Origin of the sequence: Enterobacter cloacae complex sp. IR5428, from assembly GCF_049238585.1 — a bacterium.
GTDB lineage: Bacteria > Pseudomonadota > Gammaproteobacteria > Enterobacterales > Enterobacteriaceae > Enterobacter > Enterobacter intestinihominis.
Map to the genome: position 1 here is coordinate 17130 of NZ_JBMKHV010000014.1, position 90097 is coordinate 107226.

A 90097-nucleotide genomic window follows, 5' to 3' on the forward strand; every position below is an offset into this window, starting at 1 on the left:
AAACGGTGTCCGCCTGCCGGTACTGCAAAATGCCTCATTAGAGGTCAGCAACAGCGAATGCGTGGTGCTGCATGGCCATTCCGGCAGCGGAAAATCCACCCTGCTGCGCTCCCTGTATGCCAACTACCTGCCGGACGAAGGCCATATTCATATCCGCCATAACAATGAATGGGTCGATCTGGTCCAGGCTCCCGCGCGCAAGGTGCTGGAAGTACGCCGCTCGACGATCGGCTGGGTCAGCCAGTTCCTGCGGGTGATCCCGCGGATCTCTGCCCTGGACGTGGTCATGCAGCCCCTGCTGGATCTCGGCGTGCCGCGCGAAACCTGCGCCGCTAAAGCCGCCAGCCTGCTGACGCGTCTCAACGTACCGGAGCGTCTGTGGCACCTCGCCCCGTCGACCTTTTCCGGCGGCGAACAGCAGCGCGTGAACATCGCCCGCGGCTTTATCGTCGATTACCCGATTTTACTTCTGGATGAACCCACCGCCTCGCTCGACAGTAAAAACAGCGCAGCGGTGATGGAACTGATCGAACAGGCCAAAGCGCGCGGCGCGGCGATCGTCGGGATCTTCCACGACGACGCCGTACGCCATCGCGTGGCGGACAGACTGCACCCGATGGGGACAAACGTATGATTATCAATAACGTCAGGCTGGTACTGGAAAATGAAGTCGTGAACGGCTCGGTTGAGGTCCGGGACGGTGTCATCCGCGCCTTTGCTGAAACCCAGAGCCGCTCACCGGACGCGATGGATGGCGAAGGCGGTTGGCTGCTGCCGGGGCTGATTGAGCTGCATACCGATAATCTTGATAAATTTTTCACGCCCCGCCCGAAGGTCGACTGGCCCGCGCATTCAGCGATGAGCAGCCACGACGCGCTGATGGTCGCCAGCGGCATCACCACGGTGCTGGACGCGGTGGCGATCGGCGACGTGCGCGACGGCGGCGATCGGCTGGAGAACCTGGAGAAGATGATCAACGCCGTGGAGGAGACGCAAAAGCGCGGCCTCAACCGCGCCGAGCACCGCCTGCACCTGCGCTGCGAGCTGCCGCACCACACCACCCTGCCGCTGTTTGAAAAGCTGGTGGGCCGCGAGCCGGTCTCGCTGGTTTCCCTGATGGATCACTCGCCGGGGCAGCGCCAGTTCGCCAACATTGAAAAGTATCGCGAATACTATCAGGGCAAATACGCGCTCAATGATGCCGAGATGGCGCGCTATGAAGAAGAGCAGCTCCAGCTTGCAGCGCGGTGGTCGCAGCCGAATCGCCTCTCCATTGCCGCGATGTGCCGTGACCGTAATATTGCCCTGGCCAGCCATGATGATGCCACGCACGACCATGTTCGCGAATCCCACCAGCTTGGGAGCGTAATCGCCGAATTTCCCACCACGTTCGAGGCGGCAGAGGCATCGCGTAAGCATGGCATGAACGTGCTAATGGGTGCGCCGAACATCGTGCGCGGCGGGTCACACTCCGGCAACGTGGCGGCAAGCAAGCTCGCCTCCCTTGGCCTGCTGGATATCCTCTCATCTGACTATTACCCCGCCAGCCTGCTGGACGCGGCCTTCCGCGTCGCGGACGACGAAGGCAATAGCTTCACGCTGCCGCAGGCGATTCGTCTGGTGACGAAAAACCCGGCCTCGGCGCTTAATCTTCACGATCGCGGGGAAATTGCCGAGGGGAAACGGGCCGATCTGGTGCTGGCGCACCGTAAGGGCGAGCACATTCATATCGACCACGTCTGGCGTCAGGGAAAAAGGGTGTTCTGATGGGAAGACTCATCTGGTTAATGGGCCCGTCCGGCTCCGGGAAGGACAGCCTGCTGTCGGCGTTACGGCAGCGGGAACACTCACAGCTGTTGGTGGCGCACCGCTATATCACGCGCGATGCCAACGCCGGAAGCGAGAACCATATCGCCCTGAGTGAGCAGGAGTTTTTTACTCGCGCCGGACAAAACCTGCTGGCGCTAAGCTGGCATGCCAACGGTTACTACTATGGCGTCGGCATTGAGATTGACCTCTGGCTGCACGCGGGGTTCGACGTGCTGGTTAACGGCTCACGGGCGCATCTCCCGCAGGCTCGCGCCCGGTACGAAGCGGCGCTGCTCCCGGTCTGTTTGCAGGTTTCCCCGGAGGTTCTGCGTAGCCGGCTGCAAAAGCGGGGGCGCGAAAACGCACGCGAGATCGACCAGCGGCTGGAACGGGCGGCGCGCTACACCCCGTCGGGTTGCCATCTCCTCAATAACGACGGAAGTTTGCTACAGTCAGTCGAGACCTTTCTATCGCTTATTCGCCAGAAGGAGAAACAGCATGCCTGACTGCCAGCTTCGCCCCGCCACCGCCGACGATGCGCCGATCGTTTACGCTCTGATCTGCGAACTTAAGCAGGCCGAGTTCGATCATCAGGCGTTTCACGCCGGGTATCTGGCCAACTTGCAGGATCACAATATGCGCTACCAGCTGGCCGAGCTGGACGGGAAGATCATCGGGATGATCGGCCTGCACATGCAGTTTCACCTGCACCACGCCCGCTGGATCGGCGAGATCCAGGAGCTGGTGGTGATGCCGCAGGCGCGCGGATTAAAAGTGGGCAGCCAGCTGCTGGCCTGGGCAGAGGAGATCGCACGCCAGGCAGGCGCCGAGCTGACCGAGCTTTCCACCAGCGTGAAGCGCGTGGATGCGCACCGTTTTTATGTACGTGAAGGGTATACGCAAAGCCATTTCCGCTTCACCAAACCGCTGTAGAGGTGCGTTATGAGTCTGACGATCACGCTGACAGGAACCGGAGGGGCGCAGCTGGTGCCGGTGTTTGGCTGCGACTGCGCGGCGTGCCGACGGGCGCGTTTGCAGGAAAACCATCGCCGTCGCCCCTGTAGCGCGGCGGTGAAATTCAACGATGCGGTCACCTTGCTGGACGCGGGTATTCCACACCTGATGGACGACTGGCCCGCAGGGAGTTTCAGGCAGTTTTTGCTTACCCACTATCATATGGATCACGTTCAGGGGCTGTTTCCTCTGCGCTGGGGCGTGGGGGCGACCATTCCGGTTTACGGTCCGCCGGACGACGCAGGCTGTGACGACCTGTTCAAACATCCGGGCCTTCTCGATTTCAGCCACACGGTGGAGCCGTTTGTGACGTTTGAACTTCAGGGCTTGCGGGTCACGCCGCTGCCGCTCAACCATTCAAAACTCACATTTGGCTATCTGCTCGAGTCCGCCCACAGCCGCGTGGCGTGGCTTTCTGATACCGCCGGGCTACCGGATAAAACGGTGACGTTTCTGCTAAATAATCAGCCGCAGGCGATGATTATTGACTGTAGCCATGAACCGCGCCAGGAGACGCCGCGCAACCACTGTGATTTGAATACGGTGATTGCGCTGAACGAGGTGATTGGCTGTCCGCAGGTGATCCTGACGCATATCAGTCATCAGTTTGACGTCTGGATGATGGATAACCCGCTGCCGGACGGCATTGAAGCGGGGTATGACGGGATGGTACTGGTGCTGGATTAGGTTTTGCCGGGTGGCGGCTGCGCCTTACCCGGCCTACGCGTTGCGATACCGGGGTTTACCACCGATCGTAATCATCCTCTAACCGGCGCTCATCCTCCTCTAACCGACGCCGGTCGTCATCCAGCTGCCGCTGACGCTCGTCTAAGCGCTGGCGTCGGTCTTCTAACTGCCGGCGACGATCGTCGTACTGGCGGCTGTCGGTTTGACGGCTGCGATCGTAACGATCGTCGTCATCGTCATTACGGCTGCTGCCGGGGTTATAGGCGTCGTTGATCGCCTGCTGAATATTGCCAATAGCATCATCAATCACATCGGCATGCGCCAGTTGGCTGGTTAAAGTCAGCAGACCAAATAACAGGACGGTAGAGTAACGTTTCATAAGGCCAGACTCGCAGGTGAACTGGCCTTAAGGTAATGACTGGCTACTGGCCGGTGTAGCGGAGGAATCTCAAATTCTGTTGTTAACAGTACTTATCAGGCCTCAGGCATCTCCATTGAGCGGATCACAAAAAAGTCCTGCGAAATACCTGCGCCTTTGTCTACCGTTTGCAGGTCGTGTACAAACCATGCGTACATTTCTGACGGTGCCGTATCTATGGGAAACGGCTGGGGTTTACCGAGGTTCGCCGCATGGAAATAGTCCAGAAATCGCTTCGCACGCCACAGCGCGGGTCCATACACGTTCGGAACGATATCCCGGCGTCTGTCCATAGGGTTCTGTTCCATACTGTTTCGCATTCTTATAGCCGCATTCTTTACGTAATCAAGCCATCCCCAGTTTTGCTGTAGTACAGCAAGTTCATTCGCGTACTGCCCGGCGGTCTCCTTCGCTTCCTGCGTAATGCCTGCAAACCCTGCCGATGCGCCAGCTGAGGCCAGCGTATCACCGCGCTGCTTTTCGTATTTCAGGCATTCCGTGCGGTACTGATAGTACTGACGACCCAGCCAGTCGATATAGCTGTCCAGATGCCGGTTCTGGCAAGCGGTATTTAATGAGGTAAAGGGCAGCGCGCTCTGGTACGCCTTCGCCCATTGCAGGACGGACTGGTTTTTAACGTTGTCCTGGACGATGAAATAGCTGGCTACGGTTTCGGAGTAAGATTTCAAACTTTGAAAATCAGGGAAAGGCACACCCGCCATGGTCGCCTCGCGGTACATCCTGTGCAGCGCCACGCGGCAGAGTTCCGCACTGGGTTTCTGTTCGTCCGGTTTCAGACCTCCGCCAACATCCTCCGCGCAGCCGGGACTGAGCTCTTCCTTGTGCGCCGGGTTATTGCCGGTACGGTACAGGCAGCGCCAGACGCGGGTTTCATGGGCGGCAACGAGATGCAGGCTTTTCTTTACCGCCTTAGACAGTGGGGTGTCCTGGTCGATGGACTTATCCCCCAGCAATACGCTGATGCCTTTTATCGGCCCGCCAAACGCAGAGATAAAGTAATCCACACCGTTGTTGTTGCTGGCCGATGTGCGTCGCGAGCAGTCAAACAGGCCTGTGAAGACGATATCAACGGGTATGCCCTGATAGATGTATTTATCCCCCTCTTTCTTACAGATGTCTTTTAGCAGACTGTCGAGAAATTTACGTGCCAGGGTAGCACCGAGATCGAAGCCGAACAGTGAAACAGAGATAAGCTTGATGGGAACCGGGCTTTTTTTAACGGCTTCTTTGTATCCTTCTTCAAACGATATTTTTGTCGATGCAATACGGGTATCAGCACCCGTTACCAGCATATCGGCTATCACAGGGTTATCACGGAGCCAGGAAGTTGCTTCGATGACACTTTTTTTGGCAGCCTTTTTTGCCGTATCGGAGGCCAGTTTTTTCCATTCCGTAGGGTTAAGAAGTTTCTTTCCCTGGTTTTTTAAAACCTCGTACCAGTTGTTGCCCTTTATGGAATCCATGCCCGCGTCTTTGGCCATTTCACCGGGCTGTCCTTTTAACTCATCCTTTATGCTGCCCAGGCCACTGTCCATGATGGTGTGAAGCTTTTCAACGACAGTTTCATTAAAAGGAGTGCCCAGTCCTGAAATGTAGAATTTAGAGTAGTACTCTTTATTTGATTTTTGTGCATCATCTGGAAATGCTCGAAACAAACGAGCAATGTTGCTGAGACGATGCTCCGGCGCATCCTGTTCGATATTTCGATGAATTCCATCAAAAAAGAACCCCACATGCCATACCCGTGAACAGTTCCCTAAACCAGCATCTTCCGCCTGCTGAGCCCGGTTTGCTGCCGCAATAAGGCTTTCAATATCCATATCTTATTTTCCTTTTTTTAATTCTGCGGTTTGGTCTTTGATATCGTGAGAATCAGGATGATTAAATCCGGTACTCCACCATAACCGGACATTATCTTCAGGCAGAAAATAGACATGAAGATAGTTTTCACCCCACTGGCGACCAGGCATAGGCATTACCGTGCGGCGTGTTTCTAATCTCATACCTTTAAGGTATTGCTCGTGAGTTATATCTAGTGTCCAGATCACCTCGGCCTTATCCCCGCTGATGCTGCCGCAGCAGGTGGCACCGCCCCCGCCATGAGCAAATGCATTCGAACCTGCCACCCCGTTTACGCTAAACCCCAGAACAGGTCTGTCGAGCTCACTGTGAATAATCAGCGTAACCGGCCCCGATGGAGGTCCCCAGACAGCCGCCCACACCGACCAGCCAAGATATATCACCACCGGCAGTAACAGTGCACCCCAGAGCCATTTTCCCCAGCGGGCATAACCCCGGGTAACTGCACTGTCTATTTTGTCGAACGCGTTAAAAAATCCCATTTTAGTCCCTTAAAATCAGTGGATATTCTGGCGCTGTTTTTTCGCCACCTGTGCGGCAATATCATCGGCTGAAGGGCTGTTGAAACCTGTGCTCCACCATAAATAGACTTTGTCATCAGGCAGGAAATAGGTATGAAGATAATTCTCACCCCACTGGCGCTGCGGCATGGGTAATATTTTTTTGTGGACTTCTGTTCTCATCCCCGCTTTGTATTGCGCAAGTGTGTAATCGACAGTCCAGATAATTTCTGCTGTATCCCCGTGGATGCTTCCGCAGCAGGTGGCTGCGCCAGGACCAGTCCCGTAAGGGTTTGTTTTATCACGCGCGAATGCGTTCCCCCCCGCCATACCATTTACGCTAAAACCTCTTACAGGCCTGTCTATTTCACTGTGAATAATCAGCGTTACCGGCCCCGATGGTGGTCGCCAGACCGCAGCCCACACCGACCAGCCAAGATATATCACCACCGGCAGTAACAGTGCACCCCAGAGCCATTTTCCCCAGCGGGCATAACCCCGGGTAACTGCACTGTCTATTTTGTCGAACGCGTTAAAAAATCCCATTTTAATCCTTTAAAATCAGTGCATATTCTGGCGCTGTTTTTTCGCGACCTGTGCGGCAATATCATCGGCTGAAGGGCTGTTAAAACCCGTGCTCCACCATAAATAGACTTTGTCATCAGGCAGGAAATAGGTATGGAGATAATTTTCACCCCACTCACGTTTTGGCAAAGGAATTGTTAACTTACGGGTTTCTTTACGTAGCCCTGCATCGTATTGCGCTCTTGTGGTACTGAGCGTCCAGATCACTTCAGCCTTATCCCCGCTGACACTACCGCAGCAGGTGGCTGCGCCAGGACCAGTCCCGTAAGGATTTGTTTTATCACGCGCGAACGCATTCCCTCCCGCCATACCATTCACGCTAAACCCTAAAACAGGCCTGTCGAGTTCACTGTGAATAATCAGCGTTACCGGCCCCGATGGTGGTCCCCAGACCGCAGCCCACACCGACCAGCCAAGATAAATCATCACCGGCAGTAACAGTGCACCCCAGATCCATTTTCCCCAGCGGGCATAACCCCGGTTAACCGCACCGTCTATTCTTTTATACGCACTGAAAAATCCCATGGTTTATTTTCATCCCTGATGTTGAATGTTATTTTTTAAGACTTGCTCCAGCGAGACTTTTCCCTGAGCCACATCTTCTAATGCAGATTGTATAACTCCAGACTCCACGAGCTTTTTACCACCAGTAAGATAAAAAAGGGCATACAGTTTTTGTTCTGTGCCCGCTTTCATTTTCGCTTCGCAGGCTTTGCTCAGTGCTTTTTTGACCATATCGCGTTGTGCGCAAGGAGAAAAATGCTTGCTGGAGGGCAACTTTTGCCATGCGGTTAACACACTAGTCACAACCGGTTCATCCGCGATATATAGCCATTCTTCTTTATTCAGTCGTATGGTGCTGTCTCTCGCATTTATTACCCGTGAAGGGGGAATATCTACTGGATGCAATCCATTTTCTCCAGATGTCCACCAATGTGAAACCCCTCTGAATAACATACTGTGCCATTCCCGATCGTTACAGCTCGTCAGCAGATTCATGGCATCACGGGTATAAAAACGCACTAAAGCCGCTGATCCATCAGGCGAAATAATTGTGCATGCCGCGGAAAGCTGAACGGCTAAAGCGCATCCTGAACGTGAAGAGGCGATAACAGCCACTAAACCTGGCATAGAATAAATATAACGCTGTAGCGCCTCCTTATTTTCTAAAGCAAATAACCAGGGGCCATAGTTTCTGAATTCTGCAAGTTGCGGATGGAGATAAAGTGAATACAGAGAGGACGCATGTTCGTTATAAAAAGCCTGAAAAGCGTCCGATGTTTGCGCACCGCCTTCCAGCAACAGAAAGAGATGGGTGTGAGTTGATTCAGGTAGCATATGCATCATTTTTGTGACATCCATTGACTACGCTCCCTGCACGATAGTGTCGTTGGCTTTAATGGCATTGAGGAGACACTCAATACATATCTTGCCATTAAGTGGTGGATACTGACCCGGGAGAAGCGGTATGGATAGCGGCATTGTGGCTGGGGTTGCCGCCATTGTCCGTTTAACCTTCCGTATATACATCGCCGTCGTGCCATACTCCACCTTCCCGGCCTCCAGCCGCAGGTAGCTCCCGCCCCCGATGAGCGTGATGCGCTTCTTGCCCGCAAACGTGATGTCACTCGCAGACGACAGGGTGAGCTTTTTCTCCGCGAACAGCTGCATTTTCCCGTTCTGCGCCTGCATCTCCACCGGGCCTTCACTGGCTTTCAGGCTCAGCTGGCCCGTTCTGGCAAACAGTCCCAGCTTTTCCCCAGCCAGCGCCGTCATGTTGCCCATGACACCGGTACTGATATCCCCTCCGGCGTTAACAGCGACGTTTTTTGTGGCCGCCATCTGCATGTGCTCCCCGCTGGTCACGGCAACGCCTTCCGGGGCAGAGAACAGCAGGGTTTCGTTAAGGGGCTTCAGGCGCTGCTCAAACATCTGTATCTGGCTGTCGATATCCGCCTTCAGCGCCTGCGCCTGCTCTGCCGCCACCTCCAGCTGCTGAAGCTGTTTCAGGCAGACATCGATTTCTCTCAGCGCCGTGCTCATGTCCAGCACCCCGCCTGCGGCCTTCTGCTGCCCGTCCGCAGTGACAAACAGTCCCTTTGCCACGCGAATGACGCCGTGCTCATTGGTCCGGAGTTCAAAGCCTTTGCCCCGGGGCTGCTCCTGCGCGTCCACCAGATGCCCGCTGTTCAGCTGCGTTTTGCCGTATTCCGTGGCGAGCTTGACATGCTCCTCCCCGCGCTTATCCTCCATCCGCAGCTTGTTATTGGCGGGCGTGCGCAGCACGTTGCGGGTATGGTTGTCCCTGTTCACGGTGTCAGGATGTTCCGAGTCGTGCAGCGCATACGCGATGTACGGCAGGTCAATATCACCGTTGCTGTACGCAACCGCCACTTCGGTCCCGTCGGTCAGTGGCGTATGCCAGCCATACGTCTCGCCGGCATACGGTTTCGCCATCCGCAGCCACAGGTATGCGAATCCCTGTTCAGCATCGTCCCGGTCAAAGTCCAGCCTGACGCGGTAGCGGCCCTGGTCGTCCAGGTGGGCGTAGATATCGTTCTTTTCCCGGCTCTCAATCCGCGCCGGAAGCGTGCCGTGAATTTCCGGGCGCGAAACTTCCGTCGGGCGGAAACAGTAATGCTCGGTGTAGGGCATGCCCCATACCGACACGTGCAGGCGGGAATCCCGCGCTCCCCGGAAGGTCACAAGCGTGAGGACAACACCCTCTTTCAGGGCCGTAATGACATCGCCCTGCGGCTCCAGCACCTGCCCGGGCGTGAGGTGGGCAGCATTGCTGAACAGGTGGATGCGGGCTGATTTGTTCAGCTCCCGCTCGTGGTAGATGCGGGCATAAAAAGCGCCGGATTCGGTTTCCGGCTCAGGGCTGGTGTCGTCACCTGTGTCACGGTAAGGCGCTGCGTAGCGGTAATTTTCCCCGGTGGTGACCGCATCGTTACGCACACTGACCGTCGCATCCATCGGCGTGGTGGCTGTCCGGTAGTTGTAATCCCGCGTGGCGACGGTGCCGGTGACTACTCTGTGCCAGGTCCGCACATCCCAGACCGATTCTGCCGCGCCGTCAAACAGACCCGATGGCTCACGGTACGGCAGGCGCACGTCAAACCGGTAGTTAAGCTGGCTGTCGGCAAAAATGTACGTATCCAGACCGCGCACATCATCCATCTCCGTACGCCAGTAAATCCCCACCTCTGACAGAATGCGCTGGATAAACTGTAAATCCGTCTCCCGCCACTGGGTGATAAGTTCCCGCGCCGGATAGCTGCGCTCCAGACGAAACTCAAAGTCCGGCCCTTCCAGCCCGTGCTGACGCAGCACCTGCTCCACCACCTCCGGCAGGGACTGGTTCTGGAAAATGCGGCACTGGCGGGTGCGGCTGAGCAGCGCCAGACGGGAGCTCAGCTCCACCCGGTAATGCGACTGGTCGGCGGTGGTGGAAAGCCACTCCAGACGGGTGATGATGCCGTGCACTGCCTTCCCGCTGTGCATGCGCAGGGTGGCGTACTTCATCAGTACCTCTTCGGGGGCGAGATTATTCTGCGGGGTGGTGAAGTCGATGGTCCAGCGGAAGGGCTCGCTGAGGGCCTCGCGGCCCTTAAAACGCAGCACGTCGGGCGTGACGCGGGAGTCCGTAATGTCCAGGGTGTAACGGGTCTGTCCGTCGAAGAGCGCCAGCCAGTTATCCATAACAAAGACCTTGTTTAAAATGAGGTTAAGCGAGGATGGTTACATGGCGAAACAGCACTGTAAATAGCTGAAACAGGTGTTAAATTCTGAAAAGAATGGGCAATCTCAAATTACCATCACCTTGCGCAGCGCCTGCGCCAGCTGTGCGCGGGTGAACGGTTTTCGCAGTAACGGAACGTCCGGCAGCTGCGGGTTATGCGCCGGGCGCAAATCCTGCCCGCTGATCAGCAGAACCGGCAACTGCGGATAGTGGCTGCGTACATGGCCGATCACCTCCGCACCGCTCAGGCCGCCCGGCAACATCAGGTCGCTGATAAACATACCGATATCCGGCGACGCGTCCAGCATGTTCAGCGCCTGCTCGCCGTTTTCGGCTTCAAGTGTCAGGTAGCCAAGCTGGTGCAGTTGCTCGCACAGGGTCTGACGCACGCCCGCCTCATCTTCCAGGACCAGCACAAGCAGCTCACTTTCTGCCGGGGCCGTGGTCGCCAGCACGACATCATCGGAGAACGCGGGCAGCGTCGAGCGCGGCAGCTGGAGCCGCACGGTGGTTCCCTGCCCCGGCGCGCTTTCGATCTCAACGCGACCACCCGACTGGCGCACAAAGCCGTACACCATCGACAGCCCTAGCCCGCTGCCGCTGCCGGTCTGTTTGGTGGTGAAGAACGGTTCAAAGACCTGCGATTTCACCTCCTGCGACATCCCGCAGCCGTGGTCAATCACCTCCAGCGCGACCATATCCTGCCTGCGCCCGTCGCTGCGGGTCACACGCTGGTTCCAGGTGCGGATTTTGATCACACCGTATTGCCCCTCCATTGCGTCACGGGCGTTCATTACCAGGTTGATAATGGCGTTTTCCAGCTGGCTGACGTCAATCCATGCGGGCCACGCCGGGGTTTGCGCTTCAATATCCAGCGTCAGCGTGGCGGGAAGCGAGTGCCGCATCAGCTCGCTCAGGTTCTCCAGCAGCGGCTTCATCTCTACCGCATGGGGTTGCAGGGATTGCTTGCGCGAGAAGGCCAGCAGACGCTGGGTGAGCATGGCTCCGCGTTCCGCGGCTTTAAGCGCACGGGTGATGCGCGGCGCGTCCGGTGATGCCGAATCGGTCAGCTCCAGACTGCCGATAATCACCGCCAGCAGGTTATTAAAATCATGCGCCAGGCCACCCGTCAGTTGCCCGACCGCCTTCATTTTCTGGCTGTGCAGCAGCGCCTCCTCCAGCCCCTGACGTTCGATGCGGTCAACCTCCATCTGTGAGGTCTTCTCCTTCAGCAGCCGCGTGGTGTGCTCCAGCGAAGCGGTATTGCGGGCGAAAACGTTAAACGCGCGCGCCAGTTCCCCCAGCTCATCACGCCGCTGTAGCGCGGGCACCGACACATCCTGCTCCCCGTGAGCGAGACGCGACATCGCCCTTGAGATAGCCGTCAGGTTGGAGCCCAGATTGCGGTAAATATACCAGCAGGCACAGCCGGTGATGATCAGCGCCAGCACCGCGAAGATGCTGATAAACACGCTGATGGATTGCAGCTCGTGATGGCTCTGGGCCGTGCGAAGCCGGGAAGCCTGCGCCACCTGTTCAACGTACTGATTAATGTCGCTGTTTAATATCGCCACCAGCGCCTTGATGTGGAACATGTACCAGCTGATGGACAGATCGCTCTCCTCCAGCTGCGTCGACAGTGGTGCGAGCTTGCGCAGCTCATCATTAAAATCCGGGAGCACCAGGTTGGCCACCGGTTGCAGGGCGCTCGCGGATAACCCCGCGGTTACTGCATCCAGCTGCTGCACCGTGGCGCGCGGTGAAGGGGTATCAATGGCGGCAACGATCAGCCTGTCCATCTCTGCAAGCTGTCGGGCGTCTGGCACATTGCTCGCGTAACGGCGGTTGATATCCTGCAAATGACGCAGGTAGCTTTGGCTTTGATAGAGCGAGCTGAGCAGCGCGTTACGCTCCAGATGCCGCTTTTGCCCGCGCTCCAGCATTCCCGTCACGCTCTGCTGTAATTCATTACTCCTGCGAATAATTCGCGCCACCAGCGCCGGCTCCTGCTGCGCCAGCGGCGCATCGGCAAGTTGATCCAGCGAGTGGCGCAGCGCCATCTGCGTCTGTTTCAGCCGCTCGGCTTCGCCTTTGTACTCCAGCGCACCGACCACCTGCGACAGCCGCACCGCCGCCGTTGCCACATTTGCGGTATCACGGGCGAGGTTCATGCTGCCGGTCATGTCATCCAGCGTTTGCTGTTGGACCTGCTCCTGGATCTGGCTGGCGTGACGAAAGCCGAGCACCGCCACACCGCTGACCATCAGCGTGACGGCGACCACCAGCAGATTAAAAATCAGCAGGCGTCCGCGGGCGCTGGTGAAGAACGGGGGGCGTGAAGACATGGGTTTGGGCTCCTCTGCGGATTGGTGCCTTCACCCTGGCCCTCTCCCACAGGGAGAGGGAAAAGGAAAATGTGATGGCGATTAGCTATTCATAACTATGACAAATATGAACAGCTTCTGACATTTTGCATTTACGCGCCTGTGATGAAGTGCAGATATCGACATTCACAGGAGATCCGCCATGAGCAGAACCCCGGTTTTAGAGATGCGCCACATTGCCAAAACCTTTGGCAATTTCCACGCGCTCAAGGGCGTGGATTTGACGGTTTTCCCCGGTGAGATCCACGCGCTGATGGGGGAAAACGGCGCCGGAAAAAGCACGCTGATGAAGATCCTCGCAGGTGCCTATACCGCCAGCAGCGGCGACATCCTCATCGACGGTAAGCCGTTTCATATCAAAGGGCCGAAGGATGCGCTGGCCGCAGGCATTACCCTGATTTATCAGGAGATGCAGCTTGCTCCTAACCTGACCGTGGCGGAAAACATTTTTCTCGGCAGCGAGCTGTCGCGCGGCGGGCTGGTCCAGCGCAAAGAGATGGCTGCCCAGGCGCAGGCGGTCATTGACCGCCTCGGTGCGCAGTTCAGCGCCACCGACCTGGTCATGAAACTGACCATCGCCGAGCAGCAGCAGGTGGAGATCGCCCGCGCCCTGCACCGCAACAGCCGCATTCTGGTGATGGACGAACCTACCGCCGCCCTCTCCTCACGCGAAACCCACCGTCTGTTCGAACTGATTTTGCGCCTGCGCGATGAAGGCATGGCGATTATTTACATCAGCCACCGGATGGCGGAAGTGTATGAACTCTCTGACCGCGTCAGCGTGCTACGCGACGGGCAATACGTCGGCAGCCTGACGCGCGACAAGCTCAACGCCTCCGAGCTGGTGCGCATGATGGTGGGCCGTCCGCTCAGCGATCTGTTTAACAAAGAGCGCGATATTCCCCTCGGCAGCCCGCGTCTTAACGTCCACCACCTCACCGACGGCAAAAAAGTACAGCCGTGCAGTTTGCAGGTGCGCTCCGGTGAAATCGTCGGGCTGGCGGGGCTGGTCGGGGCCGGGCGTTCCGAGCTGGCGCAGCTGATCTTCGGCGTGCGCAAAGCCACCGGCGGCATGATTGAGGTGGACGGCGAACCGGTGGTGATCCACTCCCCGCGCGCGGCCATTGAGAACGGCATCGGTTTTCTTACCGAGAACCGCAAGGAGCAAGGTCTGTTTCTGGAGCTGGCGGCGCAGGAGAACATCACCATGGCGACGCTGGAGCGCGACGCCACCTTCGGCTGGCTGAACCGCAAAAAAGCGCAGTCTATTTCCGACGACGCCATCGCCCTGCTCAATATCCGCGTGCCCCATTCACAGGTGCGCGCGGGCGGGCTCTCCGGCGGCAACCAGCAAAAACTGCTGATCTCCCGCTGGGTGGCGATAGGCCCGCGCATTCTGATTCTGGACGAGCCCACGCGCGGCGTAGACGTCGGCGCAAAAAGCGAGATCTACCGCATCATGAACCAGATGGCGCGCAAAGGCGTTGCGATACTGATGATCTCCAGCGAGCTGCCGGAAGTAGTAGGGATGAGCGACCGGGTGTACGTGATGCGGGAAGGCAGCATTGCGGGTGAACTGCACGGGCGCGACATCTCTCAGGAAAACATCATGACGCTGGCAACCGGCGTAAACGACACACATCATCAGGCGGTGTAATTATGACAACTCCAACCCATCCGCAGCAGGTGGCGAAATCCGCCTCCGCCAAAAAAATGCTGATGAGCGATCTGATGCAAACGATCGGCATTTTGCCGATTTTAATCCTGATTGTGGCGGTATTTGGCTTTATCGCCCCGAACTTTTTCACCGAGAGTAATCTGCTCAACATTACCCGGCAGGCGTCGATCAACATTGTGCTGGCGGCCGGGATGACCTTCATCATCCTGACCGGCGGGATTGACCTCTCCGTGGGCTCGATTCTGGGCACCACGGCAGTGGCGGCGATGGTGGTCTCGCTTATCCCTGAATTTGCGATGCTCTCCATTCCGGCGGCGCTGATGCTCGGTATGGTGCTGGGGCTGTTCAACGGTGCGCTGGTGGCCTTCGCCGGACTTCCGCCGTTTATCGTTACGCTCGGCACCTATACGGCGCTGCGCGGCGCGGCCTATCTGCTGGCGGACGGCACGACGGTTATTAACTCCAACATTAACTTCGAGTGGATCGGCAATAACTACCTCGGCCCGATTCCGTGGCTGGTGGTGATCGCCCTGGCGGTGATTGTGGTGTGCTGGTTCATCCTGCGCCGCACCACCCTCGGCGTTCACATCTATGCGGTTGGTGGCAACATGCAGGCGGCACGCTTAACCGGCATTAAGGTCTGGCTGGTGCTGCTGTTTGTCTACGGCATGAGTGGCCTGCTCTCGGGCTTAGGCGGCGTGATGAGCGCTTCACGTCTCTACAGCGCCAACGGCAACCTCGGCACGGGGTACGAGCTGGATGCGATTGCGGCGGTGATCCTCGGCGGCACCAGCTTCGTCGGCGGGATCGGCACGATCACCGGCACCCTGGTGGGCGCGCTGATCATCGCCACCCTCAACAACGGCATGACGCTGATGGGCGTCTCCTATTTCTGGCAGCTGGTGATCAAAGGGGCGGTGATCATCATAGCGGTGCTGATCGACAAATACCGTACCCGACACCATCAAAGTGCATAACAACAATACCCTACGTGAGGAATACAGCATGAGATTGAAGCCCTTAGTGACCGCGCTCTGTGCTGGCGCGCTGCTGGCCGCAACCCCGTTTGCGCAGGCAAAAGATCTGAAATCCATCGGCGTGACGGTGGGTGACCTGGCTAACCCGTTCTTCGTGCAGATCACCAAAGGTGCCGAGCTGGAAGCGCGCAAGCTGGCGGGAGATAACGTCAAGGTGACGCTGGTCTCCAGCGGGTACGATCTGGGCCAGCAGGTGTCGCAGATCGATAACTTCATTGCGGCGAAAGTAGACATGATCATCCTCAATGCCGCGGATTCCAAAGGGATCGGCCCCGCGGTAAAACGCGCTAAAGAGGCGGGGATCGTGGTCGTGGCGGTGGACGTGGCGGCGGAAGGGGCCGATGCGACCATCACCTCCGATAACACTCAGGCGGGGGAAATGGCCTGTAAGTACATTACCGACCGCCTGAAAGGTAAAGGCAACGTGGTGATCATCAACGGACCGCCGGTTTCTGCGGTACAAAACCGCGTGGAGGGCTGCCAGACCGAGTTCAGGCGCCACCCGGATATCAAAGTGCTCTCGGATAATCAGAACGCCAAAGGCAGCCGCGAAGGCGGCCTGGAGGTCATGACCTCCCTGCTGGCGGCCAATCCGAAGATCGACGGCGTATTCGCGATTAACGATCCGACCGCGATCGGCGCCGATCTGGCGGCTAAACAGGCGCAACGCAATGAATTCTTTATCGTTGGCGTGGATGGCAGCCCGGATGGTGAAGAAGCCCTGAAGCGCGAAAACTCGCTGTTTGTTGCTACCCCGGCGCAGGATCCGCAGGTGATGGCGGCGAAGGCGGTGGAGATCGGCTATGACATTCTTCAGGGCAAACCTGCGCCGAAAGAGCCCGTGCTGATCCCGGTGACGATGATCGATAAAAAGAACGTCGGCACGTATAAGGGGTGGACGGTTAAGTAAGCCCCTCACCCCGACCCTCTCCCCAAAGGAGAGAGGGTGTTCAAGTTCCCTCTCCCCTTTGGGGTGAGGGGGCGGCAAAAAAAGTAAGGAGTCCCCATGAAACGCTCCGACATCAATGAAATCCTCGGCCACACACGGCAGTTCTTCTCCATGCACGACGTGCATCTCCCCCCTTTTGCCAGCTTTCCGCCGACAAAATGGCAGCAGCTTGACCAGGCCGCCTGGCAGGAGGTGTTTGACCTCAGGCTCGGCTGGGACGTGACGGCATTTGGTGGCAACAACTTCGCTGCACAGGGGTTAACGCTGTTCACCCTGCGCAACGGCTCCCCCAACGGCGTGCCCTATGAAAAGTGCTATGCCGAAAAAATCATGCACGTCCGCGACGGCCAGGTGACGCCGATGCATTTTCACTGGCGCAAGCGGGAGGACATTATTAACCGCGGCGGCGGGAATCTGATTATTGAGTTATGGAATGCGGGCGCGCATGAAGAGACCGAAAACACCGACGTGACCGTCACGATAGACGGCTGTCGGCAGACGCACGCGCCCGGCAGCCAGCTGCGCCTCACGCCTGGGGAGAGCATCTGCCTGACGCCCGGCCTGTACCACAGTTTCTGGGGTGAACGCGGCTTTGGTGACGTGCTGGTGGGCGAAGTGTCGTCGGTCAATGACGATGAACACGACAACCACTTTTTACAGCCCATTGACCGCTACAACACCATTGAAGAAGACGAACCGGCGGTGCTGGTGCTGTGCAACGAGTACACCCTCTTTCGGATATAAGGAGTGAATGATGCCATTGATTTCTCTTGCCGACGGTCTGGCCCACGCCAGGGAACACCGCTACGCCCTGGGCGCGTTCAACGTGCTCGACTCCCATTTTCTGCGCGCGCTGTTTGCCGCCGCGAAGCAGGAACGCTCGCCGTTTATCATCAACATCGCCGAAGTGCATTTTAAGTACGTGTCTCTGGAGTCGCTGGTGGAAGCGGTGAAATTCGAAGCTGCCCGCCACGATATTCCCGTGGTGCTGAACCTCGACCACGGCCTGCATTTTGAGGCGGTGGTGCGCGCCCTGCGTTTAGGGTTCAGCTCGGTGATGTTCGACGGCTCCACGCTGAGCTATGAGGAAAATATCCGCCAGACCCGGGAAGTGGTGAAGATGTGCCACGCGGTGGGCGTCTCGGTAGAGGCGGAGCTGGGCGCGGTAGGCGGGGATGAAGGTGGCGCGCTGTACGGTCATGCGGATGAAGCCTTCTTTACCGACCCGCAACTGGCGCGCGAATTTGTTGATTCAACCGGCATCGATGCGCTGGCGGTTGCCATTGGCAACGCGCACGGCAAATACAAGGGCGAGCCGAAGCTTGATTTTCCGCGTCTGGACGCCATTCGCCAGCAGACGGGCCTGCCGCTGGTTTTACACGGTGGCTCTGGCATAAGCGACACTGATTTCCGCCGCGCCATTGAACTCGGTATTCATAAAATCAATTTCTATACCGGCATGTCGCAGGCCGCACTTGCCGCCGTTGAGCAACGCATGGCGAACCGCCAATCGCTTTACGATGAGTTTGCCGAGCTGCTGCTGGGCATTGAAGAGGCCATTACCGATACGGTTGCGGAACAGATGCGCATCTTCGGCAGTGCGGGGCAGGCCTAATGGAACGCAAAGGGATCGTCGCCGCAGGCAATATGCTGGTGGATCACGTCCACCAGATCGTACAGTGGCCGGAGCGCGGCTGGCTGGCAGAAATCACCCACAGCGAACGCTCAACCGGCGGTGCGCCACTCAACGTTCTGCTGACGCTGGCGAAAATGCACGTCGGCCTGCCGTTACAGGCGGTGGGGCTGATTGGGGAAGACAGCGACGGAGACTATATTCTGGCGATGCTCGACCAGTATCACGTCAATCGCCAGCGCGTGCAGCGCACGACGTTCTCCCCAACGTCGATGTCGCAGGTGATGACCGACCCCAGCGGACAGCGCACCTTTTTCCACTCGCCGGGCGCCAACCGCCTGCTGGATCTTCCCGCCTTCGATCGTTTAGACGGATCGCTGAAGATCTTCCATCTCGGCTATCTGCTGCTGCTCGACAGCCTGGATATGCCGGACGAGGAATTTGGCACCCGCAGCGCGCGGTTACTGGCACAGATGCACGATCAGGGGTATGAAACCTCGCTCGATCTGGTGTCCCGCAAGGGCGACCCGCGCTATCAGCCGCTGGTGCTCCCTGCCCTGCGCCATCTTGATTATCTGGTGATTAACGAGCTGGAAGCCGGTGAGTTTAGCGGGCTTGAGATCCGCGACGGCCATGATGCGCTGAACATGGCCCATATCGCCGACGCTGCCGCACAGCTGCTGGCGGCAGGCGTGCGACAGCGGGTGGTGATCCACTGTCCGGAAGGGGCATGGGGTGAAGCGCCGGGTGAAAAAGGGCAATGGGTTCCGTCGTGGAAGCTGACGCAGGACGAGATTATCGGCAGCGTCGGCGCGGGCGACGCGTTTTGCGCGGGCTTTTTATACGGCTGCCATGAATCCCTGCCGCTGACGGAGAGTATTTATCTGGCGCACGCCTGCGCGCGGGCCAGCCTGCTGGCGGCTAATGCAATTGACGGCGCGAAAACGCTGGCCGAGCTTCAGACGTTTATTCAGGAGAACGGTCAGGCGGCTTTCTCATGATGGGAAACGTCCGTGGCAAAAACATAGCCCAGACCGCGAATGGTTTTGATCAGCAGAGGCTGGTGCGGATTAACCTCAATTTTTCGCCGCAACCGCATGATCAACACGTCGATAGTGCGGTCAAAGACCTCGGCGCTTTCGCTGTGGGTCAGTTCAAGCAGTTGTTCACGGCTCAGTACCCGGCGGGCGTTTTGCGTTAATGCCAGCAGCAGGCCATATTCGCCCTGGGTTAACGGCACGGTATTACGCTGCGGATCGCTCAGCTCGCAGCGGGTGGTGTCCAGCGTCCAGCCGTTAAAGGCAATACCTTCAACGCGCGGCGCGGCAGGCTCCGCGGCCAGCGCACCGGTACGACGCAGCACCGCCTTAACGCGGGCGACCACCACGCGCGGATTGAACGGTTTTCCGATGTAATCATCAGCGCCCATTTCCAGCCCGACGACCACATCTGATTCACTTCCCAGCCCCGTCAGCATCACCACCGGTAGCGACGGTCGCCGCTTTTGCATCTGCAGCAAAACCTGTAATCCGTTGATATCCGGCAGCATCATGTCCAGCAGAACCAGCGCAATGCCGGAGTCCTGCTGGACACGGTTCACCGCTTCCTGACCGGTGTGACACGTCAGCACGGTAAAGACGTGCTCGCTGAGCACATCCTGTAGCAGTTCGCAGACTGCGACATCATCATCAACCACCAGAATCGCCGGTTTCATCGCATGCTTCCGTCAGGGAATTATGTTAAGTCTGAACCATTCTGCCGCCGGCTCCAGCCGAATTGTTTTTTACGTGACGGAAATTCAATCCATGTCACATCCCCTGCCCTTTCGACACGTCAATTTTGACGATTGGCTGTTTTTCGTCAGGGTTTTGCCCCGCAAAGGGTCGTAAAGTCAGGAAATACCCATAGTAAAAACATGGCATAGAAGCTGCATATTGGGCAGGTAAGAACTGTTTAACTGGAGCAAAGTGATGAAAAAAGTCGTCACGGTTTGCCCTTATTGTGCCTCAGGTTGCAAGATCCACCTGGTGGTCGATAACGGCAAAATCGTCCGGGCGGAAGCGGCGCAGGGTAAAACCAATCAGGGCACGCTGTGCCTGAAAGGGTACTACGGCTGGGATTTTATTAACGATACCCAAATCCTCACCCCGCGCCTGAAAACCCCTATGATCCGCCGCGAGCGCGGCGGCAAGCTGGAAGCCGTCTCCTGGAATGAAGCGCTGGATTATGTTGCCACGCGCCTTAGCGCCATCAAGGCCAAGTATGGCCCGGATGCGATTCAGACCACCGGCTCCTCACGCGGAACCGGGAATGAAACCAACTATGTGATGCAAAAATTCGCGCGCGCCGTTATTGGTACCAATAACGTCGACTGCTGCGCTCGCGTCTGACACGGCCCATCGGTTGCAGGTCTGCACCAGTCGGTCGGTAACGGCGCAATGAGTAATGCCATCAACGAGATAGATAACACCGATCTGGTGTTCATCTTCGGCTATAACCCGGCGGATTCTCACCCTATCGTCGCGAATCACGTGATTCGCGCCAAACAGAACGGGGCGAAAATCATCGTCTGCGATCCGCGCAAAATTGAAACCGCGCGCATTGCCGATATGCACATCGCACTGAAAAACGGCTCAAACATCGCGCTGTTGAATGCGATGGGGCACGTCATTATTGAGGAGAACCTCTACGACCAGGCGTTTGTCGCGAGCCGTACGGAAGGGTTTGAAGAGTATCGCAAGATTGTCGAAGGCTATACGCCGGAGTCCGTAGAGGCGATAACCGGCGTCAGTGCACAGGAGATCCGCCAGGCGGCGCGGATGTACGCCGGAGCGAAAACCGCCGCCATTCTGTGGGGTATGGGCGTGACCCAGTTCTACCAGGGCGTGGAAACCGTGCGCTCGCTCACCAGCCTCGCCATGTTGACCGGCAATCTGGGTAAAGCGCATGTGGGCGTGAACCCGGTACGTGGTCAGAATAACGTGCAGGGCGCGTGCGACATGGGCGCGCTGCCGGACACCTATCCGGGCTACCAGTACGTCAAATTCCCGGAAAATCGCGAGAAATTCGCGAAGGCCTGGGGCGTGGAGAGCCTGCCTGAGCACACGGGGTATCGCATCAGCGAGCTGCCGCACCGCGCGGCGCACGGTGAAGTGCGTGCGGCCTACATCATGGGTGAAGATCCGCTCCAGACCGACGCCGAGTTGTCTGCGGTGCGTAAAGGGTTTGAGGATCTGGAGCTGGTGATTGTTCAGGATATCTTTATGACCAAAACCGCGGCGGCGGCGGATGTGATTTTACCGTCGACCTCCTGGGGAGAGCATGAAGGTGTCTATACGGCGGCAGACCGCGGCTTCCAGCGCTTCTTCAAGGCTGTCGAGCCGAAGTGGGATCTGAAAACGGACTGGCAGATCATCAGCGAAATCGCCACCCGCATGGGCTACCCGATGCACTACAACAACACCCAGGAGATCTGGGACGAGTTGCGGCATCTGTGCCCGGACTTTTATGGGGCAACCTATGAAAAAATGGGTGAGCTAGGCTACATCCAGTGGCCATGCCGGGATGAGTCAGAGGCGGATCAGGGAACGTCGTACCTCTTTAAAGAAAAATTCGACACCCCGAACGGGCTGGCGCAATTCTTCACCTGCGACTGGGTCGCGCCGATCGATAAACTCACCGACGAGTATCCGATGGTGCTCTCCACCGTGCGTGAAGTGGGCCATTACTCCTGCCGTTCCATGACCGGCAACTGCGCCGCGCTGGCGGCGCTGGCGGATGAACCGGGCTACGCGCAGATCAACACCGCCGATGCCGAACGGCTCGGTATTGAAGATGAAGCGCTGGTGTGGGTGAACTCGCGTAAAGGCCGCATCATTACCCGCGCGCAGGTCAGCGACCGTCCGAACAAAGGCGCGGTCTATATGACCTACCAGTGGTGGATTGGCGCCTGTAACGAGCTGGTGACGGAGAACTTAAGCCCGATAACCAAAACGCCGGAGTATAAATACTGCGCCGTAAACGTGGAGCCCATAGCGGATCAGCGCGCAGCGGAACAGTACGTGATCGACGAATATAACAAGCTGAAAACCCGCCTGCGTGAAAGCGCAATGGGATGAAGCTGTTAATTAATCGCTGACTAAATGGGGTGAGATATTCACCCCATTATTATTTCTGGCATCGCTATTAATAATATCAATATATTTCTCTGAAGACGTCTCGCAGAAAAATGTAATTTGCGCGAAAATTAATTACATCTTTGCATTTTAATTCAGAGGGATAAGATATGCGGCGGGTGCTTAAGACTTTCTGTCTTGAGCATTGTTGAGGGACAGAAAGTGGAAAGCCCCGGGAAATTTGCATTTACCCGAGGCTACCCCTCAACCCCAACAAGTTGAGAGTAGCCTCTTATTCTTTTTTTCACAAGGAGTAAAAGGCATGACGCCATTAAAAACTGCGTTAGGCATCGTCTTTATTATTTGCCTGACGATAGTGATCTTTACCTTTATTACTCGCGGTAAGTTATGTGAGTTTTCAATAAAGAGTGAACATCAGGAGGTGGCGGCGAAATTAGCCTGTAACGCAGGCTAACCTCTTCGGGTGGAACGCGTGTTCCGCCCGGCTTGTGGGATGCTGAGGTCTTAACGCACCCGTTTTTTTCTTCTGTCACCGCGATTATACTGCGCGGCATGTACCCCGATGATAAGAATCCATGAAAGCCATTTTTCTGTTGTTGTTATTTTTAACCGCCTTTGCCCGTGCCGATGAGATAGGCAGCCAGTATCGAAAACAGGCGGAAGCCGGTGATGCGCGCGCCCAGTATTATCTTGCCGATACGTACTTCAGCTCCGGCGACAGCAAGCAGGCCGCGCTGTGGGCCGAGAAAGCGGCGAAAGGCGGCAATGTCGACGCCATGGCGCTGCTGTCGCAAATCCTCTTTACGCAGGGCGACTACGCACAGGCCAAAGCTCTGGCCCAACAGGCAAACATTGCGGGCAGCAAACGCGGCGCGATCATGCTGGCGCGGGTGCTGGTGAACACGCAAGCAGGCAAGAGCGACTACCCGCAGGCCATTAAACTGCTGCAAACGGCGACCGAAGACATCGATAGCGACTCGGCGGTAGACGCGCAACAGCTGCTGGGGCTGATCTATGCCAACGGCGTTGAAGTCCCTCAGGATGACGTGCAGGCTGCGGCGTGGTTCAAGCGGAGTTCGGCTCTGTCCCGGACGGGCTATGCGGAGTACTGGGCAGGCATGCTGTTCAGGCAGGGTGAGAAAGGCTTTATCACACCGAATAAACAGAAAGCGCTTTACTGGTTAAACCTGAGCTGTACGGAAGGGTTTGATACCGGGTGTGAAGAGTTTGATGCGTTGAGCGGAGAGTAAATTATTGCCCGGTGGCGCTGCGCTTACCGGGCCTACGGTTATGTAGGCCGGGTAAGGCGAAGCCGCCACCCGGCATTTTTACATCATTGGTCAGCCGTTTTATCAAAACGACCCAGCACCTCGCGTTCATACGCCAGCGCTTTTTTACGGTCGAACTTGTGTTCCCACTTGGAGATTACCAGCACCGCCAGCGCATTACCCACCACGTTCAGCGCGGTACGCGCCATGTCGAGGATACGGTCCACACCGGCGATAAACGCCAGGCCTTCCAGCGGAATACCGACGCTGCCCAGCGTCGCCAGCAGCACCACGAAGGAGACGCCCGGCACGCCTGCGATACCCTTTGAGGTCACCATCAGGGTCAACACCAGCACGATTTCCTGCCACAGCGACAGGTCAATGCCGTACAGCTGAGCGATAAAGATTGCCGCAATACTCTGATACAGCGTTGAACCATCCAGGTTGAAGGAGTAACCGGTCGGTACAACGAAGCTGGTAATGGACGCCGGTGCACCGTAGGCCTCCATCTTCTCAATGATACGCGGCAGCACGCTCTCAGAACTTGCCGTGGAGTACGCCAGAATCAGCTCATCTTTCAGAATGCGGATCAGGATCCAGATGCTCAGCCCGCACAGGCGCGCCACAATCCCCAGCACCACCAGCGCGAAGAACAGGATCGCGAAGTGCACCAGAATCACCAGCTTCGCCAACGGCCACAGGGAAGCAAAGCCGAAGTTCGCCACGGTTACGGCGATCAGCGCAAAAACACCCACCGGCGCATAGCGCATCACCATGTGGGTGACTTTGAACATGGTTTCAGAGATAGAGCGGAACACCGTTACCAGCGGTTCACGGTGCGTCGCGGGCAGGGAAGAAAGCCCCAGACCAAAGAGCACCGAGAAGAAGATGATCGGCAGCATCTCGCCCTTCGCCATTGACGCGATAATGTTGGTCGGCACCAGCGAGAGGATAGTCCCCATCAGCCCATGCGAATGGCTCTGCACGTCGGCGGTGGTGCTTTGGTATTTCGAAATATCCACCGTCGCCAGCTGCGACATATCAATCCCGGAACCTGGCTGGAACACGTTCGCCAGGGTGATACCAAGAATGATGGCAACCGTGGTGATCACTTCGAAATAGAGAATGGTTTTAACGCCGATGCGGCCTAACTGTTTCGCATCACCTACCCCGGCAATACCGACCACCAGCGTCGAGATCACAATCGGCACAACAATCATCTTGATCAGATGAATAAAGATATCGCCCGCTGGCGAGAGAAGGTTCGCAATCAGCCACTCGCGGCTGTCGCTATGGTAATGGAGGTAACTGCCCAGCAAGATGCCCAGCACAAGGGCCAGCAGGATCTGCCAGGCCAGGCTGACTTTCAAATTTTTCATAGAAACTGACTTCCTCAATGAAATCTCCGCACCAGCAAAACTGCATGAATATGGAGACATACTGAAAGGGTATGAATTGTGTTGCGTTGGTTTATGGGATTTTTTAACGCGCCGTATGAGTATCATTTGCACGGCATGCTGCGCAAGCCTTAAAGAACAAGGCATTTCACTGCAAAAAGCGTCATTGACGGTAATTAATAGCAATCCACATCAATAACCGATTGTTATGAAAAAACTTTTACAAACAAAAAAGTGAATAATTCTTCAGATGAATTATTTCCCTTCAAAGTTTCATTCGCTCAATTTTCATACTCTTCAGACATTGCGTGATCTGTCGCCCAAATACTAAACAAAGCTTGTAAAGCCCCTACTATTAACGTTTTTGCGACATATTATTAACATCTTACAAGGAGAAAAAAAGCCATGAGCCAAATACACAAACACGACATTCCCGCAAACATTGCGGACCGTTGCCTGATAAGCCCGGAGCAGTACCAGGAGAAATACCAGCAGTCCATTTCCAGCCCTGACGCATTCTGGGGTGAACAGGGCCACATCCTCGACTGGATCAAACCTTATCAGAAGGTAAAGAACACCTCTTTCGCGCCGGGCAACGTCTCCATTAAATGGTATGAAGACGGCACGCTGAACCTGGCGGCGAACTGCCTGGACCGCCATCTTGCCGAACGCGGCAACGAAACGGCCATTATCTGGGAAGGCGACGATGCCTCTCAGAGCAAACACATCTCATATAAAGAGCTTCATCGCGACGTCTGCCGCTTCGCCAACGTGCTGCTGGCCCAGGGCATTAAAAAAGGCGATGTGGTGGCGATCTATATGCCGATGGTGCCGGAAGCCGCGGTGGCTATGCTGGCCTGCGCGCGCATCGGCGCGATCCACTCCGTTATTTTTGGTGGCTTCTCGCCGGAGGCGGTTGCCGGACGTATCGTCGACTCGAACTCAAAGCTGGTGATCACCGCTGACGAGGGCGTGCGTGCCGGGCGCGGCATTCCGCTGAAGAAAAACGTCGATGAAGCGCTGAAAAACCCGAACGTGAAATCCATCCATAACGTCATTGTCTTCAAACGCACGGGCGGCAACATTGACTGGCACGAGAGCCGAGACCTGTGGTGGAGCGATCTGATTGAAAACGCAAGCGACCAGCATCAGCCGGAAGAGATGAACGCGGAAGATCCGCTGTTTATCCTTTATACCTCCGGATCCACCGGTAAGCCGAAAGGCGTGCTGCATACCACCGGCGGCTATCTGGTTTACGCGGCCACCACCTTTAAATACGTTTTCGACTACCATCCGGGCGACATCTACTGGTGTACCGCCGACGTGGGCTGGGTCACCGGTCACAGCTACCTGCTGTACGGCCCGCTGGCCTGCGGCGCAACGACGCTGATGTTTGAAGGCGTACCTAACTGGCCATCGCCGGCGCGTATGTGTCAGGTGGTTGATAAGCATCAGGTCAACATTCTCTACACCGCGCCAACGGCGATCCGTGCGCTGATGGCGGAAGGCGATAAAGCCATCGAAGGGACCGACCGCTCTTCCCTGCGCATCCTCGGTTCCGTGGGCGAGCCGATCAACCCGGAAGCCTGGGAGTGGTACTGGAAGAAGATCGGCAACGAGAAGTGCCCGGTGATGGACACCTGGTGGCAGACCGAAACCGGCGGCTTCATGATCACCCCGATGCCGGGCGCCACGCAGTTGAAAGCCGGTTCGGCCACCCGTCCGTTCTTCGGCGTGCAGCCCGCGCTGGTGGACAACGAAGGCAATCCGCAGGAAGGGGCCACCGAAGGCAACCTGGTAATCGTCGATTCCTGGCCTGGCCAGGCGCGTACCCTGTTCGGCGACCATGAGCGCTTCGAGCAGACCTACTTCTCGACCTTTAAAAACATGTACTTCAGCGGCGACGGCGCGCGCCGGGACGAAGACGGTTATTACTGGATCACCGGACGCGTGGACGACGTGCTGAATGTTTCCGGCCACCGTCTGGGCACGGCGGAGATTGAGTCTGCGCTGGTGTCGCATCCGAAGATTGCCGAAGCGGCAGTTGTCGGCATTCCTCACAACATCAAAGGCCAGGCGATCTACGCCTACGTCACCCTGAACCACGGCGAGGAGCCGTCGCCAGAGCTGTATACCGAGGTGCGTAACTGGGTGCGTAAAGAGATCGGCCCGCTGGCCACGCCGGACGTGCTGCACTGGACCGACTCACTGCCGAAAACCCGTTCCGGCAAGATTATGCGCCGTATTCTGCGCAAAATCGCAGCGGGCGACACCAGCAACCTCGGTGATACCTCAACGCTTGCCGATCCTGGCGTGGTGGACAAACTGCTCGAAGAGAAGCAGGCCATCGCAATGCCTTCCTAGTGTTTTCTCCCTCTCCCCGTGGGAGAGGGCCGGGGTGAGGGCATCAGACCGCACCTTCCTTCCATCACCCTAACCCTCTCCCCATAGGGGAGAGGGGATAAAAACAAACCAACCTTACCTTTGGAGACTCTGTGATGAATAACGATATTTGTCAGCAGATAGAGAATAGTGCGCACTACAGGGAGCTCGTCGAAAAACGGCAACGGTTTGCCTTTATCCTTTCCATCATCATGCTGGTTATTTACGTCGGCTTTATTCTGCTGATCGCCTTTGCACCGCAGTGGCTCGGTACGCCGCTGCACGCCGGAACCAGCGTTACGCGCGGCATCCCAATTGGCATTGGCGTTATCGTTATTTCGTTTGTGCTGACAGGTGTGTATGTCTGGCGTGCGAACGGTGAATTCGATCGTCTTAACAGAGAAGTTCTGCGCGAGGTAAAAGCATCATGAAGCGAGTCCTGACGGCGCTTGCCGCCACACTTCCCTTTGCTGCCCATGCGGCAGATGCCCTTACCGGCGAGGTCCAGCGCCAGCCAACCAACTGGCAGGCGATTATCATGTTCCTGATTTTCGTGGTGCTAACGCTTTACATCACCTACTGGGCGTCGAAACGCGTGCGCTCCCGTAACGATTACTACACCGCGGGCGGCAACATTACCGGCTTCCAGAACGGGCTGGCGATTGCGGGAGACTTTATGTCTGCCGCCTCGTTCCTCGGGATCTCCGCGCTGGTTTATACCTCGGGGTATGACGGCCTGATCTACTCCCTCGGCTTCCTCGTCGGCTGGCCGATCATTCTGTTCCTGATTGCCGAGCGCCTGCGTAACCTTGGCCGCTACACCTTTGCAGACGTAGCTTCATACCGCCTCAAACAAGGCCCCATCCGCATGCTCTCCGCCTGCGGTTCGCTGGTGGTGGTGGCGCTGTACCTGATTGCCCAGATGGTCGGCGCGGGTAAATTGATCGAGCTGCTGTTCGGTCTGAACTACCACGTCGCGGTGGTGCTGGTAGGCGTGCTGATGGTGATGTACGTCCTGTTCGGCGGCATGCTGGCCACCACCTGGGTACAGATCATCAAAGCGGTACTGCTGCTGTTCGGCGCCAGCTTTATGGCCTTTATGGTAATGAAGCACGTCGGGTTCAGCTTCAATAATCTGTTTACCGAAGCCATGTCAGTGCACCCGAAAGGGGAAGCGATCATGAGCCCGGGCGGGCTGGTGAAAGATCCGATATCCGCGCTCTCGCTCGGTCTCGGCCTGATGTTCGGTACCGCTGGCCTGCCGCATATCCTGATGCGTTTCTTCACGGTGTCTGATGCACGTGAAGCGCGTAAAAGCGTGTTCTACGCCACCGGGTTTATGGGCTACTTCTACATACTGACCTTTATCATCGGCTTTGGCGCGATCATGCTGGTGGGGGCAAACCCGGCGTTTAAAGACGCGGCGGGCGCGCTTATCGGCGGTAACAACATGGCGGCGGTGCATCTGGCCGACGCGGTAGGCGGTAACCTGTTCCTCGGCTTTATCTCTGCCGTGGCCTTCGCCACCATCCTCGCGGTGGTTGCCGGGCTGACGTTGGCTGGTGCGTCTGCGGTATCGCACGATCTCTACGCCAACGTTTTCCGCAAAGGCGCAAGCGAGCGCGATGAGCTGAAAGTCTCCAAAATCACCGTACTGGTGCTGGGCGTCGTCGCCATCCTGCTGGGGATTTTGTTCGAGAAGCAGAACATCGCCTTTATGGTGGGGCTGGCCTTCTCGATTGCGGCAAGCTGTAACTTCCCGATCATTCTGCTCTCCATGTACTGGTCAAAACTGACCACCCGTGGGGCGATGATTGGCGGCTGGCTGGGGCTGCTGACGGCGGTGATTCTGATGATCCTCGGCCCGACCATCTGGGTGCAGATCCTCGGTCACGAAAGCGCTATCTTCCCGTATGAATACCCGGCGCTGTTCTCCATTGCCGTGGCGTTTATCGGGATCTGGTTCTTCTCAGCGACCGACAACTCGCCGGAGGGTAACCTGGAGCGTGAGAAATTCCGCGCCCAGTTTATCCGCTCGCAAACCGGCCTGGGTGTTGAGCAGGGCCGCGCGCACTAAACCTTTTCTCCCCGGTCGCTCTGGCCGGGGAACTTAAAACATCACCCACGCCACCAGCGGCGCGATTAATACCATTGTCACGCCCGAGAGCATCATCACCAGGCTTGCAACAACGCCTTCCTGCTGTCCCAGCTCATACGAACGTGCCGTCCCCGCCCCGTGCGACGCCGCGCCAAACCCCGCCCCTTTCGCCATCCCTTCGCGAATGGAAAGGCGCAGAAACAGCACATCCCCCACTGCCATGCCGAACACGCCGGTCACCACCACAAACAGCGCCACCAGATCCGGCTGTCCGCCGAGCGGTTTAGCCGCCGCCAGCGCGAACGGTGTGGTCACCGAGCGTACCGCCAGGCTGCGCTGGATTTCATCAGACAGGGTAAACAGCCGCGCCAGCCAGACCGAGCTGCACACCGCCACTACCGTCGCGGTGACGACTCCCGCGCTGAGCGACATCCAGTGGCGTTTAATAATTGCCAGGTTGTCATACACCGGCACCGCAAAGGCGATAGTCGCCGGGCCGAGCAGCCACAGCAGCCAGTGGGATTCACCAATGTAGTTCTGCCAGGAGATATGGCCGAAGACCAGCATCAGCACCAGCAGGATCGGCGTAAAGACCAGCGGCATCAGCGGCAGCGTGCGAAAGCGGCGATACAGGCGCTTGTTGGCAAAGTAAATGACGACTGTCGCAATCAGGCATAGCACGCTTATCTGAAAGTTAGTCATGCTTCTGCCTGCTGATTTCAAAGCGATACACTTTATCCACCACCCAGGCGGTGGCGCCCAGCACCATCAGCGTGCTCAGGGCGATAACCGCAAAGATGCGCCAGCCGTCGACCATCAGCAGTTGCGCATAATTCACCACCGCCACCACGGCCGGAACGAAGAACAGCAGCATCTCCGCCAGCAGCCAGCGCGCATCGGCCCGCACCCAGCTAAGGGGTAACGCGCGACAGAGGATCAACGTCAGCATCAGCACCATTCCCACCAGGTTGGCGGGTAAAGGCAGGTTCAGCCAGTCGACAAGATATTCAGCAAAAACAAACAGTCCCGCGTAGAGCAGTACCTGAACCGGTACCTGGAGTCGTTGAACAACGGCAGGCGTAACACGGCTTAACGCCACGGCCATGGGGGTTTTCCTCAGAAATGAGACGAGGCGCCAGTATAGTGAGCGTACGGTATCGACTGAAATGAATTAAAATCATCGAAGGTATAGTTTCGAGGAATAATCATGGACATAAGAACGCTGCGCTATTTTGTCGAGGTGGTTCGCCAGCAAAGTTTTACCCGCGCAGCGGAGAAGTTATTCGTAACCCAGCCTACCATCAGTAAGATGCTGAAAAACCTCGAAGATGAGCTGAACTGTACCCTGCTGATCCGCGACGGGCGCAAGCTGCTGCTGACCGATACCGGTCGCGTGGTGTTCGAGCGCGGGCTGGCAATTCTGGCGGAGTTCCGCCAGCTGGAGGCCGAGCTTGGGGACATCAACCACCTGACAAAAGGGCTGCTGCGGCTCGGCATTCCGCCGATGGTCGGCATGATGATGGCCGGGCCGATTAGCCTGTTTCGCCAGCGCTATCCCGGCGTTGAGCTAAAAATTTCTGAATTTGGCGGCCTGACCGTGCAGCAGGCGGTGATGAACGGTGAACTGGACGTGGCCATGACGGCCCTTCCCGTAGAGGAGGAAAGCGGCCTGGCGACGCTGCCGCTGTTCAGCCACCCGCTGTGCGTGCTGGTGCCGCGCTCCGGCGACTGGCTGAAGATTGAATCAGTAAAACCCGAGCTGCTCGGCGAACACCCGCTGCTGATTTACAACGAAGATTTCGCCTTAAGCCGCCAGCTGATGGCGCTGTTTAACCAGCACAACGTAAAGCCGCGCATTGCGGTGCGCAGCGGCCAGTGGGATTTTCTGGCGGCGATGGTACAGGCGGGCGTGGGGATAGCCATTCTGCCGCAGCCGATCTGCGAGCGGCTGGATAAAAACACGCTGCGCTGGATCCCGCTGGAGAGCGATCTGCACTGGCAGTTAGGGATGATCTGGCGTGAAGGGGTGTATCTGTCGCACAGCGCACAGGCGTGGTTGCAATGCTGTGAGGGGTTTTGGGTACCCTCACCCTAACCCTCTCCCATAGGGCTGAGGGTTCCCCACAAATTAATGCGAGCACTGAGCAATCCCCTCGCCCCTCCGGGGAGAGGGTTAGGGTGAGGGGAACATACGGCGGTGGTGGTCATTCCGTTCACTTTATGTTCCTTGCTACTCTGTAACGACATGACCGGTGAACGTGCCAGGGTGGCTCAGTCGCCACCACCCTGGCGACCCGGGCTCCCGGCGGTAAATCGCCGCTTCGCGGTGCCCTCGGCTTATTCCTTCCGGCTTATCGGGTACGGGCGGAGGCAACGTCCCTGTAAAGCCGCCCTCTCGGCGCATCCCTGCGCCTCGCCCCGGCCTGCAGGAAACGCCTCAGCGATTTACAGCCGGACCAGGGCATCGCTGACAGCCCTCAGTCATTTAGAAAGCAACTTTATTGCTTCTGCATAAAAAAATTACTGGGGAACCCTCAGCCCATAGGGAGAGGGAACCGATCGAGCACGTAGGCCCGGTAAGCGCAGCGCCACCGGGCAATTACAGCGCTACTGATTCTCTATCAACAACGCTTCCAGCAGATCCAGATCGTGCAGCAGCTTTTGCAGCGTCTCGTTGCTGATCTGCCGCGTCGCGCGCAGGTGATACAGCTCGGCACGCTCGGAGCGCAGCGCCGCCAGGCGGAAACGGCGCTCGAGGTTCTCTTCCTGCAACGAACTTTCCACGTCGTTACGTCCGTCAGCACGGCGACGCAAATTACCGATCACGCGTGAACTGACTTCCTTCAGCAGCTGGTTATCAATGTTCTCTTCGGCATCGGCGGCCAGACGCTCCTCCATCTTCTCGATGGCGACAATCGCTACTTCCGCCGTCGCCGCACGGGCAATCCGCTCTTCCTTATGCTGCTGCGAGGTGTCACCCGCATCAATATGCTGCAGCAGAATCGGCAGCATAATTACGCCGACAAACAGGGAGAAGAGGATCACGCCCGCCGCCAGGAACACCAGCTCGTAGCGCGCCGGGAAGACGTCGCCCGTCGGCAGAAGCAGAGGAATGGAGAGCACACCAGCAAGGGTGATCGCCCCGCGAACGCCCGCGAAAGAGGCAATCAGCAGCTCGCGCGTGGTCCAGGAGCCGAACTCCATCGGCTTTTTGGTCAGGAAGCGAACGCTGAACTTCTTCATCGTCCACAGCCAGCCGAAACGCACCAGCATCAGCGAAAGGTAGATGAGTACGATATCGGTAAACAGCATCCAGACTTCAACGTTTGGATCCGCTTCGGCCGCGATCAGCGAAGATTCCATAATGCCCGGCAGTTGCAGGCCCAACAGCAGGAACACCATGCCGTTAAAGACAAACTCGAGCATCGCCCAGGTACTGTTCGCGCGCAGACGCATCGCCAGCGGCGCCCGGCGCATCACGCCGGAACGGGTGATGGTCATCCCCGCGGCTACCGCCGCCAGAATGCCCGACACGCCGATATGTTCGGCAATCAGGTAAGAGGCGAACGGCAGCAGGAACAGCAGGACGATCTGCGTCGCCGGTTCATCGCCGCCCCAGCGGCTGAGGAAGCGCAGCGAACGACCGTACAGCCAGCTTACAACAAAGCCTGCGAGGATACCGCCAATCGCCACCTTGAAGAATTCGAGGGTTGCACCGCCGACGGTAAAGACCATGGTGCCCATGGCTACCGCCACGGCAAACTTCAGGGCGACCAGGCCGGAAGCGTCGTTCATCAGCGCCTCGCCCTGCAAAATGCCCATGATTTTCTTAGGAATGCGCCCTTCGCCCACAATGCCGGACAGCGCCACGGCGTCGGTCGGCGACAGCACGGCAGCCAGCGCAAAGGCGGGTATAAGCGGGATCCCCGGTACGGCCCAGTAGATCAGGAAACCAATCCCGACCACGGTAACGACCACCAGCGCCAGCGCCAGACCGAAGATCTCTCGCCCGTGCTCAAGAAATTCGCGCGTCGGCGTTTTCCAGCCATCGGCAAACAGCAGCGGCGGGATAAACAGCACGAGGAACAGTTCCGGATCGAACTCCACGTGCAGACCGAACGTCGGCCACGCCAGCAGCGCACCGATAGCTATTTGCATTAAAGGCAGGGGGACCTGGAAGGGCAGTACGCGTGTAACCACCCCGGATAATGAGACCACAAGGGTCATGATGAGTATTGTGAAGAAAATTTCCATGCGTTCCCTGTTTGCTGTGTTTCTTTTTAAGCCAAACCTGAGGCGTCGTGCCTCTTATTCTATCCTCTCCAGAGTAACGTAAAAGACAACGGGATGAGTCCTGAAAATAAAAACGGGCGGCCTGAGCCACCCGTTTTCGCATCAATGGATAACTTAAATTGCCCAGCCGCCCGCGTAGAACGCCACCAGCGCAACGGCGATGACAACGGTACCGATGTTCAGCTTGCGCCACTCACCGGAGACCAGACGCCCAATCACCAGCGAGGCGAAACCGATCATAATGCCGGTCACGATGTTACAGGTCAGCACGATAAAGACCGCGGTGATCAGGCCGGACATGGCATCAACAAAGTCAGCAAAGTCGATTTTCGCCACGTTGCTCAGCATCAGCAGGCCGACGTACATCAGCGCAGGTGCGGTCGCGTAAGCTGGCACCAGATAAGAGAGCGGAGAGAGGAACAGGATCAGCAGGAACAGTACGCCAACGGTAATAGCCGTCAGGCCGGTTTTGCCGCCTGCCGCCGTACCCGCTGCGGACTCAATGTACACTGCCGCTGGCGCTGCACCCACCAGACCAGAGAAAACGCTGCTCAGGGAGTCGGTGGTCAGCGCTTTGCCGCCGTCAATGATCTGGCCGTCTTTGTCCAGCAGGTTAGCCTGCCCCGCCACCGCGCGGATGGTCCCGGTGGCGTCAAACACCGCGGTCATTACCAGCGCCAGCACGCTTGGCAGGATCACCGGGTTCAGCGCGCCCACAATATCCAGGCTGCCAATCAGGGAGTTACCGTTGTCATCGCTCAGCGACGGCATGGCGAAAATCCCGGAGAAATGAACGGACGGGTCGAAGATCAGACCGACGATGGACACGCCGATAATGGTCAGCAGAATGCCGCCCGGCACTTTCAGTTTTTCCAGGCCAATGATCACCGCCAGACCCACCAGCGACATAATTACCGGGAAGCTCGCGAAGTTACCCAGCGCAACCGGCAGGCCGTCCAGCGGGTTCTTGATGACCAGACCCACGCCGTTGGCGGCAATCAGCAGCAGGAACAGGCCGATGCCGATACCGGTGCCGTGCGCCACGCCCTGCGGCAGGTTGCGCAAAATCCAGCTACGGATGCCGGTAGCAGAGATCACGGTGAACAGAACACCCATCAGGAACACCGCGCCGAGCGCTACGGGGACGCTGATATGCTGGCCCAGCACCAGGCTGAAGGCGGTAAACGCGGTCAGGGAGATGGCGCACCCGATCGCCAGCGGCAGGTTCGCCCACAGGCCCATCACAATCGAACCCACACCCGCAACCAGGCAGGTGGCAACAAAGACCGCCGCTGGCGGGAAGCCCGCTTTGCCGAGCATGCCCGGCACCACGATGACGGAGTACACCATCGCCAGAAACGTCGTCAGACCGGCAACAACTTCCTGGCGCACGGTGCTGCCGCGAGCAGAAATTTTAAACATGGCGTCAAGTGAACCGCCGGTACGCGCAGATGGCGTAGACATAGAAAACATCCCCTGAAAATTTTTATTGAAAGTCCGTAAGCGTGGTGGAGACTCCACTGCCAGCGAAACGTCAAATCCTTGTGCTGCGTTTGCGACGAAAGGGGCGTCACAAAAAAAGCAAACGTTTAGCTCCGCGCTTACAAAACGGGTGGTCAAATGTAGGCAAACGATTATCTAGCCTAATACCCGCCCTTTTCAACTGAACTTTCTCGTTTTTCGCTAAAATTGCCTCATGACGATGAAGAATTAAGCAGAGGATGCGCAAACGTTATCGTCCATGCGCAATTTCGTTACATTTCATCCCCCGCCGGGTATCGTCAGCGGGCCGCCTTTCGCAAGCGTTGTCTGCCAGCCCGGACGTGCCTCCACTCTCTGTTTCCACGCCGCTATGTGGTCGAGATTGTCGATGCCGCCTCTCGCCAGCAGGGCGAAGAGGGGAAAACTCATCTGGATGTCCGCCATGGTCAGCGTGTCGCCGGCAAACCAGCTGTTTTCGGCAAGATGATCGTTAATAAAGCGCGCATGCGTTTCCAGCTGGCGGTTGAGATACGCTTTTTGCACCCCCTGCCCCAGCGCCTTACCCAGCGTGCGCAGGCCAAACGGGACGGGGGGGTTGCCGAGGCTGTTAAATACCAGCTTCATTAACAGCAGCGGCATCAAGGACCCTTCGGCGTAATGCAGCCAGAAGCGATACTGCACTTTATGGGCGGGATCTAACGGTTTGAATCGTGACGCCGAATCGTACGTTTCCTGAAGATATTCCAGAATCGCGCCTGATTCAGCCAGAACCAGTCCGTTATCTTCCAGTACCGGGGATTTTCCCAGCGGATGCACTTTTTTGAGCGCGTCTGGTGCGAGCATGGTTTTTTCGCGCTGGTAGCGCACAATCTCATATGTCAGACCCAGTTCTTCCAGCGCCCAGAGGACGCGATGGGAACGAGACTGGTTAAGGTGGTGGACCGTTAGCATGATGTTCTCCGGTGATTCATACTTTTTAACTATAGAAAACTGAACAACTTCACGAAAAAAATTCGGCTAAAATCTCATCATCTCCGGTGGCAAAAACGGCGGCCGGGCATAGAATTAAAGTGTCAGTACAAACCGGAACCTCCTCCACAAGCTCGACACGAGGAGTACTGATGTCGGGGGAAACCCTCCCGTGAGCCAGCGGGATAGAGAGAAAGACAAAGACCGGAAAAAACTAAAGCGCCCTTAGTGGCGCTTTAGTTCTTTATGCTTGTTGCCGGATGGCGGCTGCGCCTTACCCGGCACACACCTCTCAATCCTCCTCCAGCAACCGCGCCCCTGTTCCCTGCTCGCCCAGCCTGTCACCCGGGTTACGCAGCGGACAATCGCTACGTGATAAACACCCGCAACCAATGCAGCCATCCAGTTCATCGCGCAGGGCCACCAGCGTGTGAATACGACGATCCAGTTCTTCTCGCCACTGGGACGACAGCTGCTTCCACTCTTTCGCGCTCAGCGAGTGCCCTTCCGGCAATACGCCGAACGCGTCGCCGATGGTAGCCAGGGGGATGCCGATACGTTGCGCAATTTTGATAATCGCCACGTAGCGGAGCACATCGCGGGTATAGCGCCGCTGGTTTCCGGCGTTACGGATACTTTTTATTAACCCTTTGCTTTCATAGAAGTGGAGCGCCGACACCGCCACGCCGCTTCGTTTCGCCACTTCACCGGGGGTTAACAGCGCTTTGATGCGCGGTAATCTCTTTTCCATAAAACCTCTTTACCTCAAGTTAACTTGAGGAATTATACTCCCCCGCAGAGAAAACGACGAATCAACCAGGACAGATGTCTCCACAGAGGGGTAACCTTATGTCGCATCAGCAAATTATTCAGACGCTTATTGAATGGATTGATGAACATATCGACCAGCCGTTGAACATTGATGTGGTCGCTAAGAAGTCGGGCTATTCGAAATGGTATTTACAGAGAATGTTCCGCACCGTAATGCATCAAACGCTGGGTGACTACATTCGCCAGCGCAGGCTCCTGCTGGCGGCGCAGGCGTTACGCTCAACGCAGCGGCCCATTTTTGATATCGCAATGGATCTGGGCTATGTGTCGCAGCAGACCTTTTCCCGCGTCTTCCGCCGCGAGTTTGACCGTACGCCGAGCGACTACCGCCATCAGCTCAATTAATGCGTGTTAACGCAAGGGTTGCTGCTGCCAGGCCATAAATGCCTGGGGCGGCATCGCTTTCGCGAAGTGCCATCCCTGACAATACTGCACGCCACGCTTCAGCAGCCAGCTCACCTGCTCCCCCGTCTCGACCCCTTCCGCAATGGTTTTCAGCCGCAGGCTTTGCGCCATCTCAATGATGTGCTCGGCAATCAGGTGGCTGGTGCTGTTGGTGGTTAAGGTATCGATAAAAGATTTGTCGATTTTCAGGATATCGACGTTTAGCGAATAGAGGTTATGCAGGTTAGAGTAGCCGGTTCCGAAATCATCAATCGCCACTTCATACCCCGCCTGGCGAAACGCCTGAATGACCGGCGTGGTTTTCGGCACGTCAATAAACCCCCGCTCCGTCACCTCAATTTTTATTTGCTGCGCGCGAACCGAGTAAAAGCGGGCTTTGTCGGAGATCAGGGCAATAAGACGCGAAGAGTGAAAATCCGACGCCGACAGGTTAATCGAGACATACAGATCGGGGTGAGCGGCAAGAAAATGGCCCAGATCGGTGAACACCTCCTCCACGACGTAATCCGTAATGCGCTCAATCATCCCCTCTTTTTCGGCCAGGGGAATAAATTCCGCCGGGCTCATAACCTGACCGTTGAATCCTGGCCAGCGCAACAACGCCTCTGCTCCCACGCACTGGTTATTTTTTATATCAATAATGGGCTGATAATGGACGCACAGCTGGCGTTTATTCAACGCCCGGTGCAGAAGTCGGCCAGGCGAATTGAATTCACGGTGTGTTCGCGACCACACCAGCAAAATAATAATGCTGCAAATCATCCCCAGCGGTAGCGTCAGAGTAGCCTGATGATAAAGCGTTTTATAAAAACGGGCATTGGAGGTTGAAACGATGGCCGCAATGGGCCTCTGCTCTGATTTTACAATCGTATAAAAACGGTCATCTTTCTGAAAAGTCGTTTCCTGATGTCGGAGCATCGAATGCAATAAAGAAATATTGGCTTTCTGACTCACAGAAAAGAATGCATTGCTGACGGTGTCATACACTCCCCACGACAGGGAACGATCGTCTGACATCACCTCACTGTACGAAAGCGGGTTGACCACTGCGACATAATTTCCGCGCTGCATATATATCATTTTATAACCATTAAAAAATGGCGTATCGCGAAAATAATAGATAGCAACGTCGGGTTTACGTGTGTAATTGGCAGCGGGGATGATGTAAGGATGAGCCGGCGTAAAAAGGGTCGAGCAGAGAAAGTCCTGGCCTTCAGCATAAATTAAATCGGCAACAAAAAGGCGACCGCGGGAAACGTTCAACATATATTGACGATGCTCCGGCGTACACACTTTACCCTGATATTTTTCCGCGTCTTCCCGGGCCATATCAACCTGTTGAATAACCCGTTCAGTTTTGTTTAAAGCAAGTTCAGCAAACGTGCGCAGCTGAGCGCTGATTTCCGACACGGCTCTAAGCTGGGCAAACCATAGCGCAAGCATCACCGGCAGCATAACTACCATGATAATCCCGACCGCTTTGAGCATTTTGCGCCGCGCGCTACGATTCATTTCCCGCTCTGTATCCCTGCATGTTGTACGCCTGTAGCAATGAAGACCGGCTGCTTTGATAAACAGGTGATTACGTTGCATGAATCATGGAAAGTTAGCAACTGACTTTTGGTATTAAAAATCCTAAAATTCGTGATGCCGATAATATTTTCCCGTAAGCCAAACTAAAAGTATTCATTTCGTTTCTGATAAGGATAATAATTACCCGCGACATGTGTGGAAAATTTGTTGGCTGAAATAGCCTGCTCTTTGTTCTTATGCTGATTTATAAATAATCAGACGCCAGAACCGTTTTTCCTCTTCCCGTACGCTTGGCGTCATATAATGCCTGATCGGCACGCATCAGTATGGCAGAAGTATCCCGTTGCCCGTGACAGACTTCAACCACCCCGGCGCTGAAAGAGAGTACCAGCGTTTTATCGCCCACACGCAGCGGTTTTGAGATCAGCGCGGCACGCAGCCGGGAAGAGAGCAACGTAGCGGCCATACCATCCGTACGCGCCAGCAGAAGAACAAACTCTTCGCCTCCTACCCGTCCCAGTGCCGACCCGGCCGGGCTCACTTCGCGAATACGGTCGCAAAAGTGAATCAATGCCGCATCGCCAACCTGATGTCCCCACCGATCGTTGATCTGCTTGAAATAATCGAGATCGAACATCAGGAGACAGAAATGGCTACTGACATCCTGCGGCGAACTGGCTGCCAGCGCCATTTTGAGCCGCTGTAAAATTGTCGAGCGATTCAGACAGCCCGTCAGATCGTCCGTGGTGGCTTTGACGGTCAGCTGCTGTTCTGCTTTTTTACGTTCGGTGATATCGAGGCCAATATTGAGAATGGAGTTATCCGGTAAAAGGATGTTTGACCAGAGGATGGTTAACGGCGTCCCGTCTTTACGCACCGGGTGCCATTCGTACATATCCTTAAGTGGTGCGAAACGAACCGACTCCTGCACGCGCTGTCGCTCCTCGGGATCCGGGTAAAACAGGGCCAGCGGATCGGGGTGCTCGCCGATTTCAGTCATACTCCAGCCAAAGACTTTTTCGCATTCGGCGTTCCACAATACACACCGGTTATGCCTGTCAAAGGCGTTCATCAATACCGGAGCACGTTCAAATAAAGTTTTATATTGCGTGACGACGCGCTGCATCTCTTGCGCTGTTTTTTCCCGCACGATGATGTCATCAAAATAATCTTTTAGCTTCTCGACCAATACCACCACGATATTTTTCAATATCGGCAACGAGGTCAGTTTTTCATTAAAAGCCAAAAAGAAATAACCACTGCACTGTCTGCCATGCGCTGAGAGTTTACACAGCACGCCGCTTTGCAGCCGCGCATAGCCCGGGTGCTGAGGGGAAAATACCGCCCGGCCAATATGCTCTTTCCAGTAGATAACGCGCCAGGCGCGGTGATGCCGCTGCAACAGGGTGCTGGCAAGAAAATCCGCCACGTTGAAGGCGTGACACGTCACGTCGCCGGCACAAACCACGCGCGGCCCGTCTGCTGATTCGACACTGACCCACGAGAGATTTGCCCCCAGTGCGCTGTTGATGATTTCCAGCATTTCAACCGGCGAACACTGCGCGTTGAGTTGTGGCATCAGCTTCGCCAGGGCGTGCAGAGCCTGCATGCTGTCGTTAATAATCTCGCGTCTTTTTTCTTTCATTATCTTTTCGCAGGTCATTAATCGAGAGAGCAACCGCAATAACTCATATCTGAATAAAAGAATAAGACCACGAAATCAAAGAGTATGCTGAGTGTTAAAAAAGAATAAAAATCCAAAAAAACCAAATAATTCAATGTGATGAATTATTTTTGCGGGTACATTTATTGTTCCACACAAGCATAATCCATAGACATACTGCTGTAAACGCTATACAGCCGAGGGTGTTTTGCAAAGGTTTTGCTATCTGAATGAATTAAAAATAAAAATTCCGGCTTAGCGCCGATCTGAACGAGGACGATATATTTTACCCGGTTATAAACCCACTTTTACCTCATACGATACTGGCGAATAAAACAGCAAATGTGATATAGTTCACACATCTTATGTAACGAGAAACATTGTTTCATTCCAGTTCGTCTGTTTTGTCGAGGATGGGTTTTATGGCAACCATTACCACCAGCATGGTGCTCCTGCGCTGGCCGTTGTTGAGCGCGGTTTTGATGTTCCTGGCCAGCACATTAAACATTCAGTTCCGAAAGTCCGACTACGCAGGTCTTGCTGTGATTAGCACCCTGTTAGGGTTGGGTGCCGCATGCTGGTTCGCGACAGGTTTGCTCGGCATTACGCTGGTGGATATGGCCGCCGTCTGGGAAAACATTAAAGTGGTGATGGTTGAAGCCATGAGCCACACTCCGCCAGACTGGCCGATGGTGATTACCTGATAGCCTGTTATAAAAAAACCCAGACATTGTCTGGGTTTTTTGTGTTTCACGCGTCTGGATATCAGAACGGGATATCGTCGTCGAAGTCCATTGGCGGTTCGTTAGACGGTGCCGGAGCAGACTGCTGCTGCGGACGAGACTGCGCGCCGCCGCTAAACTGATTGCCGCCCTGAGGCTGTTGAGGCTGACCCCAACCGCCCTGCTGCTGGCCGCCACCTGCCGGTACGCCACCGCCCTGACGACCACCCAGCATCTGCATGGTGCCGCCTACGTTGACCACCACTTCCGTGGTGTATTTTTCCTGACCGGATTGATCGGTCCATTTGCGGGTACGCAGCTGGCCTTCGATATAGACCTGAGAACCCTTACGCAGATACTCACCGGCCACTTCAGCCAGTTTGCCAAACAGCACAACGCGGTGCCATTCGGTCTGCTCTTTCATTTCACCGGTCGCTTTATCACGCCAGGATTCGGAAGTAGCCAGCGTAATGTTGGCAACTGCGCCACCACTCGGCATGTAGCGTACTTCCGGGTCCTGGCCCAGATTACCGACGAGAATCACCTTGTTTACGCCTCTGCTGGCCATGTTCGTGTCTCCTGAATACGTTTCTTAATAGTGTAAACGCGCGAGTGTACCATTTCCATGCGACACTTTGATAGTTGCGTAGCATGTTCCAGAGTTCTCTCGCGGACTCGACATTGTTACACAGTGAATCAGAAAATGCATTCCAATACTGTATATTCAAACAGGTCATTTTGTGTCATAATTAGCCGTTTCTGACAGCCGTTTGTCCTTCAAACAAATCAGGCAATCCGTGTTCCAACCGGGAAAGGTGAATGGATAAGATCGAAGTTCGGGGCGCCCGCACCCACAATCTCAAGAATATCAACCTCATAATCCCTCGCGACAAACTCATCGTCGTGACCGGGCTTTCGGGGTCTGGCAAATCCTCACTGGCTTTCGACACTTTGTATGCCGAAGGACAGCGTCGTTACGTTGAATCGCTCTCGGCGTACGCGCGTCAGTTCCTGTCGCTGATGGAAAAACCGGATGTCGACCACATTGAAGGGTTGTCTCCTGCTATCTCCATTGAGCAGAAATCCACATCGCATAACCCGCGTTCTACGGTCGGTACCATTACCGAAATCCATGACTACCTGCGTCTACTGTATGCGCGCGTGGGCGAGCCGCGTTGTCCGGATCATGACGTTCCGCTGGCGGCCCAGACCGTCAGCCAGATGGTGGATAACGTGCTGTCTCAGCCGGAAGGCAAACGCCTGATGCTGCTGGCGCCAATCATTAAAGAGCGTAAAGGTGAACACACCAAAACCCTGGAAAACCTGGCAAGCCAGGGCTATATCCGCGCCCGTATCGACGGCGAAGTGTGTGACTTGTCAGATCCACCAAAGCTGGAGCTGCAGAAGAAGCACACCATTGAGGTGGTGATTGACCGCTTTAAGGTGCGTGAAGATCTCGCCACACGTCTCGCGGAATCGTTCGAAACGGCGCTGGAACTCTCTGGCGGTACGGCGGTGGTCTCCGACATGGACGACCCGAAAGCGGAAGAATTGCTCTTCTCCGCCAACTTCGCCTGCCCGATTTGCGGCTACAGCATGCGCGAGCTGGAACCGCGCCTGTTCTCGTTCAACAACCCAGCGGGCGCGTGCCCGACCTGTGACGGCCTCGGCGTTCAGCAATATTTCGACCCGGACCGCGTGATCCAGAACCCGGAGCTGTCGCTGGCGGGTGGCGCCATTCGCGGCTGGGATAAGCGTAATTTTTACTACTTCCAGATGCTGAAATCGCTGGCAGAGCACTATAAGTTCGACGTTGAAGCCCCGTGGGCCAGCCTGAGCGCGAACGTACATAAAGTGATCCTGTTCGGTTCCGGCAAAGAGAACATCGAGTTCAAGTACATGAACGATCGCGGTGACACTTCCGTGCGTCGCCACCCGTTCGAAGGGGTGCTGCACAACATGGAGCGCCGCTACAAAGAGACCGAATCCAGCGCGGTGCGCGAGGAGCTGGCGAAGTTCATCAGCAACCGCTCCTGCGCCACCTGCGAGGGTACACGTCTGCGTCGCGAAGCGCGTCACGTGTTTGTCGAAAACACGGCGCTGCCGACCATCTCAGACATGAGCATCGGCCACGCGATGGACTTCTTCAACAACCTGAAGCTCTCCGGCCAGCGCGCGAAAATCGCTGAAAAAGTGCTGAAAGAGATCGGCGATCGCCTCAAGTTCCTCGTGAACGTCGGCCTGAACTACCTGACGCTTTCCCGATCGGCTGAAACGCTCTCCGGCGGTGAAGCCCAGCGTATCCGCCTGGCGAGCCAGATTGGCGCGGGCTTAGTCGGCGTGATGTACGTGCTGGATGAGCCGTCTATCGGCCTGCACCAGCGCGACAACGAACGCCTGCTCGGCACGCTGGTTCACCTGCGTAACCTTGGCAACACGGTGATTGTGGTTGAGCACGACGAAGACGCCATTCGCGCCGCAGACCACGTGATCGACATCGGCCCGGGCGCTGGCGTGCACGGCGGACAGGTGGTGGCAGAAGGGACGCTGAAAGACATTATGGCGGTGCCCGAGTCGCTGACCGGCCAGTACATGAGCGGCAAGCGCAAAATTGAAGTGCCAAAACAGCGCGTGGCGGCGAACCCGGAAAAAGTGCTGAAGCTAACCGGGGCGCGCGGCAACAACCTGAAAGACGTGACCCTGACGCTGCCTGTCGGGCTGTTTACCTGCATCACCGGCGTGTCCGGTTCCGGTAAATCGACGCTGATCAACGATACGCTGTTCCCGATTGCGCAGACGGCGCTGAACGGCGCGACGCTGGCCGAGCCTGCACCGTACCGCGACATTCAGGGGCTGGAGCATTTCGACAAGGTTATCGATATCGATCAGAGCCCGATTGGCCGCACCCCACGTTCCAACCCGGCGACCTATACTGGCGTCTTTACGCCCGTCCGTGAACTCTTCGCGGGTGTACCGGAAGCGCGTTCGCGCGGCTACACGCCAGGACGTTTCAGCTTTAACGTGCGCGGCGGCCGCTGTGAAGCGTGCCAGGGCGACGGCGTAATCAAGGTTGAGATGCACTTCCTGCCGGATATCTACGTGCCGTGCGACCAGTGTAAAGGCAAGCGCTATAACCGCGAAACGCTGGAGATTAAGTACAAAGGCAAGACCATCCACGAAGTGCTGGATATGACTATCGAAGAGGCGCGCGAGTTCTTTGACGCCGTCCCTGCGCTGGCGCGTAAGCTGCAAACCCTGATGGATGTTGGTCTGACCTATATCCGTCTGGGGCAGTCAGCGACAACGCTGTCCGGTGGTGAAGCGCAGCGCGTGAAGCTGGCGCGTGAGCTGTCCAAACGCGGAACCGGTCAGACGCTGTATATTCTGGACGAGCCGACCACCGGCCTGCATTTTGCGGATATCCAGCAGCTGCTGGACGTGCTGCACCAGCTGCGCGATCAGGGCAACACCATCGTGGTGATTGAGCACAACCTGGACGTGATTAAAACCGCGGACTGGATTGTCGATCTCGGCCCGGAAGGCGGCAGCGGCGGCGGTGAAATCCTCGTCTCCGGTACGCCAGAGACCGTTGCAGAGTGCGAAGCCTCGCACACCGCGCGCTTCCTTAAACCGTTGCTGTAATCGTTACACGGAGAGCTGCTGTCGGATCGTTTCCGGCAGCAGTTCTACCGCCTGTTGATACGACGCATCTACCAGGTAGTAAATTTGCGAATCTGGCAGCGAGCCGTCGAGAAACACCGTACTCCAGTGTGCTTTATTCAGATGCTTGCTTGGCCTGACATCATCGTGCTGCTGGCGCAGTAAGTCGGCCAGTTCAGGACTGGTTTTCAGCGATGCCGCAGGACGTCCCTCCACCTCTTTTACCATCGCGAACAACACATCACCCACTTTGATCTGCGTGGCTTTCCAGTCGCTGTGAACGCTCTGTTCTGCGCCCGGCTTGCTCATGCAGTACTGAAGTATCTCCGAAATTGTCATCTTTATTCCCCTTGTAGCGTTGCGATAATTTTACGCGAACCACCGTGAATGCGATGTTCTCCCAGCCAGATCCCCTGCCACGTTCCCAGCAGCAGCCGTCCGTTGTGGACCGGCAGCATCAACGAGACGCCCAGCAAAGAGGATTTGATGTGCGAAGGCATATCATCCGCCCCCTCGTAATCATGGTCATACGGGGCGTTATCCGGGACGGTTTTCAGAAAATGCCGCTCCATGTCAGACCGGACGGTGGGATCGCAATTTTCATTGAGCGTGAGAGAAGCAGACGTGTGCTGAAGCAGCAGATGCAGCAAACCCGTTTTGACGCGCGACAGGTCGCGGATTTGCCCGATGACTTCGTCCGTCACCAGGTGAAATCCGCGTGGTTTTGCGCTTAAGATCAGGGTCTGTTGATACCACATGTGCTGCTCCGTGTTGAAAGATGAATCTTTCTAAGTGTGCAGCAAGAAAGCGAAAGGTAAAACCCGCGCGGCGAGATTTGCTTAAAAAAGCATTCACCCCGCCGTTAATGCATCAGTATTCGGAGTTAACGATCACCTCTTCACCAAATTTTCCGGCCATTGGCAGCGGCCGGTAGGTGGAGTTCGAGGCGCGTAACACCCGGATGCCTCTGGCTCCCACATCGTGCGCCGCGGTGATGTCGTTATCTGAATCACCGTAGAACACCTTGATATTTTTCTTTTCCAGCCACTGGGTTTTGGTGTTTTGCCCTTCCTGGTCCCCGGCAAAAATGACCGGATTCATGCTGGCCGCCGGGATCAGAAAATCATCCTGTAGCGTTTTCGAGACGGTTTCGGTTTTGGTCTGGCTACGTCCTGTCACGAAGTAAATGCTGTCGCCGCGCTTTACGTGCATGGCGATCAGCGCGCGGGCAACCTCTTTCGGGATACTGAACTCATCCCAGCCGTTATTCATCTTTTCCCAGAATTCCGGGTTTTTCAGATAGGCTTCGCTGTCCGGGGAGTACGTTTTTTTGCCGCGCCAGAAACCGGGGCTGGAGAAGAGAACGGTATCGTCAATATCGAAGCCCACGGCCATCGGCGGGCGACCCGTCAGGCTGTTTTCGATTTGTGCCACTGAAACCCAGTGAATGGGGGCCTGTTCGGCAAGAATGGCGGCGGTGGTGCCGGTGTAAAGCGGCGTGGGTGCAGAAGCCCGCGCAACAACGGTACTATTAAGCGAGAACAATAAGCAGGCGGCGCTGAGCGCCAGTGTGATCTTGCGCATGTTTTCCCCTGAATATTCAGTTTGTTATCTTTTTATTTTGAGCGAATGGTCAAAAACTATCCGACCATAACCCCAGCGGGAGGGGAAGAAAAGGAGTTTTTGCTTATGAAGCTGAATAAAAAGAAGACGATCACAAAGTGTGGATGAGTGATGTAGGCCCGGTAAGGCGCAGCCGCCACCGGGCAAGATTTTCTGCGGCCTGATGCCCTCACCCCAGCCCTCTCCCACAGGGAGAGGGAGATAATAAGTAGTGAGTACTTACATCACAGCTGCAAACGCCTGCGCCACGCGCTGGACGTTGCCAGCATTCAGCCCCGCCACGCACATACGGCCGCTGGCGATCAGGTAGACACCGAACTCTTCGCGCAGGCGATCGACCTGCGCTGCGCTCAGTCCGGTATAGCTGAACATCCCGCGCTGCTTGAGAAGATAATCAAAGTTATGTCCAGGCACGGCCTCTTTCAGGACGTTAACCAGCTCCTGACGCATCGACAGGATGCGCTTACGCATGCCTTCCACTTCCGCAAGCCAGGTGGCTTTCAGCTGATCATCGCCCAGTACGGTCGCGACCACCTGCGCACCAAAATTCGGCGGGCTGGAGTAAATACGGCGGACCGTCGCTTTCAGCTGACCGAGTACGCGTCCCGCGGCTTCGGCGTCTTCACACACCACGGACAGACCGCCGACGCGCTCGCCGTAGAGGGAGAAGATTTTTGAGAAAGAGTTGCTGACCAGCGCAGGCAGACCCGCGCTGGCAATCGCACGAATGGCGTAGGCGTCCTCCTCCATGCCCGCCCCAAAGCCCTGATAGGCGATGTCGAGGAACGGGATCAGGTTACGCGCCTTCAGTACCTCGATCACCGCATCCCACTGGGCATTGGTGAGGTCCGCACCGGTCGGGTTATGGCAGCACGGATGCAGCAATACGATACTGCGCTCCGGCAGGGTGTTCAGTTTTTCCAGCAGCGCATCAACGCGTACGCCGTTGGTTTCGCTGTCGAACCATGGATAGGTCGCAACCTTAAAGCCCGCGCCTTCAAAGATGGCCACGTGGTTTTCCCACGTCGGGTCGCTGACCCACACGCCGGAATCCGGGAAGTACTTTTTCAGGAAATCTGCGCCTACCTTCAGCGCACCCGAGCCACCCAGCGTCTGGATAGTCGCCACGCGCTTTTGCGCGAGCACCGCGTGATCCGCACCAAACAGCAGCGGCGCAATGGTATTACGGTAGGTATTTAACCCTTCCATCGGCAGATAAAGCGAAGCCCCGTGCGGGGTTGCGTTAAGACGCGCTTCGGCTTCGGCAACGGCTTTCAGTTGAGGAATGATGCCGTCCTCGTTGTAATAAAGACCGATGCTGAGGTTCACTTTGTCGCTGCGAGGATCTTCTTTGAAACGCTCCATCAAGGAGAGGATAGGGTCGCCGGCGTAGGCGTCTACTTTCTGAAACACGCGATGTTCTCCGGATTGTTATGAGGCAGGATTTTCAACAATAAACCGGAAGCAGGAGAAGGTCGAGAAGGTTATGAAAACCGTTCCTGGATATGCCCACGAATTTGTTCGATACGCTCAGACGTCGACCCTGTGACGCGTAAATACGGGATGTTTCGGCGCGCCAGTTCAGCGATATACCACGACTGCTGCCTGCGGCGAAACGCCGCGCCTTGCCTGGTACCGTCCTGTACAAAGGGAAATTCATCGCCGCACAGTACAACCAGCGAGTAGTCCCGCCCGGCTAAGTCGTGCAGCGCCTGAGGCGCCGAGCCATACTGGTCGAGGGTATAAAACAGCGTGGTTAAGGGCGACGTATCACAAATCAGATAAGGCGCCGTGCTGGCTGCGTCCTCACGCCGCACCTGCTCGCGCGCAATATGCAGGAGATCGTCGCATTCCAGTACTCCGTTCTTTTCTTCCCAGTATTCGCGCCCGAACTCAGCGACATAGGGCGCGTTAAGCGCTGCTGCCAACGCCCGGGAAAGCGTGCTTTTGCCCGTCGACTCGCCGCCCAATAAGCAAATTCGAAAGACAAAACTCCGGTAAACCTCCGCCGAGAGCATCTCGCGGTAGCGATGAACATCAGAGCGAATAAGCGTGCCTGAGGGCGCATCAGGGCCCTCCGGGCGCTGAAGCCGCACGTGCGTGACCGGTTTGCCAAAACGCTGGCTTAATACGCGGGCAAAGCCATCGCCGTAATCCTCCGCAGTGAATACGGCGTCCGGTCGGCAGTGAAAGAAGCGTTCGCATAGGGTAGCCACGTAGTGTCGGTGGCGATCGGCATCTGCGTCGTTGGGCGGCGGCGGTTCAATATCATGGCCCGCCGCGATCTCTGGCGAAAACACCAGGTGACGACACCGCGGGAAACGCGTCTGTAACCACTGAAGGCGCTTTTCGGGTTCGCACCCCGGCATTTCCGGTAGCGAATAGCTGATGATAAATACCGTCTCGCACCGGGCAAGCGCAGCGTTGATAAGCAATTCATGTCCTGCGTGTAAGGGCGCGAACTTGCCGACAATCAGACCCTCTGCGTAAGGTTTCATCGCGCGCGGATCTCCTTACGCCATTGATATAAACCGTGCCAGGCGTTAAACCAGAACACCAGATACAGAACCGCGGTCAAATGCAGGCCCCTCATCGCATACAGCGGCACGGCAAGGGTATTGACGGCAAGCCAGACGTACCAGTTCTCCAGGCGTCGGCCCATTAGCATGAACTGCGCCAGGATGCTGAAGGTTAAAATAATGGAGTCCAGCCAGGGCGCCCAGGCGTTGGTATACCGATGCAATAAAAGCCCGTACAGCGCCGCTACTGCCACGGCACAGGCCAGCAGAAGGAGAAAATGTCTGGGGTGGGTTCGCCGCACCGGCAATACCTCTCCGCGGTTTCCTTTCAGCCAGTGCACCCAACCCGTTATGCTCGTGATAATGAAAAAGAGCTGTAGGGTAACATCAGCATAGAGCTGCACTGAATAGAAGACCCAGGCGTATAGCCCGCTGCCGAGAATACCGATCCACCACGTGTTGATATTGTTTCTGGCCGCCAGCCAGACAGAGAGCGCATAGGCCAGACAAGCAGCCATTTCAGATGGTGACATATCCCTTCCCGGATACTGTGATTAGTCGACGTATTTCATCGCTACCCTTGAGGTAAGGCGCGTGATAAGTTCGTAAGCACTCACTTTTGTTATTTCAGCAATACGCTCTACCGGCAGGCCTTCGCCCCACATCACCGCATCGTCCCCCGCTTTATCCTGCGCGTCGGGTCCCAGATCGACACAAATCATGTCCATCGCCACACGGCCGACAATCTTCACTTCGCGACCATTGACCAGTACCGGCGTACCCGTTGGCGCGGCGCGCGGATAGCCGTCGCCGTAGCCCATCGCTACCACGCCAAGCCGCGTGTCGCGCTCACTCGTCCAGGTGCCGCCGTAACCTACCGGCTCGCCTGCTTTGTGCTCACGCACGGCAATCAGCTTTGAAACCAGCGACATCACCGGCTTAAAGCCGAAGTCCGGTCCCCAGGGTTTGTTCTCAAGCGGAGAAACGCCATACAGGATAATCCCCGGACGCGCCCAGTCGAAGTGCGACTGCGGCCACAGCAGAAGGCCGCCGGACGCCGCAATGGAGCGCATCCCCGGTTTGCCTTCGCAGAAGGTGGTGAAGATATCAAGCTGCTGTTCCGTTGCGCCGCATTCAGGCTCATCGGCGCGGGCAAAGTGGCTGACGATATTCACCGGCTGACGCACGTTCTTGCACTGGCACAACCGCTGATAAAACGCTTCGGCATTCTCCGGGCGCACGCCCAGGCGGTGCATGCCCGTGTCGAGCTTCATCCACACGGTGACCGGCTCGCTCAGTTCGGCCGTTTCCAGCGCGGCCAGCTGTTCTTCGTTATGCACCGCCGTCTGCAGGTGCTGATCGGCAATGGTCGGCAGGTCCGAGGCTTCAAAAAAGCCTTCGAGGAGCAGAATCGGTTGCGTAATTCCACCTGCGCGCAGGCGGAGAGCTTCTTCGAGACGGGCGACGCCAAAAGCGTCGGCATCGGGGAGCGTTCGCGCGGTCTCAAGAAGACCGTGTCCGTAAGCGTTCGCTTTCACGACTGCAACGAGCTTACTGGCGGGCGCCAGTTCTCGCAGACGTTGCAGGTTGTGTCGCAGAGCGCGGCGGTTAATCACAACAGTTGCCGCTTGCATTTGAATTCCTTAGAAATTACTCATCATCATATTGAGGACCGGCATAGTTGTCGAAACGCGACCACTGGCCGTTAAAGGTCAGACGTACCGTACCGATGGGGCCGTTACGTTGCTTACCAATAATAATTTCGGCGATCCCTTTCAGATCGCTGTTCTCGTGATAAACCTCATCACGGTAGATGAACATGATTAAGTCGGCATCCTGCTCGATGGAGCCGGATTCACGCAGGTCGGAGTTGACCGGGCGCTTGTCTGCACGTTGTTCCAGAGAACGGTTTAGCTGCGACAGCGCCACCACCGGCACGTGCAGCTCTTTGGCTAACGCTTTGAGCGAGCGGGAAATTTCGGCAATCTCCAGCGTACGGTTGTCGGAAAGCGACGGAACGCGCATCAGCTGAAGGTAGTCGATCATGATGAGACCGATACCACCGTGTTCACGGGCGATACGGCGCGCGCGGGAGCGCACTTCCGTCGGCGTCAGGCCGGAGGAGTCATCAATATAGATGTTCCGTTTTTCCAGCAAAATCCCCATGGTGCCGGAGATCCGCGCCCAGTCCTCATCGTCGAGCTGACCGGTACGGATGCGGGTCTGATCCACACGCGACAGGGATGCCAGAGAACGCATCATGATCTGTTCTGAGGGCATCTCAAGACTGAAGATAAGAACCGGTTTATCCTGCAACATCGCCGCGTTTTCGACGAGGTTCATCGCAAATGTCGTTTTACCCATCGACGGACGCGCCGCGACGATAATCAAATCCGATGGCTGAAGACCTGCCGTTTTCTTGTTGAGATCGTCATAACCGGTGTTCACCCCCGTCACGCCATCGTGCGGCTGCTGGAAAAGCTGCTCAATACGCGCAACGGTGGCGTCGAGCACATCGGCGATGTTTTTCGGGCCTTCGTCTTTGTTCGCACGGCTTTCGGCGATTTTAAAGACGCGGGACTCGGCAAGATCAAGTAGATCTTCGCTGGTGCGCCCCTGGGGATCGAAACCGGCCTCGGCGATCTCATTCGCCACCGAGATCATCTCGCGGACAACGGCACGTTCACGGACGATATCAGCGTAAGCGCTGATGTTCGCGGCACTTGGCGTGTTTTTTGACAGTTCTGCCAGATAGGCAAACCCGCCGACACTGTCGAGCTGTCCCAGACGCTCCAGCGATTCTGCGAGTGTAATCAGGTCGATCGGGCTGCCCGACTCCTGCAAACGCGCCATTTCAGTAAAGATGTGGCGGTGCGGGCGGGTATAGAAGTCTTCCGCAACAACGCGCTCGGCGACGTCGTCCCAGCGTTCGTTATCCAGCATTAAACCGCCCAACACCGACTGTTCCGCTTCAATCGAGTGCGGCGGGACTTTTAACCCGGCGACCTGATAATCACGTTCACGGGGTTCAGTCTGTTTGTTGAAGGGTTTGTTTCCTGCCATAGTGAATGGAGTTACCGAGATAAAGAGTGGGTCGAAAGATTACCATAATTTTCTAACGGAGGGAGCATGGCAACACGCATTGAGTTCCAGAAACATGGCGGGCCAGACGTACTGCAAGCCGTGGAGTTTACCCCCACGGCACCTGGCGAGAACGAAATCCAGGTTGAAAACAAAGCGATCGGCATTAACTACATCGATACCTATATTCGCGGCGGTCTCTATCCGCCTCCGTCGATGCCGAGCGGACTGGGCACCGAGGCGGCCGGTATCGTCAGCAAAGTGGGCAGCGCGGTTAAGCACATTAAGGAAGGCGATCGCGTGGTGTACGCGCAGTCGGCGCTGGGCGCTTACAGCTCCATCCATAACGTTCCGGCCGAGAAAGCGGCGCTTCTGCCAAATGCGATCGGCTTCGAGCAGGCTGCCGCCTCATTCCTGAAAGGGCTGACGGTCTATTATCTGCTGCGCAAAACCTACGAAATTAAGCCTGACGAGCAATTCCTGTTTCACGCAGCCGCAGGTGGCGTAGGGCTGATTGCCTGCCAGTGGGCGAAAGCCCTGGGGGCGAAGCTGATCGGCACCACAGGCAGCGCGCAAAAAGCGCAGCGCGCGCTGGACGCGGGCGCATGGCAGGTGATCAACTACCGGGAAGAGAGCACCGTTGAGCGGCTGAAAGAGATCACTGGCGGCAAAAAGGTACGCGTGGTGTATGACTCGGTGGGGAAAGACACCTGGGAATCTTCGCTGGACTGCCTGCAACGTCGCGGGCTGATGGTGAGCTTCGGTAACGCCTCCGGGGCTGTCACCGGCGTGAACCTGGGCATTCTGAATCAGAAAGGGTCACTGTATGTCACCCGCCCTTCCCTGCAAGGTTACATCACCAACCGGGAAGAACTTGAGGAAGCCAGCAACGAGCTGTTCTCGCTGATCGCCAGTGGGGTGATCAAAGTGGATGTGGCAGAAGCGCAGAAATATCCGCTGACCGATGCGCAACGTGCGCATGAGGTGCTGGAGAGCCGGGCAACCCAGGGCTCAAGTCTGTTAATTCCCTGAGCCATAAAAAGAAATTGGGCTTCCCATGGGAAGCCCTTTCTTTTTTTTAGTTCGGCTGTATGTAGGGTACAGCTCGATGAATTCTTTAGCGGCAGCCATAGTGACAGATTCGATAAGTAAATCCTATTCTGTTCTAAAGATTGCTGCCGGAAAAGTTGCAGGTATGTGACGTACCCCTCAATACCTTAGTAACGGAAGCGGTTATTACGCTGATAAGTCGGCAGTTTTGGTGATTTAATCGCCCGTATGGCCCATACCACCGCAATCGCCAGAAGTAACCACGGCAAGAGTTTAATCGTCAGGGCAAATAATCCGCCGACAAACATCACCACCGTGGCCACAACGAGCGCGGCCAGAATACCGAGCAGCGACACGCCCGTGACCATCAGCATGATAAAGAAGCCAATCACAAAAAGTAGTTCCAGCATGGTGCTCTCCCACGAGTTCCCGAATGATGCTGCGATCATTACAAGAATCATGCCAAAAATAAGTTGTTGTTCTGAAAGCAAAACGCCCCGCAATGTGTTGCAGGGCGTGGCGTATTTGACCATCTTTTAGCGAAATTTAACGTTTATCCGCAACCAGACGCAGCGCGTGTTCCAGTACCTCAATATCCGCACCGGCTTTATGCGCGTTCTCGCTGAGATAACGACGCCACTGGCGCGCACCAGGAATGCCCTGGAACAGGCCAAGCATATGGCGGGTAATGTGGCCCAGATACGTACCATGACTCAGCTCGCGCTCAATGTACGGATACATGGCGCGCACTACGGCCACGGGATCGGTGTCAGCACCCTCAACGCCAAAGATTTCCCGGTCAACCGTCGCCAGAATGCCCGGATTCTGATACGCCTCGCGTCCGACCATCACGCCATCCATATGTTCGAGGTGCGCTTTGGCCTCGTCCAGCGACTTAATACCGCCATTGATCGACATGGTCAGGTGTGGGAAGTCGCGTTTCAGCTGGTACACGCGCGGGTAGTCCAGCGGCGGGATCTCGCGGTTTTCTTTCGGGCTGAGGCCTGAGAGCCAGGCTTTACGGGCGTGGATGATAAACATCTCGCATTCACCCTTCCCTGATACCGTGTTGATGAAATCACACAGAAACTCATAGCTGTCCTGGTCGTCTATGCCGATACGGGTTTTGACCGTGACCGGGATAGAGACGACGTCGCGCATCGCTTTGATGCAGTCCGCCACCAGGTGCGCATTTCCCATCAGACACGCGCCGAACATGCCGTTTTGCACACGGTCGGACGGACAACCGACGTTGAGGTTAATCTCGTCATAGCCGCGTTCTTCGGCCAGCTTCGCGCACTGCGCCAGCGCAGCCGGATCGCTGCCACCGAGTTGCAGCGCAACCGGATGCTCCTCTTCGCTGTACGCCAGATAGTCGCCTTTGCCGTGAATAATTGCGCCGGTAGTGACCATTTCGGTGTATAGCAGCGTATGGCGGGAGAGCTGACGCAGGAAATAGCGGCAATGTCTGTCCGTCCAGTCGAGCATTGGCGCAATGGAGAAACGGTGTGCAGAGAAAGCGGTCTGAAATTCTGACGACATGGCGAACTTTTAAGCATCTGGTGGAAAAGGGGCGCTACTATAGCACAAAGAAAAGCCGGAGGCGCAGCGCCTCCGGTGTACTTTAGAACGTCATGCTCAACTGCGCCCCTGCGCCCCAGGTCTCGTCTTCGCCATAAAGCCCCATCAGGTCAACATGGACGGAGTTGAACGGCGCAAAACCGACACCGCCGGTAAAGACGTTGCTGTCGTTCCCCTTCATATCCGCACGATAACCGGCGCGCACAGCCAGCCAGCTCAGCGGCGTGACTTCAGCACCAATGCCGGCGTATTGGGAGGTATCTTCGCTTTTAAAGCCCTTGGTTTCGGTCAGATCGCCATCCGCGGTCAGCGTGACCAGATCGTTGTGCCAGGCGGCCCCGGCAGTGACCAGCGGACGGATCTGATAGGTGTCTTTATAACTCACCACCTCTCCTGTGCGCCCGTTGCGAATGCGGATATCTTTGGTATCGATATCGCGCGACATCAGGTTTTGCCCGCTCACGCCGACCGTCCAGTTTTCACCGAAATCAGCAGCAATACCGGCATCGACGTTGAAGCCAGTGTCGTCGGTACGGTAGCGGCTGTCGTTCCACTTATTACTGTCGTAATCGTAGATTGAGGTGGTGTAGTTATAGAGCCAGGTTTTTTGCAGCTTCGGCGTGACGCCAACGGAAACCGGAACGCCGCCAAGATCGAACTGACGGGCCACCGCAATACCGTAGTCGGATACAATCGCCGCCCGACCAGACGCCGTAGAGTTAAGGTTTTTGGTGATCTGATCGGTACCGTTTAGCGCGGCATCCAGCGCCACACCGGCAGCCACCGCATCGCTTCGTTGTATACCGCGCAGATAATCAATGTCCTGCTGATCGATTGAAGAGCTGACGCGGCCATGTGCATAGCCTTTTGCCATAAAGGCCACGGAAAGAATATCGTTAGGGATACTGACGGCAATCCCCGCCCCTGCGGTGGCGTGTGCGGTCTTGCCTTTCAGGTAGTCCAGTTCATCAGCGAGATCTTTCGCTGCGCCCTGGAACTGATTGATCGAACCTAATGGATTGGTGATAACTTCAATGGGGGTCAGACTATCAACCACATCCTTGTAATGATTGATTTTGTCGTTAATGGTATCAATCTCGTCCTGAAGATTGTCTTCATCGGTCACCTGCACGCCAACGGACGGCAAAATGACCGTCACATCATCATCTGGCTTAGATTTTGCCAGTAACGCGGGGTTGATTAACGCCCCGCTGCCATAGCTCCCTGCCGCGACACCCGTTCCGCCCATTGCGTCGCTACGCGCTTCCGTCCAGGTATTGGCTGCTCCCGCCTGATTTGCCATAAAAAAGGAGACAGCAATGCTAACCATCGAAAATTTAAAATGTTTTTTCACAGTGTGCTCGTAAATAGTTTGTTATTAGTTAACCCTGTCTGTTATCACCCAAACAGGAACGAACTATTGCTGTGAATAAGTACAAAAAGACCCGCTATTTCCCTAAGTTAAATTCCATCCCGGCCTGTTCTAATGTGTGACGACCATCAATATTTATAGAAGAGGAAATTATTTTCGCCCAGGTTTTCCATCGTGCGGGCCAAAAAACTGAGGCGGATGGTCTACCCAGTGGTCTTCGCGCGTCACGGCATACACCGGATTGAGGGGATAGTAGATGCGGTTATGTTTTTTATTAGCCTCACCCACCACCAGTAAGCGCACCTCTTCATCGGTGTTGTTGATAAAGGTATGGCACACGCCCGTGCCGGCAGGAAATCCCACGCTGTCTCCGGGTTCAAGCTTCCACAGATAACCATTGATCCAGGCCTCAGGGTAACCCTCCAGAACGTAAACAAACTCCTCTTCGTCGCTTTCCGCATGCGGATAAGAAGTACGGCGTCCGGGCGGCAGCCGTTCATGGTGAATACCAATGCGGCCGAGACCCAGCTTGCGGGCCAGCGGCGCGCCAATAGAAAACCGTTCATTGCTGTCCGGGTACGTTGCGTCATCGGCGCCTTCCACGTCCCGCCAGTGCCGAATACAGTCAGGTCTTTTCATCATGCGATCTCCCGATTTGCGATGCGTCAGGTATAGCACAGCCTGGCGGATCTCGGTGTTTTTAGCAGAACATGATAAAGTGAGGGTTTTCACCCCTTACCACATCCGAGGTGCCCGATGGACAAGTCCACAAAAGAGCTGTTAGCGCAAGCTGAAAAGCTCTGTGCGCAACGCAATGTGCGCCTGACCCCGCAGCGCCTTGAGGTACTGCGTCTGATGAGCCTGCAACAGGGTGCCATCAGCGCTTACGATCTGCTCGACCTGCTGCGTGAAAGCGAGCCGCAGGCAAAACCGCCGACCGTCTATCGGGCGCTGGATTTTCTGCTGGAGCAAGGGTTTGTGCATAAAGTGGAATCAACAAACAGCTATGTGCTGTGCCATCTTTTTGACCAGCCTACTCACACGTCCGCCATGTTTATCTGCGATCGCTGTGGCGTGGTGAAGGAAGAGTGTGCGGAAGGTGTGGAAGATATTATGCATACGCTGGCAGCCAGAATGGGCTTTGCGCTGCGCCATAACGTGATCGAAGCCCACGGCTTATGTTCTGCCTGCGTGGAGGTGGAGTCATGCCGTCATCAGGATGCCTGTCAGCACGATCACTCTATCCTGGTGAAGAAAAAGCCGCGTTAAGGCCAAAGAAAAAGGCGGCTCATGGCCGCCCTTTGGGGATAGTGCCGGTTACCAGCGGTAGTCGTTACGGGTTTCCCAGTCTTTGACTTCGTTTTCCGCCTGATCTTTTTCGTAACCGTAGCGCTCCTGGATTTTACCTACCAGCTGATCGCGCTTACCTTCAATGACGGTCATATCGTCATCTGTCAGCTTACCCCACTGTTCTTTCGCTTTACCTTTGAATTGCTTCCAGTTGCCGCCGATTTCATCTTTATTCATAATCGTGTCCTCGTGTTAAGCGTCTATGAGTATCGTCCGCTTCGTTCTTTTCTGCTGGACGTGATTATTATTGTAGTTAAGGATTCGGCATTTATTTTTATATTCGGAATCTTTAACCGTTACGATATATCGTGCGGGGCTGGAAACCAGGTCTTGTTTCGCCAGTGACGACGCCAGATAACGGCCAGCGAAAGGCCACGCAGTGAAAGAAACACCGCCAGCGCGAGCCACAGACCATGATTGCCGAGATACGGCAAGGTCAGCAGCGTCAGGCCGAACCCCGCCGCAGCGACGGCCATGCTGTTGCGCATCTCCGCCCCGCGCGTCGCACCAATAAACATGCCGTCCAGCAAATAGCACCACACGCCCACCACCGGTAATACTACCTGCCAGAGGATGTAGCGATCGGCCAGCTCACGTAGCGCGGGCAACGAGGTGAGAAGCGCGACAATATGCCCGCCAAAACAGGCGTAAACCAGAGCAAAGACCAGCGCCACCAGACCCGCCTGACGACAGGCAGCACGCCAGACTTCGCGTAACTGGCCGCTTTCACGCGCGCCATAAGCCTGCCCTGAATGCGCCTCGACGGCGTAAGCAAAACCATCCAGCGCGTAAGCGGTAAAGGTCAGTAACGTCATGAGCACTGCGTTGACGGCGACGATCTCAGGCCCAAGACGGGCACCAAAAACGGTTAATGCGCCGAAGCAGAGTTGCAGCAGAAGCGAACGGAGCATGATGTCGCGATTAAGCGCCAGCAGCTTACGCATATTGCCGCGCCAGGCCGATGTCAGCAGATCCAGGGTGATACCGCGCATCGCCAGCACGCGCCAGACCATCCCCAAACCGATCAGCAGCGTCCCGTACTCGGCAATTGCCGTAGCCAGCGCCGCGCCCCGGACGTTCATGTGCAGTCCCATCACCAGCCAGAGATCGAGCACAATGTTAAGCAGGTTGCCCACCACCAGCAGGATCACTGGCGCGCGGGCGTACTGCACGCCCAGCAGCCAGCCCAGAAGGACCAGGTTTGCCAGTGAAGCGGGCGCGCTGAGCCAGCGAATTTCGAGAAACCGCCGGGCTTGTTCCAGTACGGCATCGCTGCCGCCTACAATATGGAGCGCAAGATCAATCAGCGGCGTACGCAACAGAACGATTAACGCGCCAGCACCGAACGCCAGAATGAGCGGCTGAACCAGCGCACGCGCCAGACGCAGGGGATCTTTTGCACCATACGCCTGGGCCGTAAGGCCTGTCGTACTCATGCGCAGAAAAAGTAGCAGCATAAAGAGGAAGCTGGTCGCCGTTGCGCCAATCGCGACGCCGCCCAGGTAAATCGGCGAATCCAGATGCCCGATAACTGCCGTATCCACCAGCCCCAGCAGAGGAACGGTAATATTGGAAAAAATCATCGGTAGCGCAAGACGCCACAACGCCTTATCGGCAGAAGTTAGCAATGCCATGGAAATTACCGGAATCAGAAAACAGGCCAGGCTGTAGAGGAACTACAGCCTGTCAGGAAGAGATTACAGCCATTCACCGTTGCGGATAACGCCGACCGCCAGCCCTTCAATAGAGAAGCTCTGCTCGCGGAGATCCACCACAATCGGGGAGAATTCATTGTTTTCAGGCAGAAGCTGCACGGTATTGCCTTGTTTTTTCAGGCGCTTAACCGTCACTTCATCATCAATGCGCGCCACCACGACTTGCCCGTTACGCACGTCCTGCGTTTTGTGTACCGCCAGCAGATCGCCATCCAGAATACCGATATCTTTCATGGACATTCCGCTAACGCGCAGCAGGAAATCGGCGCTCGGCTTGAACATGCCTGGGTCAACCTGATAGTGCCCTTCGATGTGCTGCTGCGCCAGCAGAGGTTCACCTGCGGCTACGCGGCCCACCAGCGGAATACCGCTCTCTTCTTCCACCAGCAGACGGATGCCGCGTGAGGCGCCGGAAACAATCTCAATCACGCCCTTACGCGCAAGCGCCTTAAGGTGCTCTTCGGCAGCATTAGGAGAACGGAAGCCCAGACGCTGCGCAATTTCTGCACGCGTGGGTGGCATACCCGTCTGGCCGATATGATCCCGAATGAGATCAAACACCTCTTGCTGCCTGGTCGTTAACGCTTTCATACCGCCCCCTGGGTGTATATACAGTTATGCTGTGAGTATATACAGTCAAAGGCGATTTTGGAACCAAAAACTGCACAAAAAACCAGGGACTTAATTATTCCTCGAGGCTCATCGGAAATGCGACCAAAGTAGCGTGACCCAGGTGATCGCCGCCGTGATAATCGACAGCAGTACGGCAGCGGAACCCATGTCTTTCGCCCGGCCAGACAGTTCATGGAATTCCGACCCGATTCGGTCAACAACGGCCTCAATAGCGCTATTCAGAATTTCCACTATCATCACCAGAAGGACAGATCCGATGAGCAGTACGCGGGTGATAGCATCAACATCAAGGAAGCAGGCGATGACAACGGCAACGATTGCGGCAACCGCTTCCTGGCGGAAAGCGGCTTCATTAACCCATGCGGCGCGGAAACCTTTCCATGAATAACCGGCAGCTTTAATGATTCGAGTTAACCCAGTGGTATTATTGGCCATTAAAAGAACCTTTTATGATAAATAGCGTCAGTAACTAAAGCCGCAGCGCGTTTTGCTGCGACCTGAAGTATGACGGGTAACAACAGAAATTTTGCGCGCTTTCTGTTATCCTTGCGCCGCAATTGCATTATTAACCAGAGGCTTTACATCGTTTATGTCCGGCTGGCCACGAATTTACTACAAATTACTTAATTTACCATTAAGCGTACTGGTAAAAAGTAAGTCTATCCCAGCAGAACCTGCGCTGGAATTAGGGCTCGATACGTCGCGCCCTATTATGTACGTTTTGCCTTATAACTCGAAGGCAGACCTGCTAACGCTTCGCGCTCAATGTCTGGCGCACGATTTACCTGACCCGCTTGAACCGCTGGAAGTCGACGGTACGCTGCTGCCGCGCTACGTGTTCATCCATGGCGGACCGCGCGTGTTCACCTATTACACGCCGAAAGAAGAGTCCATTAAGCTGTTCCATGATTACCTCGATCTGCACCGCAGCAACCCCGATCTGGACGTGCAGATGGTGCCGGTGTCGGTGATGTTTGGCCGTCGTCCGGGGCGTGAAAAAGGGGAAGAGAACCCGCCGCTGCGTATGCTCAACGGCATTCAGAAATTCTTCGCCGTCTCATGGCTGGGACGCGACAGCTTTGTTCGCTTCTCGCCTTCCGTTTCACTGCGCCGCATGGCGGATGAACACGGTACTGACAAAATCATTGCGCAAAAGCTGGCGCGCGTTGCGCGTATGCACTTTGCACGTCAGCGTCTGGCGGCCGTTGGGCCACGTCTCCCGGCGCGTCAGGATCTGTTTAACAAGCTGCTGGCTTCCAAAGCGATTGCCCGTGCCGTAGAAGACGAAGCGCGCAGCAAGAAGATTTCGCACGAGAAAGCGCAGCAGAACGCAATCGCGCTGATGGAAGAGATCGCCGCAAACTTCTCCTACGAGATGATTCGTCTCTCTGACCGTATCCTCGGTTTCACGTGGAACCGCCTCTATCAGGGGATTAACGTCCACAACGCCGAGCGCGTGCGTCAGTTAGCGCATGACGGCCACGAGATTGTCTATGTGCCCTGCCACCGCAGCCACATGGACTACCTGCTGCTCTCTTACGTGCTCTATCACCAGGGCCTGGTGCCGCCGCATATTGCTGCCGGTATCAACCTGAACTTCTGGCCAGCAGGTCCGATTTTCCGCCGTCTGGGTGCGTTCTTCATTCGTCGTACCTTCAAGGGTAACAAGCTCTACTCCACCGTTTTCAGGGAGTATCTGGGCGAGCTGTTCAGCCGCGGTTATTCCGTGGAGTACTTTGTTGAAGGCGGTCGCTCCCGTACCGGTCGTCTGCTCGATCCGAAGACCGGCACGCTGTCGATGACCATTCAGGCCATGCTGCGTGGCGGTACGCGTCCTATTACGCTGGTGCCTATTTACATCGGTTATGAACACGTGATGGAAGTGGGCACCTACGCGAAAGAGCTGCGCGGTGCGACCAAAGAGAAAGAGAGTCTGCCGCAGATGCTGCGTGGTCTGAGTAAATTGCGCAATCTCGGTCAGGGCTACGTGAACTTTGGCGAGCCCCTGCCCCTGATGACATATCTGAACCATCATGTTCCGGAGTGGCGCGAGTCTATTGATCCTATCGAAGCGGTACGTCCGGCCTGGCTGACGCCAACGGTCAACGGCATTGCATCCGAGCTGATGGTACGCATCAACAATGCTGGTGCGGCAAACGCCATGAACCTGTGTTGTACCGCGCTTCTGGCCTCTCGCCAGCGTTCACTGACCCGTGAACAGCTGACCGAGCAGATTGATTGCTATCTGGATATCATGCGCAACGTGCCGTATTCCGTGGATTCGACCGTGCCGTCTGCCACCGCCAGCGAATTGATCGATCACGCGTTGCAGATGAACAAGTTCGAAGTCGAGAAAGATACGATTGGTGACATCATCATTCTGCCGCGCGAGCAGGCCGTGCTGATGACCTACTACCGTAATAACATCACGCACATGCTGATGCTGCCGTCACTGATGGCAGCCATTATTACCCAGCACCGCCGTATTTCGCGTCAGGAGCTGCTGCGCCATATTCAGGCCATCTATCCGATGCTGAAAGCGGAGCTGTTCCTGCGCTGGAGTAACGATGAGCTGGCGGCAGAGCTCGATAAAATGTCCGCAGAGATGCGTCGTCAGGGGCTGATTACCATCAGTGATGACGAACTGCATATCAATCCGTCACGTTCCCGAACCTTGCAGCTCCTGGCTTCCGGTGCGCGTGAGACGTTGCAGCGCTACGCCATTACCTTCTGGTTATTGAGTGCTAACCCGTCAATCAACCGCGGTACGCTGGAAAAAGAGAGTCGGACGCTGGCCCAGCGCCTGTCCGTTCTGCATGGCATTAACGCCCCGGAATTCTTCGACAAAGCGGTATTCAGCTCCCTGGTGCTGACGCTGCGCGACGAAGGTTACATTAGCGATACGGGCGATGCTGAGCCGGAAGAGACGATGAAGGTTTACCAGATGCTGGCAGAGCTGATTACCGCGGATGTGCGTTTAACGATTGAGAGTTCGACGCAGGGCGAGTGATGTTAAAGCCGGGTGGCGCTAACGCTTACCCGGCCTACATATTCTGCTAAATCGTAGGCCGGGTAAGGCGAAGCCGCCACCCGGTTTTTTTATGACCAGTAACTCATCGCCAGCCCCATAAACAGCACCAGCCCGACGTAGTTATTATTCAGAAACGCTTTAAAGCAGGCTTCACGCTCGCGCTTCACGATCAGCTTCTGCTGATACGCAAACAGCAGACCCGCCACCAGCACGGACCAGTAAAACTCCCAGTTCAGCCCGTTCAGGCGACCAATCGCCACCATCAGCGCCAGCACCGCCACCTGCAATATGCCGATGATCAGTTTGTCGTGACGGCCAAACAGGATCGCCGTCGATTTGATGCCAATCTTGAGATCGTCATCGCGATCGACCATCGCGTATTGGGTATCGTACGCAACGGCCCAGAGAATATTCGCCAGGAACATCAGCCAGCAGCTGAGCGGAACGGACTCGCTGACCGCGGCAAACGCCATGGGAATCGACCAGCCAAATGCCGCACCCAATACCACCTGCGGCAGATGGGTGTATCGCTTCATAAATGGGTAGACCCAGGCCAGCGCCAGAGCAGCGACGGACAGCAGAATGGTCATGGTGTTAAGGGTTAACACCAGCATGAAAGAGAGAAGCACCAGCACCACAAACAGGATGCGCGCCTCTTTCCCGGTCACCTGACCGCTCGGCAAAGGACGATTCGCGGTGCGCTTAACATGTCCATCAAATTTCCGGTCAGCATAGTCGTTGACCACACAGCCCGCAGCGCGCATCAGCCAGACACCCGCCACAAACACCGCCAGGATCCACAGCGGCGGTACGCCCGGCGTGGCAACCCACAGCGCCCATAAGGTCGGCCACAGCAGCAGCAGCGCGCCAATGGGTTTATCAGTACGCATCAGGCGGTGATAGGCCAGCAGCTTATTCTGCGTCAGACTCCACTCCATTTTTTCTCCCTCTTAGTACAACGGCGATGCAGGCAAAAAGAGTTCCGTCAGTATTAACGGCTTGCCACTCAAACGAAGGCGGGAACGGCGCCCCCACAAATCGGCATCGCAACCAATTTCAATAAAATCACGGGTCAGTTCAGACGAGGTGAACAGATATCGCCCCAGCGGCGTTTTGCCGAGGCGTTGCAGTGCAAGCTCCGGCCCGGAAAGTGTAGACTCAGGAACCACCGTTCGCCCGGCAAGCCACGGCTCGCCATCCGCACAGAGTAAAATTTCACGCAGCCAGTAGCGTTCTTCCTGCGGCAGCAGCGGCAGCTCGCTGGCAATCTCCGCAGGCGAGACAAACCCTTCCTGAATCATCGTCACCGTGACTGTTTTACCCTGTTGCTCAAAACGTTTTGTCATGGAATCTTCCAGCAGCAGCCAGTCCAGCTGTTCCGGGTCAAGCGCAGGGATGTGGTCGAAATAGCGTAGCGCACGCAGCTGCGTTAGCGCGGGGTGTGACATGCCAGACTCTCCGATACATAACGTAAAAGCATTGTATCGCAGATTGGCAAAATGAGGACGGACAAACAGAATTTAACGATCACTATCGCAACAAAGGTGCAACTTAGCCAAAAAAAGTGCGCCCGCGAAGGCGCACCAAACGACTAACAAAATCAGCACTGTGGGGAGACGGTTACCCCTTGCCTTTTACACTGCTGATAAAGGTGGAACGGGCAGTGGTTGAACCTAAACGCTCGGCTTCATCAAGCAGTTTCAGCGCTTTATCGACATCGCCGTTTTTAACTGCCTGCTTGATGGCGTTGTTAAAGTAAGTTTCAGTATCGTTAAGCACCGGCTCGGCTTTTTTCGCCGGGGCCGGGGCTGCGGCTGGCGCGGCATACACAGGCGCGGCAGTATTACCCACCGTTACCGGACCCGGGCCAGATGAGCCAAACAGTGGGCCTACGAGTACGCTGGAGCTGCTGTTGGTTTTCACCTTCAGCTTAAGCAGGCCGTCGGTGGTATGGCGCGCAATCGGATCGGGAATATCGGGAATGGCGTTACCAACCCCTTTGGCATAGGCTTTTGCCGGATCGAGCAGAGTGGTGGTTTGCTGCAAATCTTTTTCAGTGGTGAAGACCAGTACGTAGAGCTTTTGCTGCCCGAGCGCCGGGGTCAGACGCATTACCCCTTCCAGGCGGTCCGCGCTCATTACACCCGGCTCTTGATAGGTAAAATAGCTGCTGGGGAAATAGGCGGAAGGCGTCATGTTCTGATCGAGGATCAGAACGTTCGGCGCAAAAACGCTGGTCTGTTTGTTAACTTCACTGGATAAAGTCAACGTTAGCTCACCGATATTAGCCGGTACGCTATAGGCGGCTACCGGCCCGGTAATGCCAGCCACATTGAGCTGTTGGCCACCCGTCGCAAGCTGTGTGCTCTGCGTTTTGGACTGATCCACCGGCGTCCAGGTTAATTGCTGTAGAGCGGCTGTCGGAATGGCAGGCGCTGCGCTGGTATTCTGCGGGACATAATTGACGTCAGCGAGCGTAACGCCAGGCACACAGGCCAGCAGACCCGCTGACAGGCACAGCGCGACGAGATTTTTCTTCATTTTCATTGTTATCACCTCAGAAAGCGTAAGCACTGCGGTGGCCAGGCAATAGCGCGCAGTACCTCAGGAATTGAGGGGCTTTCGCCCCCCAGATTACATCGTCAGATCAGGATGCGGTTACCACCAGATTTCCATCTGGGCGCCGAAGGAGAACTCATCGTCATCGCCGCGGCTGGTAGAGAATCGACCGTTACCGGTGGAGTCAGAGATCGCGTAACGGGTGGCATCGCCGTTACCGTTCTTCGCGTAGCCCCATTTCTCATCCCACTTCGCGTAGGTTGCGAAGACACGGATGGCCGGACGAGACCAGATGCTGTCGCCAGCCTGCCACTGTTGCGCCAGGGTGATTTTGTACTGGCTGTTGCGATCGCCGGTTTCCTGGGATTTGACGTTGTCGTAGCCCACTTCCAGCAGGGTGCTCATGATTGGCGTCCATTTGTACATCGGACGTACACCCACGGTCCACCAGTCACTCCCCTGGTTATCATCCATGTCGAGTTTCTGGTACATACCGACATACATCAGGTCCCACTTGTCGGCCAGGGTGATTGCACCGTGGTCCAGAATGCGCCAGAGGCTGCCGTTGTTGTTAATCACATCGTTGGCGTAGTTGGTCGTCGTGCCATCAGGATTCGTGATGGTAAAGCTGGAAGAACCATAGGAACCCTGGCTCAGACCTTTACCCTGCGTGGTCATTGAGTCCATCGCATACTGCAGCACAAACTTGTTGTAGCCTTTCAGCATGCTCTGGGTATGTTCAGCGGTGAACATCCAGCCATCTTTCGACGCGCCGTCGGCAAGATCATAGCCGTCGGTCGTGTTCGCGCGGCCATAATCCACACCCAGTTCCAGCACGCCGTCCGGGTTAGTTTCCAGGCCCGCTAAACGCACGTCAAATACGTCGTTCGCGGTATCTTTGGTACGGTCATAGATGTTCTGGCTGCTGAAGGCATAAGAACCGCCAGCTTCCTGGGAACGCGTCGCTGCCAGAGACAGTTTACCGAAGCCCAGATCGATGTTTTCAATACCGGCACCAGGACCAGAGATATCCCAGTAGTAGAAGTCGATCATGTGTACGTCATGACGCTGATAGAAGCGCTTACCGGCCCAGATGGTAGAGCCAGGCAGCCATTCAATCAGGTTTTTACCCTGCACGTTAGCTTCACGGAACGCCGGATCGGTACCTTCCCAGTCATTCTGCTGTGCCACGGAGTACGCTACGTTGGTGTCGAAATAGAAGCTCTTGTCGCCTTCTTTCCACACTTCCTGGCCCAGTTTCAGTTCGGCGTAGGTTTCACATTCGTTACCGAGACGGTATTTACTTTGTGCGCCTGTTGCCTGGAAACATTGTTGTTCACCGCCACTACCCGTCCAGCCGATACCAGAACGAGCATAACCATGGAAATCCACTGCCAGTGCCTGAGCAGACATTACGCCCGCTGCGACGGCAACTGCCAAAGGAAGTTTGCGCAGAGTAATCATTATTCTATCTCCTGAGATCATTGCTTTTCTTTGTAATTGGAATGCTTAAACGCCTGGCTCTTTGTGCAACCGACGACATGCAGTGCCATCCTCACGGAACAGATGGCAACGCTCTGGCGGCAAACCGATAGCGAATGTGGCACCCTCTTCTACCAACACCACGTCATTCTGGCGGTAGACCAGGTTCTGACGGATGGCGGGGATCTGGATATGAATCTGTGTTTCGTGACCAAGCTGTTCGACGACCTGAACTTCACCTTCCAGCGTCACATCAGCGATGTGGCTCGGCAGTAAATGCTCAGGGCGGATACCGAGGGACATATTGGCCCCCACCTGTACATTGGCGCTGTCGACCGGCAGCCAGACTTGCTGACGGTTTGGCAGCTCCACCTGTACCTGTTCGATTGCTGTCGCGGTCACTTTTACGGGCAGGAAGTTCATCTTTGGCGAGCCAATAAAGCCCGCAACAAAGCGGTCTGCCGGGTAGTGATACAGCTCCAGCGGTTTGCCCACCTGCGCCACGCGACCGGCGTCCAGTACCACGATTTTGTCGGCCAGCGTCATCGCTTCGACCTGATCGTGGGTGACGTAAATCATCGTGCGTCCAAGACGCTTGTGCAGACGGGAGATTTCGATACGCATCTGGACGCGCAGGGCGGCATCCAGGTTAGAGAGAGGTTCATCGAGCAGGAACACGCGCGGCTCGGCCACCAGCGTACGGCCGATCGCCACACGCTGACGCTGACCACCGGAGAGCGCCTTCGGTTTACGCTCCAGCAGATGTGCCAGCTGGAGCACTTCCGCCACCTGGGTGACGCGCTGGTTAATGGTCTCTTTTTTCGCGCCGGCCAGCTTCAGGCCAAAGGACATGTTCTCGGCAACGGAAAGATGCGGATAAAGCGCATAAGACTGGAACACCATGCCCACGCCGCGTTCAGCTGGCGGGATGTCGTTCATTCGGGTATCACCAATAAATAAATCGCCACTGGTGATGGTTTCAAGACCGGCAATCATACGCAGCAGAGTAGATTTACCACAGCCTGATGGACCAACGAACACCACAAACTCACCTTCGTGGATGTCCAGATTGATGTCTTTTGACACCACAACGTCGCCCCAGGCTTTCGTTACATTACGCAGCTGTACGCTCGCCATGCCCTTCTCCCTTCGTTACAACCTGTCACCGACAGAAACATTCAAGATAAGTTCACTATGCGTGTTCCATTACTTTCGTGAATCCTCCACCCCCCGGCTTTTTTATGGGGGAGGAGGCGGGAGGATGAGAGAGCAGGCTCTGCGACCGCAGCGGAGGGGCTAAGGCGAAAATCGTGAAGCGGCCTGCAAAATTCAGTGGGTTTTTATGTGCGCCAGCACTCATAACTTAAATTTATGTTACAGGGATCACACAAACAGGGGGTGGGGCGTAGGGACTGGGAGGATGGAAAGAGGATGTCAAATAAGGAGACTGAGTCACGTTGAACCACCTTATGTATCCACGAGCACATCACCAATAAAGGATGGCAGATATGAAGATCAAGACTGGCGCACGCGTTTTCGCATTGTCCGCCCTCGCAGCAATGATGATTTCCGCACCGGCTCTCGCCAAAATTGAAGAAGGTAAGCTGGTTATCTGGATTAACGGCGACAAGGGCTATAACGGTCTGGCCGAAGTGGGCAAAAAATTCGAGAAAGACACTGGTATCAAAGTCACCGTAGAACACCCGGACAAACTGGAAGAGAAGTTCCCGCAGGTTGCGGCAACCGGCGATGGTCCGGACATTATCTTCTGGGCGCATGACCGTTTCGGGGGCTACGCGCAGTCTGGCCTGCTGGCAGAAGTCACGCCAGACAAAGCCTTCCAGGACAAACTGTTCCCGTTCACCTGGGACGCCGTTCGCTATAACGGCAAGCTGATCGCTTACCCAATCGCGGTTGAAGCCCTGTCACTGATTTACAACAAAGACCTGGTGCCAAATCCACCGAAAACCTGGGAAGAGATCCCTGCTCTGGATAAAGAGCTGAAGGCGAAAGGTAAATCCGCTCTGATGTTCAACCTGCAAGAGCCGTACTTCACCTGGCCGCTGATTGCTGCCGACGGCGGCTACGCGTTCAAGTTTGAAAACGGCAAATATGACGTGAAAGACGTGGGCGTGGACAACGCGGGCGCGAAAAAAGGCCTGACCTTCCTGGTTGACCTGATTAAGAACAAACACATGAACGCGGATACCGACTACTCCATCGCGGAAGCGGCGTTCAACAAAGGCGAAACCGCGATGACCATCAACGGTCCGTGGGCCTGGACCAACATCGACAAGAGCAAAGTCAACTACGGCGTGACCCTGCTGCCAACCTTCAACGGCAAGCCGTCTAAACCGTTTGTTGGCGTGCTGAGCGCGGGTATCAACGCCGCCAGCCCGAACAAAGAGCTGGCGAAAGAGTTCCTCGAAAACTACCTGCTGACCGATCAGGGTCTGGATGAAGTGAACAAGGACAAACCGCTGGGCGCCGTTGCGCTGAAATCCTTCCAGGATCAGTTAGCGAAAGATCCACGCATTGCGGCCACCATGGATAACGCCCAGAAAGGCGAAATCATGCCGAACATCCCACAGATGGCTGCGTTCTGGTACGCCACCCGTACCGCCGTCATCAACGCTGCAAGCGGTCGCCAGACTGTTGATGCCGCGCTGAAAGATGCTCAGGGTCGTATTACTAAGTAAGTCTGAAAAACGGCGGGTGGCGCGTGCGCTTACCCGCCCTACGACTACGGCACGATCCGTAGGTCAGGTAAGCGCAGCGCCACCTGACGATAAGTTTCCACCGTTGTAGAGGAAGAACCCCATGGATGTCATTAAAAAGAAACGCTGGTGGCAAAGCGACGCACTGAAGTGGTCAGTGATAGGTCTGCTGTGTCTGCTGGTGGGTTACCTTGTTGTTTTAATGTACGTGCAAGGGGAATACCTTTTTGCCATCATGACGCTGATTTTAAGCTCGGTTGGCCTGTATATTTTCGCCAACCGTAAAGCGTATGCCTGGCGCTATGTCTACCCCGGTGTTGCCGGGATGGGGCTGTTTGTCCTCTTTCCGCTGATCTGCACCATCGCGATTGCCTTTACTAACTACAGCAGCACCAACCAGCTCGCGCAGGAGCGTGCCACCCAGGTGCTTCTGGATCGTTCTTATCAGGCGGGTAAAACCTTTAACTTCGGCCTGTATCCTGCGGGAGATGAGTGGAAGTTAGCGCTCACTGACGGTGAGAGCGGCAAAAACTATCTTTCCGACGCGTTCAAATTTGGCGGCGAGCAGAAGCTGGTCTTAAAAGAGGCCGCGGCCCTGCCGGAAGGTGAACGTGCCAACCTGCGTATCATCACTCAAAATCGCCAGGCGCTGACCCAGCTCACCGCCGTGCTGCCCGATGACAGCAAAGTAACCATGAGCTCGCTGCGCCAGTTTTCCGGCACGCAGCCGCTTTATACTCTGGCGGATGACGGCACGCTGACCAACAACCAGAGCGGCGTGAAGTACCGCCCGAATAACGACATTGGTTTCTATCAGTCGGTGAATGCCGACGGCAGCTGGGGCGACGACAAGCTCAGCCCGGGCTATACCGTTACCATCGGCTGGGATAACTTTACCCGCGTGTTTACCGACGAAGGCATCCAGAAACCGTTCTTCGCCATCTTCGTCTGGACGGTAGTCTTCTCCATCCTGACCGTGATCCTGACCGTGGCCGTGGGCATGGTGCTGGCCTGTCTGGTCCAGTGGGAGTCCCTGAAAGGGAAAGCGATTTACCGCGTGCTGCTGATTCTGCCGTACGCCGTGCCATCGTTCATCTCGATTCTGATTTTCAAAGGGTTGTTTAACCAGAGCTTTGGTGAAATCAACATGATGCTGAGCGCGCTGTTCGGCATCAAACCGGCCTGGTTCAGCGACCCGACCACCGCTCGCTCGATGATTATCATCGTGAACACCTGGCTCGGTTATCCGTACATGATGATCCTGTGCATGGGGCTGCTGAAGGCCATCCCGGACGACCTGTACGAAGCCTCGGCGATGGACGGCGCGGGTCCGTTCCAGAACTTCTTCAAAATTACCCTGCCGCTGCTCATTAAGCCGCTGACGCCGCTGATGATTGCCAGCTTCGCCTTTAACTTTAACAACTTCGTGCTGATTCAGCTGTTGACCAACGGTGGACCGGACCGTCTCGGCACCACCACGCCGGCAGGCTATACCGACCTGCTCGTGAGCTACACCTACCGTATCGCCTTCGAAGGCGGCGGCGGTCAGGACTTCGGTCTGGCGGCGGCGATTGCCACCCTGATCTTCCTGCTGGTGGGCGCCCTGGCGATCGTGAACCTGAAAGCTACACGTATGAAATTTGACTAAGGAGGGCACTGAACATGGCAATGGTACAACCCAAATCTCAGAAACTGCGCCTCCTCGCGACGCACTTAGGCCTGCTGATTTTCATCGCGGCGATCATGTTCCCGCTGCTGATGGTTATCGCCATCTCCCTGCGTTCGGGGAACTTCGCCACCGGGAGCCTGATCCCGGATGAAATCTCCTGGGAGCACTGGAAACTCGCGCTGGGCTTCAGTGTAGAACACGCGGATGGCCGCGTCACTCCACCGCCGTTCCCGGTGCTGCTGTGGCTGTGGAACTCGGTAAAAGTGGCGACCATTACTGCCATCGGCATCGTGACGCTCTCCACCACCTGTGCTTACGCCTTCGCCCGTATGCGTTTCCCTGGCAAAGCGACCCTGCTGAAAGGGATGCTGATTTTCCAGATGTTCCCGGCGGTGCTGTCACTGGTGGCGTTGTATGCCCTGTTTGATCGTCTGGGCCAGTACGTGCCGTTTATCGGCCTGAACACCCACGGCGGCGTGATCTTCGCCTATCTTGGCGGCATCGCCCTGCATGTGTGGACCATCAAGGGATATTTCGAAACCATCGATGGTTCACTGGAAGAAGCCGCCGCGCTGGATGGCGCCACCCCGTGGCAGGCGTTCCGTCTGGTGCTGCTGCCGCTGTCGGTGCCGATTCTGGCGGTGGTGTTCATCCTGTCGTTTATCGCGGCGATCACCGAAGTACCGGTCGCCTCTCTGTTACTGCGCGATGTGAACAGCTACACCCTGGCCGTCGGTATGCAGCAATACCTCAACCCGCAAAACTACCTGTGGGGCGACTTTGCCGCGGCGGCCGTCCTCTCTGCCATCCCGATTACCGTGGTGTTCCTGCTGGCCCAGCGCTGGCTGGTCAACGGCCTGACGGCGGGCGGTGTGAAAGGTTAAGTTTCATCTGTTATGCCACTGCAACCCTCAACTTTAGACGTATTGTATTGAACCAACTTGTGACTGTTGTTAGGCGCTCTTCGGAGCGCCCTTTTTTTATTCGCGTTTCAGCCGCTTTGAGTTGCACAGCCAGAGGGTGATCACCAGCAGCAGGATCGCCGCCGAGTAGATCAGCACGTCGAGCGGGGATTTATGATCGACGATGATCAGCCGCACAATGGCGGTGATGCCAATGTAGACAAAATAGCGCAGCGGGAAGTGAAAGCCGGACTGAAAGTACTTCACAATCAGGGCGATAAATTCAAAGTAGAGAAAGTAGACCACCAGGCCTTCCACCAGCGCGTATTTGCTGGTTTGCTCAGGTGCGAACAGCACATCCGCCAGATGCACCGTCTCTTTACCCAGAAACACGACCAGGATCAGGCCAAGGCTCAGCAGACCGAGGTTCAGCACGGTCTGGAGTATCGTTGAGATAAACTCAACACGCGGACGAGTCAGGGATGTCATACAGCACCTCATTCTCCAGGGCGAGGTTCCTGTATAACGCAAAAATGTGACGGGGATCTATATTTTTTGTTTATGTTTTGTCCACATGAACATTCTTGCCGGGCGGCACTGCGTTTGCCCGGCCTACAAAAATATTCTTGTAGGCCCGGTAAGCGCAGCGCCACCGGGCAAACAAGCATCAGCGGAAGTTAATGTTCTTATCGCTGGTCATATCATACAGCTGGAACTTACGTCCAAGCTGCTGACCGCCGTCGCGCGTCAGCGGCGTCCAGCCCACTGCCGCACGGCTGCGGGTTGGGCCTGACGAGAACAGATCCAGCGGAATCGACACGTACACCCCTTTGGTGAAGTCCCCTTCCCCGTACTCGTCTGGCGAAACGTTGGTGATGGTGGCATAACCGCCTACCACTACGCCGCTGTCGAAGTGTTTGGAGATATCCAGCGTGCCGCCCTTATCGCCCGCCAGGTACTGCCCGACGCTGGCTTTCACCAGCACATCCTGTGCGAACGACGGCGTCCAGTAGGCGGTCAGGTGGCCGGTTTTGACGCTGTAGTCGGTGAACTTCATCATGTCCTGCGCGCTGCGCCAGTCACGCTGTTTCACGTAGTTGGCATCAATCCCAAACGCCCAGTTACTGTCGACGGGACGATAAAGCACCTCCGCCCCCGCGCCGCCGAACATGGTTTCCAGATAGCCACCGTAAACCTGGCCGTAGAAGCCGTTACCGAAGTACTGGAAGTAGTTGGCCTGCAGGTTATTCACGTAGATATCGTTCTGCACATATTCGCGAACGCGGGTACGCACGCGCGGCAGTTTTGAATCGTTCGGCGGGTTGGTGTAGTTAAATTTGTCGTAGTTGTTGGCAATGTTGCCGAACAGGCTACCGGTGGTCAACAGGTGGTCGGTCACCCACAGATCCGCCGTCGCCATCGCGCCCAGCTGATACATGTAGAAGTTTTCCGGCCCACCCACGGACTGGTTCAGCACCGGATCGATATGGAAATCGAAGCGGGATTTATCGATATACCAGCCCTGCTCGGTGCTCTCTGGCACCACCGGCTCGACGCGTTTTTGCACCAGCTCGGTTTCATGTCCCAGCGGTTCGCCTTCAAGATGACGCTTAAGGCTGGCAACATCGGTTTCAGTGGTAACCTGCGGCAGGTTGAGACGGTTCTCCGTCACGCGGATCGTGCGGATCCCCTCCGGCAGATCGTTCATGACGATCCGGTTGGCGCGCTCGATCCCTTCGCGGGAGTCGCGGTATTTCACCTGCTCGCCAGTAACATACAGCGTATCGCCTTTGGTCTGGATCTTCGGATCCGCCAGGCCTGCGTTATATTTCAGCAGCGTCAGCTGGTTCGCTACCACGGAGTGCTGAATGATCGCATCCTGCGGCTCCGGCTGGTATTTGGGCCGCGGGTTATCATTGTAGCGCGGCCGCATGTCGTTAAAGTTGGTGCGCAGCGTAAAGCCAAACATCAGGGTATTACCGCGCTCATAGCTGAGGTTAACGTCGGCCCAGTCGGTGACGCGGTAAATGGCGCCGACGTTAAACTTGCTCTTCTGCTCAATCTTGCCGGCAAAATCTTCGCTGTAGTTATTGCCTTCGTACTCCAGCTTCAGGCGCAGCGGCTGCCATGGCGTTTGATACTCTACGCCTCCAAACAGCGAGGCCGGGCCGTGGAACATCTGGTCGCCGTTGATGGAACCCGCTTTTTTATAGCTGTTATCGCGGTAGCAGTATTTGTCGCTGTAGGTACAGAACGGGTTGGTTACGTTGCCGCTGGTGCCGAGGTAGCCCCAGCCAAGACCCAGCGAGAAATCAAACGGTCCCCAGGCTTTGCTGGCAACGATGTATTCCGCATCAAACAGGCCGGTCCCGCCAATGTCTTTCGCCCCGACGGAGACCTGCGGCATCCAGTAGCTCTCTTCCCACAGGCGCAGCTTCACGTCGAAGGCTTTGTCTTTATAGGTCTGATCGCCGGAGAAGGCGTCCACGCTGCTGTACTGTTTTGTACGCACGTCGGTGTAGCGCAGCGTGGTCTCCAGCCAGGGGAACAGCTGCACGGACGCAGAGTAGTAACGGTACTGATCGTTATCGCGATAGTTAAGGCTGATTTCCCCCTCGCGGGCCATACGCGCGGTCGGGGTTTGCAGTAAGCCCACGCCGCCAAAATCGGACTGCGACGGGCCGATGGGTGCCGGATACGTTTCTGCATGACAGGCGGCACTCACGCACAGTGCAAGCATGCTGTAGAGATAGGTTTTTTTCATTATTCCGGTATCCGCTGTATCAGGGAGCGAAGGATATCGGCATTAAGCCCGTCATACGCTTTCGTCCAGAAATGGTCGGCAAAACCGACAAAAATGATGCTGCCTGGCATAGGTTCGATATGGCGTTTATTCCAGTAAGCCACCGGCGCTTTTTGCGTATGCCCGTCCGGATAGACCACCCAGGCATAGCTGTTATCCGCACCGCTGAGCAAGCTTTGCTCGTCGAGATAGCTCACGACGTCCCGGCCCGGCGTAAACGGCTTTTTGCCAGGGCTGCTGATAAGCCCCATCACGGTGACGGTGGAAGGCTGAGCCGGCAGCCACAGGGTATAGTCCCCTTCCAGCGACGGATTGCCGTTTTCGGCGACGCGCACCTCATCCGGATCGAGATTCACCTTCTGGCGACCCGTCACCTTAACCGCCTGAAGCTGCTGACGCAGGCTAGTAATGGCCGCGGCATCGTCAGCATCTTCCTGTTGTGCCAGCCCGCTCAGTCGGGCGAGCAGCGCCTGATGTTTTTGTTCCGCTACAATCGTCGCCTGACGCTCGCTGATAACCGCCCCGGTCCACCAGCTTTTCGCCAGCCTCGGCTGCCCCACCAGATCGAGCAGATGCCCGGCATTGGTTAAGGTTTTAGGTTTTTCATTGTCCGGCGTGTAGACCTTTACTGTCCCTGCGGACCATGCCAGCGGCGCGGAAAGGCTGGCGAGAAGCGCAATGTGGATAAGCGTTTTCATGATTTCGCCGCCTTGATCAGGGTGGTCTTCACCGGGAAGAAACCGGCACCGAGATACTGTAAGGACTGGCGGATTTGCCCCTCTTCGTCCACCCAGAAGCGGTTATGCCAGGTGGCCTGATCGGTTGTCACCTCTTCATCCAGCACGCGCACCTGCGTTTCGTCGCTGCCCACTTTGACGCTGTCCGTACCATCCCAGCGGAAGGTAGAGCGGGCCGTGGCGTAGCGCACCTGTTTGTGCTCGGTCCAGCCCATTGTGCGCGTCCAGCTTGCGCCATCGACGATCTGATTCGGCTTGATGAGCGGATCTTCAGCCAGGTTGTTTACCTCAAGCAGGTTGTCGCCGCCAAGCAACGTTTTCACGATTCGGGAATGCTGAGTCACGATGGTGGCCTGATCCTGCGTCACCCATTTCTGCTGCCCGTTTTCATCGAAAGCGAGCACCACAAACAGTTGCGGACCATCGTTTAGCTGCATGTACTGGCTGGCATACGGCATGTTCTGAAGTTCGTCATCGGTCAGATGCACGCCCGGCGTGCCGAACATGCTGTCCCACAGTGAGTGGCCCAGCCCTTTGGTGGTAGCTGAGCACGCCTGCAACAGCAGGCAAATCAGGATGATTGCAGGTCGCTTCACGACTCTTCTCCGAAGGGGCGAAATAACCACACCGAAGTGTGGTTATGATTAAAACACCCGGTATTACTGGGTGCTGGTCGTCGTAGTGGTCGTGGTTCCGGTATTGGAGCCATCACCGCCACCGGTTGCCGCCAGCGCGACACCCACGGCTGAACTTACGGCGCTGGTGCTGGCTGCGGTAGAACTCCCCGCAGACGCAGACGTCGCTGCCGACCCTGCTGCTTCCCCGACCTGGACCGGAGCTGCATAGACAGACGTCGCCGCAAGCGCAGATATGGCAAAAATGCCATACAGTACTTTCTTCATAACAATTTCCCTTCAATGAATGAATGGAGATTTGCCCGAAAAGAAATTCAGGCGGATTCGAGTATACACAACTAAAGCAGTGGGTTTACCGTGGGGGTAAATAGGGATGAGGTTTTCAGACTAATGGTTAAAAATGAAAAGAAAAAATAATTATTGAAATAGATAACCATTCATTATCAAACAGTTATAATATAAACCCATTAAAGTATCACTCCGTATTTTCTTAAAATAACCCTCAGCAATTAACGGGGTAACCGTGTTTTTCGGATTAAACTCAGATTCAGAATTTGAGATAACTAACAGACATCAGGAATTATCCGATAAAAAAATGCCGGCATATCGCCGGCATTGTTCATGACATATTTATTACGCACGCCATGCTTTATAACGGTTAATCAGACCATTGGTGGAGCTGTCGTGGCTGTCGATTGCTTTATCGTCACCCAGCTCTGGCAGAATGCGGTTTGCCAGCTGTTTGCCCAGCTCAACGCCCCACTGGTCAAAGGTGAAGATGTTCAGAATAGCGCCCTGAGTGAAGATCTTGTGCTCGTAGAGGGCAATCAGCGCGCCCAGGCTGAACGGGGTAATTTCACGCAGCAGAATGGAGTTAGTTGGACGGTTGCCTTCGAACACTTTGAACGGCACAACGTGTTCCAGCGTAGCCGGATCTTTACCCTGGTCACGGTACTCCTGCTCAACCAACTCGCGGGATTTACCGAACGCCAGCGCTTCGGTCTGGGCGAAGAAGTTAGACAGCAGCTTCGGATGGTGGTCGGACAGCGGGTTGTGCGTAATCGCTGGGGCGATGAAATCGCACGGTACCATTTTGGTGCCCTGGTGGATCAGCTGGTAGAACGCGTGCTGACCGTTGGTGCCCGGCTCGCCCCAGATGATTGGGCCAGTCTGGTAATCCACCGCGTTGCCGTTACGGTCAACGTATTTACCGTTGGATTCCATGTTGCCCTGCTGGAAGTAGGCCGCAAAGCGGTGCATATACTGGTCGTACGGGAGAATCGCTTCGGTTTCAGCGCCGAAGAAGTTGTTGTACCAGATCCCAATCAGCGCCAGCAGCACCGGCAGGTTTTTCTCAGGCGCGGTGGTGGAGAAGTGTTTGTCCATCGCGTGCGCACCGGAGAGCAGCTCAACGAAGTTGTCGAAGCCGACGGACAGGATGATGGACAGACCGATCGCAGACCACAGTGAGTAGCGGCCACCCACCCAGTCCCAGAATTCAAACATGTTCGCAGTATCAATACCGAACTCACCCACCGCTTTACCGTTGGTGGACAGCGCCGCGAAGTGTTTCGCCACGTGCTTTTCGTCGCCCGCGGTTTTCAGGAACCAGTCGCGCGCGCTGTGGGCGTTGGTCATGGTTTCCTGAGTGGTGAAGGTTTTAGACGCCACCAGGAACAGCGTGGTTTCCGGGTTCACCTTTTTCAGCACTTCAGCGATGTGAGTCCCATCGACGTTGGACACGAAGTGCATGTTGAGATGGTTTTTGTACGGGCGCAGCGCCTCGGTCACCATGAACGGGCCGAGGTCAGAGCCGCCGATACCGATGTTTACGACGTCGGTGATCGCTTTGCCGGTGTAGCCTTTCCACTGACCTGAGATGATCGCTTCAGAGAAGGTTTTCATCTTTTCCAGCACCGCGTTCACTTCCGGCATCACATCTTTGCCGTCAACGATAATTGGAGTATTGCTACGGTTGCGCAGCGCCACGTGCAGCACGGCACGGTCTTCGGTGCGGTTGATCTTCTCACCGGAGAACATGGATTTGATGGCATCTGCCAGCTCAGTCTCTTTCGCCAGATCTTGCAGCTTCGCCAGCGTCTCTTCGGTGATACGGTTCTTAGAGAAATCCACCAGCATCAGGTCATCGAAGGTGGCGGAAAACTTGCTGAAACGATCGGCATCTTTCGCGAACAGATCCGCGATAGTGACGTCTTTCATTTCATCAAAATGTTTCTGTAGTGCCTGCCATGCAGCGGTCTGCGTTGGGTTGATGTTTTTCATAGCAATACTCTTCTGATTTGAGAATTGTGACTGCGGTCGATTGTAGCGCCTGCAAATAAAAATTGTGATGGTTTTTATGCCATTGCCCTGGTCTGCATCAAACGCAGGTGAAAAGACCCGAAAAGTATAGCTGCTGTCGCGCCCTTCCGGCGTGGCGAAATGTTGGTCAAAAAGGGGTAAAAAGGAGCATAAAATATGGGCCTGTTATAAGTCCTGTTTCTGAGGGGTACCCCCCCATGAAAAATCCGCATAATCCCAGCATTGACAGGACCTCCCCCGCATTTTATTTATAGGGCCGTATTTTGCGCCTGCACCTGTTCTCGCTTCATTCTTGTGCCAAGGTCGCTCTATTCATTCCCTGACACGAGGTTGTTATGACGAGTTTTGTGGTCGCCAAGTTTGGCGGCACCAGTGTGGCAGACTACGCTGCCATGAACCGCAGCGCCGATGTGGTGCTGGCCGATCCGAATACCCGCCTGGTGGTGCTCTCCGCCTCAGCCGGCGTGACGAACCTGCTGGTTTCTTTGTCTGAAGGACTGGAAGCGACCGAGCGTTTCGTGAAGCTGGATGCACTGCGCAAAATTCAGTTCGACATCCTTGAGCGTCTGCAAAACCCGAACGTCATTCGTGAGGAAGTGGAACGCCTGCTGGAAAATATCACTACCCTGGCAGAAGCCGCTTCACTGGCAACCTCTACCGCCCTAACCGATGAACTGGTCAGCCACGGCGAACTGATGTCCACCCTGCTGTTCGTTGAGATCATGCGCGAGCGCAATATTCAGGCGCAGTGGTTCGACGTGCGTAAAGTAATGCGCACCAGCGACCGCTTTGGCCGCGCCGAGCCGGACGTGGAAGCGCTGGCCGAGCTGACCAACCAGCAGCTTGCCCCGCGTCTGGATGAAGGCATAGTGATCACCCAGGGCTTTATCGGCAGCGAAGCCAAAGGGCGCACAACCACGCTGGGCCGTGGCGGCAGCGACTATACCGCCGCCCTGCTGGGTGAAGCCCTGCATGCCACCCGCGTGGATATCTGGACGGACGTGCCGGGCATTTACACCACCGACCCGCGCGTGGTCTCTGCGGCAAAACGCATTGACGTGATCGCCTTTGAAGAAGCGGCTGAAATGGCCACCTTCGGCGCGAAAGTGCTGCATCCGGCCACGCTGCTGCCTGCCGTGCGCAGCGACATTCCGGTCTTCGTTGGCTCCAGTAAAGATCCAAAGGCGGGCGGGACGCTGGTCTGCAAGAAAACCGAGAACCCGCCGCTGTTCCGCGCGCTGGCCCTGCGTCGTAAGCAGACGCTGGTTACCCTGCACAGCCATAATATGCTGCACTCCCGCGGATTCCTGGCGGAAGTGTTTGGCATCCTGGCACGCCACAATATCTCCGTGGACCTGATCACCACGTCAGAAGTCAGCATTGCGCTGACGCTCGACACCACCGGCTCCACCTCTACCGGCGACACCCTGCTGACGCAGTCGCTGCTGATTGAGCTTTCCGAGCTGTGCCGCGTGGAGGTGGAAGAAGATCTGGCGCTGGTTGCCATCATCGGTAATAAGCTGTCGCGCGCGTGCGGCGTGGGCAAAGAGGTGTTCGGCGTGCTCGACCCGTTCAGCATCCGCATGATTTGCTACGGCGCCTCCAGCTACAACCTCTGCTTCCTGGTCCCTGCCGATCAGGCCGAGCAGGTTGTGCAGAAACTTCATCAGAATTTATTTGAATAAAATTCGTTAGCACGATAAACATTATCCATAAGCCGGGCACAGACCCGGCTTTTTTATAACAAAACAACACGACAATACTGCAAGGAATTCACTATGCTCTCCGCTATCACCCGGCTGTTCCCGTTATGGGCGCTGCTGCTCTCCGTACTCGCGTATTACACTCCCACCACGTTCACGGGCATTGGTCCGTGGGTCACCACGCTACTGATGCTGATTATGTTCGGCATGGGCGTGCATCTAAAAATTGACGATTTCAAACGCGTGCTGTCTCGCCCGGCACCGGTTGCCGCAGGGATTTTCCTGCACTACCTGGTGATGCCGCTCGCGGCCTGGCTGCTGGCGATGGCCTTTAAGATGCCGCCCGACCTTTCCGCCGGGATGGTGCTGGTGGGGAGCGTCGCCAGCGGCACGGCATCTAACGTCATGATCTATCTGGCGAAAGGCGACGTGGCGCTCTCCGTCACTATTTCTTCCGTTTCCACGCTGGTGGGCGTGATTGCCACGCCGCTGTTAACCCGCCTGTACGTGGACGCGCATATCCAGGTGGATGTGATGGGCATGCTGCTCAGCATTCTGCAAATCGTGGTGATCCCGATTGCGCTGGGACTGGTGATCCACCATCTCTTCCCGCGGGTGGTGAAAGCGGTTGAGCCGTATCTGCCCGCGTTTTCGATGGTCTGCATACTTGCCATTATCAGCGCCGTGGTAGCCGGTTCCGCATCGCACATTGCTTCGGTGGGCTTTGTAGTGATCGTCGCGGTTGTGCTGCATAACACCATTGGTCTGCTGGGCGGATACTGGGGTGGAAAGCTGTTTGGTTTCGACGAATCCACCTGCCGCACGCTGGCGATCGAAGTGGGGATGCAGAACTCTGGCCTGGCGGCGGCGCTGGGTAAAATTTACTTCTCACCGCTGGCGGCGCTACCGGGAGCGCTGTTCTCCGTCTGGCACAACTTGTCCGGTTCGCTGTTAGCAGGGTACTGGTCCGGTAAGCCGATTGATGACCAACCGAAAAAAGATGCGGTGAAACAGGGTTAATTGAGCCGGCTTGCTTTACACTGAAGCCTCCCCATCAGGAGGCTTCAGCAATGGCTACACCACGTTTGACCCAGAAAGACATGACCGAAGCCGAGCAGCGCGAACTTAAAACGCTTCTCGACCGCGCCCGCATCGCGCACGGCCGCACGCTGACGAACGCCGAAACCAATCAGGTTAAAAAAGAGTACATCGATAAGCTGATGGCGCAACGTGATGCCGCGGCGAAAAAAGCCCGCAAGCTGAAAAAAGAGCAGGCGTATAAACCCGACGCAGAGGCGACTTTTTCCTGGTCCGCCAGCACATCAACCCGTGGAAGGCGCTAATCAGCGCCCTTTCTTTTTGCGCCCCGGCTGGGTAAAGCGTTTTCCGTTGCCCGGCTTGCCTCGCCCTTTCTCTTCCGCCTGCGGTGCCTTCACCACCGGACGCTTAATCGCCTGCGTTTTCGGTTTGGCTTTAGCTTTCGGCTTCGCTTCGGACGAGGAGTTCTCGATAAGTTTGAACAGCTCGATCAGCTCGTCATCCGTTAAGTCACGCCACTCGCCCAGCGGGATGCCAGACAGGCTGACGTTCATGATGCGCGTGCGTTCCAGCTTCGTCACTTCATAACCGAAGTACTCGCACATGCGGCGGATCTGGCGGTTCAGGCCCTGAACCAGCGTGATGCGGAACGCGAACGGTGCTTCTTTTTTGACTTTACACTTCTTCGTCACGGTGCCCAGAATCGGCACGCCAGCGCCCATTCCGCGGATAAACTCGTCCGTCACCGGCTTGTTCACCGTCACGATGTACTCTTTCTCGTGGTCGTTACCGGCACGCAGAATTTTGTTGACCAGATCGCCGTGGTTGGTGAGGAAAATCAGCCCCTGAGAGTCTTTATCCAGACGGCCAATCGGGAAAATGCGGCTGCTGTGGTTCACGAAATCAACAATGTTGTCCCGCTCGCCATCTTCCGTGGTGCTGACAATCCCAACCGGTTTGTTCAACGCGATAAACACCAGGTCTTCGGCATCACGCGGTTCGATGACCTGACCATTCACTTTCACCACATCGCCAGGTACCACCTGATCGCCAATGGTGGCGCGTTTGCCGTTAAGAAACACGTTACCCTGTTCAATGTAACGGTCAGCCTCGCGACGTGAGCAGATCCCGCTCTCGCTAATGTATTTGTTTAATCGGGTTGATTGAGTTGGCAGCATAGTTTCTCCTGTGAAGGGCGAAATATACCTTACCTTGCGCCTGACAAAAAAGTCCTAGTAACCGCTGATCAGAAAATCGAGTGCATCCCGCAATGAAGCACTGCTGTTAGTAAGATCGGCAACGCGTTCACCTAACTCTTTTAGCGATATGCCTGCCATCATGTGCATCATCACCACGCAGGGTTTTCCCGCGACCTCAACGGCGGGAGCGACCAGTACATGCTTCATCAGAACGACCTCTGACAGTCACTAAAGGAGCCGTTTTCATCAACCCACTGGTTAATGGCGTCAATAGAAGCTTTATTTTCTTCAAGCCACTCTGCGCGCCGATGTTCACGAAATTGCTCCTGCAAAGCCGCCGTTAGCACGGCAGAAAGGTTAAGTTTAAGCCTTCGCGCCTCTTCAAGAATGTCCGGCGACAGGGAAACATTCACTGATTTTTTAATGCTATTAGCACCGCGCATGAGAACCCCCATTGGAATGCGCATGAACTGGCGAAGTGTAGCGTAATAATTGAGCATCTCCTATTCCCTTAAAAATGTAAGGGTTGAAGAATAAATTGCTCTTTATGGGGAGTCACGCCTCACAAAACCGTTTTGCGAGGCGCTTTCAGAGATTAATACTCATCCCGCTCATCGTCTTCATCCGGTTGCTCCATCACGCTGTATGCCACCGCACAGAACAACGAGTTAAGACGCTTCATATCTCCCAGCAGCCCCAGGTGCAGGGAGCTGGTTTCGATACTCTGCACGTTCTGCTGGTGCAGACGCTCAACGTGGGCGTGCGAGTAGCGCCGGTTGAGGATGCGGAAACGGTGCTTGTTGCGGCGCAGGCGGCGCGCGCTCGGCACGTCGCTGGAGAAGAAGACCGACATCGCCAGCTTCAGGTTGCTGACCAGCTGTTCGTGGAGCGCTTCCAGCTCCTTCAGCCCTTCGACAGAAAACGCCCGACGTGCGGCCAGGGATTTGTCTGCGATTTCACTGCCCATACGCTCGACAATATCCGAAGCCTGCTCCAGGTTAAGCGACATCTCAATGATTTCCGCCCAGCGGCGCGACTCCTCTTCCGCCAGCTCGTCCTGCGGGATCCGCGCCAGATAGAGCTTGATGGCGGTATACAGCACGTTGATATCGTCCGCCAGCCTGCGCAGCTCTTTTTCTTCGCGCGGCTCGCCGTGCATCACCTTTTGCAACCCTTCCAGCATGGTTTCCATCGCGTCACCCATGCGCAGCGTTTCGCGGGCGGCATTCGCGATGGCCAGCGCGGGCGTGTCCAGCACCGAGGTGTCCAGATGCTTGGGTTTAAGGCGCGCGTCCAGCTCCGGTTCATCACGAATTAGCCGCTCGCAGAAGCGGGCCATCGGCGCGGCAAACGGCACCATCGCCAGACAGCGTACCAGGTTGTAGAAGACGTGGAAGTAGATCACCAGCTCCGCTTTCGGCAGAGAGAGGTTGTCCATCAGGTTCGCCAGCGGGTGCACAAACGGCAGAATGATCAGGCTACCCACCAGCTTGAAGAGCAAACTCCCCAGCGCCACCCGGCGGGCGGCAGCATTGGCTGCGCTGTTGTTGAGCATCGCCAGCAGGCCAGAGCCAAGATTCGCACCGATGACCAGGCATAGCGCCACCGGGAAAGAGATCGCGCCCGCAGCGGTTAGCGTGGCCGTCAGTAACACGGCCGCCAGGCTGGAGTAGCTGACAATGGCAAACACCGCGCCGATCAGCGCATCCAGCATAATATCGCCGGTTAACGAGGCGAAAATGACCTGCACACCGTTGGCCTGGGTGATCGGCGTGACAGCCTGCACAATCAGCTCCAGCGCCAGCAGGATCAGCCCGAGGCCAATACCGACGCGGCCAAGCTGCCCGGCACGGCTTTGCTTACGACCGAGGAAGAAAATGACGCCGATAAAAATCAGCAGCGGCGACAGCCAGGAGAGATCGAAGGTCAGGATACGTGCCATCAGCGCGGTACCGACGTCGGCGCCCAGGACAATCACCAGCGCCGGGGCGAGCGCCACCAGATCCTGCGCCACGAACGAGGTGACGAGCATGGTGGTGGCGTTGCTGCTTTGCACCAGCGCCGTGACGCCAATACCCGCACAGAAGGCGAGCGGCTTCTTCTCAACGCTGCCGCTGAGAACGGTACGTAAACGTGCGCCAAACACGCGCATCACGCCGGTACGAACGATATGGGTGCCCCATACCAGCAGTGCGACTGCGGAGAGCAGGTGTAACAACGTCAACACAGTGGGTTTTCCTCCTTATCGTTATTCATTTTCCTTAGGTTCAGTATAAGGGTTTAAACGTAAGAAAGAGACAAGGCACCATAGCGGTGTCCTGTTTGTTGTAAGGAAAAGTGACGTTAGTCTGCGTCGTAGCCTAAATTCGGCGCTAGCCAGCGTTCCACCTCTGACACGCTCATGCCTTTTCGCAGGGCGTAGTCTTCAATCTGATCCCGCTGAAGCTGTGCCACGGCGAAGTACTTGCTGTCCGGGTGGCTGAAATACCAGCCGGAAACGGACGCGCCCGGCCACATGGCGAACGACTCGGTAAGTTTCATGCCGGTATGCGCTTCCACGTCGAGCAGTTTCCAGATAGTGCCCTTCTCGGTGTGTTCCGGGCAGGCCGGATAGCCGGGTGCCGGACGAATGCCCTGGTAGTTTTCGCGGATCAGCTCCTCGTTGCTGAGATTCTCATTCGCCGCGTAGCCCCAGTGCACCTTACGTACGCGCTCATGCAGATACTCGGCAAAGGCTTCCGCCAGGCGATCGGCAATCGCTTTCACCATGATTTTGTTGTAATCATCGTGCTGTGCGTCGTACGCGCCCGCCAGCGCGTCTTCTTCCAGACCGCCGGTCACCGCAAAGGCACCGATATAGTCGGCTTTACCGGAGAGTTTCGGCGCGACGAAATCCGCCAGGCAGTAGTTGGCAAAGCCCACTTTCTCGGTTTGCTGGCGCAGATGGTGGCTCACGGCCAGCACATGGGTGCGGGTTTCATCGCGGTAGATTTCTATGTCGTCGCCCACGCGGTTCGCCGGGAACAGCCCCACCACGCCGCGCGGGTTGAGGGCTTTCTCTGCGCTCAGTCTGTCGAGCATATCGTTGGCATCTTTAAACAGGCGTTTCGCCTCTTCGCCTACTACCTCATCTTCAAGAATGCGCGGATATTTGCCCGCCAGCGACCAGGTCATGAAGAACGGCGTCCAGTCGATGTAGTTACGCAGCGTTTCGATGCTGGCCGTCACGTCCTGCACGCCCAGACGGTGCGCGACCGGCGGCGTATAGCTGGACCAGTCGAACGCCAGATCGTTATCGCGCGCCGCCTGAAGCGAAACCGGCGGCGTGCGCGGTTTCTTACGTCCATGCTGAATGCGGACGGTTTCATACTCTTTGCGGGTGCGGGCGACAAAGTCATCGCGCTGGGTGTCAGACAGCAGCGCGGAGACCACGCCCACGGTGCGCGAGGCGTTTTGGACATACACCGTCGGCCCACTGTAGTTCTGCTCGATTTTCACTGCGGTGTGGGCTTTCGAGGTGGTTGCCCCGCCAATCAGCAGTGGAATAGTGAAGCCCTGGCGCTCCATCTCTTTTGCCACGTTGACCATTTCGTCCAGCGACGGCGTAATCAGCCCGGAAAGACCAATCAGATCCGCATTCACTTCGCGAGCGGTCCTGAGGATTTTATCCGCCGGGACCATCACGCCAAGATCGATAATTTCGTAGTTATTGCATTGCAGTACCACGCCGACAATGTTTTTGCCGATGTCGTGTACGTCGCCCTTCACGGTGGCAATGACCATCTTACCGTTACTGGAGCCCTTCTCTTTGCTGGCTTCGATAAACGGCTCAAGATAAGCTACGGCCTGCTTCATGACGCGGGCGGATTTCACTACCTGCGGCAGGAACATTTTGCCCTCGCCGAACAGATCGCCGACCACGTTCATGCCGTCCATCAGCGGCCCTTCGATCACTTCAATCGGACGGGCTGCCTGCTGACGCGCTTCCTCGGTATCCTGCTCAATGAACTCAGTAATGCCTTTTACCAGCGAGTACTCCAGACGCTTTCTCACATCCCAGGAACGCCATTCGGCCTGTTGAACATTGGCTGATTCGTCAGCTTTACTGCCGCGGTATTTTTCCGCCAGATCCAGCATGCGTTCGGTGGCGTCGTCGCGACGGTTGAGGATCACATCTTCTACTGCGTCGCGTAGTTCTGCGGGCAGGTCGTCGTAAATCGCCAGCTGTCCGGCGTTAACGATCCCCATGTCCATCCCGTTGCGGATGGCATAGTAGAGGAACACGGCATGGATGGCCTCACGCACCGGGTCGTTGCCGCGGAACGAGAACGAGACGTTCGACACGCCGCCGGAAATTAGCGCATGCGGTAGCTCGCGTTTGATGTCTTCACACGCGCCGATAAAGTCCTGGGCGTAGTTGTTGTGCTCTTCAATGCCGGTTGCGACAGCAAAGATGTTCGGGTCGAAAATAATGTCTTCCGGCGGGAAGCCCACCTCTTCGGTCAAAATTTTGTACGCCCGGCGGCAAATCTCAATTTTGCGCTCGCGGGTATCGGCCTGGCCCACTTCATCGAAGGCCATCACCACCACGGCGGCCCCGTAGCGACGCACCAGCTTCGCGTGGTGGATAAAGGTATCGACGCCCTCTTTCATTGAGATGGAGTTAACGATGCCTTTGCCCTGAATGCACTTCAGCCCCTTTTCGATGACGTCCCATTTGGAAGAGTCAATCATGATCGGCACGCGGGCGATGTCCGGCTCGCCGGCAATCAGGTTGAGGAAGCGCACCATCGCCGCTTCGGCGTCGAGCATCCCCTCGTCCATGTTGATATCGATAATCTGCGCGCCGCTCTCCACCTGCTGGCGAGCAACATCCAGCGCTTCGCTGTACTTCTCTTCTTTGATCAGGCGCTTGAACTTCGCAGAACCGGTGACGTTGGTACGTTCACCCACGTTCACAAACAGGCTGTCGTCGCCGATGGTCAACGGCTCAAGGCCGGACAGACGGCAGGCTACCGGAAGCTCGGGTAACTTGCGCGGTGCAAGCCCGGCGACGGCGCGGCTCATGGCGGCGATGTGCTCTGGCGTGGTGCCGCAGCAGCCGCCGACGATGTTGAGGAAGCCAGATTCGGCCCACTCGCGGATTTGCGCCGCCATGGTATCGGCATCCAGATCATACTCACCGAACGCGTTCGGCAGACCGGCGTTCGGGTGGGCGGTGACGTAGCACTCTGCGATGCGCGAAAGCTCCTGCACGTACTGGCGCAGCTCGTCCGGCCCCAGCGCGCAGTTCAGGCCGAAGGAGAGCGCTTCGGCATGGCGCAGAGAGTTATAAAACGCTTCGGTTGTCTGGCCGGAAAGCGTGCGCCCCGAGGCATCGGTGATGGTGCCGGAAATCATGATCGGCAGGTCAACGCCCAGCGCCTCGAACTCCTCTTTCACCGCGTAAATTGCGGCTTTGGCGTTGAGAGTGTCGAATACGGTTTCAATCAGGATCAGGTCGGAACCGCCTTCCACCAGCGCTTTAGTGGACTGACGATACGCGGCCACCAGTTGGTCAAAGGTGATATTGCGGAAGGCTGGATCGTTCACGTCCGGAGAAATCGACGCGGTGCGGTTGGTCGGGCCCAGCACCCCGGCAACATAGCGCGGCTTGTCCGGCGTGCGGGCCGTCCACTCGTCGGCGCAGGCGCGGGCGAGTTTCGCCGCTTCAAAGTTGATCTCCGCCGACAGGGATTCCATCTGGTAATCCGCCATGGCGATGGTTGTCGAGTTGAAGGTGTTGGTTTCTACAATATCCGCACCCGCTTCGAAGTAGGCGTTGTGGATATCCCTGATGACAGAGGGTTTGCTCAACACCAGCAGGTCATTGTTTCCTTTCAGGTCACAAGGCCAGTCGGCAAAGCGCTCGCCGCGGAAATCGTCTTCACTCAGACGATAGCCCTGGATCATGGTGCCCATGCCGCCGTCCAGCACCAGAATTCGTTCATTTAACTGCGCACGCAGTTGCTCTACTTTGCTGCTCACACTTGCTCCCGACAACGTTCAACATGGCCAAAAGGCTGCGTTCCATACTGGCATAATCTCTAAGGGTCGAAAAGTCACACAGCGGTAACATGAGACATGTTCACTATCACTCATCCGATCAGTCAGGAAAGCGGTTGCAAAACCATCAAATAAAACGAAAATGATTTCCACGATACAGAAAAAGGAGTTCGTCATGGTTACGACCGTTCCCGCTAAACGCGGCAGAAAACCTGCTGCAACCACCGCTGCACAACCTGGCGGACAGGTTCAATCCCTGACGCGCGGCCTGAAGCTGCTGGAATGGATAGCCGAATCGCACGGCAGCGTGGCCCTGACAGAGCTGGCGCAGCAGGCTGGCCTGCCGAATTCCACCACGCACCGTCTGCTGACCACCATGCAGCAGCTGGGCTTCGTGCGTCAGGTGGGCGAGCTGGGACACTGGGCGGTGGGCGCACATGCGTTTATTGTCGGCAGCAGCTTCCTGCAAAGCCGCAACCTGCTGGCGATTGTCCACCCGATTCTGCGCAAGCTGATGGAGGAGTCCGGCGAGACGGTAAACCTGGCCGTGCTGGATCAGAGCGATCATCAGGCGATTATCATCGACCAGGTGCAGTGTACGCAGCTGATGCGCATGTCCGCACCGATTGGCGGCAAGCTGCCGATGCATGCCTCTGGCGCAGGGAAAGCGTTTCTCTCGCAGCTTAGCGAAGAGCAGGTGACGGGTCTGCTGCACCGTAAAGGTCTGCACGCCTACACCCACGCCACCCTGGTGTCGCCGGTGCATCTGAAAGAAGATCTGGCTCTGACCCGCAAGCGCGGCTATTCGTTTGATGACGAAGAACATGCCCTCGGGCTGCGCTGCCTCGCGTCCTGTATTTTCGACGAACACCGCGAGCCGTTTGCCGCCATCTCCATCTCCGGGCCGATTTCACGTATGACCGACGACCGCGTCACCGAGCTGGGTGCGCTGGTGATTAAGGCCGCAAAAGAGGTGACGATGGCGTATGGTGGGATTCGCTAGGATTGAGGGCGGTCTGGTGCCCTCACCCCGGCCCTCTCCCACAGGGCTGAGGGTTCCCCACAAATTAATGCGAGCACTGAGCAATCCCCTCGCCCCTCCGGGGAGAGGGTTAGGGTGAGGGGAACATACGGCGGTGGTGGTCATTCCGTTCACTTTATGTTCCTTGCTA

The 90097-nt window shown here is 56.3% G+C and carries 82 protein-coding genes; 31 read left to right on the top strand and 51 right to left on the bottom strand.

From position 1 onward, the window contains the following. The 5 genes from phnL to phnP form a co-directional block, all read left to right on the top strand. Nucleotides 1-634, top strand: a 634-nt coding sequence (gene phnL / locus ACOTXC_RS18340) for a phosphonate C-P lyase system protein PhnL (RefSeq protein WP_421767883.1), incomplete at its 5' end; no start/stop codon positions are given. Continuing rightward, nucleotides 631-1767, top strand: a complete 1137-nt coding sequence (phnM, locus tag ACOTXC_RS18345) for an alpha-D-ribose 1-methylphosphonate 5-triphosphate diphosphatase (protein ID WP_038415093.1) — start codon at nt 631-633, stop codon at nt 1765-1767. The genes phnL and phnM, both read left to right, overlap by 4 nt. Then, nucleotides 1764-2315: a ribose 1,5-bisphosphokinase gene (gene phnN, locus ACOTXC_RS18350; protein WP_032621424.1), complete on the top strand. Its 552-nt coding sequence runs from the start codon at nt 1764-1766 to the stop codon at nt 2313-2315. Before phnM ends, phnN begins: the two co-directional genes overlap by 4 nt. Beyond that, entirely contained in the window at nt 2308-2742 is a 435-nt protein-coding gene (gene phnO / locus ACOTXC_RS18355) for an aminoalkylphosphonate N-acetyltransferase (RefSeq protein WP_022646777.1), read from the top strand. Before phnN ends, phnO begins: the two co-directional genes overlap by 8 nt. Before the next feature lie 9 nt (nt 2743-2751). Beyond that, on the top strand, nt 2752-3510 hold the full coding sequence (gene phnP / locus ACOTXC_RS18360) for a phosphonate metabolism protein PhnP (protein ID WP_022646776.1): 759 nt from the start codon (nt 2752-2754) through the stop codon (nt 3508-3510). 55 nt (nt 3511-3565) lie between these two features. Here phnP and yjdP read toward each other — a convergent pair whose 3' ends face one another. The 8 genes from yjdP to ACOTXC_RS18400 form a co-directional block, all read right to left on the bottom strand. Continuing rightward, the gene (yjdP, locus tag ACOTXC_RS18365) at nt 3566-3889 is read right to left on the bottom strand and encodes a DDRRRQL repeat protein YjdP (RefSeq protein WP_063163962.1); all 324 of its coding nucleotides are present in this window, start codon (nt 3887-3889) and stop codon (nt 3566-3568) included. 95 nt (nt 3890-3984) lie between these two features. Continuing rightward, nucleotides 3985-5769 (bottom strand): hypothetical protein, encoded by a 1785-nt coding sequence (locus ACOTXC_RS18370; RefSeq protein WP_421767884.1) that lies wholly within the window; start codon nt 5767-5769, stop codon nt 3985-3987. A gap of 3 nt (nt 5770-5772) precedes the next feature. Next, the gene (locus ACOTXC_RS18375) at nt 5773-6291 is read right to left on the bottom strand and encodes a hypothetical protein (protein ID WP_421767885.1); all 519 of its coding nucleotides are present in this window, start codon (nt 6289-6291) and stop codon (nt 5773-5775) included. A 15-nt stretch (nt 6292-6306) separates the two neighbouring features. Beyond that, a complete protein-coding gene (locus ACOTXC_RS18380; RefSeq protein WP_421767886.1) occupies nt 6307-6855 on the bottom strand; it encodes a hypothetical protein in 549 nt (182 codons plus the stop codon). 15 nt (nt 6856-6870) lie between these two features. Next, nucleotides 6871-7419 carry a hypothetical protein gene (locus ACOTXC_RS18385; protein ID WP_421767887.1) on the bottom strand — a complete coding sequence of 183 codons (549 nt, stop codon included), beginning with the start codon at nt 7417-7419 and terminating at the stop codon, nt 6871-6873. 9 nt (nt 7420-7428) lie between these two features. Continuing rightward, nucleotides 7429-8256 carry a DUF4123 domain-containing protein gene (locus ACOTXC_RS18390; RefSeq protein ID WP_058677490.1) on the bottom strand — a complete coding sequence of 276 codons (828 nt, stop codon included), beginning with the start codon at nt 8254-8256 and terminating at the stop codon, nt 7429-7431. A gap of 3 nt (nt 8257-8259) precedes the next feature. After that, entirely contained in the window at nt 8260-10599 is a 2340-nt protein-coding gene (locus ACOTXC_RS18395) for a type VI secretion system Vgr family protein (RefSeq protein ID WP_421767888.1), read from the bottom strand. Nucleotides 10600-10704: 105 nt separating this feature from the next. Further along, nucleotides 10705-12984 carry a hybrid sensor histidine kinase/response regulator gene (locus tag ACOTXC_RS18400; protein WP_199160095.1) on the bottom strand — a complete coding sequence of 760 codons (2280 nt, stop codon included), beginning with the start codon at nt 12982-12984 and terminating at the stop codon, nt 10705-10707. A 181-nt stretch (nt 12985-13165) separates the two neighbouring features. On the opposite strand from ACOTXC_RS18400, the gene ACOTXC_RS18405 reads away from it, so the two are divergent. The 6 genes from ACOTXC_RS18405 to ACOTXC_RS18430 all read left to right on the top strand — a co-directional run bounded on the left by ACOTXC_RS18405 (nt 13166) and on the right by ACOTXC_RS18430 (nt 19321). Continuing rightward, nucleotides 13166-14680 carry a sugar ABC transporter ATP-binding protein gene (locus ACOTXC_RS18405; RefSeq protein WP_045309105.1) on the top strand — a complete coding sequence of 505 codons (1515 nt, stop codon included), beginning with the start codon at nt 13166-13168 and terminating at the stop codon, nt 14678-14680. Nucleotides 14681-14682: 2 nt separating this feature from the next. Continuing rightward, nucleotides 14683-15678 (top strand): ABC transporter permease subunit, encoded by a 996-nt coding sequence (locus tag ACOTXC_RS18410; protein ID WP_003860239.1) that lies wholly within the window; start codon nt 14683-14685, stop codon nt 15676-15678. A 28-nt stretch (nt 15679-15706) separates the two neighbouring features. Beyond that, on the top strand, nt 15707-16648 hold the full coding sequence (locus ACOTXC_RS18415) for an ABC transporter substrate-binding protein (RefSeq protein ID WP_003860240.1): 942 nt from the start codon (nt 15707-15709) through the stop codon (nt 16646-16648). A 96-nt stretch (nt 16649-16744) separates the two neighbouring features. Continuing rightward, nucleotides 16745-17431, top strand: coding sequence for a D-lyxose/D-mannose family sugar isomerase (locus ACOTXC_RS18420; protein WP_045309106.1), 687 nt, complete (start codon nt 16745-16747; stop codon nt 17429-17431). A gap of 10 nt (nt 17432-17441) precedes the next feature. Continuing rightward, complete coding sequence (locus tag ACOTXC_RS18425) at nt 17442-18302, top strand: ketose 1,6-bisphosphate aldolase (protein WP_022646771.1); 861 nt, start codon at nt 17442-17444, stop codon at nt 18300-18302. Further along, nucleotides 18302-19321: a carbohydrate kinase family protein gene (locus tag ACOTXC_RS18430; RefSeq protein ID WP_023299104.1), complete on the top strand. Its 1020-nt coding sequence runs from the start codon at nt 18302-18304 to the stop codon at nt 19319-19321. The genes ACOTXC_RS18425 and ACOTXC_RS18430 overlap by 1 nt, the downstream gene beginning before the upstream one ends. Here ACOTXC_RS18430 and ACOTXC_RS18435 read toward each other — a convergent pair. Continuing rightward, entirely contained in the window at nt 19303-20034 is a 732-nt protein-coding gene (locus tag ACOTXC_RS18435) for a response regulator (RefSeq protein WP_022646769.1), read from the bottom strand. The two genes, ACOTXC_RS18430 and ACOTXC_RS18435, sit on opposite strands and share 19 nt — an antisense overlap. A 256-nt stretch (nt 20035-20290) precedes the next feature. Here ACOTXC_RS18435 and fdhF point away from each other — a divergent pair, with 256 nt between their 5' ends. The 3 genes from fdhF (at nt 20291) to ACOTXC_RS18450 (ending at nt 23706) form a co-directional block, all read left to right on the top strand. Then, nucleotides 20291-22438 carry a formate dehydrogenase subunit alpha gene (gene fdhF / locus ACOTXC_RS18440; RefSeq protein WP_126490757.1) on the top strand — a complete coding sequence of 716 codons (2148 nt, stop codon included), beginning with the start codon at nt 20291-20293 and terminating at the stop codon, nt 22436-22438. 319 nt (nt 22439-22757) lie between these two features. Then, complete coding sequence (locus ACOTXC_RS18445; RefSeq protein ID WP_023299102.1) at nt 22758-22910, top strand: Hok/Gef family protein; 153 nt, start codon at nt 22758-22760, stop codon at nt 22908-22910. 121 nt (nt 22911-23031) lie between these two features. Then, nucleotides 23032-23706, top strand: a complete 675-nt coding sequence (locus ACOTXC_RS18450) for a tetratricopeptide repeat protein (RefSeq protein ID WP_126490813.1) — start codon at nt 23032-23034, stop codon at nt 23704-23706. An 83-nt stretch (nt 23707-23789) separates the two neighbouring features. Here ACOTXC_RS18450 and gltP read toward each other — a convergent pair whose 3' ends face one another. Then, entirely contained in the window at nt 23790-25103 is a 1314-nt protein-coding gene (gene gltP, locus ACOTXC_RS18455) for a glutamate/aspartate:proton symporter GltP (RefSeq protein WP_022646765.1), read from the bottom strand. Nucleotides 25104-25526: 423 nt separating this feature from the next. Between gltP and acs the strand changes: the two genes are divergently transcribed. The 3 genes from acs (at nt 25527) to actP (ending at nt 29580) form a co-directional block, all read left to right on the top strand. After that, on the top strand, nt 25527-27485 hold the full coding sequence (acs, locus tag ACOTXC_RS18460) for an acetate--CoA ligase (protein WP_022646764.1): 1959 nt from the start codon (nt 25527-25529) through the stop codon (nt 27483-27485). A gap of 134 nt (nt 27486-27619) precedes the next feature. After that, the gene (locus ACOTXC_RS18465) at nt 27620-27934 is read left to right on the top strand and encodes a DUF485 domain-containing protein (protein WP_022646763.1); all 315 of its coding nucleotides are present in this window, start codon (nt 27620-27622) and stop codon (nt 27932-27934) included. After that, nucleotides 27931-29580, top strand: a complete 1650-nt coding sequence (gene actP / locus ACOTXC_RS18470; protein WP_023299099.1) for a cation/acetate symporter ActP — start codon at nt 27931-27933, stop codon at nt 29578-29580. Before ACOTXC_RS18465 ends, actP begins: the two co-directional genes overlap by 4 nt. Nucleotides 29581-29613: 33 nt before the next feature. Here the strand turns inward: actP and ACOTXC_RS18475 are convergent, their stop codons facing one another. Beyond that, complete coding sequence (locus ACOTXC_RS18475; protein WP_022646761.1) at nt 29614-30303, bottom strand: LrgB family protein; 690 nt, start codon at nt 30301-30303, stop codon at nt 29614-29616. Continuing rightward, nucleotides 30296-30706 (bottom strand): CidA/LrgA family protein, encoded by a 411-nt coding sequence (locus ACOTXC_RS18480; protein ID WP_421767889.1) that lies wholly within the window; start codon nt 30704-30706, stop codon nt 30296-30298. The genes ACOTXC_RS18475 and ACOTXC_RS18480 overlap by 8 nt, the downstream gene beginning before the upstream one ends. Nucleotides 30707-30808: 102 nt before the next feature. Between ACOTXC_RS18480 and ACOTXC_RS18485 the strand changes: the two genes are divergently transcribed. Next, nucleotides 30809-31696 carry a LysR family transcriptional regulator gene (locus tag ACOTXC_RS18485; RefSeq protein WP_022646759.1) on the top strand — a complete coding sequence of 296 codons (888 nt, stop codon included), beginning with the start codon at nt 30809-30811 and terminating at the stop codon, nt 31694-31696. A gap of 512 nt (nt 31697-32208) precedes the next feature. On the opposite strand, the gene ACOTXC_RS18490 is transcribed toward ACOTXC_RS18485, so the two are convergent. The 4 genes from ACOTXC_RS18490 to soxR form a co-directional block, all read right to left on the bottom strand. Then, entirely contained in the window at nt 32209-33855 is a 1647-nt protein-coding gene (locus ACOTXC_RS18490) for a Na+/H+ antiporter (RefSeq protein WP_022646758.1), read from the bottom strand. A 153-nt stretch (nt 33856-34008) separates the two neighbouring features. Further along, nucleotides 34009-35358, bottom strand: coding sequence for a guanine/hypoxanthine transporter GhxP (gene ghxP, locus ACOTXC_RS18495; RefSeq protein ID WP_022646757.1), 1350 nt, complete (start codon nt 35356-35358; stop codon nt 34009-34011). Nucleotides 35359-35655: 297 nt separating this feature from the next. Next, nucleotides 35656-36327 carry a glutathione S-transferase family protein gene (locus ACOTXC_RS18500; protein WP_421767890.1) on the bottom strand — a complete coding sequence of 224 codons (672 nt, stop codon included), beginning with the start codon at nt 36325-36327 and terminating at the stop codon, nt 35656-35658. A gap of 310 nt (nt 36328-36637) precedes the next feature. After that, entirely contained in the window at nt 36638-37096 is a 459-nt protein-coding gene (gene soxR / locus ACOTXC_RS18505) for a redox-sensitive transcriptional activator SoxR (RefSeq protein ID WP_003860275.1), read from the bottom strand. A 98-nt stretch (nt 37097-37194) separates the two neighbouring features. Here soxR and soxS point away from each other — a divergent pair, with 98 nt between their 5' ends. Then, nucleotides 37195-37521 (top strand): superoxide response transcriptional regulator SoxS, encoded by a 327-nt coding sequence (soxS, locus tag ACOTXC_RS18510; RefSeq protein WP_003860277.1) that lies wholly within the window; start codon nt 37195-37197, stop codon nt 37519-37521. A gap of 6 nt (nt 37522-37527) precedes the next feature. Here the strand turns inward: soxS and ACOTXC_RS18515 are convergent, their stop codons facing one another. Both ACOTXC_RS18515 and ACOTXC_RS18520 read right to left on the bottom strand, forming a co-directional pair. Continuing rightward, nucleotides 37528-39093 (bottom strand): EAL domain-containing protein, encoded by a 1566-nt coding sequence (locus ACOTXC_RS18515; RefSeq protein ID WP_069596152.1) that lies wholly within the window; start codon nt 39091-39093, stop codon nt 37528-37530. A gap of 265 nt (nt 39094-39358) precedes the next feature. After that, nucleotides 39359-40759, bottom strand: a complete 1401-nt coding sequence (locus tag ACOTXC_RS18520; RefSeq protein ID WP_032677167.1) for a sensor domain-containing diguanylate cyclase — start codon at nt 40757-40759, stop codon at nt 39359-39361. 440 nt (nt 40760-41199) lie between these two features. Here ACOTXC_RS18520 and ACOTXC_RS18525 point away from each other — a divergent pair, with 440 nt between their 5' ends. After that, complete coding sequence (locus ACOTXC_RS18525; protein ID WP_022646751.1) at nt 41200-41481, top strand: YjcB family protein; 282 nt, start codon at nt 41200-41202, stop codon at nt 41479-41481. 61 nt (nt 41482-41542) lie between these two features. Here the strand turns inward: ACOTXC_RS18525 and ssb1 are convergent, their stop codons facing one another. Next, nucleotides 41543-42067: a single-stranded DNA-binding protein SSB1 gene (ssb1, locus tag ACOTXC_RS18530; RefSeq protein ID WP_421767891.1), complete on the bottom strand. Its 525-nt coding sequence runs from the start codon at nt 42065-42067 to the stop codon at nt 41543-41545. Nucleotides 42068-42318: 251 nt separating this feature from the next. On the opposite strand from ssb1, the gene uvrA reads away from it, so the two are divergent. After that, complete coding sequence (gene uvrA / locus ACOTXC_RS18535; protein WP_015570187.1) at nt 42319-45141, top strand: excinuclease ABC subunit UvrA; 2823 nt, start codon at nt 42319-42321, stop codon at nt 45139-45141. Between the two features lie 3 nt (nt 45142-45144). Here uvrA and ACOTXC_RS18540 read toward each other — a convergent pair whose 3' ends face one another. The 8 genes from ACOTXC_RS18540 to dnaB form a co-directional block, all read right to left on the bottom strand. Then, on the bottom strand, nt 45145-45498 hold the full coding sequence (locus ACOTXC_RS18540) for an MmcQ/YjbR family DNA-binding protein (RefSeq protein WP_006810472.1): 354 nt from the start codon (nt 45496-45498) through the stop codon (nt 45145-45147). Between the two features lie 2 nt (nt 45499-45500). Next, nucleotides 45501-45917: a secondary thiamine-phosphate synthase enzyme YjbQ gene (locus tag ACOTXC_RS18545; protein WP_421767892.1), complete on the bottom strand. Its 417-nt coding sequence runs from the start codon at nt 45915-45917 to the stop codon at nt 45501-45503. 112 nt (nt 45918-46029) lie between these two features. Continuing rightward, nucleotides 46030-46743 carry an acid phosphatase AphA gene (gene aphA, locus ACOTXC_RS18550; protein ID WP_003860292.1) on the bottom strand — a complete coding sequence of 238 codons (714 nt, stop codon included), beginning with the start codon at nt 46741-46743 and terminating at the stop codon, nt 46030-46032. Between the two features lie 258 nt (nt 46744-47001). Further along, nucleotides 47002-48195, bottom strand: coding sequence for an aromatic amino acid transaminase (tyrB, locus tag ACOTXC_RS18555; RefSeq protein ID WP_022646748.1), 1194 nt, complete (start codon nt 48193-48195; stop codon nt 47002-47004). 71 nt (nt 48196-48266) lie between these two features. Next, the gene (locus tag ACOTXC_RS18560) at nt 48267-49280 is read right to left on the bottom strand and encodes an AAA family ATPase (protein WP_063201894.1); all 1014 of its coding nucleotides are present in this window, start codon (nt 49278-49280) and stop codon (nt 48267-48269) included. Continuing rightward, on the bottom strand, nt 49277-49834 hold the full coding sequence (pnuC, locus tag ACOTXC_RS18565; protein ID WP_032627030.1) for a nicotinamide riboside transporter PnuC: 558 nt from the start codon (nt 49832-49834) through the stop codon (nt 49277-49279). Before pnuC ends, ACOTXC_RS18560 begins: the two co-directional genes overlap by 4 nt. 21 nt (nt 49835-49855) lie before the next feature. Beyond that, nucleotides 49856-50935, bottom strand: coding sequence for an alanine racemase (gene alr / locus ACOTXC_RS18570; RefSeq protein ID WP_063150901.1), 1080 nt, complete (start codon nt 50933-50935; stop codon nt 49856-49858). A gap of 16 nt (nt 50936-50951) precedes the next feature. Further along, on the bottom strand, nt 50952-52364 hold the full coding sequence (dnaB, locus tag ACOTXC_RS18575; protein WP_003860298.1) for a replicative DNA helicase: 1413 nt from the start codon (nt 52362-52364) through the stop codon (nt 50952-50954). A gap of 66 nt (nt 52365-52430) precedes the next feature. On the opposite strand from dnaB, the gene ACOTXC_RS18580 reads away from it, so the two are divergent. Then, nucleotides 52431-53414, top strand: a complete 984-nt coding sequence (locus ACOTXC_RS18580; RefSeq protein WP_421767893.1) for a quinone oxidoreductase — start codon at nt 52431-52433, stop codon at nt 53412-53414. A 185-nt stretch (nt 53415-53599) separates the two neighbouring features. On the opposite strand, the gene pspG is transcribed toward ACOTXC_RS18580, so the two are convergent. From pspG to ACOTXC_RS18600, 4 genes are all read right to left on the bottom strand, one after another. Continuing rightward, nucleotides 53600-53842 carry an envelope stress response protein PspG gene (pspG, locus tag ACOTXC_RS18585; protein WP_017382623.1) on the bottom strand — a complete coding sequence of 81 codons (243 nt, stop codon included), beginning with the start codon at nt 53840-53842 and terminating at the stop codon, nt 53600-53602. A 136-nt stretch (nt 53843-53978) separates the two neighbouring features. After that, nucleotides 53979-54974, bottom strand: a complete 996-nt coding sequence (gene dusA / locus ACOTXC_RS18590) for a tRNA dihydrouridine(20/20a) synthase DusA (RefSeq protein ID WP_069596146.1) — start codon at nt 54972-54974, stop codon at nt 53979-53981. Between the two features lie 82 nt (nt 54975-55056). After that, nucleotides 55057-56343, bottom strand: coding sequence for a conjugal transfer protein TraF (traF, locus tag ACOTXC_RS18595; RefSeq protein ID WP_421767894.1), 1287 nt, complete (start codon nt 56341-56343; stop codon nt 55057-55059). 192 nt (nt 56344-56535) lie between these two features. After that, nucleotides 56536-57024: a cupin domain-containing protein gene (locus ACOTXC_RS18600; RefSeq protein ID WP_022646741.1), complete on the bottom strand. Its 489-nt coding sequence runs from the start codon at nt 57022-57024 to the stop codon at nt 56536-56538. Between the two features lie 117 nt (nt 57025-57141). On the opposite strand from ACOTXC_RS18600, the gene zur reads away from it, so the two are divergent. Then, the gene (gene zur, locus ACOTXC_RS18605) at nt 57142-57654 is read left to right on the top strand and encodes a zinc uptake transcriptional repressor Zur (protein WP_006810484.1); all 513 of its coding nucleotides are present in this window, start codon (nt 57142-57144) and stop codon (nt 57652-57654) included. 48 nt (nt 57655-57702) lie between these two features. Here zur and ACOTXC_RS18610 read toward each other — a convergent pair whose 3' ends face one another. The 4 genes from ACOTXC_RS18610 to ACOTXC_RS18625 form a co-directional block, all read right to left on the bottom strand. Further along, on the bottom strand, nt 57703-57912 hold the full coding sequence (locus ACOTXC_RS18610) for a CsbD family protein (protein ID WP_003860314.1): 210 nt from the start codon (nt 57910-57912) through the stop codon (nt 57703-57705). Nucleotides 57913-58031: 119 nt separating this feature from the next. Then, nucleotides 58032-59369 carry an MATE family efflux transporter DinF gene (gene dinF, locus ACOTXC_RS18615; protein ID WP_421767895.1) on the bottom strand — a complete coding sequence of 446 codons (1338 nt, stop codon included), beginning with the start codon at nt 59367-59369 and terminating at the stop codon, nt 58032-58034. A gap of 63 nt (nt 59370-59432) precedes the next feature. After that, nucleotides 59433-60041 carry a transcriptional repressor LexA gene (gene lexA / locus ACOTXC_RS18620; RefSeq protein ID WP_003860318.1) on the bottom strand — a complete coding sequence of 203 codons (609 nt, stop codon included), beginning with the start codon at nt 60039-60041 and terminating at the stop codon, nt 59433-59435. Between the two features lie 108 nt (nt 60042-60149). Further along, on the bottom strand, nt 60150-60518 hold the full coding sequence (locus tag ACOTXC_RS18625; protein ID WP_006810487.1) for a diacylglycerol kinase: 369 nt from the start codon (nt 60516-60518) through the stop codon (nt 60150-60152). A 154-nt stretch (nt 60519-60672) separates the two neighbouring features. Between ACOTXC_RS18625 and plsB the strand changes: the two genes are divergently transcribed. After that, a complete protein-coding gene (gene plsB, locus ACOTXC_RS18630; RefSeq protein WP_022646738.1) occupies nt 60673-63093 on the top strand; it encodes a glycerol-3-phosphate 1-O-acyltransferase PlsB in 2421 nt (806 codons plus the stop codon). An 89-nt stretch (nt 63094-63182) separates the two neighbouring features. Here plsB and ubiA read toward each other — a convergent pair whose 3' ends face one another. The 5 genes from ubiA to malK form a co-directional block, all read right to left on the bottom strand. Continuing rightward, on the bottom strand, nt 63183-64052 hold the full coding sequence (gene ubiA, locus ACOTXC_RS18635) for a 4-hydroxybenzoate octaprenyltransferase (RefSeq protein WP_022646737.1): 870 nt from the start codon (nt 64050-64052) through the stop codon (nt 63183-63185). Between the two features lie 12 nt (nt 64053-64064). After that, the gene (ubiC, locus tag ACOTXC_RS18640; RefSeq protein ID WP_022646736.1) at nt 64065-64562 is read right to left on the bottom strand and encodes a chorismate lyase; all 498 of its coding nucleotides are present in this window, start codon (nt 64560-64562) and stop codon (nt 64065-64067) included. 172 nt (nt 64563-64734) lie between these two features. Further along, on the bottom strand, nt 64735-65661 hold the full coding sequence (gene malM, locus ACOTXC_RS18645) for a maltose operon protein MalM (RefSeq protein ID WP_271075333.1): 927 nt from the start codon (nt 65659-65661) through the stop codon (nt 64735-64737). A 111-nt stretch (nt 65662-65772) separates the two neighbouring features. Beyond that, complete coding sequence (locus ACOTXC_RS18650; RefSeq protein ID WP_032621777.1) at nt 65773-67140, bottom strand: maltoporin; 1368 nt, start codon at nt 67138-67140, stop codon at nt 65773-65775. A gap of 42 nt (nt 67141-67182) precedes the next feature. After that, the gene (gene malK / locus ACOTXC_RS18655; RefSeq protein WP_003860329.1) at nt 67183-68292 is read right to left on the bottom strand and encodes a maltose/maltodextrin ABC transporter ATP-binding protein MalK; all 1110 of its coding nucleotides are present in this window, start codon (nt 68290-68292) and stop codon (nt 67183-67185) included. A gap of 371 nt (nt 68293-68663) precedes the next feature. On the opposite strand from malK, the gene malE reads away from it, so the two are divergent. From malE to malG, 3 genes are all read left to right on the top strand, one after another. Then, nucleotides 68664-69854 (top strand): maltose/maltodextrin ABC transporter substrate-binding protein MalE, encoded by a 1191-nt coding sequence (gene malE, locus ACOTXC_RS18660; protein ID WP_022646733.1) that lies wholly within the window; start codon nt 68664-68666, stop codon nt 69852-69854. Between the two features lie 121 nt (nt 69855-69975). Then, the gene (gene malF / locus ACOTXC_RS18665; protein ID WP_023299085.1) at nt 69976-71520 is read left to right on the top strand and encodes a maltose ABC transporter permease MalF; all 1545 of its coding nucleotides are present in this window, start codon (nt 69976-69978) and stop codon (nt 71518-71520) included. A 14-nt stretch (nt 71521-71534) separates the two neighbouring features. Next, on the top strand, nt 71535-72425 hold the full coding sequence (gene malG, locus ACOTXC_RS18670) for a maltose ABC transporter permease MalG (protein WP_003860332.1): 891 nt from the start codon (nt 71535-71537) through the stop codon (nt 72423-72425). A 96-nt stretch (nt 72426-72521) separates the two neighbouring features. On the opposite strand, the gene psiE is transcribed toward malG, so the two are convergent. The 6 genes from psiE to pgi form a co-directional block, all read right to left on the bottom strand. Beyond that, the gene (gene psiE / locus ACOTXC_RS18675; RefSeq protein WP_000202963.1) at nt 72522-72932 is read right to left on the bottom strand and encodes a phosphate-starvation-inducible protein PsiE; all 411 of its coding nucleotides are present in this window, start codon (nt 72930-72932) and stop codon (nt 72522-72524) included. A gap of 178 nt (nt 72933-73110) precedes the next feature. Next, nucleotides 73111-75207 (bottom strand): YjbH domain-containing protein, encoded by a 2097-nt coding sequence (locus tag ACOTXC_RS18680; RefSeq protein WP_284098322.1) that lies wholly within the window; start codon nt 75205-75207, stop codon nt 73111-73113. Continuing rightward, the gene (locus tag ACOTXC_RS18685) at nt 75207-75944 is read right to left on the bottom strand and encodes a capsule biosynthesis GfcC D2 domain-containing protein (protein ID WP_126490677.1); all 738 of its coding nucleotides are present in this window, start codon (nt 75942-75944) and stop codon (nt 75207-75209) included. Before ACOTXC_RS18685 ends, ACOTXC_RS18680 begins: the two co-directional genes overlap by 1 nt. After that, nucleotides 75941-76579, bottom strand: coding sequence for a YjbF family lipoprotein (locus tag ACOTXC_RS18690; RefSeq protein WP_003860339.1), 639 nt, complete (start codon nt 76577-76579; stop codon nt 75941-75943). Before ACOTXC_RS18690 ends, ACOTXC_RS18685 begins: the two co-directional genes overlap by 4 nt. A gap of 63 nt (nt 76580-76642) precedes the next feature. After that, nucleotides 76643-76885, bottom strand: coding sequence for an exopolysaccharide production protein YjbE (gene yjbE, locus ACOTXC_RS18695; RefSeq protein WP_003860341.1), 243 nt, complete (start codon nt 76883-76885; stop codon nt 76643-76645). A 366-nt stretch (nt 76886-77251) separates the two neighbouring features. Then, complete coding sequence (pgi, locus tag ACOTXC_RS18700; RefSeq protein WP_421767896.1) at nt 77252-78901, bottom strand: glucose-6-phosphate isomerase; 1650 nt, start codon at nt 78899-78901, stop codon at nt 77252-77254. A 374-nt stretch (nt 78902-79275) separates the two neighbouring features. On the opposite strand from pgi, the gene lysC reads away from it, so the two are divergent. The 3 genes from lysC (at nt 79276) to ACOTXC_RS18715 (ending at nt 81986) form a co-directional block, all read left to right on the top strand. Further along, nucleotides 79276-80625 (top strand): lysine-sensitive aspartokinase 3, encoded by a 1350-nt coding sequence (lysC, locus tag ACOTXC_RS18705; protein WP_022646727.1) that lies wholly within the window; start codon nt 79276-79278, stop codon nt 80623-80625. A 93-nt stretch (nt 80626-80718) separates the two neighbouring features. Beyond that, entirely contained in the window at nt 80719-81663 is a 945-nt protein-coding gene (panS, locus tag ACOTXC_RS18710) for a ketopantoate/pantoate/pantothenate transporter PanS (RefSeq protein WP_023295757.1), read from the top strand. 50 nt (nt 81664-81713) lie between these two features. Then, the gene (locus ACOTXC_RS18715; RefSeq protein ID WP_017382612.1) at nt 81714-81986 is read left to right on the top strand and encodes a DUF3811 domain-containing protein; all 273 of its coding nucleotides are present in this window, start codon (nt 81714-81716) and stop codon (nt 81984-81986) included. On the opposite strand, the gene rluF is transcribed toward ACOTXC_RS18715, so the two are convergent. The 5 genes from rluF to metH all read right to left on the bottom strand — a co-directional run bounded on the left by rluF (nt 81987) and on the right by metH (nt 88907). Next, nucleotides 81987-82859, bottom strand: coding sequence for a 23S rRNA pseudouridine(2604) synthase RluF (gene rluF / locus ACOTXC_RS18720; RefSeq protein WP_022646725.1), 873 nt, complete (start codon nt 82857-82859; stop codon nt 81987-81989). 54 nt (nt 82860-82913) lie between these two features. Next, complete coding sequence (locus tag ACOTXC_RS18725) at nt 82914-83087, bottom strand: CcdB family protein (protein ID WP_022646724.1); 174 nt, start codon at nt 83085-83087, stop codon at nt 82914-82916. Beyond that, nucleotides 83087-83380, bottom strand: a complete 294-nt coding sequence (locus ACOTXC_RS18730; protein ID WP_421767897.1) for a type II toxin-antitoxin system CcdA family antitoxin — start codon at nt 83378-83380, stop codon at nt 83087-83089. The genes ACOTXC_RS18725 and ACOTXC_RS18730 overlap by 1 nt, the downstream gene beginning before the upstream one ends. Before the next feature lie 95 nt (nt 83381-83475). Then, nucleotides 83476-85107, bottom strand: coding sequence for a Na/Pi cotransporter family protein (locus tag ACOTXC_RS18735; RefSeq protein ID WP_022646722.1), 1632 nt, complete (start codon nt 85105-85107; stop codon nt 83476-83478). A 116-nt stretch (nt 85108-85223) separates the two neighbouring features. Continuing rightward, nucleotides 85224-88907: a methionine synthase gene (gene metH, locus ACOTXC_RS18740; RefSeq protein ID WP_421767898.1), complete on the bottom strand. Its 3684-nt coding sequence runs from the start codon at nt 88905-88907 to the stop codon at nt 85224-85226. 193 nt (nt 88908-89100) lie between these two features. Between metH and iclR the strand changes: the two genes are divergently transcribed. Further along, entirely contained in the window at nt 89101-89928 is an 828-nt protein-coding gene (gene iclR, locus ACOTXC_RS18745) for a glyoxylate bypass operon transcriptional repressor IclR (protein WP_126314467.1), read from the top strand. Nucleotides 89929-90097: the final 169 nt, after the last annotated feature.

What these genes read in the sequence shown, in the direction of transcription:
- phnM (WP_038415093.1), top strand. Translation starts at nt 631, where the DNA reads ATGATTATCAATAACGTCAGGCTGGTACTGGAAAATGAAGTCGTGAAC.
- rluF (WP_022646725.1), bottom strand. Translation starts at nt 82,859, where the DNA reads ATGCTGCCAACTCAATCAACCCGATTAAACAAATACATTAGCGAGAGC.
- ACOTXC_RS18380 (WP_421767886.1), bottom strand. Translation starts at nt 6,855, where the DNA reads ATGGGATTTTTTAACGCGTTCGACAAAATAGACAGTGCAGTTACCCGG.
- ACOTXC_RS18725 (WP_022646724.1), bottom strand. Translation starts at nt 83,087, where the DNA reads ATGAAGCATGTACTGGTCGCTCCCGCCGTTGAGGTCGCGGGAAAACCC.
- alr (WP_063150901.1), bottom strand. Translation starts at nt 50,935, where the DNA reads ATGCAAGCGGCAACTGTTGTGATTAACCGCCGCGCTCTGCGACACAAC.
- ACOTXC_RS18410 (WP_003860239.1), top strand. Translation starts at nt 14,683, where the DNA reads ATGACAACTCCAACCCATCCGCAGCAGGTGGCGAAATCCGCCTCCGCC.
- aphA (WP_003860292.1), bottom strand. Translation starts at nt 46,743, where the DNA reads ATGCGCAAGATCACACTGGCGCTCAGCGCCGCCTGCTTATTGTTCTCG.
- malF (WP_023299085.1), top strand. Translation starts at nt 69,976, where the DNA reads ATGGATGTCATTAAAAAGAAACGCTGGTGGCAAAGCGACGCACTGAAG.
- psiE (WP_000202963.1), bottom strand. Translation starts at nt 72,932, where the DNA reads ATGACATCCCTGACTCGTCCGCGTGTTGAGTTTATCTCAACGATACTC.
- malE (WP_022646733.1), top strand. Translation starts at nt 68,664, where the DNA reads ATGAAGATCAAGACTGGCGCACGCGTTTTCGCATTGTCCGCCCTCGCA.
- ACOTXC_RS18730 (WP_421767897.1), bottom strand. Translation starts at nt 83,380, where the DNA reads ATGCTCAATTATTACGCTACACTTCGCCAGTTCATGCGCATTCCAATG.
- zur (WP_006810484.1), top strand. Translation starts at nt 57,142, where the DNA reads ATGGACAAGTCCACAAAAGAGCTGTTAGCGCAAGCTGAAAAGCTCTGT.
- ACOTXC_RS18715 (WP_017382612.1), top strand. Translation starts at nt 81,714, where the DNA reads ATGGCTACACCACGTTTGACCCAGAAAGACATGACCGAAGCCGAGCAG.
- lexA (WP_003860318.1), bottom strand. Translation starts at nt 60,041, where the DNA reads ATGAAAGCGTTAACGACCAGGCAGCAAGAGGTGTTTGATCTCATTCGG.
- ACOTXC_RS18445 (WP_023299102.1), top strand. Translation starts at nt 22,758, where the DNA reads ATGACGCCATTAAAAACTGCGTTAGGCATCGTCTTTATTATTTGCCTG.
- panS (WP_023295757.1), top strand. Translation starts at nt 80,719, where the DNA reads ATGCTCTCCGCTATCACCCGGCTGTTCCCGTTATGGGCGCTGCTGCTC.
- ubiA (WP_022646737.1), bottom strand. Translation starts at nt 64,052, where the DNA reads ATGGAGTGGAGTCTGACGCAGAATAAGCTGCTGGCCTATCACCGCCTG.
- phnO (WP_022646777.1), top strand. Translation starts at nt 2,308, where the DNA reads ATGCCTGACTGCCAGCTTCGCCCCGCCACCGCCGACGATGCGCCGATC.
- ACOTXC_RS18420 (WP_045309106.1), top strand. Translation starts at nt 16,745, where the DNA reads ATGAAACGCTCCGACATCAATGAAATCCTCGGCCACACACGGCAGTTC.
- soxR (WP_003860275.1), bottom strand. Translation starts at nt 37,096, where the DNA reads ATGGAAAAGAGATTACCGCGCATCAAAGCGCTGTTAACCCCCGGTGAA.
- ACOTXC_RS18680 (WP_284098322.1), bottom strand. Translation starts at nt 75,207, where the DNA reads ATGAAAAAAACCTATCTCTACAGCATGCTTGCACTGTGCGTGAGTGCC.
- ACOTXC_RS18500 (WP_421767890.1), bottom strand. Translation starts at nt 36,327, where the DNA reads ATGCTAACGGTCCACCACCTTAACCAGTCTCGTTCCCATCGCGTCCTC.
- ubiC (WP_022646736.1), bottom strand. Translation starts at nt 64,562, where the DNA reads ATGTCACACCCCGCGCTAACGCAGCTGCGTGCGCTACGCTATTTCGAC.
- iclR (WP_126314467.1), top strand. Translation starts at nt 89,101, where the DNA reads ATGGTTACGACCGTTCCCGCTAAACGCGGCAGAAAACCTGCTGCAACC.
- uvrA (WP_015570187.1), top strand. Translation starts at nt 42,319, where the DNA reads ATGGATAAGATCGAAGTTCGGGGCGCCCGCACCCACAATCTCAAGAAT.
- ACOTXC_RS18625 (WP_006810487.1), bottom strand. Translation starts at nt 60,518, where the DNA reads ATGGCCAATAATACCACTGGGTTAACTCGAATCATTAAAGCTGCCGGT.
- phnP (WP_022646776.1), top strand. Translation starts at nt 2,752, where the DNA reads ATGAGTCTGACGATCACGCTGACAGGAACCGGAGGGGCGCAGCTGGTG.
- pspG (WP_017382623.1), bottom strand. Translation starts at nt 53,842, where the DNA reads ATGCTGGAACTACTTTTTGTGATTGGCTTCTTTATCATGCTGATGGTC.
- ACOTXC_RS18395 (WP_421767888.1), bottom strand. Translation starts at nt 10,599, where the DNA reads ATGGATAACTGGCTGGCGCTCTTCGACGGACAGACCCGTTACACCCTG.
- ACOTXC_RS18685 (WP_126490677.1), bottom strand. Translation starts at nt 75,944, where the DNA reads ATGAAAACGCTTATCCACATTGCGCTTCTCGCCAGCCTTTCCGCGCCG.
- ACOTXC_RS18465 (WP_022646763.1), top strand. Translation starts at nt 27,620, where the DNA reads ATGAATAACGATATTTGTCAGCAGATAGAGAATAGTGCGCACTACAGG.
- ACOTXC_RS18600 (WP_022646741.1), bottom strand. Translation starts at nt 57,024, where the DNA reads ATGAAAAGACCTGACTGTATTCGGCACTGGCGGGACGTGGAAGGCGCC.
- ACOTXC_RS18515 (WP_069596152.1), bottom strand. Translation starts at nt 39,093, where the DNA reads ATGAATCGTAGCGCGCGGCGCAAAATGCTCAAAGCGGTCGGGATTATC.
- ACOTXC_RS18610 (WP_003860314.1), bottom strand. Translation starts at nt 57,912, where the DNA reads ATGAATAAAGATGAAATCGGCGGCAACTGGAAGCAATTCAAAGGTAAA.
- dinF (WP_421767895.1), bottom strand. Translation starts at nt 59,369, where the DNA reads ATGGCATTGCTAACTTCTGCCGATAAGGCGTTGTGGCGTCTTGCGCTA.
- soxS (WP_003860277.1), top strand. Translation starts at nt 37,195, where the DNA reads ATGTCGCATCAGCAAATTATTCAGACGCTTATTGAATGGATTGATGAA.
- ACOTXC_RS18520 (WP_032677167.1), bottom strand. Translation starts at nt 40,759, where the DNA reads ATGAAAGAAAAAAGACGCGAGATTATTAACGACAGCATGCAGGCTCTG.
- plsB (WP_022646738.1), top strand. Translation starts at nt 60,673, where the DNA reads ATGTCCGGCTGGCCACGAATTTACTACAAATTACTTAATTTACCATTA.
- ACOTXC_RS18450 (WP_126490813.1), top strand. Translation starts at nt 23,032, where the DNA reads ATGAAAGCCATTTTTCTGTTGTTGTTATTTTTAACCGCCTTTGCCCGT.
- malG (WP_003860332.1), top strand. Translation starts at nt 71,535, where the DNA reads ATGGCAATGGTACAACCCAAATCTCAGAAACTGCGCCTCCTCGCGACG.
- gltP (WP_022646765.1), bottom strand. Translation starts at nt 25,103, where the DNA reads ATGAAAAATTTGAAAGTCAGCCTGGCCTGGCAGATCCTGCTGGCCCTT.
- ACOTXC_RS18480 (WP_421767889.1), bottom strand. Translation starts at nt 30,706, where the DNA reads ATGGCCGTGGCGTTAAGCCGTGTTACGCCTGCCGTTGTTCAACGACTC.
- ACOTXC_RS18485 (WP_022646759.1), top strand. Translation starts at nt 30,809, where the DNA reads ATGGACATAAGAACGCTGCGCTATTTTGTCGAGGTGGTTCGCCAGCAA.
- ACOTXC_RS18375 (WP_421767885.1), bottom strand. Translation starts at nt 6,291, where the DNA reads ATGGGATTTTTTAACGCGTTCGACAAAATAGACAGTGCAGTTACCCGG.
- ACOTXC_RS18370 (WP_421767884.1), bottom strand. Translation starts at nt 5,769, where the DNA reads ATGGATATTGAAAGCCTTATTGCGGCAGCAAACCGGGCTCAGCAGGCG.
- dusA (WP_069596146.1), bottom strand. Translation starts at nt 54,974, where the DNA reads ATGTCGTCAGAATTTCAGACCGCTTTCTCTGCACACCGTTTCTCCATT.
- ACOTXC_RS18525 (WP_022646751.1), top strand. Translation starts at nt 41,200, where the DNA reads ATGGCAACCATTACCACCAGCATGGTGCTCCTGCGCTGGCCGTTGTTG.
- ACOTXC_RS18385 (WP_421767887.1), bottom strand. Translation starts at nt 7,419, where the DNA reads ATGGGATTTTTCAGTGCGTATAAAAGAATAGACGGTGCGGTTAACCGG.
- ACOTXC_RS18390 (WP_058677490.1), bottom strand. Translation starts at nt 8,256, where the DNA reads ATGGATGTCACAAAAATGATGCATATGCTACCTGAATCAACTCACACC.
- ACOTXC_RS18560 (WP_063201894.1), bottom strand. Translation starts at nt 49,280, where the DNA reads ATGAAACCTTACGCAGAGGGTCTGATTGTCGGCAAGTTCGCGCCCTTA.
- malK (WP_003860329.1), bottom strand. Translation starts at nt 68,292, where the DNA reads ATGGCGAGCGTACAGCTGCGTAATGTAACGAAAGCCTGGGGCGACGTT.
- ACOTXC_RS18405 (WP_045309105.1), top strand. Translation starts at nt 13,166, where the DNA reads ATGAGCAGAACCCCGGTTTTAGAGATGCGCCACATTGCCAAAACCTTT.
- ACOTXC_RS18545 (WP_421767892.1), bottom strand. Translation starts at nt 45,917, where the DNA reads ATGTGGTATCAACAGACCCTGATCTTAAGCGCAAAACCACGCGGATTT.
- ACOTXC_RS18435 (WP_022646769.1), bottom strand. Translation starts at nt 20,034, where the DNA reads ATGAAACCGGCGATTCTGGTGGTTGATGATGATGTCGCAGTCTGCGAA.
- acs (WP_022646764.1), top strand. Translation starts at nt 25,527, where the DNA reads ATGAGCCAAATACACAAACACGACATTCCCGCAAACATTGCGGACCGT.
- lysC (WP_022646727.1), top strand. Translation starts at nt 79,276, where the DNA reads ATGACGAGTTTTGTGGTCGCCAAGTTTGGCGGCACCAGTGTGGCAGAC.
- ACOTXC_RS18400 (WP_199160095.1), bottom strand. Translation starts at nt 12,984, where the DNA reads ATGTCTTCACGCCCCCCGTTCTTCACCAGCGCCCGCGGACGCCTGCTG.
- dnaB (WP_003860298.1), bottom strand. Translation starts at nt 52,364, where the DNA reads ATGGCAGGAAACAAACCCTTCAACAAACAGACTGAACCCCGTGAACGT.
- traF (WP_421767894.1), bottom strand. Translation starts at nt 56,343, where the DNA reads ATGGTTAGCATTGCTGTCTCCTTTTTTATGGCAAATCAGGCGGGAGCA.
- actP (WP_023299099.1), top strand. Translation starts at nt 27,931, where the DNA reads ATGAAGCGAGTCCTGACGGCGCTTGCCGCCACACTTCCCTTTGCTGCC.
- ACOTXC_RS18475 (WP_022646761.1), bottom strand. Translation starts at nt 30,303, where the DNA reads ATGACTAACTTTCAGATAAGCGTGCTATGCCTGATTGCGACAGTCGTC.
- yjdP (WP_063163962.1), bottom strand. Translation starts at nt 3,889, where the DNA reads ATGAAACGTTACTCTACCGTCCTGTTATTTGGTCTGCTGACTTTAACC.
- ACOTXC_RS18490 (WP_022646758.1), bottom strand. Translation starts at nt 33,855, where the DNA reads ATGGAAATTTTCTTCACAATACTCATCATGACCCTTGTGGTCTCATTA.
- malM (WP_271075333.1), bottom strand. Translation starts at nt 65,661, where the DNA reads ATGAAAATGAAGAAAAATCTCGTCGCGCTGTGCCTGTCAGCGGGTCTG.
- ACOTXC_RS18425 (WP_022646771.1), top strand. Translation starts at nt 17,442, where the DNA reads ATGCCATTGATTTCTCTTGCCGACGGTCTGGCCCACGCCAGGGAACAC.
- ACOTXC_RS18580 (WP_421767893.1), top strand. Translation starts at nt 52,431, where the DNA reads ATGGCAACACGCATTGAGTTCCAGAAACATGGCGGGCCAGACGTACTG.
- ACOTXC_RS18415 (WP_003860240.1), top strand. Translation starts at nt 15,707, where the DNA reads ATGAGATTGAAGCCCTTAGTGACCGCGCTCTGTGCTGGCGCGCTGCTG.
- ACOTXC_RS18540 (WP_006810472.1), bottom strand. Translation starts at nt 45,498, where the DNA reads ATGACAATTTCGGAGATACTTCAGTACTGCATGAGCAAGCCGGGCGCA.
- pnuC (WP_032627030.1), bottom strand. Translation starts at nt 49,834, where the DNA reads ATGTCACCATCTGAAATGGCTGCTTGTCTGGCCTATGCGCTCTCTGTC.
- pgi (WP_421767896.1), bottom strand. Translation starts at nt 78,901, where the DNA reads ATGAAAAACATCAACCCAACGCAGACCGCTGCATGGCAGGCACTACAG.
- ACOTXC_RS18430 (WP_023299104.1), top strand. Translation starts at nt 18,302, where the DNA reads ATGGAACGCAAAGGGATCGTCGCCGCAGGCAATATGCTGGTGGATCAC.
- yjbE (WP_003860341.1), bottom strand. Translation starts at nt 76,885, where the DNA reads ATGAAGAAAGTACTGTATGGCATTTTTGCCATATCTGCGCTTGCGGCG.
- ghxP (WP_022646757.1), bottom strand. Translation starts at nt 35,358, where the DNA reads ATGTCTACGCCATCTGCGCGTACCGGCGGTTCACTTGACGCCATGTTT.
- ssb1 (WP_421767891.1), bottom strand. Translation starts at nt 42,067, where the DNA reads ATGGCCAGCAGAGGCGTAAACAAGGTGATTCTCGTCGGTAATCTGGGC.